Annotated in this window: 89 protein-coding genes and 3 tRNA genes (1 of these 92 running past the window's edge); 46 read left to right on the top strand and 46 right to left on the bottom strand. The window is 60.2% G+C overall.

Annotation, left to right across the window (positions count from 1 at the left end; translation table 11 throughout):
- The 8 genes from GO988_RS06750 to GO988_RS06715 form a co-directional block, all read left to right on the top strand.
- On the top strand, positions 1–147 hold the 3' end of the coding sequence (locus GO988_RS06750) for an aldose epimerase family protein (protein WP_157563421.1). 1,062 nt of this gene lie to the left of the window's left edge; only the last 147 of its 1,209 coding nucleotides appear in the window; its start codon lies off the left edge, out of view; it ends in the stop codon at positions 145–147.
- 68 nt (positions 148–215) lie between these two features.
- Positions 216–1,946 (top strand): ribulokinase, encoded by a 1,731-nt coding sequence (locus tag GO988_RS06745; protein WP_157563418.1) that lies wholly within the window; start codon positions 216–218, stop codon positions 1,944–1,946.
- 69 nt (positions 1,947–2,015) lie between these two features.
- Entirely contained in the window at positions 2,016–2,717 is a 702-nt protein-coding gene (locus GO988_RS06740; RefSeq protein ID WP_157563413.1) for an L-ribulose-5-phosphate 4-epimerase, read from the top strand.
- A 64-nt stretch (positions 2,718–2,781) separates the two neighbouring features.
- Positions 2,782–4,269 (top strand): L-arabinose isomerase, encoded by a 1,488-nt coding sequence (gene araA / locus GO988_RS06735; RefSeq protein ID WP_157563408.1) that lies wholly within the window; start codon positions 2,782–2,784, stop codon positions 4,267–4,269.
- A 117-nt stretch (positions 4,270–4,386) separates the two neighbouring features.
- Positions 4,387–6,444, top strand: coding sequence for an alpha-L-arabinofuranosidase C-terminal domain-containing protein (locus GO988_RS06730; RefSeq protein WP_157563403.1), 2,058 nt, complete (start codon positions 4,387–4,389; stop codon positions 6,442–6,444).
- A 117-nt stretch (positions 6,445–6,561) separates the two neighbouring features.
- Positions 6,562–7,956, top strand: a complete 1,395-nt coding sequence (locus tag GO988_RS06725) for a glycoside hydrolase family 27 protein (protein ID WP_157563399.1) — start codon at positions 6,562–6,564, stop codon at positions 7,954–7,956.
- A 63-nt stretch (positions 7,957–8,019) separates the two neighbouring features.
- Positions 8,020–10,182, top strand: coding sequence for an alpha-galactosidase (locus GO988_RS06720; RefSeq protein WP_157563396.1), 2,163 nt, complete (start codon positions 8,020–8,022; stop codon positions 10,180–10,182).
- A 76-nt stretch (positions 10,183–10,258) separates the two neighbouring features.
- The gene (locus GO988_RS06715; RefSeq protein WP_157563392.1) at positions 10,259–12,313 is read left to right on the top strand and encodes a glycoside hydrolase family 127 protein; all 2,055 of its coding nucleotides are present in this window, start codon (positions 10,259–10,261) and stop codon (positions 12,311–12,313) included.
- A gap of 54 nt (positions 12,314–12,367) precedes the next feature.
- On the opposite strand, the gene GO988_RS06710 is transcribed toward GO988_RS06715, so the two are convergent.
- Positions 12,368–13,255 carry a glycoside hydrolase family 43 protein gene (locus GO988_RS06710; protein ID WP_317164810.1) on the bottom strand — a complete coding sequence of 296 codons (888 nt, stop codon included), beginning with the start codon at positions 13,253–13,255 and terminating at the stop codon, positions 12,368–12,370.
- A gap of 410 nt (positions 13,256–13,665) precedes the next feature.
- On the opposite strand from GO988_RS06710, the gene GO988_RS06705 reads away from it, so the two are divergent.
- On the top strand, positions 13,666–14,733 hold the full coding sequence (locus GO988_RS06705) for a LacI family DNA-binding transcriptional regulator (protein WP_157563384.1): 1,068 nt from the start codon (positions 13,666–13,668) through the stop codon (positions 14,731–14,733).
- 116 nt (positions 14,734–14,849) lie between these two features.
- Here the strand turns inward: GO988_RS06705 and GO988_RS06700 are convergent, their stop codons facing one another.
- Positions 14,850–16,538 carry a sodium/sugar symporter gene (locus GO988_RS06700; RefSeq protein ID WP_157563381.1) on the bottom strand — a complete coding sequence of 563 codons (1,689 nt, stop codon included), beginning with the start codon at positions 16,536–16,538 and terminating at the stop codon, positions 14,850–14,852.
- 91 nt (positions 16,539–16,629) lie between these two features.
- Positions 16,630–18,261 (bottom strand): glycoside hydrolase family 43 protein, encoded by a 1,632-nt coding sequence (locus GO988_RS06695; RefSeq protein WP_157563376.1) that lies wholly within the window; start codon positions 18,259–18,261, stop codon positions 16,630–16,632.
- Positions 18,262–18,389: 128 nt separating this feature from the next.
- Between GO988_RS06695 and GO988_RS06690 the strand changes: the two genes are divergently transcribed.
- The 10 genes from GO988_RS06690 (at position 18,390) to GO988_RS06645 (ending at position 27,927) form a co-directional block, all read left to right on the top strand.
- A complete protein-coding gene (locus GO988_RS06690) occupies positions 18,390–19,457 on the top strand; it encodes a hypothetical protein (protein WP_198172550.1) in 1,068 nt (355 codons plus the stop codon).
- Between the two features lie 52 nt (positions 19,458–19,509).
- The gene (locus tag GO988_RS06685; RefSeq protein WP_157563373.1) at positions 19,510–20,304 is read left to right on the top strand and encodes a cytidylyltransferase domain-containing protein; all 795 of its coding nucleotides are present in this window, start codon (positions 19,510–19,512) and stop codon (positions 20,302–20,304) included.
- Positions 20,305–20,422: 118 nt separating this feature from the next.
- Positions 20,423–21,280 (top strand): transketolase, encoded by an 858-nt coding sequence (locus tag GO988_RS06680; protein WP_157563370.1) that lies wholly within the window; start codon positions 20,423–20,425, stop codon positions 21,278–21,280.
- A 129-nt stretch (positions 21,281–21,409) separates the two neighbouring features.
- Positions 21,410–22,363 (top strand): transketolase family protein, encoded by a 954-nt coding sequence (locus tag GO988_RS06675; protein ID WP_157563364.1) that lies wholly within the window; start codon positions 21,410–21,412, stop codon positions 22,361–22,363.
- Between the two features lie 64 nt (positions 22,364–22,427).
- Positions 22,428–23,729 (top strand): aminotransferase class III-fold pyridoxal phosphate-dependent enzyme, encoded by a 1,302-nt coding sequence (locus GO988_RS06670; protein WP_157563361.1) that lies wholly within the window; start codon positions 22,428–22,430, stop codon positions 23,727–23,729.
- An 87-nt stretch (positions 23,730–23,816) separates the two neighbouring features.
- Complete coding sequence (locus tag GO988_RS06665) at positions 23,817–24,623, top strand: SDR family oxidoreductase (RefSeq protein WP_157563358.1); 807 nt, start codon at positions 23,817–23,819, stop codon at positions 24,621–24,623.
- 113 nt (positions 24,624–24,736) lie between these two features.
- Positions 24,737–25,264 (top strand): KdsC family phosphatase, encoded by a 528-nt coding sequence (locus GO988_RS06660; protein ID WP_157563355.1) that lies wholly within the window; start codon positions 24,737–24,739, stop codon positions 25,262–25,264.
- Between the two features lie 140 nt (positions 25,265–25,404).
- Positions 25,405–26,289: an N-acetylneuraminate synthase family protein gene (locus tag GO988_RS06655; RefSeq protein ID WP_157563353.1), complete on the top strand. Its 885-nt coding sequence runs from the start codon at positions 25,405–25,407 to the stop codon at positions 26,287–26,289.
- A 220-nt stretch (positions 26,290–26,509) separates the two neighbouring features.
- On the top strand, positions 26,510–27,547 hold the full coding sequence (locus GO988_RS06650; protein WP_157563351.1) for a sterol desaturase family protein: 1,038 nt from the start codon (positions 26,510–26,512) through the stop codon (positions 27,545–27,547).
- On the top strand, positions 27,544–27,927 hold the full coding sequence (locus tag GO988_RS06645) for a DMT family transporter (protein ID WP_157563348.1): 384 nt from the start codon (positions 27,544–27,546) through the stop codon (positions 27,925–27,927). Before GO988_RS06650 ends, GO988_RS06645 begins: the two co-directional genes overlap by 4 nt.
- 72 nt (positions 27,928–27,999) lie before the next feature.
- Here the strand turns inward: GO988_RS06645 and GO988_RS06640 are convergent, their stop codons facing one another.
- Positions 28,000–28,557, bottom strand: a complete 558-nt coding sequence (locus tag GO988_RS06640) for a YceI family protein (protein ID WP_157563345.1) — start codon at positions 28,555–28,557, stop codon at positions 28,000–28,002.
- A gap of 110 nt (positions 28,558–28,667) precedes the next feature.
- Here GO988_RS06640 and GO988_RS06635 point away from each other — a divergent pair, with 110 nt between their 5' ends.
- A complete protein-coding gene (locus GO988_RS06635; RefSeq protein ID WP_157563342.1) occupies positions 28,668–31,553 on the top strand; it encodes a PD40 domain-containing protein in 2,886 nt (961 codons plus the stop codon).
- Positions 31,554–31,616: 63 nt separating this feature from the next.
- On the opposite strand, the gene GO988_RS06630 is transcribed toward GO988_RS06635, so the two are convergent.
- The 4 genes from GO988_RS06630 to GO988_RS06615 all read right to left on the bottom strand — a co-directional run bounded on the left by GO988_RS06630 (position 31,617) and on the right by GO988_RS06615 (position 37,715).
- The gene (locus GO988_RS06630) at positions 31,617–32,447 is read right to left on the bottom strand and encodes an alpha/beta fold hydrolase (RefSeq protein WP_157563339.1); all 831 of its coding nucleotides are present in this window, start codon (positions 32,445–32,447) and stop codon (positions 31,617–31,619) included.
- Positions 32,448–32,686: 239 nt separating this feature from the next.
- Positions 32,687–34,018, bottom strand: coding sequence for an NAD(P)/FAD-dependent oxidoreductase (locus GO988_RS06625; RefSeq protein ID WP_157563336.1), 1,332 nt, complete (start codon positions 34,016–34,018; stop codon positions 32,687–32,689).
- Positions 34,019–34,230: 212 nt separating this feature from the next.
- The gene (locus GO988_RS06620; protein ID WP_157563334.1) at positions 34,231–35,832 is read right to left on the bottom strand and encodes a hypothetical protein; all 1,602 of its coding nucleotides are present in this window, start codon (positions 35,830–35,832) and stop codon (positions 34,231–34,233) included.
- 185 nt (positions 35,833–36,017) lie between these two features.
- A complete protein-coding gene (locus GO988_RS06615) occupies positions 36,018–37,715 on the bottom strand; it encodes an acyl-CoA synthetase (protein WP_157563331.1) in 1,698 nt (565 codons plus the stop codon).
- Positions 37,716–37,849: 134 nt separating this feature from the next.
- Here GO988_RS06615 and GO988_RS06610 point away from each other — a divergent pair, with 134 nt between their 5' ends.
- Complete coding sequence (locus GO988_RS06610; protein WP_157563328.1) at positions 37,850–38,311, top strand: DUF2141 domain-containing protein; 462 nt, start codon at positions 37,850–37,852, stop codon at positions 38,309–38,311.
- Here the strand turns inward: GO988_RS06610 and GO988_RS06605 are convergent.
- The 5 genes from GO988_RS06605 to GO988_RS06585 form a co-directional block, all read right to left on the bottom strand.
- A complete protein-coding gene (locus tag GO988_RS06605) occupies positions 38,306–38,806 on the bottom strand; it encodes a YdeI/OmpD-associated family protein (RefSeq protein ID WP_157563324.1) in 501 nt (166 codons plus the stop codon). The two genes, GO988_RS06610 and GO988_RS06605, sit on opposite strands and share 6 nt — an antisense overlap.
- A gap of 13 nt (positions 38,807–38,819) precedes the next feature.
- On the bottom strand, positions 38,820–39,533 hold the full coding sequence (locus GO988_RS06600) for a DUF6624 domain-containing protein (protein ID WP_157563321.1): 714 nt from the start codon (positions 39,531–39,533) through the stop codon (positions 38,820–38,822).
- A 51-nt stretch (positions 39,534–39,584) separates the two neighbouring features.
- Entirely contained in the window at positions 39,585–40,838 is a 1,254-nt protein-coding gene (locus tag GO988_RS06595) for a glutamate-5-semialdehyde dehydrogenase (RefSeq protein WP_157563318.1), read from the bottom strand.
- Positions 40,839–40,971: 133 nt separating this feature from the next.
- Positions 40,972–42,057: a glutamate 5-kinase gene (gene proB / locus GO988_RS06590; RefSeq protein WP_157563316.1), complete on the bottom strand. Its 1,086-nt coding sequence runs from the start codon at positions 42,055–42,057 to the stop codon at positions 40,972–40,974.
- Positions 42,058–42,211: 154 nt separating this feature from the next.
- Positions 42,212–43,204, bottom strand: a complete 993-nt coding sequence (locus tag GO988_RS06585) for an aldo/keto reductase (RefSeq protein WP_157563313.1) — start codon at positions 43,202–43,204, stop codon at positions 42,212–42,214.
- 181 nt (positions 43,205–43,385) lie between these two features.
- Between GO988_RS06585 and GO988_RS06580 the strand changes: the two genes are divergently transcribed.
- Entirely contained in the window at positions 43,386–44,084 is a 699-nt protein-coding gene (locus tag GO988_RS06580; protein WP_157563309.1) for a DsbA family oxidoreductase, read from the top strand.
- Between the two features lie 266 nt (positions 44,085–44,350).
- Positions 44,351–46,882, top strand: a complete 2,532-nt coding sequence (locus GO988_RS06575; RefSeq protein ID WP_157563306.1) for a TonB-dependent receptor plug domain-containing protein — start codon at positions 44,351–44,353, stop codon at positions 46,880–46,882.
- Between the two features lie 93 nt (positions 46,883–46,975).
- On the opposite strand, the gene mfd is transcribed toward GO988_RS06575, so the two are convergent.
- Complete coding sequence (mfd, locus tag GO988_RS06570) at positions 46,976–50,452, bottom strand: transcription-repair coupling factor (protein ID WP_317164808.1); 3,477 nt, start codon at positions 50,450–50,452, stop codon at positions 46,976–46,978.
- A 435-nt stretch (positions 50,453–50,887) separates the two neighbouring features.
- On the opposite strand from mfd, the gene GO988_RS06565 reads away from it, so the two are divergent.
- Complete coding sequence (locus tag GO988_RS06565; protein WP_157563303.1) at positions 50,888–51,628, top strand: metal-dependent hydrolase; 741 nt, start codon at positions 50,888–50,890, stop codon at positions 51,626–51,628.
- A gap of 231 nt (positions 51,629–51,859) precedes the next feature.
- Positions 51,860–52,942: an NYN domain-containing protein gene (locus tag GO988_RS06560; protein ID WP_157563300.1), complete on the top strand. Its 1,083-nt coding sequence runs from the start codon at positions 51,860–51,862 to the stop codon at positions 52,940–52,942.
- Positions 52,943–53,023: 81 nt separating this feature from the next.
- Here the strand turns inward: GO988_RS06560 and GO988_RS06555 are convergent, their stop codons facing one another.
- The gene (locus GO988_RS06555; protein WP_157563296.1) at positions 53,024–53,503 is read right to left on the bottom strand and encodes a PaaI family thioesterase; all 480 of its coding nucleotides are present in this window, start codon (positions 53,501–53,503) and stop codon (positions 53,024–53,026) included.
- A gap of 141 nt (positions 53,504–53,644) precedes the next feature.
- Between GO988_RS06555 and GO988_RS06550 the strand changes: the two genes are divergently transcribed.
- Positions 53,645–54,136 (top strand): YajQ family cyclic di-GMP-binding protein, encoded by a 492-nt coding sequence (locus GO988_RS06550; protein WP_157563293.1) that lies wholly within the window; start codon positions 53,645–53,647, stop codon positions 54,134–54,136.
- Positions 54,137–54,250: 114 nt separating this feature from the next.
- A complete protein-coding gene (locus GO988_RS06545) occupies positions 54,251–55,042 on the top strand; it encodes a TerC family protein (protein ID WP_317164845.1) in 792 nt (263 codons plus the stop codon).
- A gap of 86 nt (positions 55,043–55,128) precedes the next feature.
- Here GO988_RS06545 and GO988_RS06540 read toward each other — a convergent pair whose 3' ends face one another.
- The 10 genes from GO988_RS06540 to GO988_RS06495 form a co-directional block, all read right to left on the bottom strand.
- Positions 55,129–56,664, bottom strand: a complete 1,536-nt coding sequence (locus GO988_RS06540; protein WP_157563286.1) for a carboxypeptidase regulatory-like domain-containing protein — start codon at positions 56,662–56,664, stop codon at positions 55,129–55,131.
- 48 nt (positions 56,665–56,712) lie between these two features.
- Entirely contained in the window at positions 56,713–57,081 is a 369-nt protein-coding gene (csgH, locus tag GO988_RS06535; protein ID WP_157563282.1) for a curli-like amyloid fiber formation chaperone CsgH, read from the bottom strand.
- Positions 57,082–57,157: 76 nt separating this feature from the next.
- Positions 57,158–57,766, bottom strand: coding sequence for a hypothetical protein (locus GO988_RS06530; RefSeq protein WP_157563279.1), 609 nt, complete (start codon positions 57,764–57,766; stop codon positions 57,158–57,160).
- A gap of 101 nt (positions 57,767–57,867) precedes the next feature.
- Complete coding sequence (locus GO988_RS06525; RefSeq protein ID WP_157563276.1) at positions 57,868–58,509, bottom strand: hypothetical protein; 642 nt, start codon at positions 58,507–58,509, stop codon at positions 57,868–57,870.
- A 450-nt stretch (positions 58,510–58,959) separates the two neighbouring features.
- Positions 58,960–60,303, bottom strand: a complete 1,344-nt coding sequence (locus GO988_RS06520; RefSeq protein ID WP_232341432.1) for a CsgG/HfaB family protein — start codon at positions 60,301–60,303, stop codon at positions 58,960–58,962.
- Positions 60,304–60,393: 90 nt separating this feature from the next.
- Positions 60,394–60,810, bottom strand: a complete 417-nt coding sequence (locus GO988_RS06515; RefSeq protein ID WP_157563270.1) for a curli production assembly/transport component CsgF — start codon at positions 60,808–60,810, stop codon at positions 60,394–60,396.
- Between the two features lie 61 nt (positions 60,811–60,871).
- A complete protein-coding gene (locus GO988_RS06510; RefSeq protein ID WP_157563267.1) occupies positions 60,872–61,426 on the bottom strand; it encodes a CsgE family curli-type amyloid fiber assembly protein in 555 nt (184 codons plus the stop codon).
- A 239-nt stretch (positions 61,427–61,665) separates the two neighbouring features.
- Complete coding sequence (locus tag GO988_RS06505; protein WP_157563264.1) at positions 61,666–62,070, bottom strand: hypothetical protein; 405 nt, start codon at positions 62,068–62,070, stop codon at positions 61,666–61,668.
- A 74-nt stretch (positions 62,071–62,144) separates the two neighbouring features.
- Positions 62,145–64,991 (bottom strand): M36 family metallopeptidase, encoded by a 2,847-nt coding sequence (locus GO988_RS06500; RefSeq protein WP_157563262.1) that lies wholly within the window; start codon positions 64,989–64,991, stop codon positions 62,145–62,147.
- A 139-nt stretch (positions 64,992–65,130) separates the two neighbouring features.
- Positions 65,131–65,667 (bottom strand): RNA methyltransferase, encoded by a 537-nt coding sequence (locus GO988_RS06495; RefSeq protein WP_157563259.1) that lies wholly within the window; start codon positions 65,665–65,667, stop codon positions 65,131–65,133.
- Between the two features lie 273 nt (positions 65,668–65,940).
- On the opposite strand from GO988_RS06495, the gene mutS reads away from it, so the two are divergent.
- Positions 65,941–68,622, top strand: a complete 2,682-nt coding sequence (mutS, locus tag GO988_RS06490; protein ID WP_157565352.1) for a DNA mismatch repair protein MutS — start codon at positions 65,941–65,943, stop codon at positions 68,620–68,622.
- A gap of 142 nt (positions 68,623–68,764) precedes the next feature.
- On the opposite strand, the gene GO988_RS06485 is transcribed toward mutS, so the two are convergent.
- Complete coding sequence (locus GO988_RS06485) at positions 68,765–71,302, bottom strand: TonB-dependent receptor (protein ID WP_157563256.1); 2,538 nt, start codon at positions 71,300–71,302, stop codon at positions 68,765–68,767.
- 204 nt (positions 71,303–71,506) lie between these two features.
- On the opposite strand from GO988_RS06485, the gene msrA reads away from it, so the two are divergent.
- Positions 71,507–72,196: a peptide-methionine (S)-S-oxide reductase MsrA gene (gene msrA / locus GO988_RS06480; RefSeq protein WP_157563253.1), complete on the top strand. Its 690-nt coding sequence runs from the start codon at positions 71,507–71,509 to the stop codon at positions 72,194–72,196.
- Between the two features lie 95 nt (positions 72,197–72,291).
- Here the strand turns inward: msrA and GO988_RS06475 are convergent, their stop codons facing one another.
- Positions 72,292–72,717 carry a hypothetical protein gene (locus GO988_RS06475; protein ID WP_157563250.1) on the bottom strand — a complete coding sequence of 142 codons (426 nt, stop codon included), beginning with the start codon at positions 72,715–72,717 and terminating at the stop codon, positions 72,292–72,294.
- A gap of 175 nt (positions 72,718–72,892) precedes the next feature.
- Between GO988_RS06475 and GO988_RS06470 the strand changes: the two genes are divergently transcribed.
- Positions 72,893–74,053, top strand: a complete 1,161-nt coding sequence (locus tag GO988_RS06470; protein WP_157563247.1) for a methionine aminotransferase — start codon at positions 72,893–72,895, stop codon at positions 74,051–74,053.
- A 195-nt stretch (positions 74,054–74,248) separates the two neighbouring features.
- Positions 74,249–75,040: an amidohydrolase gene (locus GO988_RS06465; protein ID WP_157563244.1), complete on the top strand. Its 792-nt coding sequence runs from the start codon at positions 74,249–74,251 to the stop codon at positions 75,038–75,040.
- 76 nt (positions 75,041–75,116) lie between these two features.
- On the opposite strand, the gene GO988_RS06460 is transcribed toward GO988_RS06465, so the two are convergent.
- Both GO988_RS06460 and GO988_RS06455 read right to left on the bottom strand, forming a co-directional pair.
- A complete protein-coding gene (locus GO988_RS06460; RefSeq protein WP_157563241.1) occupies positions 75,117–76,157 on the bottom strand; it encodes a T9SS type A sorting domain-containing protein in 1,041 nt (346 codons plus the stop codon).
- A gap of 128 nt (positions 76,158–76,285) precedes the next feature.
- Positions 76,286–78,649 carry a T9SS type A sorting domain-containing protein gene (locus GO988_RS06455; RefSeq protein ID WP_198172548.1) on the bottom strand — a complete coding sequence of 788 codons (2,364 nt, stop codon included), beginning with the start codon at positions 78,647–78,649 and terminating at the stop codon, positions 76,286–76,288.
- 141 nt (positions 78,650–78,790) lie between these two features.
- On the opposite strand from GO988_RS06455, the gene GO988_RS06450 reads away from it, so the two are divergent.
- Positions 78,791–80,089: a UDP-N-acetylmuramoyl-tripeptide--D-alanyl-D-alanine ligase gene (locus GO988_RS06450; RefSeq protein ID WP_157563235.1), complete on the top strand. Its 1,299-nt coding sequence runs from the start codon at positions 78,791–78,793 to the stop codon at positions 80,087–80,089.
- A gap of 91 nt (positions 80,090–80,180) precedes the next feature.
- Here GO988_RS06450 and rfbC read toward each other — a convergent pair whose 3' ends face one another.
- Positions 80,181–80,726, bottom strand: coding sequence for a dTDP-4-dehydrorhamnose 3,5-epimerase (gene rfbC / locus GO988_RS06445; RefSeq protein ID WP_157563232.1), 546 nt, complete (start codon positions 80,724–80,726; stop codon positions 80,181–80,183).
- Between the two features lie 61 nt (positions 80,727–80,787).
- Positions 80,788–81,930 carry a glycosyltransferase family 4 protein gene (locus tag GO988_RS24565; protein WP_317164807.1) on the bottom strand — a complete coding sequence of 381 codons (1,143 nt, stop codon included), beginning with the start codon at positions 81,928–81,930 and terminating at the stop codon, positions 80,788–80,790.
- A gap of 194 nt (positions 81,931–82,124) precedes the next feature.
- On the opposite strand from GO988_RS24565, the gene GO988_RS06435 reads away from it, so the two are divergent.
- The 3 genes from GO988_RS06435 (at position 82,125) to GO988_RS06425 (ending at position 85,226) form a co-directional block, all read left to right on the top strand.
- Positions 82,125–82,421, top strand: a complete 297-nt coding sequence (locus GO988_RS06435) for a c-type cytochrome (protein WP_157563229.1) — start codon at positions 82,125–82,127, stop codon at positions 82,419–82,421.
- A 4-nt stretch (positions 82,422–82,425) separates the two neighbouring features.
- Positions 82,426–83,769: a GTPase HflX gene (gene hflX, locus GO988_RS06430; protein ID WP_157563225.1), complete on the top strand. Its 1,344-nt coding sequence runs from the start codon at positions 82,426–82,428 to the stop codon at positions 83,767–83,769.
- A 122-nt stretch (positions 83,770–83,891) separates the two neighbouring features.
- Positions 83,892–85,226, top strand: coding sequence for a leucine-rich repeat-containing protein kinase family protein (locus GO988_RS06425; protein ID WP_157563222.1), 1,335 nt, complete (start codon positions 83,892–83,894; stop codon positions 85,224–85,226).
- A gap of 1 nt (position 85,227) precedes the next feature.
- Here the strand turns inward: GO988_RS06425 and GO988_RS06420 are convergent, their stop codons facing one another.
- Positions 85,228–86,328, bottom strand: coding sequence for an AhpC/TSA family protein (locus tag GO988_RS06420; RefSeq protein WP_157563219.1), 1,101 nt, complete (start codon positions 86,326–86,328; stop codon positions 85,228–85,230).
- A gap of 166 nt (positions 86,329–86,494) precedes the next feature.
- Between GO988_RS06420 and GO988_RS06415 the strand changes: the two genes are divergently transcribed.
- Entirely contained in the window at positions 86,495–86,992 is a 498-nt protein-coding gene (locus tag GO988_RS06415; RefSeq protein WP_157563214.1) for a SixA phosphatase family protein, read from the top strand.
- A gap of 228 nt (positions 86,993–87,220) precedes the next feature.
- A complete protein-coding gene (gene ppk1 / locus GO988_RS06410; protein WP_157563211.1) occupies positions 87,221–89,320 on the top strand; it encodes a polyphosphate kinase 1 in 2,100 nt (699 codons plus the stop codon).
- A gap of 61 nt (positions 89,321–89,381) precedes the next feature.
- Here the strand turns inward: ppk1 and GO988_RS06405 are convergent, their stop codons facing one another.
- Together GO988_RS06405 and GO988_RS24080 are read right to left on the bottom strand one after the other, a co-directional pair.
- Positions 89,382–90,527 (bottom strand): DUF6268 family outer membrane beta-barrel protein, encoded by a 1,146-nt coding sequence (locus GO988_RS06405; protein ID WP_157563208.1) that lies wholly within the window; start codon positions 90,525–90,527, stop codon positions 89,382–89,384.
- A gap of 163 nt (positions 90,528–90,690) precedes the next feature.
- Positions 90,691–94,791 carry a metallophosphoesterase gene (locus tag GO988_RS24080; RefSeq protein WP_232341431.1) on the bottom strand — a complete coding sequence of 1,367 codons (4,101 nt, stop codon included), beginning with the start codon at positions 94,789–94,791 and terminating at the stop codon, positions 90,691–90,693.
- A gap of 362 nt (positions 94,792–95,153) precedes the next feature.
- On the opposite strand from GO988_RS24080, the gene GO988_RS06395 reads away from it, so the two are divergent.
- The 5 genes from GO988_RS06395 to GO988_RS06375 all read left to right on the top strand — a co-directional run bounded on the left by GO988_RS06395 (position 95,154) and on the right by GO988_RS06375 (position 99,837).
- On the top strand, positions 95,154–96,434 hold the full coding sequence (locus GO988_RS06395) for a Pycsar system effector family protein (protein ID WP_157563206.1): 1,281 nt from the start codon (positions 95,154–95,156) through the stop codon (positions 96,432–96,434).
- Positions 96,435–96,465: 31 nt separating this feature from the next.
- Positions 96,466–96,537: transfer RNA gene (locus tag GO988_RS06390), tRNA-Arg, on the top strand.
- A 194-nt stretch (positions 96,538–96,731) separates the two neighbouring features.
- Complete coding sequence (locus GO988_RS06385; RefSeq protein WP_157563203.1) at positions 96,732–97,829, top strand: PAS domain-containing protein; 1,098 nt, start codon at positions 96,732–96,734, stop codon at positions 97,827–97,829.
- A gap of 65 nt (positions 97,830–97,894) precedes the next feature.
- Positions 97,895–98,254: a histidine kinase gene (locus GO988_RS06380; RefSeq protein WP_157563200.1), complete on the top strand. Its 360-nt coding sequence runs from the start codon at positions 97,895–97,897 to the stop codon at positions 98,252–98,254.
- A gap of 146 nt (positions 98,255–98,400) precedes the next feature.
- Positions 98,401–99,837: a hydrolase gene (locus GO988_RS06375; protein ID WP_157563196.1), complete on the top strand. Its 1,437-nt coding sequence runs from the start codon at positions 98,401–98,403 to the stop codon at positions 99,835–99,837.
- Positions 99,838–99,940: 103 nt separating this feature from the next.
- Here GO988_RS06375 and GO988_RS06370 read toward each other — a convergent pair whose 3' ends face one another.
- From GO988_RS06370 to GO988_RS06350, 5 genes are all read right to left on the bottom strand, one after another.
- Positions 99,941–102,505, bottom strand: a complete 2,565-nt coding sequence (locus GO988_RS06370) for a DUF5686 and carboxypeptidase-like regulatory domain-containing protein (protein WP_157563193.1) — start codon at positions 102,503–102,505, stop codon at positions 99,941–99,943.
- Positions 102,506–102,741: 236 nt separating this feature from the next.
- Positions 102,742–104,076 carry a family 1 glycosylhydrolase gene (locus GO988_RS06365; protein WP_157563190.1) on the bottom strand — a complete coding sequence of 445 codons (1,335 nt, stop codon included), beginning with the start codon at positions 104,074–104,076 and terminating at the stop codon, positions 102,742–102,744.
- Between the two features lie 91 nt (positions 104,077–104,167).
- Entirely contained in the window at positions 104,168–105,847 is a 1,680-nt protein-coding gene (locus GO988_RS06360) for a GMC family oxidoreductase (protein WP_157563186.1), read from the bottom strand.
- A gap of 30 nt (positions 105,848–105,877) precedes the next feature.
- On the bottom strand, positions 105,878–106,501 hold the full coding sequence (locus GO988_RS06355; RefSeq protein ID WP_157563183.1) for a gluconate 2-dehydrogenase subunit 3 family protein: 624 nt from the start codon (positions 106,499–106,501) through the stop codon (positions 105,878–105,880).
- Between the two features lie 105 nt (positions 106,502–106,606).
- The gene (locus GO988_RS06350) at positions 106,607–107,509 is read right to left on the bottom strand and encodes an SDR family oxidoreductase (protein ID WP_157563179.1); all 903 of its coding nucleotides are present in this window, start codon (positions 107,507–107,509) and stop codon (positions 106,607–106,609) included.
- A 326-nt stretch (positions 107,510–107,835) separates the two neighbouring features.
- Here GO988_RS06350 and GO988_RS06345 point away from each other — a divergent pair, with 326 nt between their 5' ends.
- Positions 107,836–109,335, top strand: coding sequence for an alpha/beta hydrolase family protein (locus tag GO988_RS06345; protein ID WP_157563176.1), 1,500 nt, complete (start codon positions 107,836–107,838; stop codon positions 109,333–109,335).
- A gap of 153 nt (positions 109,336–109,488) precedes the next feature.
- Here GO988_RS06345 and GO988_RS06340 read toward each other — a convergent pair whose 3' ends face one another.
- The 6 genes from GO988_RS06340 to GO988_RS06315 form a co-directional block, all read right to left on the bottom strand.
- Positions 109,489–110,205: an SDR family oxidoreductase gene (locus GO988_RS06340; RefSeq protein ID WP_157563173.1), complete on the bottom strand. Its 717-nt coding sequence runs from the start codon at positions 110,203–110,205 to the stop codon at positions 109,489–109,491.
- A 51-nt stretch (positions 110,206–110,256) separates the two neighbouring features.
- Complete coding sequence (locus GO988_RS06335; protein WP_157563169.1) at positions 110,257–110,709, bottom strand: putative signal transducing protein; 453 nt, start codon at positions 110,707–110,709, stop codon at positions 110,257–110,259.
- A gap of 78 nt (positions 110,710–110,787) precedes the next feature.
- Entirely contained in the window at positions 110,788–111,333 is a 546-nt protein-coding gene (locus GO988_RS06330) for a hypothetical protein (protein ID WP_157563166.1), read from the bottom strand.
- A 30-nt stretch (positions 111,334–111,363) separates the two neighbouring features.
- Entirely contained in the window at positions 111,364–111,954 is a 591-nt protein-coding gene (locus tag GO988_RS06325; protein WP_157563163.1) for an energy transducer TonB, read from the bottom strand.
- 178 nt (positions 111,955–112,132) lie between these two features.
- Positions 112,133–112,693, bottom strand: coding sequence for a fasciclin domain-containing protein (locus GO988_RS06320; protein WP_157563160.1), 561 nt, complete (start codon positions 112,691–112,693; stop codon positions 112,133–112,135).
- Positions 112,694–112,792: 99 nt separating this feature from the next.
- Complete coding sequence (locus GO988_RS06315; RefSeq protein WP_157563157.1) at positions 112,793–113,794, bottom strand: fatty acid desaturase; 1,002 nt, start codon at positions 113,792–113,794, stop codon at positions 112,793–112,795.
- A gap of 241 nt (positions 113,795–114,035) precedes the next feature.
- On the opposite strand from GO988_RS06315, the gene GO988_RS06310 reads away from it, so the two are divergent.
- The 3 genes from GO988_RS06310 (at position 114,036) to GO988_RS06300 (ending at position 114,728) form a co-directional block, all read left to right on the top strand.
- A tRNA-Gly gene (locus tag GO988_RS06310) sits at positions 114,036–114,111 on the top strand.
- A 54-nt stretch (positions 114,112–114,165) separates the two neighbouring features.
- Positions 114,166–114,660 (top strand): HNH endonuclease signature motif containing protein, encoded by a 495-nt coding sequence (locus GO988_RS06305; protein ID WP_157563155.1) that lies wholly within the window; start codon positions 114,166–114,168, stop codon positions 114,658–114,660.
- Positions 114,646–114,728 (top strand) — tRNA-Leu (locus tag GO988_RS06300). Before GO988_RS06305 ends, GO988_RS06300 begins: the two co-directional genes overlap by 15 nt.
- A 240-nt stretch (positions 114,729–114,968) precedes the next feature.
- On the opposite strand, the gene GO988_RS24365 is transcribed toward GO988_RS06300, so the two are convergent.
- On the bottom strand, positions 114,969–115,094 hold the full coding sequence (locus GO988_RS24365) for a hypothetical protein (protein ID WP_262885654.1): 126 nt from the start codon (positions 115,092–115,094) through the stop codon (positions 114,969–114,971).
- Between the last annotated feature and the right edge of the window lie 249 nt (positions 115,095–115,343).

The raw sequence follows: 115,343 nt of genomic DNA, 5'->3' as shown, positions 1-115,343 counted from the left end.
ACGGTGTATGGCAAGCACGCCGGTTTCTGCCTCGAAACCCAGCATTTTCCCGACTCCCCCAACCAGCCTAAATTCCCGAGCACCATCCTGCGGCCGGGCGTCACTTACCACACCACTACCACTTACAAATTTGGGGTGCGCAAGTAGGCCAGGTGGCTAGGGGTGCGGCGCCCGCCCGCACAAGTGTACTTCATAAACAATTAAGCAATAATATTTTGCAAGCCCAATCTCCGGCCTATGTTATCGGCCTCGACTACGGCACCGACTCGGTGCGGGCGCTGCTCGTAGATGCGCGCACCGGCGCCGAAGTCGCGCAGGCCGTGCACTACTACCCGCGCTGGAAGCAGGGCCAGTACTGCAACGCAGCCCAAAACCGCTTCCGCCAACACCCGCTCGACCACCTCGAAGGCCTCGAAGCCACCGTGCGCGAAGTAGCCCTGCGCGTACCCGCCACGCAGATTGTGGGGCTGGCCATCGACACCACCGGCTCGACGCCCGGCCCCGTGAACGCGCAGGGCGTGCTGCTGGGGTTGCTGCCCGAGTTTGCCGAAAACCCCAACGCCCAGTTTATCCTCTGGAAAGACCACACAGCCCTGGCCGAAGCCGCCGAAATCAACCACAAAGCCCGCACCTGGGGCGGTGAGGACTACACCAAGTACGAGGGTGGCATCTACTCCTCGGAGTGGTTTTGGGCGAAAATCATGCACGTGGTGCGCGAAGATGCAGCCGTGGCCCAGGCCGCCTATTCGTGGATGGAGCACTGCGACTGGCTCACGCTCACGCTCACCGGCCAGGACTTGGCCAGCTTCAAGCGCAGCCGCTGCGCCGCTGGCCACAAGGCCATGTGGCACGCCAGCTGGGGCGGCCTACCCCCCGAAGAATTCCTGACCTACCTGGAGCCCAAGCTGGCCGGCTTGCGCCAGCGGCTCTTCACCGAAACCTACACCGCCGACGAGGTAGCCGGCCACCTTACGGCCGAATGGGCCGCGCGCTTGGGCCTCACGACCAGCACGGTAGTGGCCGTGGGCGCGTTTGATGCCCACGCCGGCGCGGTGGCGGGCGAAATCGAGTCGTACTCGCTGGTGAAAGTGATGGGCACCAGCACCTGCGACATTGTGGTGGCGCCCACGGCCGAAGTAGGCGACCATTTGGTGGCCGGTATCTGCGGGCAGGTCGATGGCTCCGTGATTCCGGGCATGCTGGGGCTGGAGGCGGGCCAGTCGGCCTTTGGCGACTTGCTGGCTTGGTTTCGGCAGCTGCTGGAGTGGCCGTTGCAGGCGGCCACGCTGGCGCACTCGCAGGTGCTGAGCGCCGAGCAATTGGCGCTTTTTCAGCAGGAAGTGAGCGACAACTTGCTGCGCCAGCTTACACAGGCCGCCGCCGAAGTAGACCCCGCCGAGAGCACCGTGCTGGCCCTCGACTGGGTGAACGGCCGCCGCACGCCCGACGCCAACCAAGCCCTCAAAGGCGCGCTCACTGGCCTGACGATGGGCACCTCAGCGCCCCAAATTTTCCGGGCGCTGGTCGAGGCCATTTGCTACGGCTCGAAGCAGATTGTGGAGCGTTTCGAGCAGGAGGGCATCCCCATTAAGCAGGTAATTGGCATTGGGGGGGTAGCCAAAAAATCGGCCTTCGTGATGCAAACGCTGGCCGACGTGCTCGACCGGCCCATTAAAATTGCGGTGTCGGAGCAGGCGCCGGCGCTGGGCGCGGCTATGTACGCCGCCGTGGCCGCCGGTATTTATCCCGATGTGCTCACCTCACAAAAAGCCTTGGGCAGCGGCTTTGCCGAAACCTACACACCTACCCCCGCCCGCGTGGCCGACTATGCCGCCCGCTACGCCCAATACCAGGCGCTGGGCCAGTTTGTGGAAGCCGCTACGGCTGGCCAAACTCCTATAAAACGTCCTGCTGAGCCTGCCGAAGCATCTCGCGCGCAGCCCTAATTCAATCGTTCAACAAGGCGAGCGAGATGCTTCGCTACGCTTTGCAGGACGTTGTTATTCGTTTAAAAAATGAGTCAGTATCAAGCCCTAAAACAGACCTGCTACGAGGCCAATATGCAACTGCCGGCCCTCGGGCTAGTGCTTTTTACCTTCGGCAATGCCAGCGTGGTAGACCGGGAGCACCAGGTATTTGCCATCAAGCCCAGCGGTGTGCCCTACGCCACGCTGCGGCCCGACGACATCGTGATTGTGGACTTGGAGGGCCGCGTGGTGGAGGGCGATAAGCGGCCCAGTAGCGACACCAAAACCCATGCGCTGCTCTTTAAAGAATGGCCCATGATTGGGGGTATTGTGCACACGCACAGCACCTACGCCACGGCCTGGGCCCAGGCGCAGGCCGATATTCCGATTTTGGGCACCACCCACGCCGACCACCTCACCGCCGACGTGCCCTGCGCGCCGCCCATGAGCGACGAGCTCATTGCCGGCGACTACGAGCACCAAACCGGCTGGCAAATCATCCAGGAGTTTGAAAAGCGCGGCCTCTCGCCCGCCGAAGTCGAGATGATACTCGTTGGCAACCACGCGCCCTTCACCTGGGGCAAAACCGTGGAGAAGGCCGTGTACCACAGCGCGGTGCTCGAAGAGCTGGCCCGCCTGGCCTACCTCAGCTGCACGCTGCGGCCGGGGGTAGCACGCCTCAAAGATGCGCTGATTAAGAAGCACTACGAGCGCAAGCACGGCGCCAATTCTTACTACGGGCAGTCGTAGCTCTATTCCTACTAAACGTCCTGCTGAGCTTGCCGAAGCAGGACGTTCTTTTTACTTAATTTCCATGATTGACATTTCGCAGTACGAAGCCTGGTTCATCACCGGCAGCCAGCACCTCTACGGCCCCGAAACGCTGGAGCAAGTAGCCCAGCATTCGCAGCAAATCGCGCAGGAGCTCGGCACCAAGCTGCCCATTCGCATCGTGTACAAGGCGGTGCTCACGGGCCCGGCCGAGATTTATAAGCTGATGCAGGAGGCCAATACCACACCAAATTGCGTGGGCCTTATTGCCTGGATGCATACTTTTTCGCCGGCCAAAATGTGGATTAACGGCCTGAAAATCTTGCAGAAGCCGCTGGCGCACTTGCACACGCAGTTCAACCGCGACATTCCGTGGGGCGAGATTGACATGGACTTTATGAACACCAACCAATCGGCGCATGGCGACCGCGAGTTTGGCTTCATTGGCACGCGCATGCGCCTCAACCGCAAGGTAATAGTAGGCCACTGGCAGAGCGCCGACGTGCACGAGCGCCTCCGCAGCTGGAGCCGCGTAGCCAGCGCCTGGGCCGACTGGCAGGGCGCGCATTTTGTGCGTTTCGGCGACAACATGCGCTACGTGGCCGTGACGGAAGGCGACAAAGTAGAAGCCGAAATCAAGTTTGGCTACGAGGTGAATACCTACGGCATCGGCGATTTAGTAGCCGAAGTAAATGCCGTAACCGACCAGCAAATCGCCGAGCTGGTGGCTACTTATGAGCAGGAGTACGAGCTGGGCGACAACCTGCGGGAAGGCGGCGAAAAGCGGGAAAGTCTGCGCGACGCCGCCCGCATCGAGCTGGGCCTGCGCAAGTTCCTGACCGACCGCAACGCCAAGGGCTTCACCGACACGTTTGAGGATTTGCACGGCATGAAGCAGCTGCCCGGCATCGCCACCCAGCGCCTGATGGCCGACGGCTACGGCTTCGGCGGCGAGGGCGACTGGAAAACGTCGGCCCTGGTGCGCGCCATGAAGGTGATGGGCGCCGGCCTGCCCGGTGGCAACTCGTTTATGGAGGATTACACCTACCACTTCGCGCCCGGCAACGAGCAAGTGCTCGGCTCGCACATGCTCGAAATCTGCCCCAGTATTGCCGAGGGCAAGGTGCGCGCCGAGGTGCACCCGCTCGGCATTGGGGGTAAGGAAGACCCGGTGCGCCTGGTATTTAACTGCCCGGCCGGCCCGGCCCTGAACGCGACTATTATCGACCTAGGTAATCGCTTCCGCATGATTGTCAACGAAGTAGAGGCCGTATTGCCCGAGCAGGACCTGCCTAAGCTGCCCGTAGCCCGCGTGCTCTGGAAGGTGAAGCCCGACCTCGCCACCGGTGCCGCTGCCTGGATTCTGGCCGGTGGCGCCCACCACACCGGTTACAGCCAAAACCTGACTGCCGAATACCTCGAAGACTTCGCCGAAATGGCCGGCATCGAGTTCGTACTCATTGACGCCGACACCAAGCTGCGCACCTTCAAAAACGAGCTGCGGTACAATGAAGTAGCTTTTCGGGGGTAGGGGCTAGCGTTCCCTGACGGGCGCCTCACCCTTAGCCTGTCTCCGAAAGAGAGAGGGGGGTAGGGGCCAGGCGCCCGCCAGTAGCTTACCGGCAATCCATTGTAACTTCTTGCTAATATGCCTATTCCCACCCACTTGGCTGCGCTAGCTACCAGCCTCACGCTCCTCCACGCCGCGGCGGGCGCGCAAGCGCCTACCCCCGCCACCCTCACGGTGCAGGTGAACCAGCCCGGCGCGGCGGTGTCGAAGAACATGTACGGCCTGTTTTTCGAGGACATCAACTTCGCGGCCGATGGCGGGCTCTACCCCGAACTGGTGAAGAATAAGTCGTTTGAAACCGACGCCCGGCTACTGGGCTGGAAAGCCTTGCAGGGCGGCGCCAACCTCGACGCGTATGCCGTGCGCAACGAACTGCCCCTCAGCGCCACCAATGGCCACTACCTGCGCCTGACTACCCGCGCCGGCGCGCCCGGCGAGGCCGGCCTCGAAAACGAAGGCTTCCGGGGTATGGGCGTGAAGGCAGGCGCCGAGTACACGCTCTCGTTCTACGCCCGGCGCGGCGCAGGTAATGTCAAGGGCGTGGTAGCGAGCCTGGTAGGAAGTAAAGGCGAGGCGCTGGGCCAGGTGGCCGTGAGCGGCTTCACCGATGGCTGGCAGAAATACACGGCGGTGCTGCGCGCCACCGGCACCCAAAACAAAGCCCACTTGAAGCTGGTGCTCAACGGTGCGGGCACGGTCGATGTGGACGTGGTTTCGCTCTTTCCGAAGGATACCTGGCAGGGCCGGCCCAATGGCTTGCGCCCCGATTTGGTGCAGCTGCTCAAGGACATGCATCCGGGATTTTTGCGGTTTCCGGGCGGGTGTATTGTGGAAGGCCGCACGCTCTCGGAGCGCTACCAGTGGAAGGAAACCATCGGCGACGTGGCCGCGCGCCAGCCTTTGGTCAACCGCTGGAACATGGAGTTTAAGCACCGCGCGACGCCCGATTATTACCAGTCGTTCGGGCTGGGTTTCTTTGAGTATTTCCAGCTGGCCGAAGACATTGGCGCCGAGCCGTTGCCCATTCTCAACGTGGGCATGGCCTGCCAGTACAACTCGGGCGAGCTGGCCCCAATGGGCAGCGCCAGCGCCGCCAAGGGCCCCAACGCCGGCAGCCCTACCCCCCCCGCCACCGGCGACCCGTCGCTGGACGTGTTCATCCAAGATGCGCTCGATTTGGTAGAGTTTGCCAACGGCCCGGCCAGCAGCCCCTGGGGCGCCAAGCGCGCCGCCATGGGTCACCCTACCCCCTTCAACCTGAAGATGATAGGCGTGGGCAACGAGCAGTGGGGCCCGCAATATTTGGAGCGTTACGAGGCGTTTGCCCAGGCCGTGAAGGCCAAATACCCGGCCCTTGTGCTGGTGAGTAGCGCCGGCCCCAGCCCCGATGGCGACTTATTTGACCAGTCAACCAAGCGCCTCGGCGAGTTGCGCGCCGACTACGTAGACGAGCATTACTACGCCAAGCCCGAGTGGTTTCGGGCGCACGCCGACCGCTACGATAAGTATGGGCGCGGCGGCCCCAAAATCTTCGCCGGCGAGTACGCCGCCCAGAACGTATCGACTGGCAGCCCCCAAAACAAAAACACCTGGGACTGCGCCATTTCGGAGGCCGCGTTTATGACGGGCCTGGAGCGCAACGCCGACGTGGTGGGCATGGCCAGCTACGCGCCCCTCTTCGCCAACGTGGACGCCTGGCAGTGGACGCCCGACCTCATTTGGTTTGATAACCTGACCTCGTACGGCTCGCCGAGCTACTACGTGCAGCAGCTGTATGCCCGCAACAAGGGCAGCCGCGTGCTACCCCTCACCCTGCCCGCGGGTGCCAAAAATGGCACTGATAATCTCTTTGCCAGTGCCGTGGCCGACGACGTGGCCGGCGACGTGGTGCTAAAGCTGGTGAATTACTCCAGCAGCCCGCGCCCCCTCAAAATCAACCTTGCTGGCGCCAAAAAAATTGGTAAAACCGGCCGCGCTCAGGTGTTGGCCAACGCCGACCTCCAAACCCAAAACAGCCTGCAAGAGCCTCAAAAGCTGGCCCCGCAAGCGTCAACCTTTGCCGTGCAGGGCGCCACGCTGAGCTACACGCTGGCCCCCAATTCTTTCACGGTGCTGCGGGTGCCGGGCCGGCGCTAGCGCGGCGCTTGCTTTGGCTAGCCAAGAGGATGCTTGGGTTTTGCTGCAACTGCCCCAGCACGGCCTGCTGAGCTTCCCAACACACTCTACATCTGCTTTTTCCCACCCTGCCTGCCAATGAACAAACGTTGCTACCTGCTGCTGGCGGGGCTGCTGGCCGGGGCCCTCGGCCCTGCCGCTGCACAAACAGCCCCAGCCAAACCCGACTTCCACCAGTGGGCCCCTACCCCCCCGATGGGCTGGAACAGCTGGGACTGCTACGGCCCTACCGTGACGGAAGCCGAGGTGCGCGCTAACGCCGACTACATGGCTAAGCACCTCAAAAGCAGCGGTTGGGACTACGTGGTGGTGGATATTCGCTGGTACGTGGGCAACGACACCGCCCACGGCTACAACGAGAAGAACCCCGATTTCAACCTCGATTCTTACGGCCGCTTCGTGCCCGCGCCCAATCGCTTCCCGTCGGCGGCGGGGGGTAGGGGCTTTCGGCCGCTGGCCGATTACCTGCACGGCCAGGGCCTGAAATTTGGCATTCACCTCATGCGCGGCGTGCCGGTGGTGGCCGTGCAGCGCAAGCTGCCCATCAAGGGCACCAAGCGCACGGCGGCCGACATCTATAGCAAAGAAGGCCAGGCCAACTGGCTGCACGACATGTACACCGTGGTGGCCACCCAGCCGGGGGCGCAGGAGTACTACAACTCGCTGTTTGAGCTGTACGCGAGCTGGGGCGTTGATTTTGTGAAAGTGGACGACCTCTCGGAGCCCTACCACGCCGCCGAAATTGAGCTGATTCGCCGGGCCATCGACCGCACGGGCCGCCCCATCGTGCTCAGTATGTCGCCGGGTGAAACGCCGATTACTGATGCCGGCCACGCCCAGCAGCACGCCAATATGTGGCGCACCGTGGGCGATTTTTGGGATAATTGGGGCCAGTTGAAAGAGCACTTCGACGTGTGCGCCCGCTGGGCGCCCTACGTTATGCCCGGCGCCTGGCCCGATGCCGACATGCTGCCGCTGGGCCGCCTGGCCATTCGGGCCGAGCGCGGCGACGACCGCCCCACGCGCTTCACCCCCGCCGAGCAGCGCACGCTGCTGACCTTGTGGAGCATCTTCCGCTCGCCACTGATGTTTGGCGGCGACCTGCCCAGTACCGACGCGGCCACGCTGGCGCTCCTTACCAACCCGCGGGTGCTGGCCGTGCACCACGCCAGCACCCACAACCGCCAGCTGTTTCGGCGCGGCGACTTGGTGGGCTGGACCGCCGACGACCCCGCCACCGGCGACAAGTTCTTGGCTCTTTTCAATGCCCAAGACCCGGCCGCGTCGGCGCCTACCCCCCTCGATTCGGTGCAGGTGCCCGTGGCGCTAACCGAGCTGGGCCTGCCCCGCGGCGGCGCCGTGCAGGACTTGTGGAGTGGCCGGGCGGTGGGTACCTTTTCGGGAGCGTTTGCGCCCTACATCCGGCGGCACGGCGCGGGGTTTTACCGGCTGGTTGCCTCGCCGGCGCGTTGAATTTATTGCTGCGCACCACTGCTTTTCTTCCCACCTACTTGCTGCCTAGGGCGCCACTTGCCGATGCTTAAACGTCGTACCTTCAGCTGGTTGTTGCTACTCTTTACCCAGTTTTCGGCCGTGGCTCAGTCTTCTTCGCCCATTGTTATCCAAACCGAGCATGTGAGCTTGGTGCTGGCCGTGGGCAAGCAGCAGAAGCTCTACCAAACCTACCTCGGGCCCCGGCTGGCCAACGCCGCCGACTACCAGCCGCTACCCCAGCGCCACGAGGCCTACCCCCCCGCCGGCACCGACAACCTCTTCGAGCCTGCCCTGCGCGTGGTGCACGCCGACGGCAACCCGGCGCTGGCCCTGGCTTTTGCCGACGTGCAAACCGCCCAACCCAGCGCCGATGTGGCCACGACCACCATCCGCCTGCGCGACCCACAGTATCCGGTAGAGGTGCGCCTGCACTTCGTGGCCTACTACCACGAAGACGTCATTAAGACCTGGACCGAAATCGTGCACCACGAGAAAAAGCCCGTCGTGCTCACCAACTACGCCTCGGCCATGTTGCACTTCGAGGCGTCGAAATACTACCTCACCCAGCTGCACGGCGACTGGGCCGAAGAAGCCCAGCAGCAGGAAAGCCAGCTCACGAGCGGCGTAAAAGTACTTGACAGCAAGCTCGGTACCCGCGCCGGCTGGTACCAGACGCCCTCGTTTTTTCTCTCGCCTGACCGGCTGGCCACCGAAACTACCGGCGACGTGCTGGCCGGCACCCTGGCTTGGACTGGCAGCTTTCGCCTGGCCTTTGAGCTAGATAATGAGCAGGCCCTGCGCGTGTCGGCGGGCATCAATCCCTACGCTTCGGAGTACACGCTGGCAGCCGGGCAGCCGTTCGTGACGCCCGAATTTATCTTCACCTATAGCACCCAGGGCAAGGGCCAGGCCACCCGCAACCTGCACCGCTGGGCCCGCCAGCAGGGCGGCACCCTCGACGGCACCCTACCCCGCCTCACGCTGCTCAACAACTGGGAAGCCACTTTTTTTGACTTCACCGAGCCCAAACTCGACGCCCTGATGGGCGACGCGGCCAAGCTGGGCGTCGAGTTGTTTTTGCTCGACGATGGCTGGTTTGGCAACAAATACCCGCGCAAAGACGACACCCAGGGCCTCGGCGACTGGCAACCCACCAAGACTAAGCTGCCCAACGGCGTGGGCCACCTCGTGCAAACTGCCACCCAGGCCGGCATCCAGTTCGGCATCTGGATTGAGCCCGAAATGGTGAACTCCAAGAGCGAATTGTATGAAAAACACCCCGACTGGATACTCAAGCTGCCCGGCCGGCCCGAGGACTACTACCGCAATCAATTGGTGCTCGACCTGACCAACCCCAAGGTGCAGGACTTTGTGTACGGCGTCGTGGATGCGCAGCTGACCCAGGGTGCTACCTACCTCAAGTGGGATTGCAACCGCATGATTACCAATGCTTACTCGCAGCATTTAGGCCGCGACCAGTCGCACCTCTACATCGACTACGTGCGCGGCCTGTACCGCGTGCTCGACCGCGTGCGCCAGAAGTATCCGCACACGCCCATGATGCTGTGCTCGGGCGGCGGCGCCCGCGCCGACTACGGCGGGCTGAAGTACTTCACCGAGTTTTGGCCCAGCGACGACACCGATGCTTTCGAGCGCGTGTACATCCAGTGGGGTTTCCTCAACTTCTTCCCGTCCAACACCTTAGCCTGCCACGTCACGAACTGGAACCAGCAGCAAACCCTCAAGTTTCGGACCGACGTGGCCATGATGGGCAAGCTCGGCTACGACATCGAGGTGAGCAAAATGACGCCCGCTGAGCTGCAATTCAGCCAGCAGGCCGTGCGCGACTACAAGCGCCTGAGCCCCGTTATCTGGCAGGGTGATTTATTCAAGCTGCGCTCGCCCTACGAAGGCAACCAAGTATCTCTGATGTACGTGGCTGATAACCAGCAACAAGCCGTGCTCTACGGCTACAACCTACACACGCGCTTCCACGAAACCGTGCTTCCTACCCGCCTGCAAGGCCTCGACCCCGCCAAACGGTATAAGCTGACGGAAATTAACCTATTGCCGGGCCAAAAATCCGGGTTGCCCGCCAACGGCCAAACCTACTCTGGCGACTATTTGATGAAGGTGGGTGTGCTGGTGAGCGATAGTGAAGCCAAAGCGCTGACCAGCCACATTTTAGAATTGACGGCTGAATGACCAGAAAATGAAAAAAGCACGTCCTGCTGAGCTTGCCGAAGCAGGACGTGCTAAATAATAGGAAATCCCACCCACTATGTTAGCCTACAAGCCTTTCCTCCTCGCGCTCGGCCTCGGCGCTACCCTGCCGGCCGCAGCCCAAAAGCGCCTTGATTATCCCATCCAGGCCGTGCCGTTTACGCAGGTGAAGCTGACGGATAGTTTCTGGCTGCCACGCCTCAAAACGAATACCGACGTGACGATTCCGGCCTCGTTTCAGCGCTGCGAAAGCACCAATCGGGTGAAGAATTTTGAGATGGCGGCGGCCAAATCGGGCAAGTTTGCGACGACTTTTCCCTTTGATGATACGGACATTTACAAGACCATTGAGGGCGCTTCGTACTCGCTCAGCGTCTACCCCGACGCCAAGCTGTCGGCCTACTTGGATGAGCTGATTGCCAAAGTTGGCGCGGCGCAAGAGCCTGATGGCTATCTCTATACGGCTCGCACCATCGACCCCGCTCACCCGCACCCGTGGGCCGGCACAGCGCGTTGGGAAAAGGAGCGCGAGCTGAGCCACGAACTCTACAACGCCGGCCACCTCTACGAAGCCGCCGTGGCCCACTACGAGGCCACCGGCAAGAAAACCCTACTTAACATCGCCCTCAAAAATGCCGACTTGGTGTGCGCGGTTTTTGGCCCCGGCAAGCGCAGCGTGGCGCCCGGCCACGAGATAGTAGAGATGGGCCTGGTGAAGCTGTACCGCGTTACCGGCCAGCCTAAGTACTTGAGCACGGCCAAGTTCTTCCTGGATGCCCGGGGCCACTACCCCGGGTACGACGCCAAGAGCAACGACCCCTGGAAGAACGGCTCGTACTGGCAGGATGATAAGCCCGTAGTGGCCCAAACCGAGGCCGAGGGCCACGCCGTGCGCGCCGAATACCTGTACTCGGCCATGGCCGACGTGGCCGCTCTCACCGGTGATAAGCAGCTGCTGGCCGCCGTCGATACCATCTGGAATAACCTGGTAGCCAAAAAGATGTACGTAACGGGTGGCACCGGCGCGGTGCCCAGCGGCGAGCGCTTTGGGGCACCCTACGAGCTACCCAATACCACGGCCTACAACGAAACCTGCGCCTCGGTGGCCGACGTGTTTTGGAACGAGCGCATGTTTCAGCTGCACGGCGACGCCAAGTACGTAGACGTGCTGGAGAAAGTGCTTTACAACGGCCTGATTTCGGGGGTAGGGCTCGATGGCAAGTCGTTCTTCTACAGCAACGCCATGCAGATTAAAAGCAGCCTGGGCTACCACGACACCGAGCCGGCGCGCGCGGGCTGGTTTGAGTGCTCGTGCTGCCCCACCAACCTGGCCCGCCTCATGCCGGCGTTGCCCGGCTACGTGTACGCGCAGCGGGGTAGGGCGCTGTACGCCAACTTGTTCGTGAGCGGTAAAGCCACGCTGACGGTCAATAAGCAGCGGGTGCAGCTCACGCAAGAAAACAATTACCCCTGGGACGGTGGCCTAAAATTCACCATCGACCCCGCCCAATCGGCAGCCGATTTCGACCTGCTGGTGCGCATTCCCGGCTGGGCCCGCAACGAGGCTATGCCTTCGGCTTTGTACACATTTGCGCAGCCTTCAACCCAGCAGGCTACCATCAAAATCAACGGCCAGCCCACTGCCTACACCCTGCAAAACGGCTACGCCGTGCTGGCCCGCAAGTGGCACCGCCACGACGTGGTGGAGGTGAACCTTCCGCTGGAAGTGCGCCGTGTGCACGCCGATTCGCGCGTGAAAGACGACTTGGGTAAGGTGGCTTTGCAGCGCGGCCCAGTCATGTATTGCGCTGAGTGGCAAGATAATGATGGCCAGGCTAGCAACATTATTGTGCCGGCCCGCGCCACCTTCACGGCGGCCTACCAGCCCAATTTGCTGCGCGGCGTCACGACGCTCACGGCCACCGTGCCAGTGGTGCAGTTGGGGGCCGATGGCGCCTCCGTGAGCACGGTGGCGCGCCCCCTGGTGGCCATTCCGTACTACGCCTGGGCCAACCGCGGCCAGGGCGAAATGACCGTGTGGTTTCCCGAAAAGCTCACCGCCCTCGACTTGCTCAGCCAGCCCCTGACGGCCGCCGCTGCCGCAGGCAAGTAGCCCGCCCTGACTCCTGGGTGGGGGGTGGGGCCAGCCACTTGCCCGCGGCTGGCGTTACTTGGCGGGCTGCACGCCTTCGGTCGTCATTTGGACGCGCTTGATGGTGCCATCTCTGTTATAATTTAGGTAATCAATGCATACCGAACGCCGGAAGCTGCCGCCGTGCTCGTCCATCCCACCATTATGATAAATGAAGTACGACCGGCCTTTGAAGTCAATGATGGCCTGGTGGTTGGTGTTAGAATTGCCGGCTAGCTCGTTCAAAATGCCTTTGTATTGCCAGGGGCCAGTAGGGCTGCGGCTCATGGCGTAGGCTGTTTTTTCGGGAAATTCGGTGGCGTAGCTGAGGTAATACCAGCCGTTGTGGGTGTGCACCCAGGGCGCTTCCGTAAACTGCGGCAGCCCGCTCACGGTCTCGATGGGGCCGTCGAGCTCCGTCATGTTGGCTTTCAGCTTGGCGTAGTGGCAGCTTTGGTTGCCCCAGTACAGGTAAGCTTGGCCCTGGGCATCGACGATGACGGTCGGGTCGATGTCGTCCCAGGAGATTTTGCTCGCCGTCATGTCGCTGGTAATGAGCGCCGAACCCCGCGCATCCCGATACGGCCCGGTCGGGTTGTCGGCCACCGCCACCCCGATAGCCTTGCCGTGGATGGTGCCGTGCGTCACGGCCGCGTACCAGTAGTACTTGCCATTGCGTTCGATTACCTGCGAGGCCCACGCATCATCCTTGGCCCAGGCAAAATCACTGACTTTCAACGGTATCGGGTGCTCGGTCCAGTGCACCATATCGGTCGAGGAGAAGCACAGCCACTCGTGCATCACGTAGCGCTCCTGGTTGTTGGGCGCCTCGTCGTGGCCGGTATACAGGTACACCGTGCCACCTTGCACTAGCGCAGCCGGGTCGGCTGTGTATTTGGTGCGAATGATAGGGTTGCCGCCCACTAGGGGGGTAGGAGATTGGGCAAGCGCCCACCTCCCCACTAAGAGGGCGATGGCACAGAGTAAGCTGCGTAATAAACTGTTTCTCAAAGCGAATTGGAAATAGCGTAGGAAATGACAAGTAAGATGACAGGGCGACGAGCAGCTACATTATCGATTGTGTAAATATGGGTACAGCGCCGCGATTTTTATGAGCCGGCTACGAAGAAATAGCAAGTACTGACAGCTAAATAGCTGCTTTTTGGGCCAATACACCCGGCAAAACGTGCTTAGCAGGTGAGCACACCCCAAGGCCGGTACCCGGCCTAATCCTGCTACCAAAGTGGGTGGGTAGGGATGCCCCCAAACGCCCTAAATTTGTGGTTTAGCCAAGCTGTACTTGCGTGCCTGGCCCCATAGCTCTTACATTTTCCATGCCCCCCCGCAAAAACCAACCGTCTGCTAGCCCAGCGCCCGCCGTGTCGATGGCCGACTTGGCCCGCGAGCTCGGCGTGTCGATGACGACCATATCGCGGGCTCTGAGCGACCACCACAGCATTGGGGCGGCCACCAAGCAGCGCGTGCTCAAGCTGGCTAAGAAGCTGAATTACCAGCCCAACCACCTGGCGGCGGCCCTGCGCAAAGGCCAAAGCCGGCTGCTGGGCGTGGTGGTGCCCTACATCGAAGGTAAGTTCTTTCCTTCTGTTATTCAAGGCATTGAGCAGGCAGCGAGCAAAGCGGGCTTCAGCGTTATCGTGTGCCAGTCGCACGAGGATGTGCAGCTGGAGCGCCGCAACGTGGAAACGCTGCTCAACGCCCGGGTGGCGGGCGTGCTGGTGTCGCTGGCGCGCAACACCCGCGAGTTTCAGCACTTCGATAAGGTGCGCAGCCGCGGCATTCCGCTGGTTTTTTTCGACCGTATTCCACCCGGTGAATTAGTTAACTCCGTGGTGTTGAACGATTACCAGGGCGCTTTGCAGGCTACGAGCCACTTGCTGGAGCAGGGCTGCCGCCGCGTGGCCCACTTAGCCGGTCCGCAGCACCTCAACATCTACCAGCAGCGCCGCCAGGGCTACCTCGATGCCCTGGCGGCCCACGGCCTATCTGCGCCCGAAGAACTAGTTATTTATTCCGACATGGCGGTAGAAGACGGGGCCCAGGCCATGCGCCAATTGCTGGCCCTGCCTACCCCCCCCGACGGCGTGTTCGGTGCCGGCGACTCGGGCATCCTGGGGGCGCTGCAAGTGCTTAAACGACAAGGCATCCGAGTGCCGCAGGATGTGGCGCTGGCGGGCTTCAGCAACGAGGGCTTTACGGCCATTACGGAGCCGCAGCTCACCTCCGTGGACCAGCGCTGCGAGGAAATGGGCGCCGCTACTGTGCGCCTGTTTCTGGAGCTAGCTACCGCGCCCGATGCGCCTTTTGCACAGCGGCAGGTGGTGTTGCAGCCCGAGCTGTTTGTACGTGCTTCGTCGCTGCACCAAACGCTGGAGCGGGTGTGAGGGGGTAGCGAATAGCCACAGCAAAGCGTTCTACAGCTTCATTTTAGTGCCTAAAAACCAAAAGGCGCCGCATGCTGAGCATGCGGCGCCTTTTGCCGTGTGAAGGGGGTAGGGCCCTACCAGAATACCGAGTACAAGGCTACGATAATGCCGAGAATCAGCACGGCGCCGGCTGTGAAGGTGGCGTGCGGCTTGAACATCGACGAGTCGATTTCGAGGCCGTTGGTCTTAACGCCGCGGGCGTTTTCAATCAGGCTAATAATCACCATGCCCAAGATGCAGAAGATGAACACAAAGCCCATGCGGTCGAGAAACGGAATCTCGTACACGCTGGAGCCTGCGGGCCGCACGGCGAAGCCAAAGGGCGCCAGGAACCCGAGGTCCATGTGAGTAGGCAAAAACTTGAGTATCACCGACAGTACGAAACCGCCAATGGTGGCAAACAGCGCGGCGCTCGACGTGGCCTTCTTCCAGAAAAAGCCCAGGATGAACATGGCGAAAATACCCGGCGACACGAAGCCCGTGTACTCCTGAATGTATTGGAAACCACCCTTCTTATCGATGCCCAAGTGCGGGGCGATGAGCACGCCCAGCACCATGGCCACGACCACCGCGATTTTGCCCACGGCCACCAGCTTCTTCTCCGAAGCGTTCTGGTTCAGGACCTTCTTGTACACGTCGAGCGTGAAAATAGTGGCGATGGAGTTGGCCTTGCCGGCCAGCGAGGCTACCACAGCCGCCGTGAGCGCGGCAAACGACAACCCCTTGAGGCCTACGGGCAAGATGTTGAGCAGCACGGGGTAAGCGCGGTCAGGGTTCAGGTCGGCGCCCGACCCAAACTCGCCCGCTCCAAACACGTTTTGCTTGTAGAGCACGTAGGCCGCGATGCCCGGAATAACTACGATAACCGGCATCAGCAGCTTGAGGAACGCCGCGAAGAGCAGGCCGCCGCGGGCCGTGGGCAGGTCGGCACCCAGGGCGCGCTGCGTGATATACTGGTTGCAGCCCCAGTAATTGAGGTTCACAATCCACATACCGCCGAGCAGCACGGTGAGGCCCGGCAAGTCGAGATAGTTGGGGTTATCCCGCTTGAAAATCATGTGGAAGTGGTCGTTGGCGGCGGTCTTCATGATGCTGAAACCGTTGAGGATGCCCGTGGTGCCGTTGTGCTCGGCCACCAGCGTGAGCGCCAAGTATGTGGTAGCCAGCCCGCCCAGGATGAGGAAGAACACCTGAATAACGTCCGTAAAGCCGATTACCTTCATGCCGCCCAGCGTGATGATGACGGCAAAGATGGCCAGCGCATACATGCAGAAGTCCAGGTTGAGGCCCGCAATGCTGCTCACGGCAATGGCACCGAGGTAGAGAATCGACGTCAAGTTCACCACCACGTAGAGCAGCAGCCAGAAAACGGCCATAATCATGGCCACCGTGCCGTTGTAGCGCTGGTGCAAGAACTGCGGCATCGTAAAAATGCGGTTCTTGAGGTACACCGGAATGAAAAATACCGCCACAATGATGAGCGTGATGGAGGCCATCCACTCGTAGGTGGCAATGGCTAGGCCCATCTTGAAGCCCGAACCCGACATGCCCACAAACTGCTCGGCCGAGATATTGGAGGCAATCAGCGACGAGCCAATGGCCCACCACGTCAGCGAGCCTTCGGCTAGGAAGTAGTCCTTCGAGTCGCCCTCGATGGTGCCGTCGTGGCCGGTCTTGCGGTTATAAATCCAGACGCCGTAGCCGGCTACTATAAAAAAGTAAACAAAAAAGACTATGTAGTCTAGCGTAGCCAGCTGGTGCATAGGGTGGGGAAAAAACGAATGGAAAACGAAAGTAGGGCAAATTTCGGCTTTTGAGCCTATGCAATCGATTGCGCCAAGAAAAAACTGGACATTAGGGGGTCACGTGCCACCAATCGGCCTCGGCGTAGCCGGCGGGGGTAGGGGCCGCCGCTCCCAGGCAAAACAGCCCCACTTTAGCGCCTACCCACCGGCCTTCGCGGGCCATAAATTCGGCTCCTAGCGGTGTAAACTGCTGGCCGTCGCGGCTGTAGCTAAATTGGCAGCGGGCCCCGGCGCGCACCGCTACCCGCAGGTACAGCGCTTGGCCGGGGGGTAGGGCTACCGGGGGCGAGCTGGTTTCGGGGTTGCCCTTGTCGGCTTGGAGGCAAGTGTTTTGGGTGAGGTGTAGCTGGCCGCCGCGGCTGGTGAGCGTGAGGCTGGCGTAGTCCATGCCCAGCACCACTAGGCCCGCTTGCTCGCCTTCATTTTTAGGATAGAAGGCGAGCTTGGTGGTGGCGGTGAACTGCTCGGCTGGCAGCTTTTGCAGCAGCAGGTTGGGCACCAAGTACAGGTTTTTGACCACGGCGGGCGCGGGCACGGCCGCCAGGCGCAGCTGGCCGGCCGCGGCGGGGGTAGGGCCCAGCCACTGCGGCTGCGGGTTGGCCTGCCATTGCCACTGCAAGCCCAGCGTTTGGCTCGCAAACTCGTCGGAAGTGGCGGGCACCGCCACGGCCACTTTGCCCCGCACCGCCGGCTTGCGGTACGTGAGCACCGGCTGACCAGTGCCGTCGCCGTCGGGGTCGAGGCCCATAATAGGCCAGTCGTTTTTCCAGCTCATGGGTTCTAGGTGCACCACCCGGCCATAGGCGCCCTGGTCTTGGAAGTGCAGAAACCAATCTTGCTGGCCATCGGGCGTATCGACCCAGGCGCCTTGGTGCGGGCCGTTGGTGGGGGTAGGGCCTTGGGCCAGCACAATTTTATCCTCGTAGGGCCCGAACACGTTTTTGCTGCGCAGCGCCACTTGCCAGCCGGTGGGCACGCCGCCGCCCGGCGCAAAAATGTAGTAGTAGCCGTGGCGCTTGTACAGCTTAGGCCCCTCTATAGTGGGGTGGTTTTTGTGCCCATCAAATACCAGCTTATCCTCGCCAAGCAGGCTGAAACCATCGGGGGCCAGCTCGCTCACGTGCAGCACGCTTTTGATGCCCGCGCGGCTGCCCGCAAAGGCGTGCACGAGGTAGGCGCGGCCATCTTCATCCCAAAAAGGGCAAGGGTCAATCCAGCCCTTAGCAGCCTTCACGCACACGGGCGCGCTCCAGGGGCCGGCCGCATGGCGGGCCGTCGTCACAAAAATGCCGAGGTCGGGGTCAGGGTAGTAGAGGTAAAACAAGCCTTTGTGGTAGCGCAGGGCGGGCGCCCACACGCCATTGCCAGGCTGCACCTGGTCGTAGCGGTCGCGGGGTGGCTGCACGGGCAGCGCGTGGCCGATTATCGTCCAGTTCACCAAGTCTTTAGAATGCAGAATGGGCAGGCCTGGCGCTGCGTTAAAGCTCGACGAGGTGAGGTAGTAATCTTCGCCTACCCGCACCACGTCAGGGTCCGAATAATCGGCGTAAAGCACAGGGTTTTTATACTGGCCATTGCCCAAATCGGGCACCCAGGCGGGGGGCGGGGGGGTAGGCTGTGCTTGCGCCGGCCCGCAAAGGCTAATGGCGGCTAGTAGCAGAAGCAGGCAAAACAGACGCATAAGGGGCTAAACTGATGGCAGCGCGGGCCTAAGGTAGGCCCGGCGCTCGTACACAATCGTTTTCTTAGGGGCCGGTTACCATTCGCTTGGCGTTGTATTTTTGTAGGCATACCTACCTTTTTCCGCTTGTGAAGAAAGCGCTTTACCTTATCGGCTCGCCCAACCAAACCACGCAAATGCACCGCGTGGCGCAGCTACTCGAAGACGAGTACGAGCCGTACTTTAGCCAGCTCTACTACGATGGCTGGATGCGCGGCTTCTACGAGTGGCTGCTGCGCAATGAGCTGCTAAAAACCACCATCGTGCAGGGCCACATCAAGGAAAAAGCCGACAAATACCTGGCCGAGCACCGCCTGCGCAACGACTTCGAGAACCGCGTGCTGGGCCACGACTACGACCTCATCGTGTGCTGCTCCGACATCATCGTGCCCTGGCCGCTGCTGGCCAAAACCAAGTCGGTGTTTGTGCAGGAAGGCATGACGGACCCGCTTAACCTATGGGCGCGCCTGGTGAAGCGCTTCACTAATTTCCCCATCCTCACCATTAGCACGGCCCTCAATGGGATGAACAACTGCTGCGATGTGTACTGCGTGGCCTCGCCGGGCTACGCCGAGCACTTCCAGAAGATTGGCGTTGATAAGGAGAAGCTGATTGTGACGGGCATTCCCAACTTCGACGACATTGAGAAGCTGCGCACCAACTCGTTTCCGCACCGCGGCTACGTGCTGGTAGCCACCACCGACATGCGCGAAACCTTCCGGCCCGACAACCGCAAAAAGTTTATTCGCCACGCCACGCGCATTGCCGCCGGCCGGCCCATGATTTTCAAGTTTCACCCCAACGAAAACATGGAGCGCGCCACCGCCGAGGTAAAAAAATACGCTCCGCCCGGCACGCGCATCTACACCAGCGGCAATACCGAGGAGATGATTGCCAATTCGGTGGAGCTAGTAACGCAGTACAGCACAGTGGCTTACGTAGGTTTGGCCTTGGGTATTCCGGTGCATTCGTACTTCGATGTGGAGGACCTGAAGCGCAAGCTGCCCATTCAGAACGGCGGCACCAGCGCCCAGCGCATCGCCGATATTTGCCGGCAGTTTGGGCGGTTTGAAGGCAGCGGCTCCGCATTTTTGCGTCAGTATCGGCCGGCCGCAGTTTCTGCGGCACCGCTAGCAGCCAAAGCGGCGGCGCTTTAGTGCTTTTTATGTTTCGTTTTGTGCCCTAATCGTAACGTTATATACTAACTGCATGCTCACACTCATACAGGCTCGGCGCGGCTCCTCTCGCCTTCCCGACAAAGTCAGCCTCGACTTGTGTGGCCGGCCGCTGCTGGTGCGGCAAGTCGAGCGCGTGCAGCAAGCGAAGTTAGCAGGCCGCGTGGCTGTCATCACCACCGACGAGGCCAGCGACGACCCGCTGGCGGCGCTGTGCGAGCAACATGGTATAGAGGTATTTAGGGGCAGCGCGCTCGACTTGCTCGACCGCCACTACCAGGCGGCTACCCACTTCGACGAGACGAGGGCGGTAGTAAAAATTCCGTCTGATTGCCCCCTCATTGACCCGGCTATCATTGATAAGGTACTTGGGTTTTATACCGAAACGGCCGGCCAGTACGATTTTATAAGCAACCTGCACCCCGCTACCTACCCCGACGGCAACGACGTGGAGGTGATGACCTTCGCCGCCCTCGAAACGGCTTGGCGCGAAGCCCGCCGCCCGCTGGAGCGCGAGCACACTACCCCCTTCTTTTGGGAAAACCCCGACCGCTTTCGGCTGGCCAACGTGGCGTGGGAAACGGGGCTCGACTACTCGATGTCGCACCGCTTCACCATTGACTATCCGGCTGATTACGAGTTTATCAAGGCCGTGTACGAGGCGCTTTACCCGGCCAATCCGCACTTTGGGCTGGAAGATATTCTGACATTATTAAAACAAAGACCGGACATTTACGCCTTAAATGCCGACTTGGCCGGCGTAAACTGGTACCGCAACCACTTAGACGAATTGAAAACGGTGGATGCGGGTAATACGAAGCAACTATAAAAACCTAGCACGTCATGCGGAGCCTGCCGAAGCATCTCGTGTGCAGCAGTGCTCACTAATCAAGTGAGTTACTACCCCACGCAAGATGCTTGGGCAGGTTCCGTATAACAACGATTATATGACTTCCGAAAAACAACACGAGCTCGAAGCCCTCGCCCTGCGCGTGCGCGAGCACATCGTCCGCCTCAGCACCGATGGCGGCTGCTTCACCGGAGCTTCGCTCAGCTGCGCCGACCTGCTGGTGTACCTCTACGCCGACTTCCTGAATGTGCATCCGGGCAACCTCACCGACCCTGAGCGCGATTATTTGTTCTTGAGTAAAGGCCACGACGTGCCGGCCCTCTACGGCACGTTTGCCGAGCTGGGCTTCATGCCCAAGGAGCGGCTGAACAACCACCTAAAGTCGAACGACTCCATTTATTGGCACCCCAACCGGAGCGTACCGGGTGTCGAGTTTCACTCGGGCTCGCTGGGGCACTTGCCGAGCGTGGCGCTGGGCGTGGCCCTAGATGCCCGTATGCGCGGCCAAAACCAGAAGGTTATCGTCATCACCGGCGACGGCGAGCTCAACGAAGGCACCGTGTGGGAAGCGCTGCTGGTGGCCAGCGCCCACAAAGTCAACAACCTGACGATTGTGGTAGACCGCAATCACTTCCAGGCCAACATCGCCACCGAAGACCTGATACCATTGGAGCCGCTGGCGCCCAAGTTTGAGGCGTTTGGTGCCGTGGTAAAACGCATCGACGGGCACGATTTCGTGGCTCTGGAAGAAGCGTTTAGCGGCCTGCCATTCAGCCCAGACAAGCCTTCCGTCATCATCTGCGACACGGTGCGGGGTAGGGGCCTGCCCAGCATTGAGCGCCGCGCCGACCGCTGGTTCTGCAACTTCAGCAGCGACGAGGTAACCTCGCTGCTTGAGGAACTGCACAGCCAGGAAGCCACCAAGCTCACCAGCGAAACCCTAACCGTTCGGTAGTTAATTCGGCTGTCGTTGCGAGCAACGCGAAGCAATTGCCCCAGTACGAAATCGTTTGGGTATCGCCTCGAGGCGATGGCTTCGTTGTTCCTCCTCGCAAGGGTAGCTGTTATAAGGACATTTTAAAGTATGAATTACGAAGAGCTTATCCATAAAACTGCGCTGGCCGACGAGCGCCTGCTGGTGATGACGGCCGAAAACCGCGCGCTTATCCGCAACCTGCCGGGGCCGCTGGGGCCACGCTTCATCGACACGGGCATCACCGAGCAAACCATGATTGGCGCGGCGGCCGGCCTGGCGCTGCGCGGCCGCGTGCCGGTGGTGCACGCCCTGGCCACGTTCCTCACGCTGCGGGCTTTTGAGTTTATCCGGACTGACGTGGGGATTCCGCATTTGCCGGTGAAAATCAGCGCGTTCGTGCCTGGTTTTCTATCCGACGGCAATGGCCCTACCCACCAAGCTATCGAGGACGTGAGCCTGATGCGCGGTATTCCGGGCATGACGGTTTTTGCGCCCGCCGATGAGCAGGATATGCTGGCCATGCTGCCCGCCATTTGGGCTTCGCCCGACCCCGCCTACCTGCGCGTAAACACGCGCCCCGCCACCTACCAGCACGCGCCGTTTGAAATGGGCAAGGCCGAAATCGTGGCCGAAGGCACCGACATCACCCTCCTTACCTACGGGATGTTGTTCGAGCAAGCCCTCATCGCCAAGGACTTGCTAATCGAAGCCGGGTACTCGGTAGGCCTCGTAAACCTGCGCAGCCTCAAGCCGCTCGACGAAGCCGCCGTGCTCGACGTGGTGAAGGGGGGTAGCCTCGTGGTGACGCTGGAAGATCACTTCCAGACCGGCGGCCTCTATTCTATTTTGGCCGAGCTGCTGCTCGAACACGAGCTGACGGCCAAAGTCCTACCCCTCGCCCTCAAAGAGCGCTGGTATAAGCCCGGCCTGCTGAGCGAAGTGCTCGAATACGAAGGCTTTACTGGCCAGCACATTGCCCGCCGCATTGGCGAGCGCCTCGGCGACGGCGCGCACACCTTCGGCGCCAAAACCAAGGTGGTCGAAAACGAATTTGCCGAGTAGCGACTGACTTATTTACGCAAAAAAGCGGTCCCGCTTCTTAAATCCTTAGGACTATTCCTTTTCTATGAAATTCCCCAAATCCGACGACCTCTACGCCCGGGCGCAGAAAATCATGACGCCTGTTACTCAAACCCTCGCCAAAGGGCCGGGCCAGTACACCAAAGGCGCCAGCCCGAAGTACGTGAAGCGTGGCAAAGGCGCACACGTGTGGGACGTGGATGGCAACGAATACATTGACTACCAGATGGGTATCGGTCCGCTGAGCTTGGGCTACGCCTACCCCCGCGTAGACGAGGCCATCAAGGCACAGCTCGAAGACGGCATCACATTTTCGATGATGCACGAGCTGGAAGTAGAGGTTGCGGAGCTGATTCACGAGATTATCCCGAACGCCGAAAGCATCCGCATCAGCAAGACCGGGGCCGACGTGTGCTCGGCGGCGGTGCGCGTGTCGCGCGCCTTCACTGGGCGCCCGCACGTGCTGTGCTGCGGCTACCACGGCTGGCACGATTGGTACATCGGCACCACGAGCCGCGACAAGGGTATTCCGCAGGAAAGCAAAGACTTAGTGAGCGCTTTCGAGTACAACAACCTCGATTCGTTCAAGGAATTGCTGACCCCAGATGTGGCTTGCGTTATTTTGGAACCGTTTATTTTCGACGCGCCTAAAGACAATTTCCTGCACGAAGTAGCCCGCCTCTGCAAAGAGAATGGCACGCTGCTAATCTTCGATGAGATGTGGACGGGTTTCCGCATTGCCATCGGCGGGGCGCAGGAGTATTTTGGCATCAAGGCTGACTTGGCAGTGTTTTCTAAAGCCTGCGCCAACGGCATGCCCATCGCGCTGCTCACCGGCCGCAAAGACGTGCTGCAACTGTTCGAGCAAGACGTCTTTTTCTTCACCACCTTCGGGGGCGAAGCGCTGAGCCTGGCGGCCACCATCGCCACCATCAGCGAGATGCGCGAGAAAAACGTGCCCGCCTTCTTGGCCAGCCAGGGCAATAAGCTGAAGGAAGGCTACAATAAAATCGCCGCCGACCTCGGCCTGAGCAGCTACACCAAGTGCTACGGCTACGACTGCCGCAGCATCGTTACCTTCGACGCCAGCGCCGGTAATCCCTTGGAAGTGAAGGCCTTCGTGCAGCAAGAGCTGTTCAAGCAGGGCGTCCTGTGGGGAGGTTTCCACAACATGAGCTTCTCGCACACCGACGAGGACGTGGCTAAAACACTGGCTGCCTACGAAGCGGTATTGCCGCTGCTGAAGGAGGCCATCGAGAAGGGCGACGTAGCCTCGCGCCTCGAAGGCGAGCCCGTGGAGGCCGTGTTCCGCAAGGTGACTAACGCGGCCCCGGCCAAGGTGAAGTAGGTTTTTGCTACCCCCTCGCGCGTGCCGCAGCCGCTGCTTTCCTTACAGGGGGGTAGGGGCGCGGCACGCGCGAGAACGTTATCATTCATGAATTTCTTCGACCTAACCAACAAAACCGCCATCGTTACGGGCGCGTGCGGCCTCATTGGCCAGCAGCACTGTGCGGCGCTCGCCGCCGCCGGCGCCAACGTGGTCGTAGCCGACCTCAACCTCGATAAAGCGCGCGAAGTAGCTGTCGGCTTGCCCGGTGGTAGGCACCTGCCCCTGGCCGTAGACGTGACCTCGCCCGAGTCGCTGGCCGCGGCGCGTGACGAAATCATCACCCATTTTGGCCACCTTGATGTGCTGGTTAACAATGCCGCCATCAACGACATGTTTGAGAACCCGGCGCTGGCCGCCGACCTCAGCAAGTTCGAGAATTTTCCGCTCGCCACCTTTCAGAAAGTGCTGGAAGTGAACGTGACGGGCATCTTCCTGGCGGCCCAGGTATTTGGCACGCCCATGGCCGAGCAGGGCAGCGGCTCCATTATTAACGTGGCCAGCACCTACGGCATCGTGGGGCCCGACCAGAGCATTTACCGCAACGAGGCCGGCGAGCAAACCTTTTATAAATCACCCTCTTACCCCATGACCAAGGGTGCGGTGGTGAATTTCACCCGCTACCTGGCCGCGTACTGGGGGGGTAGGGGCGTACGCGTAAACACCCTCTCGCCGGGCGGCGTCGAGAACAGCCAGGATGCCTTCTTCGTGAAGCAGTACAGCGCCAAAACGCCGCTGGGCCGCATGGCCACGCCCACCGATTACCAAGGGGCGGTAGTATTTCTGGCCTCCGACGCCTCGGCCTACATGACCGGGGCCAACCTGGTAGTAGATGGCGGCTGGACAGCTATTTAAGCGCGTAGCACGGATTTTGTAGCTCGCATTTAGGCCGGGCGGGCCCGATTTGCAAAACCCGCGCTACCAGCAATTGGGTAGTAATTTCGGGTAGAATTTCACTAAACCAGTACATGAAGCACGCTGACCTTGCCGCAAAAGCCCGCCGCATTAAACTTGTTCTCACCGATTGCGACGGCGTGCTCACCGACGGCGGCGTGTACTATGGCGAGAGCGGCGAAGTGCTGAAGCGCTTCAACATCCGCGATGGCATGGGCGTGGAGCGCCTGCGCGCCGTGGGCGTCGAAACGGGCATTGTGACCGGCGAGCGCTCGCCCTCGGTAAGCAAACGCGCCGAGAAGCTTAAAATCACGGAGTTGCATCTTGGTATTAAGGATAAGGCGCCGCTGCTGGGCGAGATTCTGGCGCGCACGGGCCTCACCGCCGAGCAGGTGGCCTTCATCGGCGATGATACCAACGATGTACCCATTCTAGGCCTCGTGGGCCTGGCTGCCTGCCCCGGCGATGCCACGGTTTTTGCCCGCGACGTAGCCGACTATCGCTGCCAGGCCCATGGGGGCCACGGCGCGTTTCGCGAGCTGGCCGAGCTGATTATCAGCTGCCAAGGCGGCGCGCCGGCCGCCGACCGCGGCTCCGAATAAATGGGGCGTTAAAATAAAATCCGGGTAGTAGCGTCGTCTCGTTTGTCAGCCTGAAAAACTGTTGGCGGGTTACTCGGTTAGGTTGCTTTTCCGCTGTTTCTGCGTCTCACTACATTTAAGCCCACCACCTACTCTCCCGTATGTCTGCTGTTCAGATTAAGAAAAACCGCGCCATTGGCCCCGGCCAGCCGTGCTACATCATTGCCGAAATCGGCATTAACCACAACGGTTCGCTCGACATTACCCGCCAGCTCATCGATGCGGCGGTGGCCGCGGGCTGCGACGCGGTAAAATTTCAGAAGCGCACCCCCGAGTTGTGCGTGCCCAAAGACCAGTGGGAGAAGATGCGCGACACCCCCTGGGGCCGCATAAGCTACATCGACTACAAGCGCAAAACGGAGTTTGGCCAGGCCGAATACACGGCCATTGACGACTATTGCAAGGCCCGCGGCATCGACTGGTTTGCTTCGTGCTGGGACGAGCCGTCGGTCGATTTTATGGAGCAATTCCAGCCCGTGCTCTACAAAATGGCGTCGGCCTCGCTCACCGATAAGCCGCTGCTCGACCGCGTGCGCGCCACCGGCCGCCCCCTCATGCTGAGCACCGGCATGAGCACGCAGCAGGAAATTACAGACGCCGTGGCCTATGTCGGCCTGGACAACCTGATGATTGCGCACAGCACGTCGGCCTACCCCTGCCCCCCGCAAGAACTGAACCTGCGCATGATTAAAACCCTCATGCAGCAGTTTCCGGGCACGCCCATCGGCTACTCGGGCCATGAAACCGGCCTGAGTACCACCGTAACGGCCGTAGCCCTGGGCGCCACGTTCGTGGAGCGCCACTTCACCCTCGACCGCGCCATGTGGGGTAGCGACCACGCCGCCAGCGTAGAGCCCGGCGGCATGGCCAAGCTCGTGCGCGACATTCGCGACACCGAGGCTGGCCTCGGCGACGGTGTGAAAGTGGTGTACGAAAGCGAGAAGGAGCCCCTGCGCCGCCTGCGCCGCGAGGTGACGGCGGCGTAGCGCAAAGGGCTAACGGTAAATCAAGAACGTCATGCTGAGCACAGCGAAGCATCTCGCTCGAATCGTTGGGTTGCCAACCTGATGAAGCGACCAAGATGCTTCCTTATGTTCAGCATGACGTTCTTATTTTTACAAGGAAGCCGGTTTTACATTATGCTCAGGCGAACATTCGGCCGCCGCAGGCAGTTAGGGGCAGAGTTACCACATTATCGAATACGCTATGCTGGAGCCGATAAGCGCCTTTTATCACAGCCTAAACGCCGTGGGCCGCACCACGATGATTACCACGCCGATACTGCTGCTGGCAGTGGTAATACTGCTGGTGCTGGAGCGCAAGTTTCCGTACCGCAAGGGCTTGCCGTTCTTCCGCGAAGGGCTATTTGTGGACTTGTTTTGGTACACGCTGGTGCAGAGCTACTTCCTGCAAATTTTGATTTTTGGGTTCATCATCGCGCCGCTGGCGGCGCGCTTCGGCACGCAGTTTCACTGGGTAAGCAGTTGGCCGGTGGTAGCGCAGGTTGGGTTTTTTGTCATAACCCACGACTTCTACATCTACTGGTTTCACCGTTTCCAGCACAATAGCGCCTTTTTCTGGCGCACGCACGAGGCGCACCACTCGGGCAAGCAAGTAGACTGGTTGGCGGGCTCGCGCTCGCACGCGGTCGAGATTATCATCAACCAAACCATCGAGTTTGCGCCCATCGTGCTGCTCGGGGCCAACCCGATAGTAGTGCCCATTAAGGCGCTGATTGATGCGGTGTGGGGCATGTACATTCACGCCAACATTGACGTGAAATCCGGTAAGTTGCAATACGTTATCAATGGCCCCGAAATGCACCTCTGGCACCACGCCGACCACGAGGAGGTGTACTACGCCAACTTTTCGACCAAGTTCGCGGTCTGGGACTGGCTTTTCGGCACCGCCTACCTACCCGCCAACCGCAAGCCCGAACGCTGGGGCCTACCCTACGCTTTTCCAAAGGACTATTTTGCGCAGCATGCCTTCTCAGTTTACCGCTTCGACGAAGCTGCGCTGGCCGAAAAGTCGGTCGTTTTCCGGCAGTACCACGGCGTGCGCTGGCGCCTGCTGAACTGGGTAGGCAACCGCCTGCCCGCCGCTAAAGTATTGCAAGGCTGGGAGGTAACGCAAGGCGCCGATGCGACGGTGCCCGCGCTGCGCCCCGGCGGCAACCCTGCGCCCGCCGCGTCCGTCTCTACCCCCGTCGAGTCCTCCCGCCCCGTTACTGCTGCCTCTTGAGCCTAAGTTTTAACCCCGCCTGGCTGTACCTGCTGCTGGCTTCCGTGATGGAGGTTTGCTGGAACTACAGCCTCAAGTACACGAGCGTTGCCAAAATAAAGGCTATCGACTGGTCGCACTTTTTTGCCAACCCCACGGGCCTACTCACGCTGATACCCGCCATTTGCTACGTAGCATTTGGAGTGGGCAACGTATTCTTTTTCTCGAAAGCGCTCAACGTCATTCCCGCCTCCACGGCCTTCGCCATCTGGATGGGTATGGCCCTGGTCGGCATTAAAATCGTGGATACACTCGTGCTGAAAGAAGCCTTTCAGTGGGTCCACGTCTTCTATATCGGCTGCATTTTAGTAGGCATCATCGGCCTGAAACGCACGGCGTAGACGCCAACTATATAAAATAAGAACGGCAGGCTCAGCCTGCCGTTCTTGTATAGTGCGTAGTCCGGTAGCTACTTACGCAGTTGCTTGCTTGGCAAACTGCACGTTGATATTCAGCTTCACGTCGTCGCCGAGTACAATAGCGCCGGCTTCTGTGATGCCGCCCCAGGTCAGGCTGTACTCTTTGCGGTTGATTTTGCCTGTGATTTCAAAGCCAGCTTTGGTATTGCCGTAGAAGTCAACGGCCGAGCCGCCATACTCCACATCGAGGGTCACGGGCTTGGTCACATCCTTAATGGTCAGGTTGCCTACCAATTTGTAGTTGTCGCCGCTGGTCTTGGTGAAAGACGTAGACGTGAATTTAATTTGGGGGAAAGCCGCGGCGTTGAAGAAATCCTCGGCCTTGAGGTGCTCGTCGCGCTGCTGCTGGTTGGTATCCACACTGTCCACGTCGAGCGTAAACTCAATGTTGGCGTTCTCAAACGAGTCGCCTTCCGTCTGGGCCGAGCCCTGGAAAGTTTTAAACGAACCCGTAACGGTCGAGATAACCAGGTGCTTGATTTTGAACTGCACTTCGGAGTGCATGGGGTCGAGCACCCATTTGGTAGTAGTGGCGGTGGCAGTTTCAGACATGGTGTGGAGGGAGTTAATGTGAAAGGTGCGGCAAATATAAGGAGGTTTTTTAGACTGATGTACCAACATCATTTATTTTCGCATTGGGTGGGGGTAGTAACTTGCTCCCCATGCCCCGCCCACTGCCCGCCCTGCTTATTCTGCTGCTAGCTGCCGCCAAAGTTGCTGCCCAAAGCCTGCCCATCATCAGCCAAAACCAGCCCGCGCTGCGCTGGCAGGAAGTGCGCACGCCACACTTTCGGGTGCTGTACTCGGCGGGGCTCGATACGGCGGCCCAGCGCACGGCTGGCCGGCTCGAAGCGGTGCACGGCCCCGATGGCGCCACGCTCGGCGTGCAGGCCCGGCCCATTGCGGTGGTTTTGCAAAACCAAACCACGGTAAGCAATGGCTTCGTGACGTTTTTGCCGCGCCACGCCGAATTTTTCACTACCCCCGACCAAGGCCAAGGCCTGGGCACCGTAGACTGGCTGGATGGGCTGGTAGTGCACGAGTTTCGGCACGTTAACCAGTTTGATAAGGCGCGGCAGGGGATAGGGCGGCTGCTGGTGCCGCTACTGGGCGAGGGCGGCCTGGGCGTGGGCGCAGTAGGCGTGCCGCAGTGGTTTTTTGAGGGCGACGCCGTGGGTACCGAAACGGCCCTTACGCGCAGTGGGCGCGGGCGCATCCCCTTTTTTGGGGTAGGGCTGCGGGCCAACTTGCTGGAAGGCCGGCTCTACAACTATCAAAAGGCGGTGAACGGCTCGCTGCGCGACAACGTGCCGAACTGGTATGTGCTAGGCTACTACCTAACCTCCTATGCCAAAGCTCACTACGGCGCCAACGTGTGGAGCCAGGTGCTGGATAAGTACTACCGCTTTCCGTTCTACCCCTTCTCGTTTTCAAATAGCATCCGGCGCACTACCGGCCTGCGGGTGGAGGACTTATACGCCCGCACCATGCACGAGCTCGACTCGGCTTGGCGGGCCGAGCAGGCGGCCCGCCCTACCCCCACTGCGGTACGTGAGCTGGCGGGGCAAGCCCCCTTACGGGTATTTACGCAGTACCAATACCCACAGTACGTGACCGATAGCACGGTGCTGGCGCTTAAAAGTGGCCTCGGCGACATTGCGCAGCTGGTGCTGCTGGGCCACCACGGGCGCGAGCGGCGCGTGTTCACGCTGGGGGCGCTCAATATTCCCGAGCTGCTGTCGGTGGGCGGGGGTAGGGCGGTGTGGCCCGAATTTCGGCAGAGTCCGCGCTGGGGGCAGAAGGTATATTCGGAGCTGAAAGTGCTGGATTTGAAAACTGGCCGGCTCACCCGCGTGGGCCAGGGCCAGCGCTACGCCGCTGCCGCGCTCTCGCCCGATGGTAACCGCTTGGTGGCCGTGCGCACCGATGCCAGCTACCACCACGCCCTACTGGTGCTCGATGCCACGACCGGCACGGTGCTGCAAACCTTGCCCAACCCGCACAATGACTTTTACCAGCAGCCGCGCTGGCTGCCCGACGGCCGCCGCGTGGTAGCCGTAGCGCTGAGTGCAGCCGGTAAAACCTTGCAAATTCTCGACCCGGCTAGTGGCTTAGCCACCAATATTTTGCCGGTGGCGAATGTGAACTTAGCCAGCCCGCAGCCCTGGGGCGACTACGTGCTGTATAATTCGCCACAGTCGGGGATAGATAATGTGTATGCCGTTAACGTAGCTTCGGGGCAGACTTTCCAGGTAACTAACCGGCCCTTTGGAGCTTACCACGCCGCGGTGAGCCCCGATGGCCGCCAGCTCGCTTTCTATGACTACCGCGCCACGGGTGCCCGCGTAGTCGAAATGCCCCTGAGCCCGGCCACCTGGACGGCCCTCCCTACCCCCGCCCGCACCGATGCCCCCGCCGACCCCTACGCCGAGCGCTTGGCCGCGGGCGAGCCCGCCGCGCCGCAAATCGCCAAGTTGCTGGCCTCGCCCGATTCGGCGGGGCCGCGCTACGGGGTGCGGCGCTACCGGCCGTTGGCGCACGCGTTTCGCATTTTCAGCTACGGGGTGGTGCAGAGCCCCTCTGGCAATGCGGTGAGCGTGGGCGTGCGCTCGCAGGATTTTTTGAGCACGACCCAGGCCTTCGCGGGCCTGACGTATGACCAAACCGAGCGTACGTTTGCCGTAACGGGCGCCCTCAGCTACCAGGGCCTGCCCCCGGTACTGGACGTGGAGGCCAGCTACGGCGGGCGCGATGCCAGCATCGTGGACAGCAAAGGCACCGTGTACCGCGACCAGTGGCAGGTGGCGCGCCTACTGGCCGGAGCGCGCATTCCGCTGGTGCTCACGCGCTCGAAGTATTTGCAAACTCTCACGCTGGGCGCGTATTACCTGAATGAGCGGGTGTACAACTACGACCTGCCCCTGCGTAGCCGCTCCGACGTGGGCCCCAACCAGCCGCTGCACGCCGTGCAAGCCAGCCTAGCCTACGCCAGCCAGCTCAAGCAAAGCGCTCGCGATGTGGCCCCGCGCGGCGGCGCTACGCTGCTGGCTACCTACCGCACCACGCCCTTCGGTACCAGCTTGCAAGCCAGCCAGGTGGGCGTGCAGGCGGGCGTGTACCTGCCGGGCCTGGCGCCGCACCACGCACTGCGCCTGCGCGGAGGTTTCCAATACCAGCAGCAAAATCAATACAACTTCAGCACGGCCATTTCTTACCCTCGCGGCGAAACGACTTACATCAGCTTCGACCGTTTGGCGGTGGGTAGCGCCGACTATAACCTGCCGCTGGCGTTCCTGCACTGGTCGCTGGGGCGGGTACTCTACGTGCAGCGCCTGCGCGCCACGGCCTTCGCCGATGTAGCACGGGGTAGCAGCCTACTCAGTGCCGGCCGGGCCTACCAAGATTTCCAGAATGTGGGCGTCGATGCCCTGGCGTTGTTCAACGTATTTCACCTGCGCACGCCCATCGAGGCGGGCGTGCGGGTGGCCTACAGCAGCCGCTTGCAGCAAGTGGTGGTGCAGCCGCTGGCTTTCAGCGTACGCCTCTAAAAAAACGGCCGGGTTCGCAGACTGCCCAAAGGCGAGCTACGAGCCCGGCCGACTTGCCGCATGTTAGCGCGGAAACACGGGCGCCAGCTGTAAAAAGAACTCTATCTCGCGCAGCGTCAGGTCGGGAGCGGTGAGGTGGGGCGAGTGGCCGGGCGTATCAATGACAACGAGTTGGCTGTCGGGCAGGTTTTTGTGCATGTATTCGCCCACCGCCAGCGGCGCAATTACATCGTGGGCGCACTGCAAAATGAGCGACGGGGTAGTGAGGTGGGGTAGGTCGGCGCGGTGGTCGGAGAGAAATGTGACGCGCGCAAAGTGCTGTGCAATAGCGGGGTTTGTTTGCAAAAAGCTATTGGTTAGCTCCAAGATGAGCTCGTGGCTATCGGCCCCCATCATCACCGGGGCAATGCCCTGCGACCAGCCGTGGTAATTGTTTTCCATGGCCGCCAGCAGCTCGTTGATGTCCTTCTGCTCGAAGCCCCCGGCGTAACCTGCTGCATTGATAAAGCGCGGCGACGGCGTCAGCAATACTAGCCGCCCAAACCGCGCCGGCTCCTTAATGGCCGCCAGCACCCCAATCATGGAGCTGATGGAATGGCCCACAAAAACGACGTTGTACAGCGTCAGCTCGTGCAACACCGCCAGCAGGTCGTCGGCGTGGGCCGCGAGGGAAGCATGTTTGGCATAGCTGTAGGCTTGCAGGTCAGATTTGCCCGCACCAATTAAGTCGAGCAGCACTACTTGGTACCGGTCTTCGAAAGCTGGCGCAAGGTGGCGCCAGGAGGTTTGGTCAGAACCCAGGCCATGCAAGAACACAATGGTCTCAGCCGCGTTCTTGTTTCCCGAAATAGTTACATTGCTTCGGAGAAGAGTAGTAGAAGTAATAGCATTCATGCAAGCTGTCAGTCAAGTCTAGCTAATAGTTTACCTAAACTTACGAACACCTTTACAATAACACAATCAGTACGAAAGATATTTAAAGCCGATGGGCTACGTAGTGCTGATAATAACCGTCAGGATGGTAAGAATGACAGGTATTGGCTGCTAAATCTTAGTTTAGAGATGCTATAACTTTTTTTATAAGAGGTCACCTCTAAAGAATAATTGCACGCTCAGTTGGCAAGAGAATTAGGCTACACGATAGCCTTGGCCTCGGCTGTCTTCTCGCGCCACGGGGCCTTCACCTGGCCAATGATATAGCGCATGCCCTTGTCTTGGGTGATGTAGTTCCAGCCCCAGATAAAGAACACCGCAATGCGGTTGCGGAAGCTCACCAGCGCTAGCACGTGCACAAAGCTCCAAGCCAGCCAGCCTATCCAGCCGGTAAGGTGGTACTGCTTGCCAAAGAGCTGAATATCAGCCAAGGCGCGGTGGCGGCCCACGGTGGCCATCGTGCCTTTGTCGTCGTATTCGAAGGGCAGCATGGGCAGCCCCGCTACGGCTCGCCCGATATTTTCGCCCAAGTGGCGGCCCTGTTGAATGGCCGGCTGCGCCACCTGCGGGTGGCCATCGGGGTACTTTGCGGTGGTCATCTGGGCGATATCGCCGATGGCAAACACGTTGTCGTAGCCGGCCACGCGGTTGCTTTCGTTCACGGCGTAGCGGTTGTTTTTGAGCAGCGCGGCCGGGTCGAGGCCCTTGATGGGAGCACCCGTAACGCCCGCCGCCCAAATAAGCGTGCGCGTAATAAGCTGCTGGCCAGTGCTGAGCGTAACGGTGTAGCCGTCGTATGATTTCACCCGGCTCTCAAGCAGCACTTCCACATTCAGCTCTTTCAGGTACTGAAGGGCTTTCGCCGATACTTCGGCCGACATGCCCTTGAGCAGCACCGGGCCGCTTTGCACCACGTAAATATCCATCTGCTTGAGGTCAAGCTCGCGGTAGTCGCGCGGAAACACGTGGGCCCGCAGCTCGGCCAAGGCGCCGGCCATTTCGACGCCGGTAGGGCCACCGCCCACAATCACGAAGTCGAGCATGCTGTTGAGCTTTTCCTGGTCGCCAATTTGCAGCGCTTGCTCGAAGTTGGAAAGCAGTGTGTTGCGCAGCTCAATGGCATCGGTGACGTTTTTGAGGGCAATGGCGTTGTGGGCCATTTGCTCGTCGCCGAAGAAGTTAGACGTGGTGCCCGTTGCCAGCACCAGGTAGTCGTAGCGCAGCAGCCCAATGGAGGTTTCTACAATTTGGGCCTTGGCGTCGATGGATTCGACCTCCGCCATGCGGAAATAAAAATTCTCCTGCTCGTTCAGAATCTTGCGAAACGGCGACACGATGCTGTCGGGGTTGAGGCCCGCCGTAGCCACCTGGTACAGCAACGGCCAGAAGCCGTGGTAGTTCTGCTTGTCGATGAGTACGACTTGCACCGGGGCATGTGCCAGCGACTTAGCCAGTTGCAGCCCGCCAAAACCGCCGCCAACAATGACGACGCGGGGTTTGCCCAGGTCTTCGATTTTCGTGAGTCCTTCCATGTAATAAAAATGCGTGCGGGCCGGCGCGGTTTAGAGCATCAGCAATACGGCTGGCGCGGGCTCCGCGTTGGCCTACCTCGGCCACGAGCCGGAAGACATACAGAATAAGTTTTTGCTGCCCAGAAAGCAAAAGTAGCCCTACCCCCTAGCTACCCAAAAGGCCCGCAACTACAGCTGCGGGCCTTTTGGGTAGCTAGGGGGTAGGGGCCAGCTTATTTACTGTCCGTGTCAAGGCTTTTGAGGTAGGCAACCACCTCGGCCCGCTGGGCGGGGGTAACAACGTAGAACGGGTGCGGCGAAGTTTTGCCGCGCTTGGGGTCAAGCAGCTCATCGAGGCCGTGCACCGAGTCGTCGTGCAAGAACACGGGCTTACGGGCTAGGTCGAGCAACAGCGGCAGGGCATTGCCCCGAATACTGCCGCCGGGGCTGGCATCCACCACAATCATTTTATCATCAAACGTGCCGGGTGCGTTCTGGATGGGCGTGAGCGGCGGCTTGCGCTGGGCAATTACCTTGGGTGCATACGCAGGCCAGATAACGTTCATCGGCACAAGCTTGCTTTGCACGGCAATGCCCTGATTGGTATTGTGGCAATCGGTACACTTATCGGAGATGAAAATGGCGCGGCCTTTGGCCACCAACGCGGCGTCGGTTACCTGGCCTTTGGGCGCCTGCAGGCTATTGACGTAGGCCTGCAAATCGCGCAGCTTTTGCTCGTCTACGCGCTTGCCGGTGGGGGTAGGCGGGTCGCCGGCTTTGCCCTGCATGTGGGCCGTCACGTAGGGGTAGCCCGTAACGCCGGTAGCTGCCAGCACGCGCTTATAGCCAGCCAGCATCGAATCGCCGGCCGTGGCGCCGAGGCCATGAATGAACTGCATGCCGCCCGGCGACAGCAGGTTGCTTTGGTCAAACAAGGCGGTGTACACCGTATTGTTGAAGTCATTGAGGTCGCTGTTCTGGCCCGACGAGCCATAGGGCGCCGCCAAATCCTGGCGGAAGAAGGGCGTGATGTGAATCGGGTTACCGTTGCCATCGGGCGAGTCGTCGAATGTGCCAATGGGGTAGTACTTTGGGTTGCTGAAATACGCATCAAACTCGGCCTCCGTCGAGTTGGCCTTCAGGCCTTTCGGCGCCCGGCCGATGGTGCTGCCATCGGGGTTTTGCAGCTGCGCCGTGGTAAAGAGCGCGCGGGTGTTGGCGCCGGTGGCCAGCAGTTTGCCCACGTTGAGGCCATGGGGGGTAGGGCCATCAATGCGCTTGCCAATGGTGCCTTTGCCCGTCACTTCATACATCGACTTATCGGTAATGGCGTGGCACAGAGCGCAGGTTACGCCCACTTTCCCACCCTTGGGCACCATGCCAATCACGGCGTTGGCCTTCACCAGCGCGTCGAGGGTAGCCGGGTCGTTGAGCTTAGGCGCTTTAGCGGGCGAGTGGTCGGTCTTCACCTCGCTGGCTAGCACGGTTTTCAGGTCGGCCGGAATAGCGTCTACGTCGAAGCTCACGCCAGCTTGTAGGGCTTGCAGCACCGTCAACTTGGCGTTTTTCATGCCCTGGGGCATCCGCACGGCATCGGTCCAGAAGCCCTCATCGCCGAAGGTTTCGTAGCGATACACGTCGCGGCCGGCCTCAATGCTGCCAGCGTGCAGGGCCGTGCTGCTGGCGCCGGTTTTGGTGGTGTCGCCCACCGCCTCGTGGGCCGTGGTAGCGTCGGTGGTGGTACTGGTGCTGCCGCCATTGCAGGCTACTGCCACTACCACAGCCAGGCCCGACGCCACAAGCGCCGGCACCCTGAAGTGTCGAAAAGAAGTCATTAAGCTAACGGGGTTGGTGAGGAAACGACGCTGGCTATCGCCAGTGTGGTGCCGTCCCTACGCAGCTCGCTAAAACTAAGTTATCAGGTTATTAAAGCATCAACTTCACGGTTTTTAACGCTATTTATAAATCTAGCAAAAAAAGTAGTCTCCACCGGAAAATTGCTTTTTTTTGCGCTCAATAATCAAGCTCCGTAAAGGAATTCGCAGTTAGCGCCCTCCTCAAAATTTGGCTGCATCCCGCGCGCCCGCAACTCAACGCGCCGAATCTTGCCGCTAATAGTCTTGGGCAGCTCGGCCACAAACTCTAGGATGCGCGGCATTTTGTAGGGCGCCAGGTGCTCGCGGCTAAATGCAAACAGCTCCCGAGCCAGCGCGGGGGTAGGCGCCGTGCCGGGTGTCAAAATTACAAAAGCCTTGATTTCGTGGCCTTTGATGGGGTGCGGCACGCCTACCACGGCGGCTTCTACCACGGCCGGGTGTTCGAGCAAGGCGCTCTCGACCTCAAATGGCCCCACGCGGTAATCGCTCGATTTTATGACGTCGTCGTCGCGGCCCACGAACCAGAGGTAGCCGTCGGCGTCGCGGTAGGCCTTGTCACCGGTGTAGTACCGGCCGTGGCGGAACACGCTGGCCCGCCGCTCGGGCTCGCCAAAATACTCCTTGAAAATACCGGTGGCCCGGCCCGTATCGGTGCGCACGGTGATGTGGCCTTCGGCTAGGTCGGGCTGAATAACGCCTTCGTCGTCAGCAATTTCGATATCGTACATAAACGACGGCCGGCCCATGCTGCCCAGGCGCACTTCGCTGCCGGGCAGGTTATAAATCATGGCTGTGCTTTCGGTTTGCCCATAGCCGTCGCGCAGCAAGAGGCCTGTGCCCCGCTGCCACGCCTGAATCACTTCCGGGTTAAGCGGTTCGCCGGCACTCACGCATTCGCGAAAGCTAAATTGGTAGGCTGCCAAGTCCTCCAAAATCAGCAGCCGCAGCACTGTGGGCGGCGCGCAAAATGTGCTCACGCGCTCGCGGGCTAGCGCCGCTAGTAGTGGCGGGGCCGCAAACCGCCCACCGCCTTGGTACACCACCAACGTGGCGCCCACGCTGAGCGGCGCAAAAAAGCTGCTCCAGGCAAACTTAGCCCAGCCCGACTGCGAGATGTTGCAGTGCCGGTCCGTGGGCCGAATGCCAATCCAAGCGGCCGTACTGAGGTGCCCCACGGGGTAAGAAAAGTGCGTGTGCGTCACCACCTTCGGCATACCCGTAGTGCCCGAGGTAAAGAACAAGAACAGCGGGTCGTCGGGCCGGGTACGGGCCGCCGTGGCCTGCGCTGGCAGCGCGGCCGTAGCCCCGAAGCCTACCCAGCCGGGCCGGCTGGCGGCCGGGCCACCCACCAGCATCTTGAGGCCAATGCGCTGGCCCAGCGCCTGCTCGGCAGCGTCGATTTTAGCGGCGTTCTCGTCGTCGGCAATCACTACTGCGGGCAGCAGGCGGCCAAAGCGATACTCCAAATCCTTCACACTGAGAATACTGGCGGCTGGTATAAGTACCTGCCCGCCCTTAATACCCGCCACGTAGGTATCCCAAAGCTCAGCGCACATGGGCACCATCAGCAGCACGGCGGCTTGGGGCCCTACCCCCTGCTGCCGCCAGTAGTTGAGCAGGCGGTTGGCGCGGGCGGCCAGCTCGGCGTAGGTTAGCTGCACGCGGCCCGCATCGTCGGCCAGCACCAGGGCCGGCTTGTTGGGGTGAGTGGCTACGTGCAAGCCCTCTAGGATGTCGGCGGTCCAGTTAAAAAAGTCGGGCTTTGGCAGGGGTAGGGCGGCCAGCTCGTGATAGGTGCCGGCCTCCGCAATGCGCTGAAAAGCTTGAAAGTAGGCTTGCATTATTTGTAGGAGCGAGGGGTGGGAGTAGGCAAGGTAAACGTAAATAAGCTGGCGACTAGTTGCCACCCGGTCGGAACGATTTACAACGGGCACGGAGTTGACTACCCAATCTGCCGCTCCTTATCAGCCCCACTATGAACGCTTTGCCACTAGCCGCCCTGCTCCTCGGCAGCCTCACGCTCGGAGCTACCGTGCCCGCACCTAGCCCGGCACCCGCCGTAGCTACCCAAAAAGTAACCTTGCTGATAGCGGACCTGGCCTCGACGCAGTCGGTGGTAAAATTGAATTTTTACAACGACCCCGAGACGTTCCTGAAAAGCGGCCAGCACGCCTTGCACCTCGAAGTGCGGCCCGAAGGCAAAAATGACATAGCGCTGCCCGTGGACTTGGCGCCCGGCGAATGGGCCGTGGCGCTGTCGCAGGACACGAATAACAACGACAAACTCGACAAAAACTTCCTGGGTATCCCTACCGAGCCCTTTGCCTTCCCCAACAACATTAAGCCCCGCCTGGCGGCGCCCACCTTCCAAGAATGTAAGTTTACGGTTACTGGCCCCGGCCAGGTAGTCAACATCGTGACTTGGAACAACCTATAAGCTGGCCCGAAACGGGTGCGCGCCCCGCGCCAGCCGCTCGGCTAGCTCTACGGCGTAGCGGGCGCGGGTTTCGGGGCGCTTGGCATCGGCTACTTTGCGGGCGATGGCCCGGCGCATAGCCCCGCTCTGGGCCAAGAAGGTTGTTTCGGCCTCGGGCCAGGCAGCGAGCGCCTCGGCTAGTTCGTTGGGCAAATCGACAAAGTCGGGGTTGGGGTCGGGCGCAAGCATCACCGCTATTTCCTGGCCGATGGCCAGCCCTAGCCGCTGGCACAGCTCCTTGCGCAGCAGGAGGTAGCGCCCACCGCCGGCCTGTGGCAATAGGCCCAGGCGCTCGGCGTGGCCTTGCAGGGTAGCGATGACACGCTTAGTAGCCTTGCCGCCCAGCGCCTGCCACACCTCGTTGGGCACTGTTAGTATTTGCGTGGGCATAAAGCTGGGGCCACCGGCCTCTAATACGGCGCGAAAGCTGAGGGGTGGAATGGGGGGTAGGGCCATCTGATGAGGAGCGCTACTGGTGCAGGCGCTGCTTGAAATAAGCGTCTGAGCGCTTTTTTACTGCCATTGCGTAGGCCAAGCTCACCGACTTGTACGGAATGCCCAGTATGGCGGCGCTCGCCTCAACAGTAGTCGGAAAACCAACTTTGCGGCGGCGCTCATTCACGTGGGCGGCATCCTTCACCGGCCAAATGAAGCTTATCATTTCTGGCTGGCCGGTGGCGGTGTTTAGCACGTTGAAAGAGGCGCCCTGCGTGCCGTATACCTGCTCCTGGCCTTCGTTTTTGAGCTGGCGGTCCAGCATTTGGGCATACAGGCGGTAGGGCAGTTCGCTGTTTTCGGCGGCGGCTTTTACCAAGGGCAGGTACTGCGGAATTTTGGCTGAGTGCTGAATTACGTTCCACACCGTTTCGTTGGCCGGAGTGCCTACCAGCGACTTGCCGGGGTAGCCGTAGCGCTGAATAATAGCTTCCACGCGGCGCAAATTCAACGAATCGACGCGGCTGAGGTTGGTGTAGATGTAGCTAAATAGCTGGCCTTTTGGCAAGTGCAGGGCAGCAGCCAGCGAATCATCCTTGCGCGGGTCCAACCCCACGAGCAACACGCGGTATTGCTGGTCCTGCACATACATACTGTCCAGCTCCCGCTTGAGCGACAAGTTGAGCTTGGTTTGGGCAAAAGCAGCCGGCGTCAGCAGCAGTAAAATGAGGGTAAAGAGGAGTCTCATGCCAGCAGGATACCGTTGGATTGCAAGGAGTTGCTTCGATGGAACGGCGGCCTACCCCGGCCGCACCTGCCCATCGCCGCGCACCAGCCACTTGTAGCTGGTCAGTTCTTCGAGGCCCATGGGGCCGCGGGCGTGCAGCTTCTGGGTGCTGATACCGATTTCGGCGCCCAGCCCAAACTGCGCCCCGTCGGTGAAGGCCGTAGAGGCGTTGGCGTAGACCGCGGCCGCATCCACCACCTGCAAAAAGGTCGTGATGTGCGCCGCATCCTCCGACACAATGGCCTCGCTGTGCCGCGAGCCGTGGCGGGCAATGTGGTCGAGGGCCGCTCCCAAATTGGGCACGGTCTTGACGGCCAGTGTCAGGGCTAGAAACTCGGTGCCAAAGTGTGCCTCGGTGGCTGCTGCCAGCAAACTGGGGGGGTAGGCGCCGGCCAGTGCCGCGTGGGCCGGCGCATCGGCATACAGCTGCACACCGGCCGCGGCCAGCGGAGCCAGCAACGCCGGCAAGTCAGCCAGGCGTTGCTCATTAATCAGCAGGCAATCAAGCGAATTGCACACGCTCACGCGGCGGGTTTTGGCGTTGGCCACGATGGCGGCGCCCTTGGCCAGGTCGCCGGTTTCGTCGAAATACGTGTGCACCACGCCGGCCCCGGTTTCGATAACGGGCACCCGCGCGTTCTTTCGCACATAGTCAATCAGCCCCTGGCTGCCCCGCGGAATCACGACATCGACCAGGCCCACGGCCCGCAGCAGGGCCTCGGTGGCGGCGCGGTCGGGGGGTAGGAGGGTAGCCGCGGCCAGCGGCAGGCCGTGGCGCAGCAGCACCGGCCCCGCCACCTCAATAAGCGCCGCGTTGGAAGCTGCCGCGTCGGAGCCGCCCTTCAGCAGGCAGGCGTTGCCGGTTTTCAGGCACAGCGCCAAGCTGTCGAACGTCACGTTGGGCCGCGCCTCGTAGATGATGCCCACCACGCCCAGTGGCACGCGCACCTTACTCAGGTGCAAGCCGTTGAGCAAGGTCTGGTCGCTGAGGGTGGCGCCCAGCGGGGAGGGTAGGGCCGCCACGTTGCGCAAGTCCTGAGCCATGGCGGCCAGGCGCTCGGGCGTGAGGCGTAGGCGGTCGTGGCGCGGGTCGGTGGCGGGCATGCGGGCCAGGTCCTGCTCGTTTTGGCTGAGCACAAAGTCGGCGTGCGCGAGCAACGCATCAGCGAGGTCGCGCAGCAGGGCATCGGTAGTGGCAGGCGGCACTTGGGCCAGCGCGCGGCTGGCCTGCTGGGCAGCCACAAAAAAAGCGGAATAGTCGGTCATGGCGTAACGAGGCAACGGCCTTGCAAAGAACGCCGCCAGTGCCGTAATCCACCGCCGCCCCACTGGCTGCCAGGCGGCTCGCTGGCTTAGCAGCTTAAACCTGCTGGCCAAGGCGAAGCTAGCTGTAGCGCTGCTAAGTATCGAGGTTCAGAAATAAGTAATCGTAGTGCACCAGCGGGCGCTGGCCGTGCTGGCCCAGGCGCTCGCGGGCTTTATCCGAGCTGTATTCGGCCAAGCCCAGGCCCAGCGGTTGGCCGGTTTCGTCGGCGAGGCGCACGAGGTCGCCTTTTTGAAACTCTCCCTCAATTTTTACTACCCCCACCGGCAACAGGCTAGTGGCCTGGCCGGCGGCCAGTAGCGCCGCGCGGGCGCCGGCATTCACGTGCACCGTGGCTTGGGCAGTTTGGGCGTGGGCCAGCCATTTCTTAGTGCCCGATGCCTTTTTGCTGGGCTGAAACCACGTGCTAATAGCGCTTTCATTCAAGATATTAGGCAAAATATTGGGCGTCTTGCCATTGGCAATGTGCACGCTAATGCCCAGCCGCGCCACCTTGTGCGCAATCGAGCACTTAGTGAGCATGCCGCCGCGCCCAAACTGCGAGCGCGTGGCCAGAATAAACTCGGCAAAACCCGTATCGTGCGGCGCAATCTGGCGAATCACCTGCGCGCCCGGCCGCGCCGGGTCGCCGTCGAAAATGCCGTCCACGTTGCTCAATATCAGCAGCGCATCGGCATTAAGCATGCTCGCTACCAAGCCCGCCAGCTCGTCGTTGTCGGTAAACATCAGCTCCGTTACCGAAATCACATCGTTCTCATTCACAATGGGAATGACGTTTTGCTGAAGCAATTCCTGAAAGCAGTTTTTCATGTTCAGGTAGTGCTGGCGGTCGCGGAAATCCTCCTTCGTTACCAGCACCTGCGCGCCCAGCAGGCCGTGCGGCGCCAGCAGCGCGGCATAGAGACTCAGCAGCTTCACTTGGCCCACGGCGGCCAGCAACTGGCGGCTGCGCACGGCGTCGGCTTTGGGGGGTAGGGTGATGAGGCTGCGCCCCGCCGCCACCGCGCCCGACGATACCAAAATGACCTCGCGGCCCTGGTTTTTGAGGCCTACTATCTGGGCCACTAGTTGGGCCATGCGGTCCTCATCGGGCAAGCCGTTGGCTTGGGTGAGGACGTTGGAACCGATTTTGACGACGAGGCGGCGGTAGGGTAGGGCCATGGCGCAAAAGTAGGGGGGGAGGAAACGGCTAAACAGAACGTCATGCTGAGCTTGTCGAAGCATCTCGCTTGCCTCGTCGGATTAGTAACCCAACGGCGCGAGCGAACTGCTTCGACAAGCTCAGCATGACGTTCTTTAGGTGGCGTAGCATTTGCTACCCCAACTGCAAGCCGGCCAGCTGCTTATTGATAAAATCAACTTCCTCGAACGACAGCTGCATATCCATCGTTTTGGCGTTTTGGGTAGCTTGGTTGGGGTTGCGGGCGCCCACCAGCGCCACCGTAATGCCGGGCTGCGCCAGCGTCCAGCGCAACACAAGCTGGCCGAGGGTCACGTTTTTGGTTTCGGCCAGCGGGCGGATTTTATTCAGAAAGTCGTTGACTTTCTGCACCGCCTCGGGCTTAAACAAGCGGTTGGTGCTGCGCAAGTCGCTGGCGTCGAAGTGCTGGCCGGGCTTCATTTTGCCGGTTAGCAGGCCCAGCTGCAAGGGGCTATATACCAAGATGCCTTTGCCGTGCTGCTGGCAGTAGGGCACCACATTCTTCTCAATGTCGCGGCGCAACATGCTGTACGGCAACTGGTTAGAAGCCAGGTTCAGCGTTTTTTCCGCTTCCTCCATCTGGGCCACTGAGTAGTTGCTAACGCCCGCGGCGCGCACCTTACCCTGCTCGATGAGGCGCTGCACGGCCTCCATCGTCTCGTCGATGCGGGTAGTCACGTCGGGCCAGTGCTGCTGGTAGAGGTCAATATAGTCGGTGCCCAGGCGCCGCAGGCTGTCCTCGCACTCCTTGATGATGCTGTCGCGGCCGGCATACTTGTACACGTCGATATCCTGGCCCTCGTTGTCCTTGGTTTTCATGGCGAAGTCGCCCTTGGCCAAATCCCAGCGCATGCCAAACTTCGTGAGCACCTGCACTTTGTCGCGGGGTAGGCTCTTGATGGCTTCGCCCACAATCTGCTCGCTCAGGCCCATGCCATACACGGGCGCCGTGTCGATGCTCGTCACGCCCAGGTCGTAGCTGGCGTGGATGGCGCCCACGGCGTCGTTTTGCTCGGTGCCGCCCCACATCCAGCCGCCGGCCGCCCAGCTGCCAAACGTGATGCGCGAGACGCTGACGTCGGAGCTACCTAATTTTTGATATTCCATGAGGTACGTAACTTTTTAAAAGCAAAATGCTGTCGGTACTTACCCCGCCCCCCGCCCGAAGGTTGCGCCCACCTGGGCTGAACCGCGGGGGGGAGGGCCGTGTTGAACGGCCACGGGCCCAAACATTTTGGCGGCTTGCTAGCTTCGTGTTTCTCGTTAATTTTCCTTAGCTTCTATTCTTATGAAAGTTGAAATTTGGTCTGATGTGGTGTGCCCGTTCTGCTACGTCGGCAAGCGCAAGTTTGAGCAAGCGCTGGGCGAGTTTGCCCACCGCGACGACGTGCAAATCGAGTGGAAAAGCTTCGAGCTAACGCCCGACTTCCAGCCCATTCCCGGCGAGAGCATCCACGCTTCGCTGGCCAAGAAGAAAGGTGTGCCGGAGGCCGAAGGCCGCCGCATGAGCGATTACATGACGCAAGTAGCCAAGGAGGTAGGCCTGGACTACAACTTCGACAAAACCATTCCGGCCAATACTTTCTTGGCGCACCAGCTTATCCACTTTGCGGCGCACCACGGCCAGCAAGGCGCCATGAAGGAGCGCCTCTTCGCCGCCTACTACCTCGAAGGCCAGAACATTGGCGAGATTGATACGCTGGCCAAGCTGGCCGCCGAAATTGGCCTCAGCGCCGATGAGGCTCGCCACGCGCTGCTGGCCAGCACCTACGCCGACGAGGTGCGCCGCGACGAGTACGAGGCCCAGCAAATTCAGGTGCGCGGCGTGCCCTTCTTCGTGTTTGATGATAAATACGCCGTGTCGGGCGCCCAGCCCAGCGAAGTATTTGCCGAAGTGCTCGGCACCGTGTGGGCCGAGGCCCACCCCAAAACGCAGCCCACCGTGCTGGCCGATGGCCCCGCCTGTGGCCCCGAAGGCTGCGACTAAGCGCTTGGGGTAGTAGTTAAGTATAGATAAAGAACGTCCTGCTGAGCTTGCCGAAGCCTCTATACCGCCTCGTTGAATGAAGCGGACAAGATGCTTCGGCAAGCTCAGCAGGACGTTCTTTTGTTTTTGGTAGGGTTTTTCAACTAGCCCAGCTGACTCGCTAACCGCTTGCGCTTCATACTTTCGCCACCCGGCTCGGCGTACGCTTGCGGGCGGGCGGCCCGGTGTGCTGGATAAGCATAGCTATTACGGTTTACTAGTTTACTATGACAAATAATTTGAGGGGTAGGCGGTTAAGGATGTTGGCCGTGGCGGGCTTGCTGGCGCTGGCGGCCTTCCGGCTGCCGGCCGATGATAACCCCATCCAGGTTATCGCGCAGAAGCTGAGCGCTTTTTACGCCACCACGCTCCAGGAAAAAGCCTACCTCCACCTCGACCGCCCCGCCTACGGCACTGGCGAAACCATGTGGTTTAGCGCCTACGTGGTCGATGCCCAGCTGCACCGGCCCGATACCCTGAGCAAGGTGCTGCACGTGGAGTTGCTCTCGCCCCAGCGCCGCGTGGTGGTGCGCCGCACCCTGAAGCTGGTGGGCGGCCGCGCCGCTGGTGATATCGCCCTCGACGATACGCTGCGTGCCGGCACCTACCTGCTGCGCGCCTACACCAACTGGATGCGCAACGTGGGCCCGCCCGACTACCTCTACCAGCGCCAGGTGCAGGTGTGGCCCGCCGCCCCCAACCAGTCCGACGCGGCCAGTAAAGCGCCGCTTACGCCGCTCAGCCCATCTAGCCGCGCCGTGGCGGCCGCCGCCAAGGTCGATGTGCAGTTTTTCCCCGAAGGCGGCTCGCTGCTGGCCGGGGCGCCGGCCACCGTGGGGTTTAAGGCCGTGGCGGCCAGTGGCCGGGGCGCCAGTGTGAGCGGCCAATTGCTAGATGAGCAAAACAAACCGGTGGGCGCGGCCTTCACCAGCCAGCACGCGGGCATGGGCCGCCTAAGCTTTGTGCCGGCTGCCGGCCAGCGCTACCACGCCCGCCTGCGCCTGCCCGATGGCAGCAGCGCCGACTACCCCCTGCCCGCCGTGCAAGCCACCGGCTACGCGCTGCGCGTGCTCGACGCGGGCGAAAACTTCGTGGTGGAGGCCCGCTACCGCGGCACGCCCGGCGCCCCGGTGCCCGGCCCAGCCATGCTGCTCACCGAGGTGCGCGGCTTCCTCATTGGCCTGATACCGCGGCCCCTCACCGACGATGGCGCGCCCGTGACGTGGCGCGTGGCCAAGGCGCGCTACCCCAGCGGCATCGTGCACTTTACGCTGTTTGATGCGCAGAATACGCCCCAGGCCGAGCGCCTGGCATTTGTGCTCAATGGCCCGGCCGCGCTCCAATTGGCCCTTACCCCCGACAGAGCGGCCTACGCGCCCCACGACCCGGTGCACGTGAAAGTGCGCGTGACCAACGCCGCCGGGCAGCCGGTGGCCACGCGCTTCTCGGTGTCGGTGGCCGAGGCGGGCGCGGCGGCGCTCGACCCCGACGCGGGCAACATCGCCTCCAACCTGCTGCTGACGTCGGACCTGGCTGGCTACGTAGAAGGCCCGGGCTATTATTTCCAAACCCAAACGCCCGAAACTACCCGCGCCCTCGACAACCTGCTGCTTACCCAGGGCTGGCGCCGCTACGTGTGGAAGGATGTGCTGAGCGGCCAAGTGGCCGGCTTGGCCTACCCCCGCGAGCAAAGCCTAACCCTCGGCGGCACGGTAACGGGCATGGGCCAGCGCCCCATTCCGAATAGCCAGCTCACATTCATTCAAACCCGGCCGCAACGCAGCGTGGCCACGGCCACTACCGGCACCGACGGCCGCTTCCGCTTTATTGGCTTTCCAGAGAACGATACGTCTGTGATAACCTTGCAGGCCCGGCGGGCAGCGGGGGGTAGCAACGTGATTATCCGCCCCGACTTTGGGCCGCCCTCCCTAGGGCCCTCCCTACCCCCCCTGCCGTCGCCCATCACGGCGCCTGCCATTGCCGACTACGTGCGCCGCAGCCGCCAGCAGCAGGTGCAGGAGCGCCAAAACCGGCCCGAGGGCGATATCCGGAATATTGAGCTGTCCAACGTGGCCGTGACGGCTAAGCGTGCCCTGGTGCCGCCCGACGACCCGCGCCGCCTCTACCCCGGCGTGGTGGCCAATACCGTGGTTGATTTCACCACCATGCCTTCTGCGCAGTCGGGTATTCCTATTCTGACGCTGCTGCAAGGGCGCGTAGCGGGCCTTACCATCAGTGGCTCGCCGCCCAACGTGAGTGCGCAGATTCGGGGTAGTGGCTCGCCGCAGTTTATCCTCGATGGCGTGCGCACCGATATCGACATGATTAATAACATCCCTTCCAATGATGTCGAGTCGGTGGAGGTGTTTAAAGGAGCAGAGGCGGCCATCTTTGGCAGTAGCGGCGGCGTGATTGCCATTTATACCAAGCGCGCCGACCGCAACTATAAGGAGCCCGCCAGCCCCTTCACTGTCGAAAACGGCATCGTGACGGTGCGGCTGCCTGGCTTTTACCGCGCCCAGGAGTTTTACCAGCCCCGCTACGGCGCGCCCGTCATGAACGCGCCCACCATGGATGCGCGCCGCCTCACGCTTTACTGGGACCCCGCCATGAGCACCGACGCCAGCGGCCAAACGGAATTCGTGTTCTACACCGCCGATGGCGGCGGCAACTTCCAAATAACCGCCGAAGGCATTAGCCTGGCCGGTGACCCTAGCCGCGGCACCGGCCAAGTTTACGTAGCGCCCAAACAGCGCTAATTAGCGCACGTTTTAGAGAAGGAAGGCTCATTACCAGCAGCAAGTTGTGCTGCTGGTAATGAGCCTTTTGTATGCTCGATTACCATCTAAAACCTACGCCGGCACGGCTTCCTCCGCACCCAGCTCAATGAGTAAGCGCTGGGCCATCCCTACCCCCTTAATCCCGTCGAAGGTCACTTGAAGCTTGTCCTTCTGGTCTTTCATGCGAGCCGTGCGTGGGTGGGTTTGTACAAAGTTTAGGACCCGCCCAAACTGCTCGCCCTGGAAATACGCCTCGTGCCCGGCGCCAGCGGGCAGGTAAGCGCGCATGGTTTCGCGCTTCAGCGTGAGGCGCTCGAAGCCCAAGCGGCCAGCCTGCCAGCGCAGCTTCACAATATCCACCAGCAGCTGCACCTGCTCGGGCAGCGGCCCAAAGCGGTCGGTGATGCTGCCTACTAGCTTGGCCAACTCCTCGGGCTTCTGAGCGCGGTCGAGCTTGGCATAGAGCTGCAAACGCTCCGATACGTTATTCACGTACGTATCCGGGATGAGCACCGGCAAGTCGGTCTCAATCTGGCAGTCGCGCGGGCCGCCGTTGAGCGCGCCCGCGGCCTGCTGCAAACGCTGCTGGCTGGTGCCGGCCGTGCCTTCACCCAGAAACAGGTCGCGAAACTCGGTTTCCTTCAACTCCTGCACCGCTTCATCAAGTACTTGGTGGTAAGCCTCGTAGCCCAGGTCGTTGATGAAGCCTGACTGCTCACCGCCGAGCAAGTTGCCCGCCCCCCGAATGTCGAGGTCGCGCATGGCCACGTTGAAGCCCGCGCCCAAATCCGAAAACTCCTCCAGCGTGTTCAGGCGCTTGCGGGCGTCCGAGGGCAGGTTGGCCACCGGCGGCGTCAGCAGGTAGCAATACGCCTTGCGGTTCGAGCGGCCCACGCGGCCCCGCATTTGGTGCAAGTCGCTCAGGCCGGTAAGGTGCGCGCGGTTAATAATGATGGTGTTCGCGTTCGGAATGTCCAGCCCGCTTTCGATAATGTTGGTCGAAACCAGCACGTCGTACTCACCTTCCACAAACTTCATCATGCGCTTTTCGAGCGAATCACCGTCCATCTGGCCGTGGGCAAACGTCACGCGGGCGTTCGGTACAAGGCGCAGAATCATAGCTGCCATTTCTTCGATGTCGCTCACGCGGTTGTGCACGAAGAATGCCTGCCCGCCACGCTTCAACTCCCGTGCAATCGCATCGCGCACAATGATTTCGTCGAATACGTGCAGCTCCGTTTGCACCGGCTGGCGGTTGGGCGGGGGGGTAGCGATTACCGACAAGTCGCGCGCGCCCATGAGCGAAAAGTGCAGGGTGCGCGGTATCGGCGTGGCCGAGAGCGTGAGCGTATCCACATTCACCTTTATTTCTTTGAGCTTGTCCTTGGTTTTTACACCAAATTTCTGCTCTTCGTCAATAATAAGCAGGCCCAAATCCTTGAATTGCAACTTCTTATTGGTCAGCGCGTGCGTGCCGATAAGGATATCAGTTTTGCCCGCCGCCACGCGCTCCATCGTTTCCTTTATTTGCTTCGGCGACTTAAAACGGTTGATGTACTCCACCGTCACCGGCAGGTTGGCGAGCCGGTCCCGAAACGTCTTGTAGTGCTGCATCGCCAAGATGGTAGTGGGCACAAGCACAGCTACTTGCTTGCCATCAGCCGCCGCCTTAAACGCCGCCCGAATGGCTATTTCCGTCTTGCCGAAGCCCACATCGCCGCACACGAGGCGGTCCATCGGGTGGGGCTGCTGCATGTCGTTTTTCACGTCTTCCGTGGCCTTGGCTTGGTCGGGCGTGTCCTCGTAAATAAAGCTCGATTCCAACTCGGCCTGCATAAAGCCATCGCGCGAAAACGCAAAGCCGGGTGCCGACTTCCGCTTGGCATACAGCCGGATAAGGTCGGCCGCAATATCCTTGACCTTTTTCTTAACCGATTTCTTCTTGTTTTCCCACTCCTGCGAGCCCAGCTTGCTCATGGTCGGCGGCGTGCCTTCCGCGCCACTGTATTTAGCAATTTTGTGCAGCGCGTGAATGCTTACCGTCAGCACGTCGTCGTCGCGGTACACCAGCCGGATAGCCTCCTGCACATGCCCATTTATTTCTACCTGCGTCAGCCCCGCAAAGCGCGCAATGCCGTAGTCTTGGTGCGTCACATAGTCACCGGGCTGCAAGGTCTTGAGCTCGCGCAAGGTCAAGGCCTTTTTCTTCGAGAACTTGCGCGTTTCCTGCGCCCGGTAGTAGCGCTCAAATAGCTGATGGTCAGTGTAAACGGCCAAGCCCAACTGCTCATCAATGAAGCCTTCGCGCAGCGCTATCAGCAAGTGCTGAAACTGCACATTCGGGTCCAACTCGTCGAAAATCGTGCGCAGCCGGTCGGCCTGCCGCACCGAGTCGGCCGCGATGATAGTGGTATAATCTCGGGTTTTGTTCTCGCGAATGTTCTTCAGCAGGCGCTCAAAATCCTTGTTGAAGCTCGGCTGTGGCTTGGCCGTAAACTGAAACTCCTGCGAATTCTTGAAGTAAAACCGCTTGCCAAATTCTACTATCGCGTACTCATCCAGGCATTTCTTCAGGCTCTTACCCCCCTCAAAAAGGTCGGCAGGCTTCGACACAATCTGCATGCCGCTAGCTTCGTCCAGCAGCCGCTTAAAGTTGCTTTCTGCCTTCTCAAACAGGTCGGTTACTACGTCCAGCGTCTGGCGCAAGTCTTTCACCCACAGGCAACTGGTGCGGGGTAGGAACTCTAAAAACGACTCGCGGCGCTCCTGCAAGAGCTTGGTTTGCACGTTCGGAATAATGCTGACGCTGGTGCGCGGCTCCACCGATAATTGCGTTTCGGGGTTAAACGTCCGAATGCTTTCTATCTCATCCCCAAATAGTTCGAGGCGGTAGGGCAGCTCGTTGGCGTAGCTGAACACGTCCACAATGCCGCCACGCACGGCATATTGCCCCGCTTCGTACACAAAATCCGACTTTTCAAAGTCGTATTGCGCCAGCAACTCCCCCAAGAAATTGACGTCCAGCTTATCCCCTACTTTAGCCGTGAAGGTGTTCTGCACCAAGCTTTGGCGGTTGATAACCTTCTCGCTCAGCGCCTCGGGGTAAGTTACGATGAGTGGCGCCGTGCCCAGCGCTGCCACGCTAGCCTGCCGGCTGGCGTTGAGCTGGTTAAGCACCTCCGCGCGCATCAGCACGTTGGCATTTTCCGTCTCATCAAACTCGTAGGGCCGCTTGTAAGAGCTTGGAAATAGTAGCGCCTCCGGCCCGTCAGGCAGCAAGTGTCGCAGGTCAGCCAGAAACAGCGCCGCCTCCTCCTTGTCGTGCAGCACAAACACGTTGGGATGCGCATGGTGCGCCGTGGCCGCGACCACCACTGCATCCTGCGAGCCTACCAGGCCCCGCAGTTGCAAGCGCAATTCGACGCCCCGCGCCGCATCGTCGGCTGGGCGCTGAGGTTCAGCGGGTTTAGCTGCGCCGTGCAGGCGGGCGCTCAAGGTTTGCAGCTCAGCGTCGAGACGATATAAGCGAAGAAAATCAGCTACTTGCACAGGATATTGCTAACGGTCAACTAAAAAACAGCCAGCCCGGCCAGAGGCATCTCCGGCCGGGCAACAAGGCTAGTACTGCTACGGCGGCCCATAGGTTTTGCCGTATCTTGGACTAAAATTACTAGTAATGCCTCCTATTCCTAACCGCAATTTGCCCGAAGTAGTGTCCGAATTCCTCCTTAAAATGCACGAAATAGGCTCGGAGCGTAAGACTAGCGGTGGCAGCGTGGGTCGTTTAAGATGTCGCACGACAGGGGAAGAAAACTGAAATTAAACCTGTGAGGGAGAGAGAGGCGCACAAGCGACCAACGCATTGTGGCGAGTATTGCGCGGGGCTTTGTGCCTTTTCTGAATCGCTCGCTCGACCACAACGACCAGTTGCGGCACTACACTGGCCGCCTCCATATTCTATAAATACCTTTATTATATAAGTACTTGCGCGGTTCTGCTCACCTGGCTATCGGCCTCATTACGGGCGTGGCCATTGCGGGCCTCGTGCCCGGCATTCCCTTCTCCCTACCTGGTATTGCGCTGGCCGGCTTCTCCGCCCTCGCCCCCGACCTCGACCACCCCGAAAGCCGCCTCAGCCAACGCCTAGGGTTTGTGCACGGTTACGTGCGCTGGGCTTTTGGCGCGGCGGCCTTGGGGCTGGCCGCCTATGGCTACCTTCAACTCAAGCCTGGCCCCGACCAACGGCTGACGTACATCGCGGCGCTCGCCTTCGGGCTGCTAGGGGTAGGGTTGCAAGGCGGCTCGGCCCGCAAACTGGCACTTTTATTTACTGGGCTCGGCACGGTGCTGGCTGGTTTGTATGCCCAATTTTTGTGGCTAAGCTTGCTCGGAACGTTTATTTCGCTAGCTCCTTTTACCTCGCACCGTTCTTGGACGCATACAATTTGGGCCACGGCGTTTTGGGCCTACATTGGCTACCTGGCCAACCGTAGCCTGGGGTGGCATGGAGTAGCCCTCTATGCGGGTGGTGGCTATGTGTCTCATATTCTGGCAGATACGCTTACAAAGTCGGGTGTGCGCTGGATTTTTCCAGTAATAGATTTCAGTTTTAAAATACCGTTGCTCAGCACCGGTACCAAAAGTGGCAACTTGATGGAAGCAGCAATTTGCTTAGGCTACGGGCTGCTAGTGTTGGGGCTAGTCATCGGCCGGCTAGGGTTTTAGAATGAAGAAGTTGTGGATTTCAATGTCCGGCCTTAGCTTCGCGGCAGAGTGAATGGCGGCTGGCTGGTAGAAGTATCCTAACGTGAACTATATATTACGTCCGGTTTGCTGCCGAGCGCTGCGCCATTGCGCTGATTTTTAACGTGTTGCTTAGCCGAATTAGTTATGGCTGGGCTTTATTCTAGATTTGACCATTCTCAATTTTTTACCCCCACCTACCTTCCCATCTATATGAACCAGATGAACAGTCCCCTCATCCGGGTCGGCGTTTTTTACGACGGCAATTATTTTCTTAAAATCAGTGATTATTATTATTTCCAGCACGAGCGTAAAGCCCGCATTAGCCTCGAAGGATTACACGAGTTTATCCGCCACCAAGTAGCCGAAGAAGAGGACGTCGACGTTCGCCTGGCACAGATAACAACTTCTCATTTTTTCCGGGGCCGCCTTTCGGCTACTGAGGCCCGCGATAAAGACCGCCTATTTCACGACCGTTTACTCGACGATATTTTGATGAACCTGGGGGTATGTACGCACTACATGCCGCTCAAAACGCGCGATGGCCGCTTGCAAGAGAAGGGCATCGACGTGTGGCTCAGCCTCGAAGCCCTCGAAATGGCCCTGCACAAAACCTTGGACGTGGTAGTGCTCATCGCTGGCGACTCCGACTACGTGCCGCTCATTCGCAAGCTCAACACGGTGGGTACCCGCGTGATGCTGCTTAACTGGGACTTCAAATACGAAGATTTTAAGGGCGAAACCCGCGTTACGCGCGCCTCGCAGCACCTGCTAGAGCAGGCTACTTACCCCGTAGCCATGCACGCCGTTATCGACCGCGGCTTGCAGGAGCAGGACGAAGTGGTGGAAAACATGTTTGTGACGCAGGCCGAGCCAGCCGCTTTTGCCCCCATGCCCGCCCCCGCTCCGGCAAACGGTAGCTACAGCCCAGCCCCTACCCCGGCCGCGGCGGCTACGGCGGCGGCCGCAGCGGCGGCTCGCGTGGTTCGTCCGGCGGGCCCTACGGCGGCCGGCCCCGTGGGTACGGTAGGCATCAGCACGATTAAGAACCTGAAAAATGGGTTTGGCTTCGTGGTAATGCCGCCTAACAACCTGTTCTTCAGCTATGCCGACTTGTCGGAAGGTGATTTTAACGACCTGCGCGAAGGCGACTGGGTAGAATTTACGGTAGGCCGCAACCACCGCGACGAAGACTGCGCCCGCAATGTGCGCAAAGTGGCTGCGCCTAACCTCACCGGCGACGAAGACGGCGACTACGAGCCCGCCGCCAGCCAGTCAATAGGTGCGGTGCTGTAAAGCAGTTTCTATTATTGCTCCCAAAAAAGCCCCGCTACTACCAAGTAGCGGGGCTTTTTTGGGAGCAATAATAATGGCAGTTTATGGAGCCTCTGGCAGCAATTGGCGCTTGGTGGCGGGGTAGCGATTGAAAGTGCCCAGTCCTTGGGCCACAGCCGATTCGGTGCCATCGTCGGGCGTGGCGCGGCGGCGATAAATGACGCCGCTGCTCACCAGCAAGGAGCGGCCCTGGTGCTCGACCTGGGCTGTGGCGCGCAGTTCATCGCCGAGGTGCACGGGGTGGAAATAATTGATTTTGAACTCCACTGTCGATACCAACTCGCCCGTGGTGAAAGCCAGCGACAAGGCAGCCGCGCCCAGCACGGCGTCCATCAGGCCGGCCAGCACTCCGCCATGGGCCGTGCCTGGCGAGGACAAGTGCTCGGGCCGAATAACCATCCGGTACTCGGCCTGGCCGGGGGTAGGCACCGTCAGCACCATGCCGTTGGCTTGGCCGTACTGGTTTATTTGGTTGTATAAGGCTAGCAGGGCTGGCCAGTCGGGAAGAGGGGGGATAGGCATGAGGATAGTGCAGGTAGGCAGCGCCACTGGGGCCGCTACGACCGCGAAGATGCTTCTGCCCTCGCCAATGCCCCTTACCTTTACCTAAAGTTCATCTGCCATTTCTGTTTTCGTTCGTTCATTATTTCAGCCAACTCCACCATGCCCTCGTTTGATATTGTAAGCAAAGTAGACCCCCAAACGCTGGAAAACGCCATTAATACCGCCAAAAAGGAACTGGCCACCCGCTACGACCTACGCGACACCAAGGGCGGCATGGAGCTAAATAAAAAGGACAACACCGTCTTACTAAGCTCCGAGAATTCGATGCGCATCAAGGCCCTCGAAGATATCTTGCTGACGCGCATTGTGAAGCAGGGCATCGACGGTACGGCGCTTGACTTCACGGCCGAGGAGCAGCCCAGTGGCAGCCTCATTAAAAAAACGGTGAAAGTGCGCGCCGGAGTAGATAAGGATGCGGGCCGCAAGATTATCAAAGCCATCAAGGATAGCAAAATCAAGGTGGAGGCCCAAATGCAGGACGACCAGATTCGGGTGACGGCCAAAAAGATAGACGACTTGCAGGCGGTAATCGCGCTGCTGCGCCGCACCGACAACGGCCAGCCCTTGCAGTTTGTCAACATGAAATCTTAGCTAGCCCCGTAGGAATGAAGGATGAGACCCATTTGCTAGCTGCTAGCTAGGTGGGTCCCGTTTGAGTAGTTCTGCTGTCTTCGTTCCTCCTTTTAAAGTACCTGCTTAGTGGCCATTTTTTCTGCGTTTTCTTCTGAACATTTTGCCGCCTTTGGGCAGGTTCAGACTTGGGTTAGCCTCTTGACCCTTACGGTGATGGAGATAGTGCTTGGCATTGACAATATCATCTTTATTTCCATTACTGTCAACCGCTTGGCGCCGGGCGAGCAGGCCCGGGGGCGCACTATTGGCCTGTTGCTGGCGCTGCTGTTTCGCATTGGGCTGCTGCTGAGTATATCGTGGATTGTGAGCCTACGGGCAGCCCTGTTTACGCTCAACTTTCCGCCCCTCGTCGAAAACTTTGGGGTGAGCGGGCGCGACCTGATTTTGCTGACTGGCGGCTTGTTTTTGATGTACAAAAGCACCACCGAGATTCATTCTAAGCTGCAAGGCGAGGAAGAGGAAACTCCCACTGACCAAGGCCACGCCAGCCTGTCGGCCATTATTGCCCAAATTATTGTAATTGACATCGTATTTAGCTTCGATTCTATCCTCACGGCGGTGGGCCTGGTAGACAATGTGCTGGTAATGATAGCGGCCGTTATCTGCGCCATGGGCATTATGCTGGCGTTCAGCGGGGCCGTGGCCGACTTCGTAAACCGCAACCCTACCATCAAGATGCTGGCGCTGTCGTTCCTCATCATGATTGGCTTTATGCTGGTGATGGAGGCCGCCCACAAGGAGGTCGAAAAAGGCTACCTGTACTTCGCTATGGCGTTCTCGCTGATAGTGGAGCTGCTGAACATGCGCCTGCGCCGCAAAAGCAAAGCCGGACCAGTACACCTGCGCGATTCGCCCAGCGACTAGGCGACTTGGCGCAAAAAGAGGGGGTAGGGCCGGCGCATTGCCGGCCCTACCCCCTCTTTTTGCGCCAAACCTGTATTAGAAGCCGCTTATTTCCAGTCGGGCTGGGTGGCGTTTTGGAAGAGGCGAGTACGTAAGCGGCCGGTGAGGTCCATGGTCCACACTTCAGGGGGTGAGCGGTCGTCGTTGGCGCTATTGACGAAAATGAAGCCGTAGCCAGTAGGTGAATAGCGCGGCAGCAGGTCGTTGGTACCTGCGGGCTTATTCTGGCCTACGGCAGTGGGGTTACCTGATACATCGAGGGGTAGCCCGCCGGCCAGGGCCAAGGTGTACACGCGGGCGTCGAGCTGGCGGCCGTTGGCATCGTTGAAGCCCGCCGCATCGTGGGTGTAGGCTACGCTGAGGCCATCAACGCTGAAGCTCGGCGAATCGACGCGGCCGGGCAGGTTGCCCACCAGCAGCTGCGGGTTAGAGCCATCCACGTTGTAGAGGTACAACTCGCTGTCGTAGATGTTGCTACCCATGGTTTGGACCACTAGGCGCCCCCCGTTTTGCACGGTCCAGTCGCACTCGCGGAAGTGGCGCCCGCCCGGCGCGGTAGCCAGCAGCGTCTGGCCCGTGCCGTCGCGGTTGATGCGGTAGAGCTGGTCGTAGTGGGCGTAGATGAGTTGGGCCCCATCCGGCGACCAGCGGTAGCCTAGGCCACTGTTGTTGTAGCCTTCGGCCGAGAGGGTCGTGATGCGGCGCTGCCCCGAGCCATCGGGGTTCATGGTGTAGAGCTGCCACTGCCCCGAGGCGTTAGAAGTGTAGGCTATCAGGTCGCGGCTAGGGCTAAACTGCGGGGCGGCTTCTACGGCGCCGGTTTGGGTGAGCTGCACGGCGCCGGTCCCGGTGGCATCGGAAGAGTAAATGTCAGTGCTGCCATTCACGGTGCGCACAAACAAGTAGCGGTTGTCCGGGAAGGGCAGGGTTTGGAAGCTCCAGACCGGCCCCAGGGTGTTGATGGTGGCCGCACCCGTGCTAGTAAGCTTGTGCACCGTCACTTGCCAGAAATACGTGGTGCCAAAGCGCAAACCCTTCGCCACCACGCTAGAGTCGCGCTTGCCCGTGAGGAGCGCCCGCGAAGTGGTGGAAGTGCCCTCAAACAAGGCTACATCGTAGGTGAGCGAGTCAGATTTGGTGGCCCCGGTAGGGTGCCAGCTCAGGGTAACTTCGGTAGGCTGGCCAGTGGCGCCGTTGGCTGGCGAAGGCCGGTTGGGCGCGCCGGGGGGGGTAGAGGCGTTAGACTTGTCGAGCAGCAGCGTAATGGCCTGGGTGCCGCCCGCTGTCAGGGTTACGTTGGTAGTGAAGGTGGTGTAGTTGCTCTTGCGAGCCGATACCGCTACCGTGCCCGCCGGCACCGGCGTAACGGTGGCATGGCCCAGCGCATCAGTCACGAAGGAACCCGAGGCTGGGTTCGTGCTCACGCCCACATTGGGTAGGGGCTGGCCCGAACTCGCGTCGAGTACCGTCACCGTCAGGGCGCCGTAGGAAGTGGGTTCAACGGTAACAGGCTCGCAAGCTGCGAGTCCCAATAAGGCAATAAAAATTCCCCAAACGGCGAGTAGCCGCGGTGCATTTTTCATAAAACAGGGTAGAGTTAATCGGCGGTGGGTGGGAAAGCCAGCCGCGCATCAGGGGTCTTGCCGCACCGAATCTTGGGCCACTAGCTGGCCGGCCGCGTTGTACACGCGCAGGCGCAGCAGGTAGTGGTCGGCCGGGCCCACGTTGACCGTGGTTTTAGACAGCTGGGCTTCCTGGTGCGGCCCCAGCTCGAAAGCGCCTCCCTGCGTGCTGGTGCTGCTGTTGCGGCCCCAGCGCCGGGCCACCAGCTCGTAGCGGTAGCTGGCAGGCTGGTCGAGCAGGCTGTGGCACACGCCGCTTGCCGCGAGCAGCTGCGGCTGGTGCGCTAGCACTAGGTGCACTTCGCAGGGCGCAGGGCTCGTTGGCAAGCTGCCGGCTGCCCCTACCCCTAGTAAGAGGGTAAGCAGGGTACGTAGCATAGCGAAGAAAGTAAAAAGAGGGAAGGAACTAACGGGCGCTGGCCGGGCCAAGGCTCGGCGCGCAGCTAGTTAGAAGTTAGGGTAGGGTAGGCAGCCCGCGGCCTTGCTCCACGGTGATGTGCATATTATTGCCGCGCTGCTCAATGCTGTAGCCGCGCTGGTCCGTGGGAGTGGTTTCGCGCTGCGTGATGGAGTTGTTGTTGCCGATTTGGCTGAGGTTGTACTGGCGGTTGCTGGCGGCTACTTCGCTGGTTATCTCGTTGCTGCTGCCCTGCTGGCGCAGGGTCACGGCGTTTTGGTTACCGGTAAGGCTGCCATCCAAGGCATTCGCGTTGCCGGTCTGGCTGAGGATGCTTTGATTCGCATTACCAGTTTGGGTATAATTGGCCCGGTTGGCATTGCCTACCTGCTCTAGGTCGAGCAAATTAGCGGCTCCCACCTGCACGATGTAGGCTTGGTTGGCCTGCAAGCTGTAGCTGGCTTGGTTGAGGGTAGCCGCGTTGCCGCTGCCGCTTTGCGTCAGGCTCAGCACGTTGCGGGTGGTAGCGGCGGGTAGGCGGTCGGGGCCAATGCTTTCTACCAGCTGCTGGGCGGTAGCGTCGGGCTGGGCTGGGCTCTGCGCCTGGGCTTCAAGCGCACAGCCCATCGCGAGGCTGCTCACGAGCCATTTGGCTTGCCTTTTCATGGTCTTAAGATGCTTGGGAGGTACCCGAATTAAGTAAGCCGCCGAACGGCCGCTGGGCAAGAGCCCGTATGCGGCGTTCGGCGGTTTACTTATTCAGCTTCTTAGATGCCAGACTGTTTAACTAGCGCCGTGTTGCTAGTGCCACGCTGCTCAATAGTGCTCCAGTCGCGGCCGTCCTGCTGTACAGTACGGGCGAAGTTGCTATTGCCGCTCTGGAATTGCTGCGCGAAGTTGGCCCCAACTGGAACGCTGCCCGACTGGTCGATGTCGGCAGTGTTGTTGTTACCATTCTGGCTCTGGTAAGCCTGGTCGCCGGTGCCGGGGCTCTGCTGCACAATCTTGGCCGCGTTGCCGCCCCCGTTCTGGAGCTGGCTAGCGATAGAGTTGGCGCTTTTTTGCAGAATGTAGGCGTAATCGCGGTTGGTGCCGGGATTAGGATTATTCTGCTCCTGGTAAGCATCCGAATTTGTAGCTTCAGAAGTTTGAATCAGGTTGGCCGTTTCTGCATTGCCTGCCTGAATTACGCTGGCATACTGACCGCTACCCAGCTGCTGCACATACGAGTCATCGAGGAAAGTAGCGCGGGCTGGCGAAGTAACCTTGTTCTTCGGGCCGTTGGCAGCGCTGAGGGTAATACCGCCAGGACCCTGCAAGCCAGGCTGTGGAGCTGCAACTTGAGCATTGACAGCACCAGCGAGCAGAATGCCACCGGCCAAGAGGGATAGAGTTTTAAACGTCTTCATTGTGGTATGCAGAAAAAAGTGAGAAAAGGGTGGGTATTCGGGTGCTCTTTCCGGAAGAGTGAGCCAAAAGTAGCGGGCTAAATCGCGTTTGTCAAGGTAAATTTTATGGAAAAAGTAAAAATATAATTAGTAAAGTACATTTGCTGGGGTTGGCGCAAGATTCACTATGAAAAATACAAAATAAAATATTTTATGTTATTTTTATAAGCTATTAGTATCGGTTGATGAAACAGGTATAAATACCTGGTATTAAGAGATAAAAGCTTAGAATGTTACTTGTTAAAGTAGTTGCTATATAGACGCGTAAAGGCTGGGTCTGAACTTGGAATAGTTCAGACCCAGCCTTTGCTTATTTACTGATAAATGTGTAATAGGGTAGTAAGCTGTTGCGCAGTTTTATCCTAAAACTGCGCAACAGCTTATTTGCGGTCGCAAAAAGCTTAGGCGGGGCTAGCGAGGTGCTGCTGCCCTGGCAGGCTGCGCCCCGATATAGAGGCTAATACCCGCGCGGCCCGCCATGTAGAAATCGTTGTAGCGGCCAATGGCTAAGCCATCGAGTCGGTCGCTGAGATAGTAGTGCACATCGAAGCCAACGTTGAGCCCTAGCCGAGGGGTAAGCAGGTATTCGGTGCCAACGCCTGCTAGCAGGTGCGGCAGCATCCGAGGCTGCTCAGGGGTAGGGCTCTGGGTGCGGGCCGTGGCGCCCGCACCCAGCAGCAGGTAGGGCGTGAAGGCATCCTGCGGCAGCAGGCGAAATTGCACACCCGCTTCGGCATAGTTGAACCTTTGGTTTAAGGAAAGGCCCCCAGCACCAGCAGCTAGTTGGCCCTGGCCCAGGTTCAGGAATAGGCTCGCGGGCTCGCTGAAGCGGTAGCGGAGCGTTAGCTCGGCTCCTGGCCGGTTTAGGCCACCGTCATAATCGCCGACGTAATGCTGAATGGCTCCGTTGAGGCCGATGCTAAAGGCCGGGCGGCGCGGGTGCGTCTCGCGGCCTAGCACGTCGATGTCGAGGTTGGCTTCCTTCTCGCGCAAGTAGGCTAGCCGGCCCGGGCCGTGGCGCTCGGCGGTATCGCGCGGGGCCCACAGCTTGTCGTCGAAGCCTTCGTAAATGAGGGCTTGCACGGCTTTTTCGATGGCTTCCTTCACGGCCATCTCGCTGGGCTCGTTATAGGTGAAGCCGGTTTCGGTTTCGAGCAGGCGCTTGAAGCTCACAAATTGAAATACGCCGGCGTCAACTTGCTGCGAGAGAATAGTTTTAGAAGTGTAAACGGTGCGGAAAACGCGGCCCGAATTGGTACTGATGGCCCGTAGGTACACCGTTACCCGGTCCTGCCGGTACTGGCCCGAGGCCCCTGCGCCGAAGTAGCGCAGCCCGCCCCCGCCCGTGATGATGTTGGAATCATACGAGACAATACCGCCCTCTAGGATGATGCCCGCAAAGAGCAGCGGGGCTAGGGGCGGCTGCGGCTTGCCGGTTTGCTGCGAGAATTCTTCCCGCGTCGAGCGAATTATCTTGCGCTCGTTCAAGAGGTTGCTAATGTTTTCGCGCTCAATAGACTCAAACCAGCCCGACTCGTCGAGGGCCCGGATGAGGATGCTGGTGGTACCCTGCGTTACGGCCGTCGAGAAGCTCGAGCCGTTGGCTTGGGGCTTGTACTGGCCGGTTTGGTCCCGAAACTTGTAGACGGCCACTACCGTGCGCTCGCGCGGGGCTGGCAGTTGCCGCCACACGTCATTGCGGTTCGACTCGGCGCCTAGCCGGGCAGGCTGGGGCGTGAGTAGGTGCTGGTGCATATACGGAATACACCCGCTCATCCAGCTCAAGAGCAGGAGGAGCGTAATTACCCGGAATTTATTCATTGCCAACGTGCAGCGTAGAAGTGCCTACAAGCCGTTTGGAATGGTAACAGTAGTTTGGTTGCCGGTGCCGGTATCGGTGACTACGATAACCACGCCGCCGCTACCGGGCGTCACCTGCACCTGGTAGCTGCCCACCGTGTACGCCCCCGCTTTGATAGCGCCCGACCCAAACTGCGAGCTGATAAGCCGGTTGGTTAGCTGCGAAAGTACTTGCTGGTTGAGGTTGGCCGAAAATTGCGACAGCGCATCGCCCTGAGTGGCAGTTTGGCTCGGGTCAACGGTGGTGTTCTGGGCAGTAGCGGCGCTTAGCAGCCACGAGTAGTTGAAGGTGTTGCCGCCCCCGAAAGCCGGGTTTTTGGGCTCATACACAAAATCTTGGGCTGCTCCGAGGCGCGGCAGTAGGCTGGCCCCTAGTAGTAAAAAACAGTAGAGTAACTTCATGGCAGAAAAAGGAGGCAGAAAAAAGAGAGAGTAGGAGAGGTGGGAAAAGGGGGGTAGAGCGCTAGTAAGTTTCGAGGGGAGCGCGCCGGCCCGATTCGAGTTGGCGGCTCACGCGTTGGTTTTCGAGCAGCAGGCCCTGGGCAGCGGCTACGGCTTGGGTGGCTAGCTCGCCCATCTGGTCGTACCGGGGGGGTAGGGGCGTTTCAAAAAGCTCGACATCGTTGACGGTGAGCGCTACCACTGCCGACCCGATGCGCCCCGGCCGCTCGATGATGTTGACGGTGTAGTCGAGCACGCCCGCCGGCGCCTCAAAGGCATTATAAAACAACTCAAAAAAATCGCGTCCCAGCTTGGTGAGCGTCTGGTCAAAAACCAGTCCCGCCGATTCAGGGCCGCGGGCCCGGCGCTGGTTCACCGAGTCGGCGCGTAGCAGCATGCGCAGGGCTTCTTCCACCTGGGCGGTGGGCAAAGGGGCTGGTTTTTTAGCTATGGTGGTAGTGGGCTGCTTAGCGCCCTGGCCCGGCGCTACCTGGGCACTGGCCACGCTACTAGTTGCCACCAACAAGGTAGCCAGCCAGCAGCCGCTAGCAGCAAAAAAAGCAAATGGGTGGGACATGGATAGGGCAGAAAAACAGCAAGCTACCCTCTCCCGCAACGGGTGGCAGCAACCTCTTGAGGTAGGAAATCCCAAGGAACTTGGTTAGGCTAGAATGTGCGGTAAATGTACTAGTAATTATTGAAATGATACTGCTTGGCATTGCTTTATTTTTTATAATTTCAGCTTAGCAATATATTGAGCGCTAGGCGCTACCCGAAAATTAGGTGGATATATCCATCAGGTAGCGCCCAAGGCTATTAACCAGCCTCGGCAGAGGCTAAGCGCTCGGCTACTAAGTCGAGCAGGCGGCGGTTCAGTTCGGAGCGGTGCTGGCGGTAAAAGGCAAATTCCTCGCTTCTGAGCAAACCTGCTATTATCCCAATCAGCGTGGCGCGCAGGCGGGTGTTGCGCGCCAGCAAATCGGCGCGCAGGCGGGCAGCCTCAGCGGGCGCCGCGGTAGCCAGCGGCACGTGGTAGTCGAGGGCGAAGTCGGTAACGGTGGCAGCTAGCAGCTCGTGCTGCAACTTGAGCAAGGGGCGCAGTACCTGGTGCTGGAAGTCGGCGATTTCGGTGGGGGTAGGGATGGGCGCGGGCTGGCCGGCAATAGCGGGGCGCAACGCCAACAGGGCGTCGTCGGGGCGGGGGTAGGGTTGGTAGGGCATGATAGGAAAGGGGTACGAGCATAAAAAAAGCCCGGCCGAAGCCGGGCTTTTTTAGCCTGCAGTAGCCGGGCACCTTAGTGCTGGATGGTTACTTTAGTTGTGTAAGTGCCTTCAGTCGTGACGACGCGCACCACGTAGATGCCGGTAGCGAGGCGGCTGGTGTTCAGCTCGACGCCGGTTTGCTGCATTTTAGCGGCCGGTACGGCCACGCTCTGCACCACGGTCTTACCTAGCAGGTCGAGCACGGCCACCTGCACGGGGGCGCTGCTGCTCAGCTGCGTACGCACAGTGAGCAGGTCTTGAGCAGGGTTGGGGTAGGCTTCGAGCGCGCTACCAGCCACGATGCTGTTCTGGTTAGACAGCACCAGTACTTTAGCCTTCGGCGGCACATCGAAGCCGTCCTTCACGCCGGTGTTGCGGGCAGTGCCGTTCACGCGGTCGCCGGGTAGGGCGCTGTAGCCCATGCCCCGGCGGGCAAATACGTTCCAGATGATGTCGGCGTTGGCCGCGCGGTTCGTGAGCGTATCGGCGCGCAGGATGGCGTCGCGGCCATCGAGGAAGCCAGGGTTACAAACCTGCAGCTTGCAGGCGTCCAGCACCAGCTTCAGCATCTTGTTGTTACCACCGGTTGCGGCGTAGAAGTCGGCATTGTACCCGTACTTGTAAATGAACTGCCAGTTCAAATCCCAGAGCACCGAAGTCCAGATTTCGCCCAGGGCGTGCGACTCTTGGTAGCCAGTGCCGTACTGCGAGGTGCTCGAGATGGCGCCGTACGTCAGGTTGTTGCCGTTGGCGCTGAAATCGGTGGTGTAGGGCTTGGTACGAATGCCGGTACCCGTGGTGCTGTTCTGGCCTTCTACGTAAGTGCCTACGTAGCGCTTAGCGCTGCCAATGTCGCCGGGTTTGGTGGTCATCCAGAGGGCAAAGAAGTCGCTCCATCCTTCGCCCATTTGCTGGGTGTAGATGGGGGCAGCGGTAGTGCCTACGTTGCCGATGAGGCAGCTCGACGAATTGAACTTGGTGCCCGTGAGGCGGTTGCTGATGCCGTGGCCATACTCGTGGCTCACGATGCCGTTGTCGAACGAGCCGTCCCAGTCGGCGCCGGTTACCGTCACGGCCGAACCGTTGAGGGTAGCGCCGCTGAGTATGGCCGCGCGCAGCTTAAAGCCATCGGCTCCGCTGATGAAGATGGAGGGAATGCGAATGCCTACCGTGTCGGTACCGCCGAAGCTTACTTGGTTGGTAGTAGCCAGCGAGTCGAATACGATAACGCCAGTAGCACCAGCTGCCTGCGCTATTTTTACCTTAGTAGCAAAGGCATTCGACATTTTGGGGGTTAGCTGCAACTGGGGGCAGGCGCCGCGCTGAATGAACGCGATGTTGCCGCTAACAGCCGCAGCGTTGGTGTACGTTTTACAGCCGTGGTCGCCGCCGTCGGGCGATACCCCGTCGTTTACGAGTACCAGCTTGCCCGCCAGCGGCTTTTTAGCCAGCGTAGGCCCGAAGGAAACCGTGGAAAATGGGTATGTGCCGGCTACGCCAGCCGCACCAGTGCCCGTGCCCGTGATGGTCAACGTGTTGGTCTGGTTGTCCCACAGGTACATTTGCATGGTAGGCGCGCTGCCATCTACCGGCGTGCCGAAGTTGGCGTTGTTGCGCCCGCTGCCGTCCTGCGACTCGGCCCGCACGGGGTCGGCCCCGGCACCAAGGCCAGTGGCATTTTTGAACTGGAAGTTACCCGACACCTCGTCAAACCCGTGCGCCAGCATGACGTCGTGCATCATGTTGTTGACGTAGAATAGGTTGGCAGTTGAGGCATTGAGGTTGTTGCGCGGCCCAGTCGATTGCGTGAACGGGAAGTCGAAGTTCAGCGTCGGGCCGCCGTCGGGCGAGGTCGTCGAAGAGTTGTAGTTGGCAGTGCTAGCGCCGCTGGCGGTGCTGCTGTTGTCGTCGTAGGCGGCCACGTTGTTGCCGCGCGTCAGGTATTTACCGGTCGAAAGGAACGAGTACGTATCCGGAAACGTGCCGGCGGGAGCCTGGGCCACCTGCCAGCCGTAGGGCGAGTACGTATTGCCTACGGCGGGTAGGGGCACAACGGTGCGGGCGCCTTGGTTAGGGCTTTCGAGCGGGAAAGCCACGGCCGTTACGCTGTTGGCAGCGGTGGTGCTGGTGGGGCTCAGCACGGAAGCCGCGGCGGCCGGCTGGTCGAAGGCTAAGGCTTTGTGCCGCTTGTTTTCGGCGTGCTGCCGAAACTGGTTGAACGTCGTTTGCTCGCTTACCACGTAGTCGTTCTGCTCTACCAGGCGGCCGGTTTGGGCGTCCACGCGGGCATTCCAGTGGTGCTGCTGGTCGAGCTGCGCAATGCTCACGTTCCACACGAGCACCAGTTTGTCGCCCACCCGGGTGTACATCAAGCGCACCGGAATGTCACTTTCCGAAATACCCGCCTTGTTAAACACAATGCCGTCGGCCATGCGGGCCTCTATTACTGGGCGCAGGTCTACGGGGCGGGGTAGGCCCAGCGCCACGCTGGTAGCCACTACTGCCTGCTCGGCGGTGAGGGCGGGGGTAGGCGAGCCAGCCTTGGCCGCCGCGCCCACTACAAAGTCCTGGTTGGTAAAAAGTACCTTGCCGCTTTGGTCAGTATGCACGGCTCCAAATGCGTTGAAGATGGCAATGCCATTTACCCGCTGCTGAAAATAGGTGTGCGTTACGCCAATGCTAGCATCAAAATAAGAATTGGTGACAAGCACATCGGCTACGTCGGCAGCATTCAAGCCTTGGGCCTTCGCCTTGGCAGCAAAGGAGCTGAGTGCTTGGGCAGTAGGGATACCTTGCTGAGCAGCAGCAAGCCCCGGTAGGGCAAGCGCAACTGCCAAGGCAAGCGTACGATACCCCGAATGGGTAGAGAACAACGTCATAGAGGAGGAAAAAGGAAGAGAAAAAGAGAACTTAGGATGGCTTCAAAGATAAACGCTTTTTTTGATTTGCTGCACAGTAACAGGCCGCAATTGCCAGAAACCTCAAGTGGTATGATATACAGCCTTTAATACGTAAAAATCAGCTGAATATTCCAACTTTGCTCAGCACATCCCACAGCACGACGCCCGCGGCCACGCTCACATTGAGCGAGTGCTTCGTGCCGAGCTGCGGTATTTCTACGGCCGCATCGCACAGGGCCAGCACCTCGTCGTCGACGCCAAAGACTTCGTTGCCGAGTACCAGGGCCAGCGGCTGGCCGGGCGCCGGCCAAAATTGCGGCAGCTGCACCGAGCCCGTCGTTTGCTCCACGGCCACAAGCTGGTAGCCAGCGGCCTGCAATTGCTGCGCGGCGAGCAGGGTAGTGGGCACGTGCTCCCAGGCTACCGATTCGGTGCTGCCGAGGGCCGTTTTGGTTATCTCGCGGTGGGGGGGTAGGCCCGTGACGCCGCAGAGGTAAATGCGCTCGAGGGCAAAGGCGTCGGCCGTCCGAAAAACGGCTCCCACGTTGTGCAGGCTGCGCACGTTATCTAGCACCAGCACCACCGGGCTTTTGGGCGTAGCTTTGAAATCGGCCACCGGCAGGCGGTTTAGCTCGGTCATGGTGAGTTTGCGCATGGGGGGTAGGGGGCGAACTTTGTAGTTCGCGCTAGGGGTTTGAAAGAAGATTTTTCAGCCTTTCAGTTGCTAAAAAAAGGTCCTGCTGCGCTTGCCGAAGCAGGGCACGCGTTGTGTATTTTACTGCTATTAAATAAATCTCGCGGCCCCCAAAGGTCGCGCCGCTCTGCCTTGTCTACCACTACTGCGCCCCCTACCCCCCCCGCCAAGTTTGCCATCAAATCGCTGGGGCCCGACCACATCAAGCCCGACGCGGTGGCCGACACCCCGCTTATGCGGCAATACTACCAGCTGAAGCAGCAGCACCCCGGCGCGGTGCTCTTGTTTCGGGTGGGCGACTTCTACGAAACCTTCGGCGAAGACGCCGTGACGGCCGCCCGCATCCTCGACATCACCCTCACCAAGCGCGGGGCGGGCACCGTGAGCGAGGTGGCGCTGGCCGGCTTCCCGCACCACGCCCTCGACACGTACTTGCCCAAGCTGGTGCGCGCCGGCCAGCGCGTGGCCATCTGCGACCAGCTCGAAGACCCTAAGCAAGCCAAAGGCTTGGTGAAGCGAGGCATAACCGAGCTCGTGACGCCCGGCGTGAGCCTGCACGACAATACCCTGGAGCGCCGCCAAAACAACTACCTCGCCGCCGTGCACTTCGGCAAAACGGAGGGCGGCATCTCGTTTTTGGACATCAGCACGGGCGAGTTTTTGGTGGCGCAGGGCACGATAGACTACCTCGGCAAGCTGCTGCAAAATTTTCGGCCCGCCGAAGTGCTGTTTTGCAAGCGTAACCGCACCGATTTTGAGGGCAATTTCGGCCCCGATTTCTGCACTTATTCGCTGGATGAGTGGGTATTCGGCCACGACTATGCCCACGACACCCTCACGCGGCACTTCCGCACCACCTCGCTCAAGGGCTTTGGCGTCGATACGCTCAAGGAAGGCATCATCGCGGCGGGCTGCGTGCTGCACTACCTGGCCGAAACCAAACACACTGATATTCAGCACGTAGCGAGCCTGGGCCGGCTCGAAGAAGACAAGTACGTGTGGCTCGACCGCTTCACGGTGCGCAACCTGGAGCTGGTGCAGGCACAGCACCCCGGCGGCGTGCCGCTGATTGACATATTAGACCAAACCATTACGCCGATGGGCGCCCGCCTGCTGCGCAAGTGGGTGGTGTTGCCCCTCAAGGAAGTGAGCCAGATTCAGCGGCGCCTCGATACCGTGGCGGCCCTCGTGGCCAACCCCGAGCTGCTGGAGGAGGTGCAGAGCCACCTACGCCCCATCAATGATTTAGAGCGTCTTATCTCGAAAGTAGCGGTGCGCCGCGTGAACCCGCGCGAGCTGCTGCAACTGGCGCGGGCGCTCGAAAGCGTGGCGCCGTTGCGCGAAAAGTTGGCCGCTTCGGGCGTCAAAGCCCTCGAAAAACTCGCCGACCAACTCAATCCCTGTAATTCACTGCGCACAGAGATTCAGGCCAAAATCCGGCCCGATGCCCCGCTGCTTACCAACCAGGGCCACGTCATTCAGGATGGCATCGACGCCGAGCTGGACGAGCTGCGCGGGCTGGCGTTTTCGGGCAAGGACTTTTTGCTCAAAATGCAGCAGCGCGAGCAAGCTGCCACCGGTATTTCGTCGCTGAAAGTGGCTTATAACAAGGTATTTGGCTACTACCTCGAAGTTAGCAACGCCCACAAAAATAAGGTGCCCGCCGAGTGGATTCGCAAGCAAACGCTGGTGAATGCCGAGCGCTACGTGACGGAGGAGCTAAAAACCTACGAGGAAAAAATTCTCAACGCCGAGGAGCAATTATTCGTCATTGAAAGTCGCATCTACCAAGAGGTTACGCTGGCGGCGCTCGACTTCGTGAGTCAGATTCAGCAGAACGCGCGGGCCCTGGGCGTGCTCGACTGCCTGGCCTCGTTTGCGGCCACGGCGCGGCAGTATCACTACGTGCAGCCGGTGGTGAACGACGGCCCTACCCTCGATATTCGGGCCGGGCGCCACCCCGTGATTGAGCGCGGCCTGCCGCCGGGCGAAAGCTACATCCCCAACGACATCTGCCTCAACCAAGACGAGCAGCAGATTGTGGTGATAACCGGCCCCAACATGGCTGGCAAGTCGGCGTTGCTGCGCCAAACGGCGCTTATTGTGCTGCTGGCCCAGATTGGCTCCTTCGTGCCCGCCGACGCGGCCACCATTGGCATTATCGACAAGATTTTTACCCGCGTGGGCGCCTCCGACAACCTGAGCAAGGGTGAAAGCACGTTCATGGTGGAGATGACCGAGACGGCTTCCATCCTCAATAATCTCTCGGACCGCAGCTTGGTGTTGATGGATGAAATTGGGCGCGGCACCAGCACCTACGACGGCATCAGCATTGCCTGGGCCATCGTCGAGCACCTGCACAATACTCCCAAGGCGCGCGCTAAAACGCTGTTTGCTACCCACTACCACGAACTAAACCAACTGGCCGACGACTGCCCGCGCGTGCGCAACTACAACGTGGCCGTGCAGGAAGCCGACGGCCGGGTACTGTTCCTGCGCAAGCTGCGGCCGGGCGGCTCCGAGCACTCGTTTGGCATTCATGTGGCGCGCATGGCCGGTATGCCGCCCGCCGTGGTGCTGCGGGCCAACGAAATCATGCACCACCTAGAGCAGGAGCGCACGAGCGCCGCCCTGCCCGAAGCCGTGGACCCGACTGCCCCCACCGAGTTTGACGACGTACTCGCTGGCCTCGACGGCGAAGCTGGGGGTAGGGGCTCGGCTAAGGCGCCCCAGCCCAAGCCCCGCGCCACCACCGCCATGGCCACGCGCCCCACGGTGCAGCTCAGCATGTTTGAGCCCGGCGACCCGGCCCTGGAGCGCCTGCGTGAGCTACTGCAAACGTTGGATATCAACACGCTCACGCCCATAGAAGCCCTTTTGAAGTTGCAAGAGTTGAAGGGGGTAGTGGGTAGTTAAAGTTAGAGTTGAGGACTACTAAAGCCCGTCATGCTGAGCTTGCCGAAGCATCTCTACCGCTACGTTTGGACTACCTAGTTCGAGCGGCGTGGCAGTGATGCTTCGGCAAGCTCAGCATGACGGGCTTTGGTTTTACTTCCTGTTACTTTACTTCCAGCGTGCCCATTCCCAGCGCGGGCTGGCCGCTGGCAGCCAGGCCTTCGGCGCGTAGCTGGAAGGTGCCCAGCGCGTCGGACGTGTAGAAAGTGAGTTGGGCTTGGCCACTGGCATCGGTGTGCACCGTGGGGTTCCAGTAGAGGGTGGTGCGGCGAGTATCGGGGCGGGTAAGGGCGGGGGCGCCGGCCCCGTAGCGCGGCGCGTAAAACTGGCGCGGGCAATTATAGCCCGGCAGGCGCACCGATAGTATGCCAGGCGCCATATCCTGCCGGTGGTCGTAGGTGGGGCTTCCGCGGCGGGTATACACGGCAATGACGCCGCCTGAACCCCGGCTGCCGAAAATGGCGGCTTGGCCCCCCTTCAGTATTTCTACGCGCTCGACATCGGTGGCGGGGTAAAAAGCCAGCGCGTCTATCGTAACCGGCACGCCATCAAGGAGAATGAGTGGCGAGCTGCCCGAAAACGACGTGTTGCCCCGAATCTGCACCTGAATGTTGGGCTCGACGCCCGACACGGTGAGCCCCGGCACGCGCCCCTGCAACACTTGCAGCACCGTGCTGCCCAGCGCCGACGGGATATTATTCATATCGATAACCGTGGCATTGCCGGGCGCATAAATGCGGCGAGTATCAGCTTCTACCTGGCGCTGGCCGCGCACGTTCACGTTGCTCAGTGCCACGGTGTTGGCCAAGTGGTAGCGGCGCTCGTCGGCCTGCTGCTGCTGGCCGCGCTTGAGGGCTGCCACCAACGCGGGCGCGGGGGCCGCGGGCAGGGGGGGTAGGGCTACCTTGGGCGCGGCCGGGCCAGGGTCGAGGCGAATGGTAAGGTTGCGCCGGCCCTTGTCGGTGCGCGCTTGCAACGTAGCCCGCAGGGTATCGCAGCCGCCCAGCCCATTAATCAAAAAGCGCCCCTGGTCGTCGGTAACCGTTGAAAAAAATACCTTATTGGGCTTGGCCTGCAAAAAAGAAAGCGTGCTTTGGGGCGAAGGCGTGCCGTCGCGGCGCGTTATCTGGCCCAAGATGCCGATGCTGCGCTCCACGCCAAAGTCCTGGGTAGGGGCCTGGCCGGCCAGTACCGGCGCCCAGGCAAAGCGCCGCCAGCCCTGGGTAAGCAGCAGGTCGTCGAGGTGCTGGTTGGTATCGGGGGTAGGGTTATCGAAGTAGTAGCCAGGGTTTTCGACATAGCCAGCGAGGTCGGCGGTTAGCAGTAAGCGGGCCGCAATGTTGTCGGCCCAGGGGTTGGTGCTACCGGCGTCGGCCACGGCCAGCGAGAGCTGCGTGGCCACCGGCCGGCCCGCCGCATCGGTCACAGCCACTAGCACCCGTACTGGCTGGTGCGGGCCGTAGCTGGGCTGGCTAGGGGTAAGGGCCACGCGCAGAGCCGGTTCGTTTTGGGCGAAGGCCAGCCGCTCGGCCAGTGGCTGGCCCTGCCCATCAAACAAGGTAAAGTGCACAATGCCGCTGGCGAACTTGCTCTTCGGAATGCGCGCCGCAAAGATTTCTTTGCCTTCTACCTGGCCGCGGCCGAGGTAGCCCACCGTGCTGCCCATCTGCCCGAGCAGCAAAATGGGCCCGCCCTTACCCCCGCGCTGCTGAATGGTAATGTCGAAGGCCTCGGCCGAGGGCACCACTTGCAGCACGTAGCCGCTGGCCTGCACCGGGGGTAGGGCCACCGTAAGCGCCCCCGCCGGTGCCGAGCTAAAGGTGGCGTGGTAGCTTTCGCCGGCCACCGGCGTCAGCTTGAAGGAGCCCATGCCGCCGTGCCGGCTTTTGAAGGTGGCTACGACTTGGTTTTTGCTATCAAACACCTGGCCCATTAACTCGAAGCTCGTCCCTGTGTAGTCAACTGCCTTGAAGGCCACCACGTTTTCGAGGCCCGCCACTAGGTTGCCTCCTTCAGCAAAAAACTGCACGTCGGGCGGGGCGCTCACGCGGGCCACGGTTTGGCGGGCCTGCTGGGTAGCGCGCCGTAAGGCCGCCCGGTTTTTGGCCTCGGCATTGGGCGCGACTTTGGTTGCGGCGTTGGGCCCAGCCTCGGGCTCGCCGGCGGGCCATACCTGCACGCGGCGCGTGTAAAAGAAATCGGGGCTGGCGTTGCGCATCCAGCCGGTGTAGGCCCGCAGCAGGTAGGTGCCGGGCGCTAGCGTGTCGGCCAGTTCGAGTTGGCCGGCGCCCAGGCCGCCAGCCAGCGCCAGCGTGCGGCGGCTCACCACCTGTTGCCGGTCTGAAATCAACTCCACGTGCAGCACCTTGCTCAGCGTATCGAGCTGGTGCTGGCCGGCATCGACCACGTAAGCGCGCATCCACACGGTTTCACCGGCCGTGTAGGCCTCCTTGTCGAGGTGCAGGTAAGGCGTTTCGGGCCGGGCCGTTTGGTAGAATTTCTGCACGCTCAGCACGAGGTGGCGCAGCACCTCGGTGTCGTCGGCGGGCAGCAGCCGAAAAGCAAGCAGTCCCGCCAGCGGGCCTGCCAATGCTAGAAAACGCGCTGGGCGCCACCCGGTTAAAAAGCGAAATAGGGGCATAGCATTCAAATAGAGTAGCGAACATAAGTCCCCCTACCGCATCTGCACATGAAGCCGCCCTGAACCAGCCAAAGAAACGACCTGGCCGGGAGTTAATTCAGGGTCTTTGCTGTTTAGTGAGTACCAAAAGCCGCGGCTCCCGCAAGGAGCCAGCTGCATCCGGCCGGGCCGGTTGTTGCGTACATCTCATCTCTATTCTACCTCATGAAAAACCTTCTGCACGGCACGCTTGGCCTCGCCTTGCTTGCGCTTACTGCCTGTGGCTCGCAGCAGCCCGCCCAGGCCCAAAACCCTCCGGCCGCCGTGGCTTCCACGGCTGGTTTTGCCCCGGCCAACCTCACGGGGCTGGCGCAGGCCACCTTTGCGGGCGGCTGCTTCTGGGCCCAAGAAGAAGCTTTTGAAGAAATAAAAGGCGTGAAGCAAGTGGTGAGCGGCTACGCCGGCGGCACCGTGCCGCACCCCAGCTACGAGCAGGTAGCGGCCCAAAATACGGGCCACACCGAAACGGTGAATATCTACTACGACCCCAAAGTAGTGAGCTACCAAAAGCTGGCCGAAATCTTCTTCACCGCCAGCCACGACCCCACGCAGCTCAACCGCCAGGGCAACGACACGGGCCCCGAATACCGATCGGCCGTGTTTTACCGCACTCCGGAGGAAAAGAAAATCATCGACGAAACCATTGCTAAAGTCAACGCTTCGAAGCAGTACGATGGCAAGATTGTGACCCAAGTAGTGCCCTTCAAGCAGTTCTGGGATGCCGAAGACTACCACCAGGGCTATTACCGCCTGAACCCCGACAACCCGTATATCATCAACGTGTCGGAGCACAAAGTAGCGCACGTGCGCAAGCTGTTTCCGCAAGATTTGAAGCCCGGCCTGCCCAATATGTAAGGCCGTAGTTGCTGCACTAAAAAGCCCCGCCAGCCCTGCTGGCGGGGCTTTTTGGTGGGGTAGGGGGTAGCCGGCTTGGATGGCCCGGCGCCGGTTTAGCTGGCGGCTAGGCGGGCGGGGCTATCGGCCGCCGCGGCCCAGCGGCGCGCTTCGCTTATTTCGGTAAAGTGCTGCACATCAAAGGGTACGTGGCCACTGGCGCGCTGCAAAATATTGTCGATGCCCATTTGGTTGAGCGCGTCCTGCGACACTACTACGGCTAAGCGGCGCACGCCCAGCTTAGCAAAATCGGGAAACCAGTGCTGGTTCATCCAGTCTTGGTCGGCGGGCCGAATGGTGCGCATGAGCGTATTGTTGCCAATCCAGCCCTGTACCTGGTGGTGGCGGCCCAGGCGCAGCGCCTCGGCTAGGGCCGCGCGCAGCTGCTCCGAATTAGCAAAATCGAGCCATTCAGTCTCCAGGGTGGCCCCAGCAGACTCGTGGTGAAATTGCACAAAAGAGGTACGGTAGATAATGGCCATTGCGTAGGATAAGACAAGCTATAAGTACTTTTCCCAAAGTTAGGGGATAGGGCTTGCCCTGCCTAGCCTCTAGCGTTAGTGCCGGCTTCCTCCGGCTTGCGTTCCATTTTTGCAAGCAAACCAAGCCAATACCACTACGTATCGGTTGCTCACTATTGCCTCTTTTGTTACCCGCATGCTGTCTTCCAAGCTGCCCGATATCGGCGTCAGTATTTTTTCGCAAATGACCTTGCTGGCCCAGCAAACCGGGGCCCTCAACCTCGCCCAAGGTTTTCCGGACTACGACCCGCCGCTGGCCCTGCGCGAGGCGCTGGCCCGCCACGCGCTGGCGCCGGGCAGCCACCAGTACGCGCCCATGCCGGGCTTGCCGCGCCTGCGCCAGGCCATTGCCGCGCAAGTGGGCCGCCTGCAAACCGATGCCCCTACCCCCGACCCCGACCTGGAAGTGACCCTGACTGCCGGGGCTACCGAGGCGCTGTATGCGGTGCTGGCCGCCGTGGTGCGCCCCGGCGATGAGGTGCTGGTGCTGGAGCCCGCCTACGACCTCTACGGGCCGGCCATTCGGTTGCAGGGCGGGTTGCCGCGCTACGTGCGCCTGCCTACTCCCCACTTTCGGCCCGACTGGGCGGCGGTGCGGGCGGCGGTGTCGGCGCGCACCCGCTTGGTCATCGTCAACACGCCGCATAACCCCAGCGGCGCCGTATTCGGCGCCGAAGATTGGGACGCGCTGGCCGAGGTACTGGCCGGTACGGATGCGCTATTACTCTCCGACGAAGTGTATGAACACCTGGTGTTTGACGGCGTGCCGCCGCGCAGTGCGCGCCAGCATCCGGCCTTGCGTGCACGCGCCTTCGTGCTGTCGTCGTTTGGCAAAACTTACCACGCCACGGGCTGGAAGGTGGGCTACTGCCTGGCCCCGCCGGCCCTTACTACCGAGCTGCGGCGGGTGCACCAGTTCCTGACCTTTGCCGTGAGCACGCCCACCCAGCACGCGCTGGCCGATGTGCTCGAAGCTGACCCTACCGATGGGCACGCCCGCGGGCTGGCCAGCTTTTACCAAGCCAAGCGCGACGAATTTGCGCAGCTGCTGGCCGGCAGCGGCTGGGACTTGCTGCCCGTGCCCGGCGGCTACTTTCAGCTAGCGGGCTACGGTGCTTTTTCGCGCAAAAATGACTTGGCTTTTGCCGAGGAGTTGGCCCGCGAGTGGGGGGTAGCCGTGGTGCCGGTATCGGCGTTCTACCACGATGGCTACGACCCTGGTTTGGTGCGCTTTTGCTTTGCCAAGGAGCCCGCTACCTTGCAGGCCGCCGCGGCTCGGCTGCGGCGGCCGGGGTAGGGGGGTAGTTGAAGGGCAGAGAAAAACAGGCTCCCAAAATTTGGCGGGGCGCGAGCTGGTTTTTTAATTTTCCTGCTCAAGCTTTCTATACTCAGCCGTAACTACCCGGCCGCCTACGAAATTATTATCAGTTTTAGTACCCTATTGCTGACCGGCTGCCTAAGTATAAGCCGGTTATTCCTCCATACGTTTACGATGAATGACTTTTCTATATCGCTAGTCCAGAGTAGCTTACATTGGCATGATCCGGCCGCCAACCGCCAGATGCTGGCCGAGTTGTTGGCCTCGGCTTTGCCCGAGTCGGGCCTGACCGACCTCATTGTGCTACCTGAGATGTTTACCACTGGCTTCAGCATGGAAGCCGCCCAAGCCGAGCCCGCCGACGGCCCTACCCTGGCTTGGCTGCGCGAGCAGGCGGCCCGCTACAATGCCGTGCTCACGGGCAGCGTGCTGCTGACCGAGGGCGGCCGCTACTACAACCGCTTGCTGTGGGTGCGGCCCGATGGCACGTTTAGCAGCTACGACAAGCGCCACCTGTTTCGGCTGGCCGGCGAGCATGAGGTGTACACGCCCGGTACCTGCCGGCTGGTAGAAGAATGGCGCGGCTGGCGCATTATGCCGCTCATCTGCTACGACTTGCGCTTTCCAGTGTGGAGCCGCAACCGCCAAGCGGCGCCCTACGACCTGCTGCTGTACGTGGCCAACTGGCCTCAGCCCCGCATTGAGGCCTGGAAGGCTTTGCTGCAGGCCCGCGCCATCGAAAACCTGGCTTACACGGCGGGCGTCAACCGCCTGGGCACCGACGGCAATGGCCACGACTACCCCGGCCAGTCGGCGCTGCTCGATATGCGCGGCGACTACCTGGCCCAAGCCGGCAACCGGCAAACCGTGCTCACGCGCACCTTGCGCGCCGCGCCGCTCCAGGAGTTTCGCCAGCAGCTGCCCGCCCTATTCGACGCCGACGATTTTGAGCTGGCGGGCCGCTAAACAAACGGGGTAGGGCGGCCCACGAGGTGGGCGCCCTACCCCGTTTCATTTGGAGCAGCGTTGGTTGGCAGGCGAATTACTTCACTGCTACTTGCTGGGTAGCTACTTGGCTGCCAGCCTGCACCCGCAAGGTGTAGAGGCCCGCCGCCAGGGCGCTCACGTCTACCTGCGTCTGGGTGCCAGCGGGAGCCAGGTCCAGCGAGCGGCTCTGCAACAGCTGGCCCAGGCTATTGAACAGGGCTACTTGCGCGGTGCGCTCGGCCGCCAGCGCGGGCAGGCGCAGCGTAAAAGCACCGGCCGCCGGGTTGGGGAACAGCTCTAACTGGCTGGCGCCAAACGCGGTGCGGGTGGCCAGCGTCGCGGCAGGAGTGAACGTATAAACCTGGCCAGCGGCCGGCCGGGTGCTGATGGTGTTGACGGGCAGGGCGGCGGTGGCGTTGTTCACTAGCGTTGGGCTAGCCGAAGCATCGCTGAGCGACACAAAGTTGCCACGGGTGCCGGCCGTGGTCGTCCCTCCGTCGATGCCGATAGAAGCGCTAGGCGTAGTGCCCACGGCGCCCGCCTCGGGGCGATACACGAACTGAAGCACGTTGGTACCCTCGTAAAGCTTGACCTGAAACGAGAGGTTGGCGGCCGTGGCGTTAAAGCCAATGCCCCAGTTCAGCCACTCAAACGTGAACACGCGGTTGGGCGAAGTGCCCGAAACGGCGTACGAAGCCGTGCCGTTCACACCCGTCAGGTCGTCGTAGAAAGGCGCTACCGTCGTGAGGCCTGCCCCCAGCGTATTAATTGATTGTGAATACGTGCTGCTGCCACGAAAATCGATGTACCCATCAGTCGTGGCTTGTAGCGTGGTGTAAGCCTTGCCGCCGTAGGTGAAGGTGAACGGCAGCGTGATATTGGCCGATATGGCGTCGTTGGCCGATAGGTTGCTGACCGCCGTGCCGCCTACTAGCGGCGTAAATGTGCCACTGGTAGCGGCAAACTGGTACCGCGATACGTCCTGCGCCTGGCTAGGCCGGGCCGCAAGCAGTGTTAGGCAGGCTAGCGACCACATCCCAACCGAGGGAATGCGCACTGCGGGGAAGAAGCGAGAAAAGAACGTAGAATTTGCCATATGTAGCAGAAGTTAAGATTGTATAGCAAACGTACAATTCAATAATTAAAAAACCATATTTAAGCTGAACTATTAGCCGAATATTTTTTTTAGCACTTAGCTTAGCTCGTGGCCTATTGCACGGTGGCTTATTCTACGGCCAAGCGCTGGGTGGCGCGGGTGCCATCGGCAGCGGTGGCCTGCACCACGTACACGCCGGGGGGTAAGCCACGCAAGCTCAGGCTGTGGCTGCGTAGCAAGGCGGCATCCTGCTGCACCAAGCGGCCAGTAAGGTCGAACAGGCGCACCGCGGTGGCTTGGGCCGTCTCAACGGTGGCGGTGGGGGTAGCGGGCGTAGTAGGGTTGGGATACACGCTCAAGGCTAGGGCCTGCTCGGCGGCGGGCCGGGCTGCCAGCACGGTGCCCCGGCGCGCCAGGTAGCTGATGACGCCGCCCGTTTCGGTGCCTACATATAGCTCGGGGCTGCCGTCGTGGTTGAGGTCGGCGGCGGCGGCCGCAAAGCGCAGCACGTAGCCCTGGCCCAACCGGCTAGGCTCGTACTGGTTGCTGAGAGTGTTATAAACCAGCTCAGTGCGTTCCAGAAAGCTGGAGCCTTGGCTGCGGAAATCGCTGTAGTAGCGCACCGTGCCCGCGCCATCCACGGTCAGCAGGTCGGGGCGGCCATCGCCATCGAAATCGGCTACCGTAGGTGCTAGGCCCGAGGGCCGCGCACCAGCCGCGCGCAGCGTGCCAAAGTCGTTGTTAGCCAGCACAAACAGGTTGTCAATATTGCCCTGGGCCGCGGCGCCCTGGTTACGGAAATAGCGGAGCGTGCCGCCGGCTTCGGCCACGTCGTTGGTGCCGAGCAACAAATCCACGTAGCCATCGCCATCCACGTCAAAAAAGGCTGGGGTATCGCCTTGGCGGGCGGGTAGCACGCCCGTGCCCGCGGCGCCCTGCGGCCGGAAGTAGCTGGCGCGGGCGGGGCTCAGCGCCACTGCTTGGCCGGCGCCAGACGTATTCAAAATATAGTTAAGGCGGTTAGTAGTGCCATTATACACCGAGTACACCAGGTCGAGGGCGCCGTCGCGGTTGAGGTCGACCAAGGCTGGGCGCAGCGTCTCAAACTTGACGGTGGGGGTAAGGGCTGCCGCCGCAGCCAGGCCCAGGTAGTCGTCGGTTACGAGCCGAAATACCGGTTTTTTGGCCGTGCCCACGTTGCGGTAGTAGTAAATACTGGCGCGGTAGTAACCATTCACGAGGTCGCCCTGGTTGCCTACCAACATATCGGTCAACCCATCGCCGTCGATATCGCCAAAGGCCGGCATAGCCCCTTCGCTCACGTCGAGCATGTCGTTTTGCAAAAAGCCGTCGGTGGTCAGGCTGAGGTTGGGTGTGGCCGTGGCGTTGGCAGCTGCGTTTTGGTAGAGGCGCACGGAGTGGCGCATGCTCACGCGGTCGAGCGAGTTATCGGTCATGGTGGGCGCCACCAGCAGGTCGGGCACACCATCGAAGTTGGCATCGACGAAATATGCCGAGGGGAAAACCGGCAAGCTTACCGGCGCGGCCGCCGACGGAAACCCGCTACTGGCCCCGGCCGCCGCAAAGCTGGCCTCCACCGTCGAGGTGCCCGAGTTGAGCAGGCGCGTCAGCTGCGGGCAGTTGTCGCGGCCATCAAGCAGGTCGAGCTTGCCGTCGCCGTTCAGGTCGAGCAGCAGCACGCTGTGGCCAGTGCTGTGCAGCGGCCGAAACGCTTGGCACGCCGTGGCGCCCGCCCCAAACTGAAACGTGGTGCAATCGACGCACGGCGACACTTGCCCCCAGTAGTTGCTGCTCTGCGTAAACGACGAAATGCCGCCGCAGCTACCGGTGCTGGCGTTCAAATACAGCTCCAGCACCGTCGAGCCCACGAAGTCGTAGGTCAGAATATCGAGCCGGCCATCGCCGTTCACGTCCTGTATGGCGGGCAGGTTATATGAGCCAATGTTGAGGTTGCTGACAAAGCCGTTGTTGATAGGGTAAGATAACTGGTTGTTAGCCAATACAAAGGTGGGTAGGCCATTAGCACCCGCCACGTTGTGAAACACTCGAATGTCGCCGCCCGGCGCGTACGTGAACAAGTCGGGTCGGCCGTCGCAGTCGTAGTCGCGCAGCAGCGCCCAGCTCGACAAGTCGCTGGGAAAAATCCGCTCGTAGTCGGGTGCGTACTGCCAGCGCCGGCCCACCCCGCCTACCCCCGCCACATTGAGAAAGGTGTAGCTGCGGGTAGTTTCGCGGTCGAAGGCGTAGAGGTCGGGCTGGCCATCGGCGTTGAGGTCGATGCTGCTAAACTGCGGCGTGTTGAGGCCGCCCGCCCAAGCCTGGGCTAGCGTGTCGGTGCCCTGCACGATTTTGGCCACGCTCCCGAAGGCAAAGCCAAACTGCGTGCCCGGCGTCTGGGCTAGGGTAGGGCGGGGCAGCAAAGCGCCTACCAAAAGTAAAACTAGCCCGCAGCGCGATAAAAAACTCAGCATAAGACAAACAGCTTGTGGGCCAGTGAACAGCGCAATACACATTCCTAGTTGCGGCGCAGCGCAAAAATTGCACGTTACTTTGCAATAGTCCGCATCTTACTCGGCGGCTAGCCTACCGCCATCGCCGGCCTACCCCCCTGCATGACCCTTTACAACCACTACCTTGCCGCCCAGGGCCGCGTCAGCACCGACTCGCGCCAGCCCCAGCCCGGCACGCTATTTTTTGCCCTCAATGGCCCTAGCTTTCGCGGCGCCGACTTTGCCGCCGGCGCCCTCGAAAAAGGCGCCAGCCACGCCGTGGTAGACGATGCCGCGCTGGCCGCCCGCTACCCCACGCGCTACACTTACGCCCCCGACCCACTGGCTGCCCTGCAAAGCCTGGCCCGCGAACACCGCCAGCACTTTGCTGGCCCCGTACTGGCCGTGACGGGCTCCAACGGCAAAACCACTACGAAGGAGCTGCTGACCGTAGTTTTAAGCCAGAAGTATAACGTGCTGGCCACCATCGGCAACCTCAACAACCACATTGGTGTGCCGCTGACCTTGCTGCGCTTAAAGCTTGAGGAGCACGACTTTGCGGTGATAGAAATGGGCGCCAACCACCGCGGCGAAATCGCGGATTATTGCGACTGGGCCGCGCCTACGCATGGCCTCATCACCAACATCGGCAAGGCCCACCTCGAAGGCTTTGGCGGCGAAGCAGGCATTGCGTTGGGCAAGGGCGAACTGTTTGACTACCTGGCTGAAAACGAAGGGGTAGCCTTCGTGAACACGCTCGATGCCAAGCTGCCCGCGCTGGCTGCCGCCGTGCCGCAGCGCGTCACCTACCCCCAGCCCCCCGATGCCTACCCCGCCACCCTACTACGCGCCGACCCCGAGCTGCACCTGCGCCTATGGGACGGTTCGGAGGTGGCGGCCCAACTCACGGGCGACTACAATTTTCCGAACCTGGCCGCTGCCGCTGCCGTGGGCGCATTTTTTGAGGTGCCCGCCGCCCAGGTGGCTGCTGCCCTGGCCGGGTACAACCCCCAGAATAACCGCTCGCAGCTCGTGCGCACCGCCCACAGCAACGACCTGATTCTGGATGCCTACAACGCTAACCCCAGCAGCATGGCCGCCGCGCTACGCAGCTTTGCGCAGCGGCCCGTGGCAGCTGGGCAGGGTAGGGTAGCCATCTTGGGCGACATGTTTGAGCTAGGCGAAACCAGCGCCGCCGAGCACCACGCCTTGGGCGAGCTAGCGGCCGAATTGGCGTTGGATAAGGTCGTGTTCATCGGCCCGCTGCTACAGGCCGCCGCCACGGCCTACCCCGCCGCCCAGCACTTTGCCAGTAAAGCCGAGGCTGCCGAGTGGCTGGCGCAGCACCCCCTGGCCGGGCAGCTAATGCTGCTGAAAGGCTCGCGCGGCATGGGGCTAGAAACGCTTTTGCCGTTGCTGTAAGGCTACCTCTACTAAGTAAAAAAGAACGTCCTGCTACGCTGGTCGAAGCAGGACGTTCTTTAGCCGGGGAGTTCCTGAATTCTTAGCTGCGCTAAAACGGATTCTCTAGTTCCGCCAGCGTGGGTAGAATTGCATCTTTGGGCGATATCAGCGCCTCGGCTACTCCCCACTCAATGCCCAAGGCCGGGTCATTCCAGCGCAAGCCACCTTCGGCGGTGGGCGCGTAGTAGTCCGAGCATTTGTAGAGGAAAAGGGTGTCGTCTTCGAGCGCCACAAAGCCGTGGGCAAAACCCTCAGGCACATAAAAGACGTTACCCAGGGCGGCAGTCAGCTCTATTTTGGCGTGCTGGCCGAAGGTGGGCGAGCGGTGGCGCAGGTCCACCACCACGTCGAGGGCGCGGCCCTGGGCCACGCGCACCAACTTGGCTTGGGAGTGGGGCGGGCGCTGAAAGTGCAAGCCACGCAGCGTGCCGGCCTTCGAAATGCTTTGGTTGTCCTGCACCCAGTGGTGGCGGGGTAGGCCCAGGCCCTCCATGGTGCGGGCGCTAAACGTTTCGTAGAAGGCACCGCGGGGGTCGCCAAAAATGCGCGGCCGAAATTCGAGCAGGCCAGGTAGCGTGTGGGTAATAACTTCCATAAAAAATAAAAGCGGCCCCGCGGGAAGAAGCCTGAGCAGAAAGAATAGGTGTTGAGGGAGGTTAAATGGCCTGCGCGATGGGGCGGCCAGCTTCCACCACCGCCGCAAGATATTGGCTGAGTACCAACTTTTCATCAAATTTTTCTTCCGCTAGCTGGCGGCTAGCGGCGCCCAGGGCGGCGAGGCGAGCGGGCGGCAGCTGCGCCACGGCCAAGAGTTTATCGGCTAAGTCGGCGGCGTTGCGCACTTGGCAGAGGTAGCCGTTGCGGCCGTTTTGCACGGTTTCGCGGCAGCCGGGCACGTCGGTCGTGACCAGTGGCTTGCCGCAGGCAGCAGCTTCGAGCAGCGTTTTGGGCGTGCCTTCGCGGTAAGAGGGCAGCACCACGCAATCGGCCGCGTGAATGTGGGCCGCCACGTTGTCAGATGTGCCGAGGTACTCGATGTTGCCGGCCGCCAGCCACTGCTCGAAGGTGGCGCGGGCCACGCCTACCCCCCCGGCTTCGTCGAGGGCGCCCAGCAGCTGAAACTGTACTGCACCGGCCGGCAGGGCCGCCCGCACCTGCTTAGCGGCTTCGAAGTACTCGACAATGCCTTTTTCGTACAGCACACGCGCCACCATCAGAAATTTGAAGGGCGCGCCCGGCGCTTTTGCTACCCCCTCTTGCGGCCGGAAGCGCGCCAAATCGACGCCCGAGCCGGGCACCAGGCCCGTGAGCGCCGGCCGAATCAGGCCGTAGCGAATGAACAGCTCGCGGTCGTCGTTATTCTGAAAAAACACCTTTTTAGGAAACCGAAAAGCCAGCCGATACAGGCCCCGCGCCACCTTGCTCACCAAGTTTTCGATGAGAAAAACCGTGCCCAGGCCGCTCACATTATTGATGCTGGGCACGCCCGCCAGCCGCGCCGCCAGCGTGCCGTAGATGTTGGGCTTGATGGTGAAGTGCAGCACCACATCGGGCCGCTCGCGCTTATAAACGGCTAAGAAACGGCGCGTTAGCTGGGCATCTTTGAGGGGGTTGGTGCCCTTGTTTTCCATCACAATGGGCACGTAGCGGCAGCCCAATTCGCTCTCCAGCCGGCTCGAATACTCGTCGGGCGGCGCAATGGCCAATACTTCGTGGCCCGCAGCCCGGAGGGCGAGCACCAGCCCGCGCCGAAAATTCCAAATATTCCAGGAAGTATTTATAACGATAGCAACGCGCACTTGACGATAATGGAATGGGTGAATAAGTAGCTGAGCAAATGCGGGAAAGAAGTAAAAAATAACCGTCGCTTGGCTATTCTTTCGGCCATTCACGGATTGCCTGGCTGCAAAGGTCGGGCCCGAAAGCGGCGCGGGCGCTATTTGCCGGGCGGCAACGGTTACTTTCGGCGCAGTTTTCGCGTTGTACCCGTATAATGAAGTTTATTCGACCCGCTAGCCTGCTGGCTCTGCTGGGCTGGGCCGGTTTGGTGCAGGCTGCGCCGCCCGCGCCCGGCCAAATTCTTTTTCAAAAAAACTGCGTGCGCTGCCACGGCACCAACGGCCGCCTGGGCCTCAACGGTGCCCACGACCTAACCAAGAGCAACCTCAATGCTTTTGGGCGCACCTACTTAATTACCAATGGCATGGGCAAAATGCCGGCCTTTTCCAAAACGCTTACCCCCGCTCAAATCGAGCAAGTGGTGGCGTATTCGCTCACTTTGAAACGCTAGCCACATGGCCAAACAATCTGAAAATTCGCATAGCAGCACCCGCCACCACGGTGCTACCGATAACACGCCCGCCCGGCGCGATACCAAGCTCGACCGGCTGTTGAAAAACAAGACGTACGAAACGGCCAAGGAGCGCGAAACAGCTGTGCTCGTGAGCGTGCCCCCGCGCCGCCAAACCGAAGCCCAAACCACGGAATACCTGGACGAACTGGCGTTCTTGATTGAAACAGCCGGCGCCGAAGCCACCAAGCGCTTCGTGCAAAAACTCGAAAAGCCTGACATCCGCAGCTATGTGGGCGAGGGCAAACTGGCCGAAATCAAAGCTTGGGTAACGCACGAAAAAACCAGCATGGTCGTGTTCGACGATGACCTGTCGCCTTCGCAGCTCCGCAACCTGGAGGCCGAGCTGAAGGTAAAAATCGTGGATAGGTCGCTGCTCATTCTCGATATTTTTGCCCTGCGTGCCAAGTCGGCCACTGCCCGCACGCAGGTCGAACTCGCTCAGTACCAATATTTACTGCCCCGCCTCACCGGCCTCTGGACCCACTTGGACAAGCAGCGCGGCGGTGTGGGCATGAAGGGCCCTGGTGAAACCGAAATCGAGACCGACCGGCGCGTCGTGCGCGACCGCATTGCCTTCCTCAAGGAGAAGCTCGAGGACCTGGACAAGCAAGCGCACACCCAGCGCAAGACGCGCACCAACAGCATTCGGGTGGCGCTGGTGGGCTATACCAACGTAGGCAAGAGCACAATTATGAACCTGCTGGGCAAGGCCGAAGTATTTGCCGAAAACAAGCTGTTTGCCACCGTCGATGCCACCACGCGCAAGGTGGTGCTCGACAACCACGTGCCCTTCTTGCTCTCCGACACGGTTGGGTTTATTCGCAAGCTGCCTACCAAACTTATCGAGAGCTTCAAGAGCACGCTCGATGAGATTCGGGAGGCCGATTTGCTAATTCACGTGGTGGATATTTCACACCCCAATTTCGAGGAGCAGATTGAGGTAGTGAATGAAACGCTGCGCGAAATCGAAGCTTCGGATAAGCCTACTTTGTTGGTGTTTAACAAAATAGACCAGTACAAGTCCGAAGTAGACCCGGCCCCGAACTTCGCCGATGATGACCCCGACCAGGAGTTCCCGACCGACTTCAGCGCGCCTACCCCCCGCCCGCCGCTCGAGCAGCTGCAAGAGTCGTACATGGCCCGGATGCACGACCCGGTCGTGTTTATTTCGGCCCAAAACAAGGAAAATATCGAAGCCCTGCGCGAGCTGCTGGCCCGCCGCGTGGCCGAGCTTTTTCAGGTACGCTACCCGTATAGCCAGCCTTACGGCACGGTAGCCGAGTAGCGCCCTGCCCCCTTTAAGTGGGGTAAAAATTAGAGGCTTGTTTAGTAGAAAAGGTCAGTCCGCTCGGGCTGGCCTTTTTTTAAGAAGGCCGCGGCGGCGCAGCGCCCGACCTTTGCCGTACCATGCACACCCTCGACCAACTGCGCGCCGGGCAGCTCACCGGCACTACCCGCCTCGACCTGTCGGCCGGCCTCACCGAGTTTCCACCTGAAATATTTGACCTGGCCGACTCGCTGGAAATCCTCAACTTGTCGGGCAATCAGCTGGCGGCCCTACCCCCCGATTTGCCCCGCTTGCATAAGCTGCGCATTTTATTCTGCTCCGACAATCGCTTTACCGAGCTGCCCGCCGTGCTGGGCCAGTGCCCGCAGCTAAGCATGGTGGGCTTCAAGGCCAACCAGATTCGGACGCTGCCCCCCGCGGCGCTGCCCCCGGCTTTGCGCTGGCTGATTCTCACCGACAATCAGCTCGAGAGCCTACCCCCCGAAATTGGCCGTTGCCATTATTTGCAAAAGCTGATGCTGGCCGGCAACCAGCTCCAAACCCTGCCCGAAACCCTAGCCAACTGCCAGCGCCTGGAGTTGTTGCGCATTGCCGCCAACCAGTTAGCCGAGCTGCCCGCCTGGCTGCTGGCTCTACCCCGCCTCAGCTGGCTGGCCTACGCCGGCAACCCCTTTAGTGCGGCAGCCGAGGCAGCGGCGGTGGCGCAGCACCCCATTGCCGCCATTCCGTGGCCGGCTTTGCGCCTTGAGCAGCAGTTGGGCGAGGGTGCCTCGGGCGTTATCTACCGGGCGGCCTGGCAGCGTGGGGCGGCCGTGCCCACGGAGGTAGCCGTGAAGATTTTTAAAGGTGCCGTAACTAGCGATGGCCTGCCGCACAGCGAGATGGCGGCTTGCATTAGCGCCGGCGCGCACCCCAACCTGATTGCCGTAAAAGGTAAAATCAGCGGCCACCCCGCGGCGGCCGAGGGCCTGGTGCTGGAGCTAATTGACCCCGCGTTTGGCAACTTGGCGGGGCCACCCAGCTTGGCTTCCTGCACGCGCGACGTGTACGCGCCCGGCACCGTATTTAGCCTGCGCGCGGCCTTGCGCCTGGCGCAAGGCATGGCGGCGGCGGCGGCGCATTTGCACGCGCAAGGCATTATGCACGGCGATTTATACGCCCACAACATTCTCAATACCACGGCCGGCGATGGCCTACTGGGCGACTTTGGCGCGGCCTGTTTTTTTGACCCCGCCAGCCCAGCCGCACCTGCTTTGCAGCGGCTCGAAGTACGTGCCTTTGCCTGCCTGCTCGAAGAGCTGTTGGCTCACTGCCCGGCGGCTGCGGCGGTGCCAGCCGTGCAGCAAGCCTGGCTCAACTTGCAGCACCGCTGCGCCCAGTCCGAGGTAGGTGCTCGGCCGTCGTTCTTTGAAATACAAACAGTTATCGAGCGTATGATTTTGGCTGAAGCCTGATTTATTGCGGAAGTAAAGCGGCTAATTTTTGGCCGAGTTCTTCGCCTCTGATATTTCTGGCGACAATCCGGCCATCGGGACCAACTAAGAAATTTTGGGGGATGGACTGCACCCCGTATAGCTTGGCGGCTTCGTTTTGCCAGTACTTAAGGTCGGATACCTGCGGCCAAACCAAGCCATCGGCGGCAATGGCTTTGAGCCACGCGGTGCGGCCGGTAACCCGGTCGAGCGACACGCCCAGCACCGTGAAGTTGCGGTTCTTATAGTGGTTGTAGTTGGCCACAACGTTCGGGTTTTCCTGGCGACAAGGCCCGCACCAACTAGCCCAAAAATCAATCAGCACATACTTGCCCCGAAAATCGTGCAGCGAAACCGTTTTGCCCGTGGGGTCGAACTGCGAAAAGTCGGGAGCCGGGGCGCCGATGGCTGTTTGCTTGGCTTTGGCTAAGCGAGCAGCGTAGGCCTGGCCGGCTGGGCTATTGCGCACGCTGGTAGCCAGGCCATTGTAGAGGGGCTCGGCCTCGGCGGGGTCGATAACGTAGCCGCTGTAGGTGGTAAGCGCATCAAGGCTAACGGGGCTCTGGGGCATACTTTCGATGAAGGCGCGCAGTACTTTTTTGCGCTCCTCAGCTAGCGTTTTGTAATACTGTTTGAAGTATTCGCGCATTTCTTGCTCCTGACGGGCGTTGAACACGCGCAGCGCGGCGGTGAGTTTAGCATTGTCAACGTTGAGGGGCGTGCCTGCTACCGTAGCGTGCGCGATGGAGTCGGGGCTCACAACCCGGATGGTGCCGGGCTCGAGGTAGAGCGGCACATTATGGCTGTACTGTCGAAGGCTAAGGTGCGTGCCAGGCCGCACCACAAACAGCGTTGCCTGCTTGGGTGCCGCTACACTGCCCTTAAAAGTGAAGTTTCCGGCCACTACCCCCGTCGAATCCAGCTGCGTGCCCTTGTCGGTTGGGTAGCGCAGGTACGCCTTGGTGGGCCGCTGGTTAGTGCCCAGCTGCCCTTCGAGGGTATAGCTGCCGCTTTGCGCTCGCACCAAGGCCGAGCTAATCAGCAGCACAAATGCTGGTACGAGCGTACGGAAAAGAGCTGGCATAAGTGCTTAGGTAAGCAATTGATGAAGAAGGATTTGACTAGTTGCTGCGAAATATAGCGTGGCACACTCGATTAACTAGTGCTAATAAGAGTAAAATAGGTAGTTATGAAAAAGAAGCGGGCCGCTTGTAGCCGGCTAGTTCTGGTCTATCCCCTAGCTTAGTGCCATGAAAACGCTGTATTTAATGCGCCATGCCAAGTCGAGCTGGAGCTTCGACGAACTGCGCGACCAGGAGCGCCCGCTCAACGACCGGGGCCGCGACGATGCCCCGCGCATGGGCCAGGCCCTGGCTAAGCGCCACATTGTGCCCGACTTGCTCGTGAGCTCGCCCGCCGTGCGTGCCCTGAGTACCGCCGTGCTCGTGGCCCGCGAACTGAAGTATCCGCACGATAAAATAGTGGTGGAGCCCGGCATTTACCAAGCCGATTTGGACACGCTGCTGGCCATTATCCGCGACCTGCCCGATGGTGCCGGCTCGGTGCTGCTAACGGGCCACAACCCCACCATGACCGACGTGGCCAACTACCTCTCGCCCTCGCCTTTGAGCAGCGAAATGCCCACGGCGGCCGTCATGTGTCTGCGTTTCGACACCGACCACTGGGCCGAGGTAAAGCAAGCCAACGCCGAGTTTTACTTCTACGACTACCCCCGCAATGTTAGCTGAGGGTTAAGCTTTAGCAGAAATAAACAGCTTGGCCCGGCTCTTGCGTATAAGGCAGCCCATGCCGGTGAGTAAGCGCGCTAAAAGAATGAACCCAGAACGTCATGCCGCGTGACGCGCTGCTTCCCTACTGCCTCGTTGAATGGCGCGGTAGCGGTGCAGCGCGTCACGCGGCATGACGTTCTGGGTTAAAGGTTTCTGTTTCTGACTATTAACTGATTGCTGATTTAGATGAAGACCCTGCCTCGCGACCTCAGTTGGTTGCGCTTCAATGCCCGCGTGCTGCAAGAAGCGCAGTGCCCAACCGTGCCGTTGCTCGAGCGCCTCAAGTTTTTGGCCATCTTCTCGGCCAACCTCGACGAGTTTTTTAAGGTGCGGGTGGCCACGTTGCGGCGGCTAGTAAAGCTCAAGAAGAAGACCCGCGCCCAGCTGCCGCACGAGCGCCCCAAGCGCCTGCTGGCCGAGGTGCTAACCGAAGTGCAGCGCCAGCAGGAAGAGTTTGGCCGCACCTACCGCGAAGAGGTGCTACCCGCCCTCAAAGAAGCCGGTATCTGCCTGATGAGCAGCGAGGAGCTTACCGATAGCCAGCGCGATTGGGTGCAGCAGTATTTTGAAAAAAATGTGCGCGACCTGCTTTCGCCAGTGGTGCTGGACGATACCCTGCACCAGCTGTTTTTGAAAGACCAGGCGGTGTACCTCACCTGCTACCTGACCGGGCTGCGCACCGCTAAAAAAGCCAAGGCCAAAGACGAGCGCGTGGTGCTGCTGGAACTGCCCACCAAGCGCCACGGCGGCCGCTTCGTGGCGCTGCCCGGCGGCGCGGGCACCCCCGCCGACCCGCACCGCGTGCTCTTCCTCGACGATGTGGTGCGGGTAGGGGCCGCCGGCTTGTTTCCGGCCTACGGCAGCGTAGTTATTCACGCCATTAAGCTCAGCCGCGACGCCGAGCTGGACATTGAAGAAGAAGTATCGGGCGACCTGCTGGTCAAAATTCGCAGTAGCCTGGCCAAGCGCGTGACCGGCTACCCCGCCCGCCTGCTCTACGACCCCGAAACGCCGAAGGAAGTGCTGCGAGCCATCAAAGCCAAGACGGGCATTGAGGACGAAGAACTGGTGGAAGGCAGCCGCTACCACAATTTCCGCGACTTTTTCGGCTTCCCCGATTTTGGCCGCGCCGACCTTCTCAACCCCGCCTGGCCCGAGCTGCCGCACCCCACGCTGCCCCGCACCGGCCCACTGCTGCCCGCCCTGGCTCGGCGCGACCACCTGCTGCACCCGCCCTACCAGAGCTTCGACGCGGTGCCGCGCCTGTTGCGCGAAGCTGCCCAAGACCCCAGCGTGAGCACTATCAGCATCACCCTCTACCGCGTGGCGCCCAAAAGCGCCGTGGCCAAAGCGCTCCTCAAAGCCGTGAAAAACGGCAAGCAGGTAACCGTGGTGGTGGAGCTGAAAGCGCGCTTCGACGAGGAAAGCAACATGTACTGGGCCGAGAAATTGCAGCGCGCTGGCGCGCACGTCATCTTCACGGTGCCCGAGCTTAAGTGCCACGCCAAGCTGCTGCTCATCACGCGCCGCGCCGTGGCCGACGACCCTACCCCCCAGCGCTTCGCTTACCTCAGCTCGGGCAACTTCAACGAGGCTACCAGCCACCTCTACGCCGACCACGGCCTGCTCACGGCCAATGCCGAGCTGACGGCCGAGGTTGACCAGGTGTTTCGCTACTTCATCACGGGCGAGGAGCCTACCGACTTGCAGCACCTGCTGGTGGCGCCTTTCACGTTGCGTAAGCAGTTGCTTAAGCTCATTGCTGCCGAAGCTGCCCGCGCCCGCAAGGGCAAGGAGGCGTACATTGTCTTGAAGGTGAACTCGCTGGAAGACAGCGGTATGATAGCTGCGCTCTACGAAGCCAGCCAAGCTGGCGTGCGCATCGAACTGCTCATTCGGGGCATCGGCTGCTTGGTGCCGGGCGAGCCGGGGCTGAGCGAAACCATTAGCCAGCGCGGGCTCATTGACCGGTATCTGGAGCACGCCCGCATCTACGTGTTTGGCAACGGCGGCGAGGAAAAAGTCTACGTCTCATCGGCCGACTGGATGACGCGCAACCTCGACCGCCGCGTCGAAGCCGCTTTCCCACTGCTCGACGAAACCTTGCGCGCCGAAATCCGCCACCTGCTCGACCTCGAGCGGGCTGATAATGTGAAAGCCCGCGACTTCGACAACCAGTTGGTCCTACCCCTGCCCGGCCAGCCCAGCGTGCGCGCCCAAGAAGCCGAATACAAGTATCTGAAGAAGCTGGCGGGCCGCAAGCGGGTAGCTAAGGCGAACGCCTGATGAAGAACGTCCTGCTGAACGCCGGGAAGCAGGACGTTCTTTTTAAGCCTTTTAGTCGCCGTTACCTCCTTACCCCCGCCTTTTCTAACAGCTTGCGCGGCGGCACCGCAAACAGTTCGAGGCTGGCATAGGGCGCGCCCCCCAGCTTGGTGCGGATGATGCGCTCGCGGTCGGCGTTGGTGCGGTCGAAAGCATCGAAGGCGTAGTTGTAGCGGTAGCCGGCCTCGGCGCCCAACCACAGAAAGGGCAGCAGCTCGCGCTCCCAGCGCAGGCGAAATTTAACCTCTATCTCGCGTAGTTCCAGGGTGTTGAGCGGTAGCTTGTCGGGCTGGTTTTGACGCACCAAGGGCGTGCGTAGGTTCACGAGGTAGTTGAGCCCATCGACCGAGTAACCGGCGTAGAACAGCGATTTTTCTGACGCATTGTAGCGCGCCGTAATGCGGGCCGGCGCCAGCGCTTCTACCCCCCAGCGGTCGTTGAAGGTGCGGTTGTAGATGACGGCGGGGTAGAAGCTGAGCCGCCCAAACGTGTAGCCGTACTGAAACCCTATCCCCCACGAAAAGCGCGGGCTGCGCTTCCAGCCATAAAAAGCCTCGGCCGAAAAGCGCAGGTAGTCGGTAGTACGCAAATCGTTGCGCGAGGTGTAGTCGCCAGCCAGCTCACCCTTGATGCGGGCCAGGTACCAGTGCACCGCATCGACGGGCCGGATGATGGCCAGCTGCGCGCCGGTGCTTTTTAGGCCCTTGTTCTCCAGGTTATCCAGCAGTTCGTAGTTGCTCGGCGGGTTGCGGAATTTAAATTCCTCGCGGTCGTAGTTCAGCCCTATAATCACCTTCAGGTGGGGCCGGTTCCAGGCCGGAATGTAGCCCTTGATGGTGAGGCGGGCGTTTTTGGTGGCCTCGGTGCTGTAGTTGGGCACGCCCGCCACCTCGCCCGTCGCGTTGACCCCGAAGGTGGGCGTGCGCTCGTAGCGCACAATAATGCCTTTGCTCGGCCCCATCCCCAGCACCGAGGGGTTGGCAAACTGCTGCTTGTCGCGCGCCTCCGCCGCGCCCTGCGCCGAGTCGCGGGGGGTAGGGGCGGGTGCCGGGTACGTGCGTGGCGATTCTTGAGCCTGGGCGCTTTGTAGCGGCCAGCCACCCAGCGCGCCGGCGCCGGCTACGCATCCCCAAAAACGCCAGCGAAACAAAGCAGAATTAGCCAACATGAAGAACAGGTTAAGTCGAGCTCCTTACGCAAACAGGCCGCAGAAGGGTACTGCCCGGTCCCGTGCGAAGGGGTAGGACTTTACCGCCCATTACAGCCAACCAAAAAGGCCTAGCTAAGCAGCCAGGCCTTTTTGAAGAAAGCGCAACGAAGCAGAAAAATTCCTAAAACAAGAAATCAAACCCTACGAATACCAGCCGTTCCTCGCCCACCGAGTAGGTGAGGTTGACGATGGCCTGGCTGATGATGCTCACAAATACGCCGCCGCCGAAGCCCGAGTGGAAAGCGGCGATGCCGGTACGCGTGTCGTTGTCGGAGTACACGCGGCCGGCGTCGGCGAGGCCCATCACGCCAAACTCGCCGGGGAAGAGGTAGGCGTTGAATTTGAACAGGTGCAGGCGGGCCTCGAAGTTGCCGTAGAGGCTGCTGCGGCCCGCAAAGCGCGTGCGGCGGTAGCCGCGCAGGTTGGTGGTGCCGCCCAGCGTATTGGCTTGGTAAAAGCGGTAGTCGCCGATGTTGTGCTGCACGCCGATGCGGCCAGCGTAGGTGAGGCGGAAGGGGAAGTTGGGGGTGAGGTAAGCCTTGATTTCGGACGACAACCGGCCGTAAGTCAGCTTATCGCCACCGAGCTGAAAGTTGTACTGCGCCTCGTTGTGCCACTGAATGCCGATGCGTGGGTCTTTGGGCGACGATTGGGCGCCGAAATCGAGGTACATCAACCCGCCGAGGTAGGTATTGGCCTGGAAGTCAGAGTTGCGGATGCCGAAGCGCTGGTTTTCGAGGCCCGTGCCAATGCTGTCGCGAATAACGGAGCCAATCTGGTCGTTCTGCACACGGAAGCGTTCAAACTGCGGCCCAATGCCAAACTTACCGAAGGTAAAAAGCTTACGCTCAAAGGTCGGGGCCACGTAAAAGCGGTCGAAACGAACGCGGTAGGCGCTGTTTACCGAGCGGTTGGTGGCCTGGTCGCCATTTTCGACGGCGAAGTTTTGGCTGTTGTTGCCAATGCCGAAGAAGTTGTAGAGTAGCTGCGGGCCGTAGTATTGCGAAGCCACGTGCAGGTCGGTTTTGCCCCCGAATACGCTCGTAAACTGCCCGGCGTAGCGCAGGTTATAGGCCTGGCGAGCGGGGGCAAAGTTGGCCGTGAGCGACTGCTCCGAAGCAAAGGGCTCGCGCCGGAAGGCGTAGCGCCGGTGCGTAATGCCGCCGCCAATGAGCACGCCATCGTCGATGTTATACCCAAAAAACAGCGCCGGCCCGGTGTAGTTAAGGCGGTAGTCTTTGAGGTCGAAGCGGTGCGGGTGGTCGTAGCGGCTCACGTCTACCCCCGGCTCGAGGCGCAGGCGCGACTCGCCGAGCTTGTTAATCACCACGTTGCCAGTGTCGGCGTCGTACACCTGGGTGCGGTGGCGCAGGCCCGCCACCCGCGAGTTGTCGATAATGCTGTCGCGCCCGGTGCCGCCGATAATGCGAATTTTGTGGCCCTGCCGCTCGTCGCCCGTCAGGTCGTACACGTCCTGGCCACTGATGCCGTAGAGGCGAATTTCGTCGGTTTTGCGGTCAAACGTGCGGTCGTAGAGCACCTTGGTGAGCTCGCCCTTCTTGCTGATTTTCTGCATCACCACGTGGGTGTGGTGGTCGGGCAGGCGCGTGACGGTGAATTTCTCGCTTTTCTGCGAGCCGCGCACCTCCACAATGTCCGCCATCAGGTCGGAGTACTTGGCGGCCACGTCGGGCAGCAAGTCGCGGCGGCTCTTGAGCTTGGCCACGATTTCGGCGCCGTGCGCCGCATAAATTTCTTTGGGCCACCGCTCGCGGAAGGCTTTTTCAATCACGGCATCCGTAAGCTGGGCCTTCATGATTTCGGCCTGCTTCACCCATTCTTCGCGGCTCACGCCACTCAAATACAGCCGGTCGTTGCTGAGGCCCGTCTGGTTGAGGCCCTTATAGTCGCCGTAGTCGTACCCAAAATTCTGGAAGTTGCGCACCGCGAACTTCTTCGAAATAAGGGAGGGTAGCACGCCGTCACCTTTGAAGAAGGCAATGTCGCGGTCTTCGGGCACAGCGGTATAAATCTTGTCGCCGTCCTTGGTTTTGCGCTGGGCCCAGCGCCACTGGTCCTCGTGGCGGTCCCAGTCGCCAATCCACATATCAAACAAGCGCGAGCGGGCAAAAGCCGGCTGGTCCACCTTGTTGTCGTTGTCTTGCAGCAGCTCTTCGAGCATCTTGTCGGTGCTCACCAGCTTTTTGGCAAATCCCAGCGAGGCATCATTGTCCTGGCTGCCCTTGGCGTCCTCCTCCAGCGCCGCAGGGGTATTGGCAAATTTATCTTGGTATTGGCCCAGCGCCGGGTCGTTGGGGATATACACGTAGCGCGGGTTGGTGTGCAAAATGCCCGCCGCCTCGGCCAGGGGGGGTAGCACGAAGGAGGCGTATGGGTGCTGGGCCGAAATCTGGTCCTGCAATACGGCCCGGGCCAGGCCGGTGCGCAAGTTTTCGGGCAGCACGGCCGCGGGGTCTTTGTCGATGCCGCGCACCGTGAAGTAGTAGCCGTCTTGGTTGCGCACCTTCAGCGAGGCCGTTTGCTTGCCGCCGCCCGTTTTGTAAGGAACAAGGCCGCCCTCCGCCGTATTAATGTCGAGCACCGGAAACTTGACGGGGGTAGCCCATTCCTGGCGGTAGTGGTCGCCAAGCAGCCAGTTATGAAACTTGCCGTGCTGGTTGTAGCTCGGGTTCACGGCTACCGTCACAGTGCTATCCTTGAAATTGGGGCGCTTGGCGGTAGACGTAATAACGGGCGCGCCCTCGGGCTTGCCGGTAGTGGCCACGTTTTTGGCGGCAGCGGTTTCGAGGTCGTCGCGGCTTTGGTTGCCCTTGCGGGTTTGGGCAGTGCCAGTGGGGGCACGGGTGCCTTGCACAGCGCCAGCGTCGGGCTTGGTGGTGTTCACGGCGCCGCCGGGGCCGCTGGTGCTGGCAGTGGCCCTACCCCTCCCCAACTCGGCATACACCTGCTGGCGGTACACGCGGCGGGCGGTTTTGCCCTGGTCGCTGTCGTTGGGCACCAGGTACTCTACCCACACCTGGCCGTCGTCGTAATAATTGAGGCGGGCGAAGCCTTTCTCTTTGTCCGAAAACAAGTCGTCGCCGCCGTTGCCGGGCTTTACGTGCTGGGTTTTGCAGCCCGAGCCGCTCGTAATGAAGTGCGACTTGGTGGTTTCCTCGTCGTAGTACTGCAAGTTGTGCTCGTGCCCGTTGGCGTACACAACGTTCGGATACTTAGCAAAAAGCGCTAGCAGGTTTTTCTTATAATCTTGGTAAGCAGGGTAGGCCAAATCCTGCGCGATGCCGCCATATTTGCGCGCCAACGGGTAGATGGAGCCAATAACGGGCAAGGGTAAAAAAGCATATTTCTGTACAATGCTCAGCGGAAACACGTGGTCGGCAAACGTGAAGTAGCCCCCGTGAATACCGTCCGAAAATAGCGGGTGGTGCGTTACAATCAGGATGTGCTTGTCCTTATTGCGCCGCAGCACGTCGTCGAGCTGCTCGTACACATCGCTCTCGTTATCAGCGCCGCAGGCATTGCCGAATGGCCGGTTGGCCTGGTCCGTGATAAACCACTGCGAATTGAGGGCAATCATCACCAGGTCGTCGCGCAGCCGAATTTCGTAGGGGCCGGGGCAGCCATCGCGGGGCACCAGGAAGTCGCCAGTGTAAGCAAACGCGGCCGAATCCTTGGCCAAGTACTGCTCGGCGTAGGCCTGCTCGCGGTTCACCTGCGCCAGCCCGCCCTTGTAGCCCTGAATCCAGTCGTGGTTGCCGGGCGTCATGTATTTCTCGCCCTGGTAGCCCTTCAAAATGTTGAGTTGCTCGTTGAGGCGGCCTTCGGCAATCTTGCGGTCGTAGGCCCCCTCGGGCGGCATACCCTGGTTGTAAATATTATCGCCCAAGAACACGGTGGCGCTGTTGCGGCCCATGGCCAGCATTTGCTGGCGCATAAAATTGAGCGACGGCTCGCCACCCCGGTCGCTGGAGATGGGGCTACCCACATCGCCAATCAAAAATACCGAGTAGCGGATGCGGCTCGAATCGGGAGGCAGGTTGCGCTGCCAGCCTTGGGCCTTACCCCGGTAGTTGGGCTTGGGGTTGATGGGGTTAAAATCTGACTCGCCGGCCTCGCCTAGCTCTTCCAGCTGGGCATGGGCAGCAAAAGGCAGGGTAGCAAGCAGGCTTAGGCAGAAAAATAAGCGGAGCAGTGAAGTCATAGAGGCAAAATTACAAACTAGCGCAGGGCCACCGGGCGAAAAGCTGGTAACAGGGAGCGGCTCGCCCTGGCCCGGCCAAGCCGATGAGTAAATACGGAAAAGGGGATTCTAAACTGAGAAAAGGACACTTGCCATTGCCGTGCCGCGGTTACTTTCGCGGTTAGAGCTGGCCAGTTCTGGCCAACCATAGCTGGCTGGCAGCTGGCAAAAAAACACTATTTAGCCAGCAATAATTGGGCTGCTACGCAAGGGCTGGCTACACGGTTGAGGTTGCGAACTAACCCGTACCCCGCGCCGCGCGTTGAAAGCCTATCGCCGGGCCGAACCCAACGCGGGTCGGTTGTTGTTTCTTGCGTTGAATTATGCCTAATCCTACCCTCTCCGCTGCCCCCGAGGCGCCCGCGCCCGCCGTACCTAAGGCTCCTAAGTCGGAGGTGTCTGCGCTGGTGCGGCAGGCCCAGGCCCACGTCGAGCCCCAGCTCGAGAAAAACCTTGACCCGCGCTACACCTACCACACCCTGGCCCACACCGCCTACGTGGTGAAGCAAGCCCATGCCCTGGCCGATGCCGCCAAGCTACCTGCCGCCGAGGCCGAGCAGCTGCTCGTGGCCGCCTGGTTTCACGATACCGGCTACCTCGATACCTACGAGGGCCACGAGTATAAGAGTATGAGCCGCGCCGCCGACTGGCTGCAAGCCCAGGGCTACCCCCCGGCCGGCATCGAAGTGGTCAAAAACCTGATAAGGGCTACGCACCGCAACGAACCGGCCAATACCGAGCTCGAAAAAATATTGTCGGATGCCGATATGAGCAACCTCGCGGCCGACGACTACCGCTCGCGCGCCGAGCTCATCCGCACCGAGTGGGAGCTGGCGCTCAACAAGTCGTACTCGAACCCGGAGTGGGCCGAACTGCAACTCAACTTCATGCTGGCCCACAAGTACCAGTCGGAGGTGGGTAAGGAGCGCTACAAAAAAGCGCTGAAAGCCAACATCGAAGACCAGCGCGACCACCTCAAAAAAGCCGAAAAGAAGGAAAAGAAAAAGCACAAGGAGGCTACCGAAACCTTCGCCGAGCCCAAGCGGGGCATCGAAACGATGTTCCGCACCATGTATTCTAACCACATGAAGCTCTCGGACATGGCCGATAAAAAGGCCAGCATGATGATTTCGCTCAACGCCGTTATCTTGTCCATCATCATCACGTACCTGGGGGCCAAGTCGTCGGTGCTGGCGCCCACGGGCAGCGCCAGCTTCACGCGCAACCCTATTCTGGCCGTGCCAATGGGCGTGCTGCTTATGACGGCGCTGGGCTCGGTGACCACGGCCATTCTTTCGGCGCAGCCCGACGTCACGAGTTTTAAGTGGCTCAAGAAAAACCCCGAAATAGCCACCAATCGGCGCGTCAACCTCTTGTTTTTTGGGCAGTTTACGAAGCTCAGTCTTCAGCACTTTCAGGAAGGCATGCGCGAGCTAATGCGCCAAAAAGACTCGCTCTATACCAACATGGTAACCGACGTGTACTACCTCGGCGAAGTGCTCGACCGCAAGTATAAGCTGCTGCGTGTGAGCTACTCTATCTTTATGGTAGGCCTCATCCTGACGTCGCTTTCCTTTGGCATTGTGCTGGCCTATAAGATGTAGCCCTGGCCGGCGCGTCGTACCTTTGGGTACTGGCTGCGTAGTTCAACGGATAGAATAGGCGTTTCCTAAACGCTTGATATGGGTTCGATTCCCGTCGCGGCTACTAGTAGATAAAAGGCAGCGTCCCGGCCCCGCAAAGCGCGGGGCCGGGATTTGCTTACGGAGCCCGCCGTGGCACTTATCCACGCGGGTCCTCGCGCACTGCGGCATTAGGCAATTGTATGCTGGTTAAGTAAAGCCAACAGCTTATCTTAGGCTTGCCAATAAAGTTTATATTCATCGCACTTATAAGTATTTATGAGCTCGCTTTCGCAGCCAGATGGCCCTACCCCCCTGCCCTCCACCGACGTTTCGGCTACGCTGCAGGTAGCGGCGCAGGACATGCAGCGGCAGCGTGCCCAAGGCACTATTGAGCGGTTTTTTCAACAAGCCCCGGCGCCCATTTGCATTCTCGACGGGGCCGACTTTGTGTATGAGTTGATTAACCCCGCTTACCAGCAGCTGTTTCCGGGGCGCCACTTGCTGGGCAAGCCGCTGCTGGCGGCGCTGCCCGAGCTAGCAGGCCAGGCTATCCCTCAGATTTTGAGTGATGTATACCGCACGGGTGAAACGTTTGAGGGCCGCGAGCTGCTGGTGCCGCTGGCCCGCGCCAGCAATGGGCAGGTAGAAGACCTGTACTTTAACTTTACTTACCAGGCCCGCCGCGACGACAACGGCACTATCGATGGAGTCCTTGTTTTTGCAGCCGAGGTAACCGAGCAGGTGCTGGCCCGCCGCAAGGTAGAAGAACTGAACCGCGAGCTAGAAACCCGCGTGGCTGCCCGCACCCAAGAGCTGGAGCAAACCAAGGCCGAAGCCGAAAACCAGCGCCAGCGCCTTCACGATATTCTGATGCAAGCGCCCGCGCTCATTACCTATTTTGAGGGGCCGCAGCACATTTTCCGGCTGGTAAATCCGCTTTACCAGCAGCTAGTGGGCAATCGCCCCATCCTGGGTATGCCCATCAGCGAGGCCATGCCGGAACTGGCTGGTCAGCCCATTTTTGCCCTGCTCGACGAAGTATACCAAACCGGTAAGTCGTACTACGCCAACGAGATGCTGGTGCAGCTCGACCATCAAAATGCGGGTGTGCTGGGCAATAATTACTACAACTTCGTGTACCAAGCCACGCGCAATACGGCGGGCGACATCGACGGCATTCTGGTGTTTGCCTACGAGGTGACGACGCAGGTAGTGGCGCGGCAAAAAATAGAAAAAAGCGAGCAGCAGCTCCAACAGCTTAACCAGCAACTGCTAGCCGTCAATACCGAAGTGTGGGCGGCCAACGCCGAGATTCAGGCCATTAACGAGGCGCTAGCCCACTTGCAGGAGGCAAAGCGCCCGTCGGCTAGCTAAGGGTGCCTTCTCCATTTTTTATCCTTATGTGCGGCCACAGCTGCGCTTGAGTTGCTTTTTACCCAGTGGAACTGAACTCTTTACGTCTGGACATCCAGCAAACCCGCATCAAGCACGTGCTGCTCAAATCGCAGCTACGCTCGATGCTGTACGGAGTGCGGCCGGCCGATGCGGCGTTTTTTGGTACTGGGCAAAACCCCATGGCGCAGTGGTTTGCTACCACCATCAAGGCTAACTATGGCAGCCTGCCGCAGGTGCGCGAGCTCGACAGCCTGCTGAACCGCCTGCTGGCTACCGGCCAAGCGCTGGTGAAAGAGTACCAACGCGGGCAAATGGAAGAGGCGCGCACCGGCATGGGGCAGATAAATACCTATTCTGACCAGTTTGAGCAATTGTTGCAGCAACTAGAGCAGCAGGCCAACTAGCTTAAACACGCCTCAGGTATTACGCGAACGTGTAGCGGAGCGGCAGAAGTAGTAGGATTAGTAACCTGGCTTTTACATTGGCAGCTAGCCAAACAGAGTAGCTTTGCCAGCGTCAGCTTATCCTTTTTCACTACTACCCCCGTTTTATGAATTACTTCCTTCGCCCCTTGGCCGTTGCTTTCGCGGCGGCCCTGCTTGCTACCGGCTGCGCCCGGCAGGAGCTAGCGCCTACCCAGCCCGTGGCGGCAGCTGCCAGCCAGCAGGATGCCGCGGCTACTGGCTTTCCTGAAACCTTTGAAACCGGTACCAAAGCCGCCTACACCAGTGCTACCGTTGCCTTAAGCTCGGGCTCGTGGACGTTCGACGATGCCCTGCTGGGCAACTCGACGGCCGACGTGAAAACGGGTGCGCAGTCGGCGCGCTTGCGCAACAGCGGCAAACTCACCATGAACTTTAGCCTCACGAGCGGGGCGGGGGTAGTAACCATTGCCCACGCCCGCTACGGCACCGACGCGGCCACCACCTGGGAGCTGTGGGCCTCCACCAACGGCGGCTCGTCGTACACCAAAGTGGGAAGCACCATCACGGCTAGCAGCACTACGCTCGCCACGGCTAGCTTCACCGTGAACCTAGCGGGTAGCGTGCGCCTGCAAGTGCGCAAAACCGACGGCACCACCAACCGCCTTAACCTCGACAACCTAACGGTGCAGACCTACGGCGGCGGCACCACGCCGCCCGCTACCACGGGCAAGAAGTTTCTTTTTGACGGCAGCCACGCCGAAACCGCCGGTAACGCTGACTGGATTCCCGACGCTGACAACGGCGTGGTAGCCCGCTTCCCTACCCCCGCCCAAAGCGGCATCACAGCCAGCACCACTGAGGGCTACTGGACGGGCGGCCTCTCGTCGTGGGGCGTGGCCTTGGTGAAGCTCGGCAACACCGTGGAGTCGCTGCCTACGGGCACGGCCATCACCTACGGCAACGCCAGCAACCCCCAAGACCTGAGCAATTACAACGTTTTTGTGGTGGATGAGCCCAACACGCTTTTCACCGCCACCGAAAAAGCGGCCATCGTGAACTTCGTGAAAAACGGCGGCGGCTTGTTCATGATTTCGGACCATACCGTATCGGACCGCAACAACGACGGCCAGGATTCGCCCGCCATCTGGAACGACCTGATGACCAACAACTCGGTGCAGGCCAATCCGTTCGGCTTCAAAATAGACCTGACTAACATCTCCGAAACGAGCATCAACGTGCTCAGCAGCAACACCAACGTGGTATTGCACGGCAGCCAGGGCAACGTTACCCAACTCAAATTCAGCAACGGCGCTACCATTACAACCACCTCCACGGCAGCGCAGCCGCTTATTTGGCAGGGTAGCGCCGCGCAGGGCACCACCAAGGCTATGTGCGCCACCAGCACCTACGGCACGGGCCGCGTATTCGTCATCACCGACTCGTCGCCGGCCGACGATGGCACCGGTGCTAGCGGCGATACCCTCTACCCCGGCTGGACGGAGATTGGCAGCCATGCCCCGCTGCACCTCAACGCCTCGCTCTGGCTGGCCAAGCAGCAGTAGTTCTAAAGGTTAAAAAGAAGATGGGGGGTAGGGAGTGGGCGAACCCGCTTCCTACCCCCCATCTTCTTTTTAACTCTTAATCCAGCGAGTTATTAACCGCGAATCAGAGGCGGAACTGCGCGCCCACTTTGATACCAAAGTTGCGCGGGGCCGGTTCGCCGGAGCTATTGCTTGGGGCGTCGCGGTAGGTGAGGCGGTGAATAAAATCAACCCGCACGAATTTGAAGATATTCTCGATGCCGTAGCCAAGCTCCACGTAGGGCACTTTGTCCAACGTATTAAGCGGCGGCTGGGGGCGGCCCTGCGCATCAAGCGGCTGGCGCTGGTTCATAGCGCTGAGGCCGCCGTAGAGGGCATTGGCCGTGGCTGCCAGGCGCCAGTTGAGCGAGCGCACGGCCGGAATGGCGTTCAGAATAATACCTTCGAAGTGATGGTCGAGGCGCAACGAAACCGAGCGGTCCGTCACGAACTCGAAGTAGTTCATCAGGTTGAAGGCGTTGGCGTTGTAGAACGGCGTTTGGTTGCCGAGCGGAATCTTGAGGAAGAGCGACGGGAGGCGGTCGGGGGTGTAGCTGCCCTCGGCGCGGTAGTTGAGACGGCCAAAGTGCCCAGCCGAAATGCTGTGGTTGATTAGAAAATTATATTTCTGGTACGAAGCCGAACTGCTGGTAAATAAGTCGCGAGCACCCAAAGTGTAGCGAAACGTCAGTACTGGCCACTTTTTGAGGCCAATGGCGCGGCGGCGGTTTTCACTCTGCACCAAGTCCTCGTCGGGAGCGTAGCGCGACTCAAACACTATTTCAGATAGCGTAAGGTCAGGCACGATGCGGTTTTCGCGCACGTACACGAAGTCATTTAAAAAGCGGATATTCTGCTCGCGCACCGTCACGGTTTCGGTGAAGCCGTGGAAGAGGTCGCGTTGCACCGAAAGGGCCATTAAATCGCGCAGGATGGGCCGGCCCTGGATGAATTTGCCCCAGCGCGTAGCCGCCACAAACAGGTTGTTTTCGGCCACCAGAAAGTCGTTGTCGAGCAGCGCGGCCTGCTCCACATCATGCCGATACTCGCCGGTGAAAACCAGCCAGTGCCGGCGGTCGGCGATATAGCTCGACCGGATACCGTATTTAAAGCGGCCATCGCGCGTGCCATAGGCCAGGTAGGCCATCGTCACGGTGTTGCGGCTGATGCTGGGGGTAGTGCGAAAACCTACCCGGAAACGGTTGCCCTCGTAGTCGTTGTGCGAGTAGGTATTGATGATGGGGCCAAACTCGAACTTGCCCACGTGCTTGTAGCCGTTGATGAACAAGTCAACCCAGTCCAGGGTGCTGCGCACGGAGGGCAGCTGCCGGGCCGAATCGAGCACGGCAAACGTCTGCCGCTCGCTGAGGCTCAGCGTATCAGGGCGGTTTTTGTCGAAATATCCTTCTCCTAGCTGCCCGGGCGATACCGTGCTGAGCAAACTGCTGCTGCTGCCATCGGGCTCCAACAAACTCGACACGATGGGCAGGTCGAAGAAGCCACTTTCGTCGTGCGGCTTGTTGCGCACAATGCCCGAGTTGACGGTAGTGAAGCGCACGCGCATGGCGGCCTGCTTCTCGTAGGGGCGCACGCCCAGTACCAGGCGGGTGCGGATGGGTAGGCCGGGCCCATCGGCGGGCGACGTCAGCTCCTGGAAAATCCGCAGGTCGCTCAAGAAGTTAATGTTGGCTTTGTCGCTGGTTATCACATCAATGCGCCGCAGCGCATACTTGTCCTGCGTAATCCAGATGGTACCCGTGAAAGCCAAATCGTGCGGCCGCTTGGGTTTGATGGCAATGCGGTAGCACCAGTCCTTGCCCACAAACAGCGAATCTTGCAGCTCGTAGTCGTAGGTAAGGCGCCCGCCCGCTGAAATAGGCGAGATAAAATCTTTACCCAGAATATTTTGCCAGTTAGGGTAGAAGTCGAAGTTCTGAAAGTTCGACCCCAGCATCTGGCTAAGCACCGAGCCTTCGCGGGGGCCCGCCCCGCGCATTTGCTTGTGCAGAATATCTTCGCGGCGGCGCAGCGGCGGGCCGTACTTCTGGTAGACTTTCGAGCCTACTTCCGAGGCGAAGAGGGGTAGGGGGGCATCGGGGTCGGCGGCGGCGGCGGCTCCCTGGCGCACGGCCAGTGCTCGAATGTCCTTGACCACCTTGCGGTTGGCCATGCTCTTGGGCAGGTCGGCCAGGCTTACTTCAATGCGGTTATACGAGTCGAACTCGGCCGAATTAAGGGCGGCGCGCTCGTTTTCATTCTTGTGCTTTTGCACCTCCCGCAGGATGCGGAAAGCCGGGTTTTCGGGCTGCCGCGAACTCACCACTACTTCGGCTAGGGCTACCCCCCCGCCTTTCTTGAGGCGAAATAAAACGGTTTGCACGGCGGCATTGCTGAGGTGCCGGCGCTGCGTGATGAAGCCCAAGGACGAGGCTGCTAAAGAATCAGGCGAGCCCGTTATCGCCATCTTAAACTTCCCCTCCACATCGGCCGTGATGCCCGTGCTGGTTTTAGGAACAAAAATGGATGCAAATGGAATAGGCTCGCCCGATGCGGCCTCCACTACCTGCCCACTTAGAACGATACGTTGGGCTACTGTTAGCCGGCCATTCAGCAGAAAGGCGAGCAGCAGCAACGGAACGATAAATTTCATAGAATTAATGCGATACGTGCGGGCCTGAGATGGGTAGATATGCTCGCAAGTTACGCAAGGTGTAGCAGGTAGCAAGTAGTTCCAGAGGGGAATTTAGCTGGCACCCTACCCCCGCCCGTCTGAGGCAGCTGTAAAGGAGCCAACCAGCTAGCTATAAGCCCCTAACTAAAAAGCCAGCCGGGCAAACTCCACGTTTTAGTGGAGTGCCGGCTGGCAGTAGTAATCAAAAAATAAACTTACACTTCTACTTTGAGGGTGGCCGGGCGCTCGGTTACTTCAAAGAGCTCGCCGTGGGGCACAATCGTAATTTGGCCATATTCCTGAAGCAGCTGCTTGTAGGCCTCGGCCACCGGGCGCGGCTTACGGTCGAGGTCGAATAGCCCGCAGGCATTGACGTTGCCATTTTTTTGAGCCAAGCCCGTGTCCCAATCGCGCTGGTCGATGAGCGAATACCACGTGAAGCCCAGCACCGGCACGCCTTCCTTGCGCATACGCAGGATGTTGACCCACTGCTTCCAGAGCCAGGTAGGGCCTTGGTCGGCTTCAAACACGTTGGTTTCGGTGTGCATCACTGGCTTTTTATAGCGCTGGTAGTAGTCGAGGGTGATGTTGTACCAACCCAGCACATCCATGCTGGTGACGAGCTCACCGCTAGGCAGCATTATTTTCTCGTTGCGGCCGTAATAGTCGTTGCCCATCACCTGGTATCCGGGCGGCTCGCCAGCCATAAACCAGTCGTACTCCTTGCGAGTCATGCCATTGTCGTACAGGTAATTGAGGACGTCGCCCTCGGGCTGGTGGGCGTACAATAAATCAAGGGAGGTGAAGCGGAGGCGATTTTGCAGCTGCACGGCCTCCGTATGCTCGGCCCGTAGCTCGTGCGTGAACTCGGCCGACTCGCTCTGTACAATCACGCAGTCGGGGCGGTGCTTGGCAATCTTTTGGGTGCCCATAATGCTGGCCGCCACCGTGTGCTTGAGCGCCGTTACGAAGGCTTTGTCCGACTTTAGCTGCTCGTTCCAAAGACCATCCTTAGCGCTCGACTTCGCCGTGACGTAAATCTCGTTCACCGGCGTGTAGTAGCGCACCCAGGGGTAGCGTTTGGCCACCTCCTCGCAATATTCGGCAAAGTAGACCGGCAGTTCGGGGTTCTGAAAATTGCCTAGCCAGTCGGGCACGCCAAAGTGCATTAAATCTAGAATCGGGGTGATGCCGAGGCGTTTTATCTCGGCCATGGCCAAGTCCGCAAATTCCCAGTCGTGCTTGCCAGGGCCTTTCTGAATATTGTAATACGGCAGGCCGTAGCGCAATACCTTCAGGCCCATATCTTTGACAAGGCCTAGGTCTTCTTTATAGCGGTTGTAGTGGTCGCACTCGGCCAGCAGGTCGCGGCGGGTTTTGCCCTGGTCGATGGTCGGGTAGCTGCACTCAATACCAGTGGCAAACATAAAGTTGTTGGGCAGGCCCGTAGGCAGGCCGTTGCCATTGTGCCCGCTAGCCCCGCCAAACTGGTCACCGTCGTAGCCCTTATCGCCGAAGTGCTCCTGAATGTTGGTGAGAAAGGATTTCATATAGAAGTAGTTATCAATGAGCAGTGAACAGTGAGCAACTAGGAAAGGAGCTGTACAATAGCTCGCTGTTCACTGCTCCTTGTCAACCGATTTACTTATCACGCCGGCGCTCACGCTCCAAAAATTTGTCGGCCGTGCGCAAACTCAGCGCCATGATGGTGAGCGCCGGGTTGACGCTCAGGGCGCTGGGAAACGTCGAATTATCGCAGATATACAGGTTGGGCACATCGAAGGCGCGGCCGTCGCGGTCCACCACAGCATCGTCGCCGCTCAGGCCCATACGCGCCGTGCCAATGACGTGTGCGTAGCGCCCAAACGCCCAGATGTCGGTAGCCCCGGCGGCCTCCCAGATGCGGCGCATCGTGCGCTCAGCGTGGGCGTTCATGCGCAGCTCGTTTTCCTGGGCCGTGAAATGCAGGCGCGGCTTTGGCAACTGGCGGCCGTCTAGCTCGTCGCTGATTTCTAAGAAGTTATCGGCGTGCGGCAAGCAGTCGCCCAAGATATTAATACCCGCGATGCGGTTGTACTGCCGCATGTAGTCGCGCAGCGGCTGGCCCCACAGCTTGCGCCCACGGGCCACCTGCCCGGCAAACGTAACGGGCATTACCCCAATGCTTTGCAGTAGGTAGCCGCCCACAAAGTCGGCGTCGGCGGGCCGGTGCGTATCCTGCGAGATGAGGCCGCCCGGAATGCCCTTGTTCGGCCGCACCTCGTCGGCAAATGTGCCCCACACCTGCACGCCCGTGTGGGCCATTAGGTTGCGGCCCACTTGCCCGCTGGTATTGGCCAATTCATTGAGCAGCAGCAAGCGCGGTGTTTCGACCGAGCCCCCGCAGAGAAACAAGTTGCGGCACGGCAGCCGGTGCGGCGTGCCATTTTGGGTGTATACCACGGCCACCACGTAACCCCTGGCATCGCGCTCAATCTCGGTCACGAAGCTATGGGGCCGAATATCAGCTCCGTACTTCACTGCCAGCGGAATATACGTAACGTCCATGCTAGACTTGGCGCCGTTTGAGCAGCCCGCCTGGCAAAAGCCGCGGTTGGTGCACGCCTCGCGCCAGCCTACCCCCTCTTGGTAGTAGCGGCCCGACAGCGCTGCATTAGCGGCGGGCGATGTGCGAATACCTATTTTCTCGGCCCCGCGCAGCATCAGTTGTGCGGCGCTATTGAGCGGCAAGGGGGGTAGGGCATAGCCCTTGGGCCGCGCCGGGCCCCAAGGGTAGGGGGTAGGGCCCGACACGCCCAGAAACTGCTCTACCTCTTCAAAGTACGGGGCGAGGTCGTCGTAAGTCAGCGGCCAGTCCTCACCCTGCCCGAAGTCGCGCTTCAGGTGCAGGTCGTCGGGCAGGGGGCGCGGCGTGTAGGCCGTGTAGTGCAGCGTCGAGCCACCCACGCCGGTGCCCGAGTTGTTTCTACCCATGGCCAGCGGGTCTTTGCCGGCCGCTAGCCGCTCGTCATTCCAAAATAGAAAATCCTGGGCAGCTTCGTCGGTGGCAAAATCCTTTTCGGGGTTGTGCCAGGGGCCAGCTTCTAAGGCTACCACTTTCAGGCCCGCCTGCGCTAAGCGGGCCAACAGGGGTGAGCCCCCCGCCCCCAGGCCAATCACCACGCAGTCAACTGTTTCTGGGGGGGTAGGGGTTGGCTGGGGCTGCGCTAGCGGAGTATCGAGCGGCGCTTGGTCGGCCAGTAGCTCGCGCAGCAAGGGGTCTTGCACGGCGGGTTGGATGGGCGTAAGAATACCTTCTTCGGCGATTTCTTCGTCGGGCATGTGGAAGATTACTAAGTAGTTGCTAGGTAATTACAACGCGGTGGGCACAAGGCTCAGCGCACCGCCACTGGTATCTAGCGGTTGCTCGCGGGGCTCTTTTTCGTTGAGGCCGATTCTGGTCCAGGCAGGCAAGTCGGCGTAGCCGGTGTAGCCAATTTCGTCCTGTGCCCAGGGGTGGGCGTAGTACGTGCTGGTGAGTTCGGCAAGTATTTCCTCAAAAAAGCGGTCGGCGGGCAGCGTCTGCCACACCTCCCCAGGAGGGTTGCCCGAGGCCAGTGCCTCAATCACGGCATCTTGTTTTTCGGGAGCCAGCGTCTCAAAATCAGCTCGAAACAACGCCTGCGCAATTTGTTGAATGCCACCCAGCCCCAGTTTATACGCCTCGCGGTCGGGGGGTAGGGCATCGTAGCGCCAGCCGTCGGCGCGGCCTTCGGCCAGGCGCCGGTCCACGGCAGGGGCAAGCAGAATGGGCACTGGCCGCTCAGGCTGCGGAAAAACCCGGGCCGCTACGGCTTCCAGCAGCCGCAGGGTTTCGGGCGCAAAGAACTGAGGTTCGTAGGCCGGCGCGCGCTCCGCTTCGGCCAAGCGCTGCACCAGCGTCGCCCTAGTCGCCGCCGACAAATGGTCGGTTGGCAATAATTCCTTAAACGTCATAGCTTATTGCGAAAGAAAAAAGACGAGTAGCTGCCTATTAGAATAATAGCAGCTACTCGCCAGCTTTGTTTAAGAAAACGTAAAATCCGTTGGCAGGTTACTCAGCTATTCGTCGCTGCTAAGTTTGCCGCCCGTTACGTGCACCAGTGCGCCGGTCATAAATGAGCCATCTTGCGAGGCCAGCAGCACGTAGGCGGGGGCCAATTCTTCCGGTTGGCCAGGGCGCTTGAGGGCCACCTCGTGGCCAAATTTTTCAATCTCCTTCATCGGCATGGTGCCTACAATGTTGGGCGTCCAGACGGGGCCCGGCACCACGCAATTTACCCGGATGTTGCGCTCGCCCAAATACAGGGCCAGCGACTTGGTGAGGGCATGAATACCCGCTTTGGTGCAGGCATAATCAATAAGAATCGGGATGCCCACGATGCCCACAATACTACCCGTGTTGATGATGCAATCGCCGTCTTGCAGGTGCGGAATAGTGGCCTGCGCCATCCACATATAGCCCATGATATTAGTGTCAAACGCCCGCCGGATTTGAGCCTCCGGAATGTCCTCAAACTTCTCCTGGCTGGCCTGAAACGCAGCATTGTTGACTAGGATATTGAGGCGGCCGTACTCGGCCAGCACCCGCTGCACAGCCACGAAGGCCTGTGCACGGTCGCGCACATCAAGTTGCAGCACCAAGCACTTGCGGTCTTCTAGCTCCACTAGGCGCTTGGTTTCGGCGGCATCTTCTTGGTTTTCATTAAAAAGGATGGCGACATCGGCACCTTCTTTGGCAAATGCGATGGCTACGGCCCGCCCAATGCCCGAGTCGGCTCCCGTGATGAGGGCCACCTTGCCTTCGAGCTTGCCAGCGGCGCGGTAGGCAGCCAAACTCGATTGCGGCTGGAACTTCATATCGGCTTGCTTGGCGGGGTAGGGCAGCTGTTGCGCGTGCTCCTTCATCTCTTTAGCAGTCGGGCGTTTGGGGGGCTTAGAGGCGGTGCTTTTCGAGGTGGGCATACTAAAAAAAGGCTTGTGAAACGGGTAGGCTTACGTAAAACCAAGGCCGCCGTCTACCCACACGCAGGCCCCGCCGCCGCCCACCAGCCGCTAGTACTCGAGCTTATCACTGCCCCTACCCCTCCCCAGCTTGCGCAGGTTCGCAAAAGACGCGCAGCCAGTTCGGAGTAGGCCTAAGCGATTCATTTTATAAAGTATAAGTATATGATGCTAAGTGATATGTGCCCCAGGTAGACTTGTGGTAGTGTGCATATAAAGCAACCTGCCTAGTATTTTGCATGATACTTTAAGCTCGATTATTTATCCTCTTTGTAGAAGTAAAGTTTATGCAGAAATTATTACTTTTTTTATGCAGCATACTGCTGGGTTGTACTTCTGCCAGTTGGGCTACTCCTTTCGCTGGCGACGGGCCACCCCGGCTAAGTGGGCAGTGGCAGGGCCCGCTGAAAGTGCCGGGCGGGGTGCTCACGCTTACCATCACGATTGTGCCACTGAGCAACGGCACGTACTATGCTGCCCTCGACGTGCCGCAGCAGCGCATCAGCCGTATGCCGGTCGATGTGGAGCTGAAAGACGACAACTTGACGCTGCGCATTGAGCAGGCGGGCAGCCACTTCGAAGGCAAGGTGCTGGCCGGCGGCGATAAGCTCAGCGGCACGTGGCAGCAGCCGGGCCTCAGCACTGCGCTAGTGCTCGAGCGGAGCGCAGCCCCGGCCGCTGCCCAAGCTACCAAAAAGCTGCGCCTAACGCCGCCCTACCGCGAATCGGAGGTTACGTTCAGCAACCCCGTGGGCAAGCTCAAGCTCAGCGGCACGCTCACCGTGCCTAGTGGCGAAGGGCCTTTTCCGGCCGTGGCGCTGCTCTCCGATACGGGCCCGCAGGAGCGCGAGGCCGATGTGCAGGGCTACCACATGTTTGGAATGCTGGCCGACTACCTCACCCGCCACGGTATTGCCGTGCTGCGCTTCGACGACCGGGGGGTAGGCAAGTCGGGTGGCGACTATACCCGCGCCACCACTGCCGACTTTGTGACCGATGCCCAGGCGGCGCTGGCCTTCTTGCGCCACACGCCGCTCATTGCCCCGCAGCAAGTAGGCTTAGTAGGCCACGGCGAAGGAGCCAACGTGGCCCTGCTGGCCGCGGCCGAGCTACGAGGTGCGCCCGCCTTCGTAGTATCGCTGGCTGGCAACGGCCAGCCGGGACGCGATGTACTGCGCCGCCAGCAAGGCGAAATTATGCGCCTCATCGGGGCCGATGGCGCCCAAATAAAAGCCGCGCAGAACCTCTACGACCAGCTGGTTGATGCCGTGCGCCAAACGCCCAACACGGCCGCCGCGCGGGCCAAAGTCATTACGCTGCTGCGCAGCAGCAACACGGCCATGGATGAGCCGATGGCCCGCGCCCGCGCCGTGCAGTTGACCTCGCCTTGGTCGCGCTTTTTTCTTGATTTTGACCCCGCCCACCGCTTACCCCAGGTGCAGTGCCCGGTGCTGCTGCTGAGCGGCGCCGCCGACTTGCAGGTGGCCGCCGGGCGCAACATGGGCATCTTGCAGAAGGGCCTGCGCCAAACACCGTTCGGCGTAGAAGCGCATCGCTTGGCAGGCGTCAACCATTGGTTTCAGCCCGACCCAGCGGAGTGGCCCATCGTGGCCGGCGAGCGGCAGCCCGCCTTCTCGCCCGAGGCGCTTAGCGAACTACATCAGTGGCTGCAAGCCCATACCAAGCCCGCTGCGGCCCCCCTACCCGTGACGGTGAAGCGGCCCGCCGCCCGGCCCAAGCCACTGGCGCCTGCCCGCACCCGCGCTCGCAAAGTTGCCGTTAATTAAGCGGGGTTTGTCTTAGTGAAGACTTCTTACCTAACCAGCCGTTGCTGCGAGAGATACTTGGTTGAAGCGTGATAAACTTGGGCAATCACGAGCGCGTGGCCTAGCTGGCAGCAGGTAGGCCACGCACTACTCAACTATTTTGCTTTCACCGAGTTACCAGGCCAGTGTTTCGGTGCCGTGGAAGTACCCACCGGTGGGGCCATCGGCGGGCAGCAGCGCCAGCCGCACGGCCGTCTGGGCGCCTTCGCGCACGTCGAGCGGAGCATTTTCGCCACCCATGTCAGTTTTTACCCACCCAGGATGCGCAGCATTGACCTTGATGTTGGTGGCTGCCAAATGCTGGGCCAGTACCACCGTAAGCATATTGAGCGCAGCTTTCGACGAGGTGTAGCCCGGCGTGGCCCAGCTACCCCCCTCCCCGGCGCTGATGGTAGCCAGCGAACCCAAAATACTGCTTTGGTTGACGATGCGCCCGGCCGGGGCCTGCCGCAGCAGCGGCAGCAGAGCCTGCGTAATCGCATACGGCCCAATAACATTGGCCTCGTAGGTGCGGCGCAGCGTGTCGGGGCTCACGTCGAAGCCTTCGTCGAGCTGCACACCGGCATTGTTGACTACTACATCGAGCCGCCCATAATTGTCCTGCAAAAACTGGGGCAGCGCCGCAATGTCGGCGGCATTAGTCACATCTAGCTCTACGGCGCGGGCGTCGAGGCCCTGGGCACGCAGCTCGGCGGCGGGTGCTTCGGCCTTGCCTTGGCGGGCTCCTAGCACCACAGCCAAGCCCTGCTGGCCCAACTGGCGCGCTATTTCGAGGCCCAGGCCTTTATTGGCCCCCGTGATGAGCGCCACTTTCTTTGCTTGTTTTTCCATGCCAGCTTAAAGCGCTGGAAGCGCCAAAAGTTAAGCCAGCCCTACCCCGGCTTAAAAGTTGAGTCCGCAGTGAAAGCAATGGTGGGCCCGCCCTTGCAGCGGGTAGCGCCGCAGCCGCGACAGCAGCGCCACAAACCAATGAGCCGCGCCGGGCTCGGCGGCCGTATCATACGTCACCTCATCGGAGCCGCAGCGCGGGCAGGGCTCCGTGGCGGCGGTGGGGGTAGGCGCCGCGGGCTCGGCTAGGCCCCCGCGAGTAGCCTGCATCACAGTAGGTTCGCGCAGCACTTCGGTGGCTTGGGCCAAGTCGCGCTGGTAGATGTGCAGCCGCACGCCGCCCGCTACCGGGCTGTACATGCGGTTGAGCGACACCAGGTTTTCGTTGGTGAGGAAGCACGGAATGCCCGCTGCCTCCAGCTTGGTACGGGCCAAGTGGGCCGCCAGCGGCTCGTAGTACGAGTCGAGCACGATAATATTCTCCTGCTTAGGCGTAGTGGCAGACATAAAAAGGGTTGGCTGACGAAAGGGGGGTAGGGCGCAGCATCGGGCCAGTCCCTACCCCTACTAGTTAAACAACGCCCGCTACTTTTTGGTGACAGCCTTAAAATCTTTCGCCATGCGGCTAGCCCGCAAACCCGTGAACTCGGTTTGCCACGCCCGAATGCGTAGCTCGTCGCGGGCCGGCAAGTCGAGGCGAATGCGGGCCAACTGCGCGTTGAGGCGCTGGTAAGTGGCTTGGGCATAATCCCAATCGCGAGCCTGCCAGTTCGCGCGGCGCGCGCGGGTAGCGCGCAGTAGTTGCCCATAAGCCCCCGCAATGGTAGCCGGCGTGAGGCTACTTACCTGGGTGGCGTAGCTGCCCAGCAGCTCCTGGTCCACCGTTTTTTGCTTGCGTACATCGAGCGGCACCGCCCGGCGGGCATGGTTGGCCGAGTCGAAGCGCGCCACTTGCCGGCCCACCCGCTTCAGGGTGCGGCCCGAGTTGCGGGCAGCTGTATCGAGCTTACTCATTTCCTGGCGCACGGCCTCCTGCCGCTCGCGCGGCGTCGAGTCGCAGCTGGTAAGCAGCAAGCTGGCTCCTAGGCACAGGGGTAGGGCGGCCAGCCGCCCCCAAAACGCAGTTTTCATGCTCCAAGCTACGGCCGCGATGCCGCTTGGTTATTGCAGCTTAAAATTTAGGGGCAGCTCGTACTCTACCGCTACGGCGCGCGTGCCGATGCGAGCGGGCACCCACTGGTCGGGCACGGTGCGGGCAATACGCATAGCTTCTTCGTCGCAGCCACCGCCAATGCGCTGCACCAAGTGGTGGCCCGTAGTGTGCCCCAGCGTATCTATAGTAAATGCTACCAGCACTTTACCCTGAATGTTACGCGCCAAGGCTAGCTCGGGGTACACTAGCTTGGCCGTGTAGGTTGCCAGGGCCGCATCGCTGCCAATGAATAGCGGCGGTCGGTCGGGCCGCACGTATTTCCACTGGCCTGGGCCAATCTCGGCGTGGTAGAGCACTTCAGCGCCCGGCCGGAAATAGAGTAGCTGCTTTTGCGCGTGGTCGTAGCGCTGCACTACTACTTTTTCGCCCGAGGGCGTGTAGCCATAATACTCCCAAACTCCAATTTTTTGGTTTTTATCGAGCATGCCGTGCTCGTACTTTGTTTCGCGTAGCTTTTGGGCTTTGGCGGGAGTTATTATAACCAGCCAGCTTGTAGCCAATAACCACGTTACTACCACTAAACGAGTAAAATTTTGCATAATAAAAAGGGTGGGAAAAGATAGTCTGATTGTTTGTTATGTAGGCTAGCTACGGCAAGGCTAAGATACATAGTGGTGCGAAATTGTGCTAAAAAAGCGGTTGGAAATGGACACCAAAAAGCCCTGTCAGCAACGAGGCTAACAGGGCTTTCTTTAAGAATTGCGCAAAGCGCAATATTTAGGGCATCAGCACTTTATTCACTACGTGAATAACGCCATTGCTCTGGATTACGTCGGCGATAGTAACGGTCGAAATGCCGCCTTTCTCGTCTTTCAGCTCAATAGTCTTGCCTTTCATCATGGCCGTGAGGGTGCCGCCGCTCACCGTTTTGAGGGTGGCTTTGCCGTTGCCAGCCTTGATGGCCTTCATGAGGTCAGCCGACGTCATTTTGCCAGCTACCACGTGGTAGGTCAGGATTTTGGTAAGCGTTTCTTTGTTTTCGGGCTTCACCAAGGTTTCTACCGTGCCGGCGGGTAGGGCGGCAAATGCCTCGTTGGTAGGGGCAAATACAGTGAAAGGGCCGGGGCCCGACAGGGTTTCTACGAGGCCAGCTGCCTTCACGGCGGCTACCAGCGTGGTGTGGTCCTTCGAGTTAACGGCGTTCTCGACGATGTTTTTCGTGGGGTACATGGGCGCCCCGCCAACCATTACAGTTTTGGCTTTTTGGGCCGAAGCCGACTGGATAGTAGCCGTGCCCAACAGCGCAACCAGGGCGAGCGAGAAAAAGGAAATCTTCATTGGAAAAGGAAAAGAGAAGTGGTAGATGATGACCCACCTACGGCACTTCACTCCCGACTGGATTTGCCTTTTTCAGAAATAAAAGCCCGACGCTTTACCTTAGCTGTTAACCAGCTCGCGGTCAGGCACACTCTGGTCGCGCAGGGTAGCAGTGCCGCGCTCGCGGCGCGTAATACGGGAGTACAAGCTGATTTCCTGGTCGAATAAAAACTGCAAAAACAGGCGCGTATAACTGGTGTGCGCCAGCAGCGGCTCATAGAACTCGGGCGCCACAGCCTTTAGCTTAGGCAAGTTGTTCCACGGAATGCTGGGCATGTCGTGGTGCTCGTTGTGAAAGCCCACGTTGAGGTTCACGCCGTTGAGGCGGCCGTAGTACGAGTACGTTTCCTGTTCGGGGCTCAGCGTGAGGTAGTGCTCCTGAATCCAGCGGGCGCCCAGCGGGTGCAGCCCCACCGAAAACCAGAAGCTGAGAAACAAGTACAGCAGGGCTGTCCAGCCCAGAAAATACACCACGGCCGCGTCAAAAGCCAGCTGGGCCACAATATTGGCCACCACGTAGCGGTCAATGGTCACCACTTCGCGGCAGCGTAGCGTGCGAATGAGCTGAAAAACTGGGAAGAAGAACAGCCACACGGCTTTGCCTAGCGAGTAGTTCTGAATCAGCTTGGCCTCGTACCAGTCGGGCAAGTCGGCATCAAGCTCGTGTACGCCTTGAAATACGTGGTGCTTGATGTGAAAATTCTTGAAGCTGATAGCCGTTGGAAATATCGACGGAAAGTTGGCCAGAATCCCTACCCCCACGTTGGCCCGCAAGGTGCGAAAAATGAGGTTGTGCGCCGCCTCGTGAATCACCACAAACAGCGTGTGCGAGAAAAACGCCCCCACTACATATGCCACCAGCGCCGACCAGTACCAAGCTTGGTGGCGCAGCGCCGTGGCCAAGCCCACCTGGGCCAGTACGCAGCCCAGCCCAATCCAAAATGTGGCAGGCGTGCGAGTCATGAGTTGCTTTACCTCCGGATGCGCCCGAATAATCTGGCGAGTACGCACGCGGTGCGGTTCAGAGGCCGTGGTGACAGTAAAAGAGCTAGGAGCAGCCATAAGGTGGGTAAAAGTGATAACCGACCCGCAGGCCATGAAGTAAGCTCAGCAAAGCTACGCCCGCCCCACACAGTATTGGTCGAGGTTAAGTTCAGTATAGGGGGGTAGAAATAATTTTTTCAGCCTGAAAATGAAGGCTAAACCCCCTTGCAGGTGAAAAAAATGAATGGTTTTCTTGTCTACCCAAAATAGCTGCTTACCTTTGTATCACCATTCGCCGCTAACGCAGCGAACATCTCAAGCGAGAGTAGCTCAGTTGGTAGAGCGCGACCTTGCCAAGGTCGAGGTCGCGAGTTCGAACCTCGTCTCCCGCTCCAAAAACAAAAAAGACGTTGCTAGCTGGCAACGTCTTTTTTGTTTTCCTACCCCCCATGGCCCGCCTCAGTAAAGTGACCGAAGCTGCCCTGGGCACTGCCATAGCCGAGAGCCTAGCTGTAGCGCAGGTGCTGGCCAAGCTGGGCCTAGTGCCTGCAGGCGGCAACTACAAAACGGTGCCGGAAAAAATTAAAATTTACGGCATTGATACCTGCCACTTCATGAGTGCCGCTTGGAACCTGGGCGGTCGCTACCGAGCATTCGGAAAATGTGCACCACTTGCAGAAATTCTGATTGAAAATTCTAGTTATCACTCCACTTACGGACTGAAAAAACGACTTCTCAAAGCGCAGCTGAAGGAGCATTGCTGCGAGGAATACCTTCTACCTGAATGGCAAGGCTTGCCTATTCCGCTCGAGCTTCACCACCGCAACGGAGTTAATAATGACCACCGCTTAGAAAATTTGCAGTTACTTTGTTCCAAATGCCACGCTCAAATTACCTCCTACAGAGGGAAAAATAAACTAAAAGGCTCTGCCAGAGTGGTGTAATGGTAGCCACGAGGGACTTAAAATCCCTTGTCTTCACGGACGTACGGGTTCGAGTCCCGTCTCTGGTACAAAAAACCCCGTTTGCAGGCTGCAAACGGGGTTTTTCTTTTCGGGGTACAGCCTGGGGTATAATGAATTTTGGTGAACTCTGAAGAGGCTGCTGAAAACGATAAATCTTTTGTCTCAGCGTTTGTATCTGAGATACCCAGGTTTTAGTTACCAGCTTATCTTGGTAAATGAGTCGACTTGCTTGCCTACGGGCGGCTCGACCCATTATTTTTTATTCATGAGTCAAGCCACTTTAGCTACTACACAAAATGCTGCGCCAGCAAGGCAGTGACCTTTTCCTTGGTCAGGGGCTTATTGAGAAAACCTGCAATGGGCAACTCCTGAGCGCGGGCCATATCCACGGGATGAAGGGAGGTGGTAAGCATAACAATGACAATGGCTTGCTACTGGGCCAGCGGTAGCTGTGCGTAGGCCTCCAAAAAAGCCAGTTCGTTGAGTACGGGCATGTCCATGCCAAGCAAGATGAGCCGAGGGCACGGCGGTCTAGTTGAGTGTGCGCAGGGCCTGCTCGGTCATAACTAGGCGCGTAGGCAGGAGTTTGTTGAGGGAGTTGATGGGGTCGTCATCGACTAGCAGCACACTACTTAAGGACGGTGTAGCAAACAAGTAGGGCA

Origin of the sequence: Hymenobacter ginkgonis, from assembly GCF_009755225.1 — a bacterium.
Classification (GTDB): Bacteria; Bacteroidota; Bacteroidia; order Cytophagales; family Hymenobacteraceae; genus Hymenobacter; species Hymenobacter ginkgonis.
This window is presented reverse-complemented; position numbering and strand designations above follow the sequence as displayed.

Coding starts and splice junctions, on each gene's coding strand:
- GO988_RS06740 (WP_157563413.1), top strand. CDS start 2,016: ATGAGTCAGTATCAAGCCCTAAAACAGACCTGCTACGAGGCCAATATG.
- araA (WP_157563408.1), top strand. CDS start 2,782: ATGATTGACATTTCGCAGTACGAAGCCTGGTTCATCACCGGCAGCCAG.
- GO988_RS06730 (WP_157563403.1), top strand. CDS start 4,387: ATGCCTATTCCCACCCACTTGGCTGCGCTAGCTACCAGCCTCACGCTC.
- GO988_RS06725 (WP_157563399.1), top strand. CDS start 6,562: ATGAACAAACGTTGCTACCTGCTGCTGGCGGGGCTGCTGGCCGGGGCC.
- GO988_RS06720 (WP_157563396.1), top strand. CDS start 8,020: ATGCTTAAACGTCGTACCTTCAGCTGGTTGTTGCTACTCTTTACCCAG.
- GO988_RS06715 (WP_157563392.1), top strand. CDS start 10,259: ATGTTAGCCTACAAGCCTTTCCTCCTCGCGCTCGGCCTCGGCGCTACC.
- GO988_RS06705 (WP_157563384.1), top strand. CDS start 13,666: ATGCCCCCCCGCAAAAACCAACCGTCTGCTAGCCCAGCGCCCGCCGTG.
- GO988_RS06700 (WP_157563381.1), bottom strand. CDS start 16,538: ATGCACCAGCTGGCTACGCTAGACTACATAGTCTTTTTTGTTTACTTT.
- GO988_RS06695 (WP_157563376.1), bottom strand. CDS start 18,261: ATGCGTCTGTTTTGCCTGCTTCTGCTACTAGCCGCCATTAGCCTTTGC.
- GO988_RS06685 (WP_157563373.1), top strand. CDS start 19,510: ATGCTCACACTCATACAGGCTCGGCGCGGCTCCTCTCGCCTTCCCGAC.
- GO988_RS06680 (WP_157563370.1), top strand. CDS start 20,423: ATGACTTCCGAAAAACAACACGAGCTCGAAGCCCTCGCCCTGCGCGTG.
- GO988_RS06675 (WP_157563364.1), top strand. CDS start 21,410: ATGAATTACGAAGAGCTTATCCATAAAACTGCGCTGGCCGACGAGCGC.
- GO988_RS06670 (WP_157563361.1), top strand. CDS start 22,428: ATGAAATTCCCCAAATCCGACGACCTCTACGCCCGGGCGCAGAAAATC.
- GO988_RS06665 (WP_157563358.1), top strand. CDS start 23,817: ATGAATTTCTTCGACCTAACCAACAAAACCGCCATCGTTACGGGCGCG.
- GO988_RS06660 (WP_157563355.1), top strand. CDS start 24,737: ATGAAGCACGCTGACCTTGCCGCAAAAGCCCGCCGCATTAAACTTGTT.
- GO988_RS06655 (WP_157563353.1), top strand. CDS start 25,405: ATGTCTGCTGTTCAGATTAAGAAAAACCGCGCCATTGGCCCCGGCCAG.
- GO988_RS06650 (WP_157563351.1), top strand. CDS start 26,510: ATGCTGGAGCCGATAAGCGCCTTTTATCACAGCCTAAACGCCGTGGGC.
- GO988_RS06640 (WP_157563345.1), bottom strand. CDS start 28,557: ATGTCTGAAACTGCCACCGCCACTACTACCAAATGGGTGCTCGACCCC.
- GO988_RS06635 (WP_157563342.1), top strand. CDS start 28,668: ATGCCCCGCCCACTGCCCGCCCTGCTTATTCTGCTGCTAGCTGCCGCC.
- GO988_RS06630 (WP_157563339.1), bottom strand. CDS start 32,447: ATGAATGCTATTACTTCTACTACTCTTCTCCGAAGCAATGTAACTATT.
- GO988_RS06625 (WP_157563336.1), bottom strand. CDS start 34,018: ATGGAAGGACTCACGAAAATCGAAGACCTGGGCAAACCCCGCGTCGTC.
- GO988_RS06620 (WP_157563334.1), bottom strand. CDS start 35,832: ATGACTTCTTTTCGACACTTCAGGGTGCCGGCGCTTGTGGCGTCGGGC.
- GO988_RS06615 (WP_157563331.1), bottom strand. CDS start 37,715: ATGCAAGCCTACTTTCAAGCTTTTCAGCGCATTGCGGAGGCCGGCACC.
- GO988_RS06610 (WP_157563328.1), top strand. CDS start 37,850: ATGAACGCTTTGCCACTAGCCGCCCTGCTCCTCGGCAGCCTCACGCTC.
- GO988_RS06605 (WP_157563324.1), bottom strand. CDS start 38,806: ATGGCCCTACCCCCCATTCCACCCCTCAGCTTTCGCGCCGTATTAGAG.
- GO988_RS06600 (WP_157563321.1), bottom strand. CDS start 39,533: ATGAGACTCCTCTTTACCCTCATTTTACTGCTGCTGACGCCGGCTGCT.
- GO988_RS06595 (WP_157563318.1), bottom strand. CDS start 40,838: ATGACCGACTATTCCGCTTTTTTTGTGGCTGCCCAGCAGGCCAGCCGC.
- proB (WP_157563316.1), bottom strand. CDS start 42,057: ATGGCCCTACCCTACCGCCGCCTCGTCGTCAAAATCGGTTCCAACGTC.
- GO988_RS06585 (WP_157563313.1), bottom strand. CDS start 43,204: ATGGAATATCAAAAATTAGGTAGCTCCGACGTCAGCGTCTCGCGCATC.
- GO988_RS06580 (WP_157563309.1), top strand. CDS start 43,386: ATGAAAGTTGAAATTTGGTCTGATGTGGTGTGCCCGTTCTGCTACGTC.
- GO988_RS06575 (WP_157563306.1), top strand. CDS start 44,351: ATGACAAATAATTTGAGGGGTAGGCGGTTAAGGATGTTGGCCGTGGCG.
- GO988_RS06560 (WP_157563300.1), top strand. CDS start 51,860: ATGAACCAGATGAACAGTCCCCTCATCCGGGTCGGCGTTTTTTACGAC.
- GO988_RS06555 (WP_157563296.1), bottom strand. CDS start 53,503: ATGCCTATCCCCCCTCTTCCCGACTGGCCAGCCCTGCTAGCCTTATAC.
- GO988_RS06550 (WP_157563293.1), top strand. CDS start 53,645: ATGCCCTCGTTTGATATTGTAAGCAAAGTAGACCCCCAAACGCTGGAA.
- GO988_RS06540 (WP_157563286.1), bottom strand. CDS start 56,664: ATGAAAAATGCACCGCGGCTACTCGCCGTTTGGGGAATTTTTATTGCC.
- csgH (WP_157563282.1), bottom strand. CDS start 57,081: ATGCTACGTACCCTGCTTACCCTCTTACTAGGGGTAGGGGCAGCCGGC.
- GO988_RS06530 (WP_157563279.1), bottom strand. CDS start 57,766: ATGAAAAGGCAAGCCAAATGGCTCGTGAGCAGCCTCGCGATGGGCTGT.
- GO988_RS06525 (WP_157563276.1), bottom strand. CDS start 58,509: ATGAAGACGTTTAAAACTCTATCCCTCTTGGCCGGTGGCATTCTGCTC.
- GO988_RS06520 (WP_232341432.1), bottom strand. CDS start 60,303: ATGCACCAGCACCTACTCACGCCCCAGCCTGCCCGGCTAGGCGCCGAG.
- GO988_RS06515 (WP_157563270.1), bottom strand. CDS start 60,810: ATGAAGTTACTCTACTGTTTTTTACTACTAGGGGCCAGCCTACTGCCG.
- GO988_RS06510 (WP_157563267.1), bottom strand. CDS start 61,426: ATGTCCCACCCATTTGCTTTTTTTGCTGCTAGCGGCTGCTGGCTGGCT.
- GO988_RS06505 (WP_157563264.1), bottom strand. CDS start 62,070: ATGCCCTACCAACCCTACCCCCGCCCCGACGACGCCCTGTTGGCGTTG.
- GO988_RS06500 (WP_157563262.1), bottom strand. CDS start 64,991: ATGACGTTGTTCTCTACCCATTCGGGGTATCGTACGCTTGCCTTGGCA.
- GO988_RS06495 (WP_157563259.1), bottom strand. CDS start 65,667: ATGCGCAAACTCACCATGACCGAGCTAAACCGCCTGCCGGTGGCCGAT.
- mutS (WP_157565352.1), top strand. CDS start 65,941: ATGCGGCAATACTACCAGCTGAAGCAGCAGCACCCCGGCGCGGTGCTC.
- GO988_RS06485 (WP_157563256.1), bottom strand. CDS start 71,302: ATGCCCCTATTTCGCTTTTTAACCGGGTGGCGCCCAGCGCGTTTTCTA.
- msrA (WP_157563253.1), top strand. CDS start 71,507: ATGAAAAACCTTCTGCACGGCACGCTTGGCCTCGCCTTGCTTGCGCTT.
- GO988_RS06475 (WP_157563250.1), bottom strand. CDS start 72,717: ATGGCCATTATCTACCGTACCTCTTTTGTGCAATTTCACCACGAGTCT.
- GO988_RS06470 (WP_157563247.1), top strand. CDS start 72,893: ATGCTGTCTTCCAAGCTGCCCGATATCGGCGTCAGTATTTTTTCGCAA.
- GO988_RS06465 (WP_157563244.1), top strand. CDS start 74,249: ATGAATGACTTTTCTATATCGCTAGTCCAGAGTAGCTTACATTGGCAT.
- GO988_RS06460 (WP_157563241.1), bottom strand. CDS start 76,157: ATGGCAAATTCTACGTTCTTTTCTCGCTTCTTCCCCGCAGTGCGCATT.
- GO988_RS06455 (WP_198172548.1), bottom strand. CDS start 78,649: ATGCTGAGTTTTTTATCGCGCTGCGGGCTAGTTTTACTTTTGGTAGGC.
- GO988_RS06450 (WP_157563235.1), top strand. CDS start 78,791: ATGACCCTTTACAACCACTACCTTGCCGCCCAGGGCCGCGTCAGCACC.
- rfbC (WP_157563232.1), bottom strand. CDS start 80,726: ATGGAAGTTATTACCCACACGCTACCTGGCCTGCTCGAATTTCGGCCG.
- GO988_RS06435 (WP_157563229.1), top strand. CDS start 82,125: ATGAAGTTTATTCGACCCGCTAGCCTGCTGGCTCTGCTGGGCTGGGCC.
- hflX (WP_157563225.1), top strand. CDS start 82,426: ATGGCCAAACAATCTGAAAATTCGCATAGCAGCACCCGCCACCACGGT.
- GO988_RS06425 (WP_157563222.1), top strand. CDS start 83,892: ATGCACACCCTCGACCAACTGCGCGCCGGGCAGCTCACCGGCACTACC.
- GO988_RS06420 (WP_157563219.1), bottom strand. CDS start 86,328: ATGCCAGCTCTTTTCCGTACGCTCGTACCAGCATTTGTGCTGCTGATT.
- GO988_RS06415 (WP_157563214.1), top strand. CDS start 86,495: ATGAAAACGCTGTATTTAATGCGCCATGCCAAGTCGAGCTGGAGCTTC.
- ppk1 (WP_157563211.1), top strand. CDS start 87,221: ATGAAGACCCTGCCTCGCGACCTCAGTTGGTTGCGCTTCAATGCCCGC.
- GO988_RS06405 (WP_157563208.1), bottom strand. CDS start 90,527: ATGTTGGCTAATTCTGCTTTGTTTCGCTGGCGTTTTTGGGGATGCGTA.
- GO988_RS24080 (WP_232341431.1), bottom strand. CDS start 94,791: ATGACTTCACTGCTCCGCTTATTTTTCTGCCTAAGCCTGCTTGCTACC.
- GO988_RS06395 (WP_157563206.1), top strand. CDS start 95,154: ATGCCTAATCCTACCCTCTCCGCTGCCCCCGAGGCGCCCGCGCCCGCC.
- GO988_RS06385 (WP_157563203.1), top strand. CDS start 96,732: ATGAGCTCGCTTTCGCAGCCAGATGGCCCTACCCCCCTGCCCTCCACC.
- GO988_RS06375 (WP_157563196.1), top strand. CDS start 98,401: ATGAATTACTTCCTTCGCCCCTTGGCCGTTGCTTTCGCGGCGGCCCTG.
- GO988_RS06370 (WP_157563193.1), bottom strand. CDS start 102,505: ATGAAATTTATCGTTCCGTTGCTGCTGCTCGCCTTTCTGCTGAATGGC.
- GO988_RS06365 (WP_157563190.1), bottom strand. CDS start 104,076: ATGAAATCCTTTCTCACCAACATTCAGGAGCACTTCGGCGATAAGGGC.
- GO988_RS06360 (WP_157563186.1), bottom strand. CDS start 105,847: ATGCCCGACGAAGAAATCGCCGAAGAAGGTATTCTTACGCCCATCCAA.
- GO988_RS06355 (WP_157563183.1), bottom strand. CDS start 106,501: ATGACGTTTAAGGAATTATTGCCAACCGACCATTTGTCGGCGGCGACT.
- GO988_RS06350 (WP_157563179.1), bottom strand. CDS start 107,509: ATGCCCACCTCGAAAAGCACCGCCTCTAAGCCCCCCAAACGCCCGACT.
- GO988_RS06345 (WP_157563176.1), top strand. CDS start 107,836: ATGCAGAAATTATTACTTTTTTTATGCAGCATACTGCTGGGTTGTACT.
- GO988_RS06340 (WP_157563173.1), bottom strand. CDS start 110,205: ATGGAAAAACAAGCAAAGAAAGTGGCGCTCATCACGGGGGCCAATAAA.
- GO988_RS06335 (WP_157563169.1), bottom strand. CDS start 110,709: ATGTCTGCCACTACGCCTAAGCAGGAGAATATTATCGTGCTCGACTCG.
- GO988_RS06330 (WP_157563166.1), bottom strand. CDS start 111,333: ATGAAAACTGCGTTTTGGGGGCGGCTGGCCGCCCTACCCCTGTGCCTA.
- GO988_RS06325 (WP_157563163.1), bottom strand. CDS start 111,954: ATGCAAAATTTTACTCGTTTAGTGGTAGTAACGTGGTTATTGGCTACA.
- GO988_RS06320 (WP_157563160.1), bottom strand. CDS start 112,693: ATGAAGATTTCCTTTTTCTCGCTCGCCCTGGTTGCGCTGTTGGGCACG.
- GO988_RS06315 (WP_157563157.1), bottom strand. CDS start 113,794: ATGGCTGCTCCTAGCTCTTTTACTGTCACCACGGCCTCTGAACCGCAC.
- GO988_RS06305 (WP_157563155.1), top strand. CDS start 114,166: ATGGCCCGCCTCAGTAAAGTGACCGAAGCTGCCCTGGGCACTGCCATA.
- GO988_RS24365 (WP_262885654.1), bottom strand. CDS start 115,094: ATGCTTACCACCTCCCTTCATCCCGTGGATATGGCCCGCGCTCAGGAG.